The sequence below is a fragment of the Streptomyces sp. NPDC007346 genome (assembly GCF_040703535.1).
Taxonomy (GTDB): domain Bacteria; phylum Actinomycetota; class Actinomycetes; order Streptomycetales; family Streptomycetaceae; genus Streptomyces.
The window spans coordinates 1-111,459 of sequence record NZ_JBEYKR010000009.1; the positions used below are offsets into that span (position 1 = coordinate 1).

The following is a 111,459-nucleotide window of genomic DNA, read 5'->3' on the forward strand; positions in this document are numbered from 1 at the left end:
CCGGGTGTTTGCCGGGCACGAAGGTGAAGTCGTCGAGCGAACCGGAGAAGCCCAGTACCGCTTCAACGTCGGCCTTCACATCGAAGAAGCCCGGCACCCGATCCAGGCGCCGGGCCGCAACAGTGCGTCAGGGCCTCTCCGGAAGCTGGCCGGAAGTCATCTGCGGCCATATGTTCGGACGGGCCGACGGTCACCGCGCGGCTGCCGATAGGCTGGGCGGATGACGCGAGCCGAGCAGCCAACGGTCGTGAGCCCCACCTCCGACACACTTGCCGCAGACTCACGCGAGCGCGCCGTACGGGCCCTGTTGCGTATTCCCCCGCTGAAGCGGTTGTGGAGCGCCCAGCTCGTCGGCGGTATCGGCGATGCACTCGCCCTTCTCGTGCTGGTGCTGTTGTCGCTGCAAGCAGCGGTCCTTGAGGGCTCATTCGGAGCCGGATACCGCGGGGCGGCCTTCGCCGTCGCCGCCGTGTTCGGTGCCCGGATTCTTTCCACCGTGCTCTTCGGAGCCGTACTCCTGGGGCCCTTGACGTCGCTCACGGCACCCGGCGGGAAACTGGACCGGCGATGGCTGATGCTCGGGACGGACGGGCTTCGGCTCGCTCTGCTGATCATCGCCCCGCTGTGGATCGACTGGGTGCCCGACAAGGCGCTCATGATGATCCTCATCACCGTCTTCGTGGCCGGCGGAGCCGAGCGCCTGTGGGCGGTGGCCAAGGAGAGCGCCGCCCCGGCGCTGCTGCCCGCCCCGCCCGTCGAGGGCGCCGCCGTACGTCCGCTCCCCGACCACCTCGACGCCCTGCGCAGGCTGTCGCTCCGTACGAACTTCCTCGCCGTCCCCGCCGCCGCGGTGGTCCTGCTGGCCGCCACGCTGGTCGGCAACCTCCTCGGCGCGGGCCTGGAGTGGTTCTCCTTCCACCAGGCGGCCCTCGGTTCGTACGTCGCGGCCGGTCTGTTCTCGGCCTCCATCTCGATCCTGTACTTCATCGAACTGCCCGACACCCAGACCCCCCGGCCGCGCTCCCCGCTGGAAGGGCTGCGCCGCCCCACCACCGGCGACGGCCCCGACAAGGGCCGCACCGGCGCCCTCCCGCTGGTCGTCGGCGTCTGCGCCGCCGTCGCCGGAGCGATCGCCGCGGCCGCCGCCGTATCCGTCCTGCACGCCTACGACCTGGGCGGCGGGCCCGCCACGTTCGCGCTGCTGATCCTCGCGCTGACCGGCGGTACCGCCCTCGGCATCCGTACGGCGCGCAAGGTGCTCCCCGCCCTGTCGCGGCGCCGCCTGCTCGCGCTGGCCACCGCCGTCACGGGCGTCGCGCTCCTCGGGCTCGGCCTGGTGCCGGACACCGCCACCGGGCTCGGGATCGCCCTCCTCGCCGGTTACGCCGCCGGGGTCGCCGCCAACATCGGGCACGCGATCATCGACCAGGAGACCGAGGCGCCCCGGCAGGCCCGGACCACCGCGCACCTCCAGGCCCTCGTCCGGGTGCTCGTGGCGCTCGGCGCCGTCGCGGGCCCGCTGCTCGCCGCCGCGATCGGGCAGCACCGTCTGGTCGCCGGCGACTTCGTCTTCGCCCACGGCGGGGCGGCCTTCGCGCTGATGCTGATCGGCGCGCTGCTGCTGCCCGTCGCCGCGATCGTCCTCGCCAAGACGGACGACCGGGCGGGCGTACCGCTCCGCCGCGACCTGCGCGAGGCGCTGCGCGGCGGCGACGCGGCGGTCGCCCCCGCGGCCACCGGCTTCTTCCTCGTCCTGGAGGGCGGCGACGGGGCGGGCAAGTCCACCCAGGTGGAGGCGCTCGCCGACTGGATCCGGTCCAAGGGCCACGAGGTCGTCGTGACCCGCGAGCCCGGGGCCACCCCGGTCGGCAAGCGGCTGCGGTCGATCCTGCTGGACGTCTCCTCCGCCGGGCTCTCCAACCGCGCCGAGGCGCTGCTGTACGCCGCCGACCGCGCCGAGCACGTCGACTCCGTCGTCCGCCCGGCGCTGGAGCGCGGCGCGATCGTCATCTCCGACCGCTACATCGACTCCTCCGTCGCCTACCAGGGCGCCGGACGCGACCTGGCCCCGACCGAGATCGCCCGGATCTCGCGGTGGGCGACGAGCGGCCTAGTACCGCATCTGACGGTGCTGCTGGACGTCGACCCGCAGACCGCGCGGGAGCGGTTCACCGAGGCGCCGGACCGGCTGGAATCGGAGCCGGCGGAGTTCCACGAGCGCGTACGGTCCGGGTTCCTGACCCTGGCCGCCGCCGACCCGACGCGCTACCTGGTGGTGGACGCCGGGCAGGAGCCGGAGGCGATCACCACGGTCGTACGTCACCGGCTCGACCAGCTCCTCCCGCTCTCCGAGGCCGAGATCCAGGCCATCGAGGAGGCCCGGCGCAAGGCCGAGGAGGAGGCCCGGCGCAAGGCGGAGGAAGAGGCCGCCCGCAAGGCCGAGGAGGAGCGCCTGGAGAAGGAGCGCCAGGAGCAGCTCGCCCGGCTGCGCGCCGAGGAGGAGGAGCGCAAGCAGCGCGAGCTGGAGGAGGCCCGGCAGCGCGAGGCCGAGCGCCAGGCGGAGGAGGCCCGGCAGCGCGCCGAGGAGGCCCGCCGCCGCGCCGAGGAGGACCGCCGCCGGCTGGAGGCCGAGGAGCGGGCCCGCGAGGCCGAGCAGGAACGCCTCCGCAAGCAGGCCCAGGAGGAGGCGCGGCTGCGCAAGGAGGCGGAGGCACTCCGCCTGGAGAAGCAGCGGAAGGCGGAGGAGGCGCTGGTACGGGCCGAGGAGGCGCGCCGCCGGGCGGAGGCCGAGGCGGCCGCCCGTACGGAGGCGGCTCGGGCCGAGGCGGAGCGGGCTGCGGCTTCCCGTGACTCACGTGACTCCCACGACTCACGCGACTCCCGTACGGAGACGTCCTCGTGGTCGGAGGGGCACGGTCCCACCGTTCCGGAGAACGAGCTCACGGTGCCCACGCCGATCGTGAACCCGAACGAGATCACGCAGCCGGTACCTACGGCGCGTCCGGAGGAGGGCGAGCCGTCCAACCGCCGTCCCTCTTCTCCGGGCTCAGGGGAGGACGAGACGGCGATGCTGCCGCGCATCACGGACGATCGGCCGGCCCGCAACGCGCGGGACTCTCGTGATTCCCGTGACTCCCGTGATGCTCGTGACGTCCATGATTCCAGGGACGCTCGTGACTCCCGTGGTTCCCGGGACGCCCGTGCTGCCGACGAGACGGCCGTGCTGCCGCCCGTGCGCGGCGATCAGCCCTCCGACCGGGTGCCCAAGGGCTACTTCCGGGACGAGGGTCCCGCCTCCCCGCCGGCGGAGAGCGAGAACGAGCGCACCCGGGAGTTGCCGCAGGTCGAGGACCTGCGGGCCGCGGGCCAGGCCGGTGACGAGCCCCGCGCCCGCCGCAAGCGTCCCCGTCCGGACTGGGCCGAGGAGACCCCGCTGGACGATCTGCCGACGCTCGCGGACGAGCTGCTCGGCGGGCACGACGACGACGGCCCCACGGGCAGGGGGCGTCGCCCGCGCGGCTGACCCGAACCTGTCCGAACCTGTACGACGTCCGGCCCGTCCGCCCCTGAGGGGTGGGCGGGCCGGACTTGTCAGTGGTGTCCCCCACAATGGAATCGGACATGGAATCCGACATGGAATCCGACGATCGGAAGGGCGGTGGCCCATGACCGTATGGGACGACCTGGTCGGACAGGACCGAGTGAGGGAACAGCTCGCCGCTGCCGCCAAGGACGCCGATGCGCTGGTCACGGCCGTCTCCGACGGTGAGCCGTTGGAGCAGGGCTCGAAGATGACCCACGCCTGGCTGTTCACCGGACCGCCGGGTTCCGGACGTTCCACCGCCGCGCGGGCCTTCGCCGCCGCACTCCAGTGCACCAGCCCGGACCGGGCGCTGGGCGGGGAGCCCGGCTGCGGCTTCTGCGACGGCTGCCACACGAGCCTGATCGGTACGCACGCCGACGTCCAGGTGATCCGTACGGACCTGCTCTCCATCGGTGTGAAGGAGACCCGCGACCTGGTCCGCCGGGCCCAGCTCTCCCCGGCGGTCGGCCGGTGGCAGGTCATCGTCATGGAGGACGCCGACCGGCTCACCGAGGGCGCGGGCAACGTGCTGCTGAAGGCGGTCGAGGAGCCCGCGCCGCGCACGGTCTGGCTGCTGTGCGCCCCCTCGCTGGAGGACGTCCTGCCCACGATCCGTTCCCGCTGCCGCCACCTGACCCTGAGCACCCCGCCGGTGGAGGCCGTGGCCGACGTCCTGATCCGCCGCGACGGGGTCGATCCCGACCGGGCGCACTCCGCGGCGCGGGCCACCCAGGGGCACATCGGCCGGGCGCGTCGTCTCGCCACGGACGAGCGGGCGCGGGCACGGAGGGCGGCGGTGCTCAAGGTTCCGCTGCGCGTCGCCGACGTCGGCGGCTGCCTCAAGGCGGCCCAGGAGCTGATCGACACGGCCACCGACGACGCCAAGCAGATGGCGGAAGAGGTCGACGTCAAGGAGACCGAGGACCTCAAGGCGGCGCTCGGCGGGGTCGCGGGCGGCCGGATGCCGCGCGGCACGGCGGGAGCGATGAAGGAGCTGGAGGACAAGCAGAAGCGCCGCAAGACGCGAACGCAGCGCGACAGCCTGGACCTGGCGCTCACCGAGCTCACCGGGTTCTACCGCGATGTGCTGGCGCTCCAGCTCGGTTCGCGCATAGCCATCGCCAATGTGGACGTGCAGGACTCCCTGGACCGGATCGCGGAGTCCTCGACGCCCGCGCAGACGCTGCGCAGGATCGAGGCGGTGATCGCGTGCCGGCGGGCGATGGACCGCAACGTGGCGCCGCTGCTGGCGGTAGAGGCGATGACGATGTCGCTGAGGGCGGGCTGACCCGAGGCGGCCCGGGGCCCGGTTCACCCGATTGAGCAGGGAATCGGACGACACGTCACCCGCCGGATACGCTCCCAGGATGGAAACCAGGCGCCTGCTCCGCACCTTCGCCATCGGGATCGGCACTGCCGGCCTGCTCATCTCCGGCTGCAGCGGCGGCGGCTCGTCGCCCAATGCCTCGGCCACCGGCACAGCGGCGCCGGAGGGGCTGTCGGCGTACTACGCGCAGAAGCTGAGCTGGCGCGACTGCGGGGTGGAGGGGTTCGAGTGCACGACGATGAAGGCGCCGAGGGACTACGAGAAGCCGGATGACGGCGACATCGACCTCGCCGTCTCCCGGAAGAAGGCGACCGGCCCCGGCAAGCGGATCGGCTCCCTCCTGGTGAACCCGGGCGGCCCCGGCGGCTCCGCGATCGGCTACCTCCAGGGGTACGCGGCGCTCGGCTACCCGGCCCCGGTCAGGGCCCGCTACGACATGGTCGCCATCGACCCGCGCGGCGTGGCCCGCAGCGAACCGGTCGACTGCCTGACGGGCAAGGAGATGGACGCCTACACCCAGGTCGACCAGACACCGGACGACGACGCGGAGGTCCAAAAGCTCACCGCCGCCTTCGAGAAGTTCGCCCAGGGCTGCGAGAAGCGGTCCGGCGAGATCCTCCCGTACGTCTCCACCGTCGACACCGCCCGCGACATGGACGTCCTGCGGGCCCTCCTCGGCGACGAGCGGTTGCACTACGTGGGTGCCTCGTACGGGACCTTCCTGGGCGCCACGTACGCGGACCTCTTCCCGGAGCGGGCCGGGCGCCTGGTCCTGGACGGGGCGATGGACCCCTCCCTCCCGGCCGTCGACCTGAACCGCGACCAGACGGCGGGCTTCGAGGCGGCGTTCCAGTCCTTCGCCGCCGACTGCGTCAAGCAGCCGGACTGTCCGCTAGGCACCACGTCCACGGCGGACGCGGCGACCGCGCTGAAGCAGCTCTTCAAGGACCTGGACGCGAAGCCGATCCCGACCGGCGACGACCGCAAGCTGGGCGAGTCCCTGGCCACCACAGGGGTGATCGCGGCGATGTACGACGAGGCGGCCTGGCCCCAGCTCCGCGAGGCCCTGGCGGGCGCCCAGCGCAGCGACGGCTCCGGCCTCCTCTCGCTGGCGGACAGCTACTACGAGCGCGGGCCGGACGGCGAGTACGCGAACCTGATGTCCGCCAACGCCGCGGTGAACTGCCTCGACCTGCCGCCCGCCTTCGACAGCCCCGACGCGGTGCAGAAGGCGGTCCCGGACTTCGAGAAGGCCTCCCCGGTCTTCGGCCGGGGCTTCGCCTGGGCCTCCCTGAACTGCGCCTACTGGCCCACGAAGGCCACGGGCACCGCGCACCGCACGGAGGCGAAGGGCGCCGCCCCGATCGTCGTGGTCGGCACCACCCGCGACCCCGCCACCCCGTACAAGTGGTCCCGGTCCCTCGCCGACCAGCTCTCCTCCGGCACCCTGCTCACCTACGACGGCGACGGCCACACCGCGTACGGCCGGGGCAGCGACTGCATCGACATGGCGATCAACACCTACCTCCTGGACGGCACCCCGCCCTCCAACGACAAGAAGTGCACCTGACGCCCCTGCCCCCGCCCTGACCTGCGTAGACGCCCCCGGGGGTGCCCTGTGCGGAGCACCCCCGGAAACTGTGTAGACTTGGCTCCGCTGCTGATCGCACCATAGTGCGACAGGGCGTGCCGCCTTAGCTCAGTTGGCCAGAGCAACGCACTCGTAATGCGTAGGTCTCGGGTTCGAATCCCGAAGGCGGCTCCATCCGAAACCCAGGTCACATAACCCGTGACCTGGGTTTTCTTCGTTCTCGGCGCCCTCCGAATGCGGGCCGACTGGCGTCTTTGGCCTCGTGGTGCTCCTCTCGGGATCCGTGACGCGGAAGTCGGGATCCGTGACGCAGGAGCAAACTGGCGGAAACTCGTACCGCCCCATGCCCTCGGGTTGATGATGAGGTATGACAGGTTGGCGGCAGATCATGTGGTGGTCACTGGCGGTCGCGGGTGGAACGGCTGCGGTCGTCCTGACCGTCCTGGTGTCGGCGGGGGACCTCGAGAGCGCTGACCGGGTCGCGAGTGTGATCGGTGCCGTGGTGGGGATGGTCGCTCTGGGCATGTCGGTGCGGGCCATGCGCCGGGCCGTGCGGCCGGACCCGCAGCCGGTGCGGGCGCACGGGGGATCGAACGCCGCGCGCGGAAGTATCAACGACGCGTCGGCCCGTGACACCGGACGCGCCTCCGGGGCGCCGGTCGCCGGTGACGGGATCTCGGCCTCCGGGGGCTCGAACGCCGCCGGCGGCGACATCAGCGGTTCGAGCGCGTACAGGGGTTCATGATGGCGCGCTTCGGTGGCCGCTTCCTTCCCCGGAGCGCCGGGGGAACTCCCGCTCGCGCCGAGAAACCTCCGACCCGCACCGAGGAACCCCCGGCCCGCGCACAGGGGTCTCCGACCCGCACTGAGGAACCCCCGGCCCGCGCACAGAGGTCTCCGACCCGCGCCGAGGAACCCCCGGCCCGCACCGAGATCAAGGCGAGCCAGGGCGCGAACACCGCAGGGCGTGACATCGTGGGGTCGGTCGCCCAGTACATCGAGAACGGCGTCGTCCTCCCGCCGCAGGCGTATGGCCCGGTCTCCGAGGTCGACGCGCCGGCGAGATTGCACAACGCCCCGGGGACGAGGCTGTTCGTCGGTCGGAAGGCGGCTCTGGACCGGCTGGACGCGGAGTTCGCGACCCCCGGTGATGTGGTGGTGCAGGCCGTGCACGGCCTCGGCGGAGTCGGCAAGTCCGCGCTGGCGGCCCACTGGGCCATCCACCACTACGGCGGCAACCCCCGGTGGTGGATCGCTGCTGACAGCCCGTCGTCCATCGCCACCGGCCTGGCCCAGCTCGCCCGCGCGTTGCAGCCCGCCGCTGCCGGCCTGCCGGAGGAGATCCTCACGGAATGGGCTGTGCAATGGCTGTCGTCCCATGACGACTGGCTGATCGTTCTCGACAATGCCGACCACGTCGACCATGTCCGCCCCCTGCTGGACCGGGTGGGGACGGGCCGGTTCCTGATCACCACCCGTCGTGCCACCGGGTGGCACAGCACGGCCGTCGCCCTGCGACTGGACGTTCTCGAGGAAGGCGAGGCAATCGACCTGTTCGCCCGCATCCTGGGCCACGCCTGCCCCGGTGAGAACGACGGGATCGCACGGCTCTGCTCGGAACTCGGCCATCTTCCCCTGGCCGTGGAGCAGGCCGCGTCCTACTGCGCGGAGACCGGAACGTCTCCCCGCACCTACTTGCGGATGCTCGCCGAGTCACCCGCGGAGATGTACGCGGACACCGCCGAGGGCGGGGACGCCGCGCGCACCATCGCCCGGGTCTGGCGCATCACGCTGGACCGCCTCGCGGACACCCCCCTCACGGGCCGGATCCTGCGCGTCCTGGCCTGGTACGGGCCGGACGGGATTCCTCGGGATCTCCTCACCGGGCTCGCGCCGGCCCCCGCGCTGACCAAGGCGATCGGGCGCCTGATCGCGTACAGCATGATCACCAACACCGGCGACGGAACCTTCGCCGTCCACCGCCTGGTCCAGGCGCTCGCCCGCACCCCGGACCCGGAGGACCCCCACCGGCAGGAGGAGGACATCGCCCAGGCCCGCGCCGTGGCCACGGCCCAGTTGGACGCGGCCTTCCCCGAGACCCCCGCTTCCCCCCGGACCTGGCCCCTGTGCCGTGCGCTGGTCCCGCATGTCGAAGCCCTCACCGAGTACGCCCCGGCGGAGAGCGACAGCAGGACGACCGCCCGTCTCCTCAACATGACCGGCGTCTTCCTCATGAACCAAGGGCTGGCCGGCCACGCGACGACCGTCCTCCACCGCGCGCACCGGGGCCGTCTCGCCCTCCTGGGCGAAGGCCACCCCGACACCCTGGCCTCGAGCAACAACCTTGCCTCCGCGTACCTGTCGGCGGGCAATCCGAAGCGTGCCATCCCCCTGTACGAAAGCGTCCTCGCCGACTGCACACGGCTGCTGGGCGGCGACCACTCCCTCACCCTCACCTCGCGCAACAGCCTCGCCTCCGCGTACCTGTCGGCGGGCGACCTGCACCGCGCCATCCCCCTGCACGAGAGCGCCCTCGAAGGCTGTGCACGTGTGCTCGGCAAGAACCATCCGGACACGCTGACCTCACGCAACAACCTCGCCTACGCCCTCCAGTCGGCGGGTGAGCTGGAGCGGGCCATCCCCCTGTACGAGAGCGCCCTCGACGACTGCGTACGCGTGCTCGGCGAGGACCACCCCGACACCCTGTCGTCGCGCGACAACCTGGCCTACGCCCTCCAGTCGGCGGGTGAGCTGGAGCGGGCCATCCCCCTGCATCGGAGCGCCCTCGACGACTACGTACGGGTCCTCGGCGAGGACCACCCTCACACCCTCACCTCACGCAACAACCTGGCCACCGCCTACCAGTCGGCGGGCGACCTGGAGCGGGCCATCTCCCTGCACGAGCGGGTCCTCGACGACTGCGTACGGATGCTGGGCGAGGACCATCCCGACACCTTGTCCACACGCAACAACCTGGCCGCCGCCTACCAGTCGGCGGGTGAGCTGGAGCGGGCCATCTCCCTGCACGAGCGGGTCCTCGACGACTGCGTACGGATGCTGGGCGAGGACCACCCTCACACCCTCACCTCACGCAACAACCTCGCCGCCGCCTACCAGTCGGCGGGCCGACTGAGCCGTGCCATATCCCTGTACGAAAGCGTCCTCGAGAGCCGCCTCCGGGTGCTGGGCCGAGGGCACCCCGATACGAGGTCGGTGCGCAGCTCCCTCGACCGTGCGAGGGCCGTCTGACGGGAGGCCGCCGAGCGGGTCCGACGGCGGAACGGCCGGCGGCCGGCCGGGCGGCGAACACCCGGGTCTTCGTCATCGACGACACACGGAACGGGTCCGACTCACCATCCACTCGAAGAGATTCGCGCAGCACACTGGGGGGCTCATGCGCAGCAGGGGATCAGCCGCCGAGCAGGCCGGGCACGGGCGCGAGGCCGTCCTGCCCGGCACGCACCCCGAGGCCGGTACCGACCGGTCCGGGCGGCCGGGTGTCCTCGCCGCGCAAGCCCACCTTGCGGGCGCCCGGCTCGCATCCGGCGAACTGATCGCCGACCGCTACGAACTGTGCCGCCGGATCGGGCAGGACGGCGTCGGCACGGTCTGGGAGGCCCGGGACACCCGTCTCGACCAGCAGGTCACCGTGGAGCGGCTCCGCTCTGGGGCTGTGGCGGCCTCCGAGACGCGGGCGCAGTGGTGGGAACGGACCCATCGCGGAGCGCAGGCGGTCGCCAGGGTCCGTCACCAGAACGTGGTGGCCGTACACGACGTGTTCGAGGCGGAGGGCCGGATCTGGGTGGTGACGGAGCACCTCGACACCTGCTCGCTGGCCGACCTGCTGGAGGAGCGGAAACAGCTCCCGGTGCCCAGGGCCGCCGAGCTCGGTCTTCAGGTGGCCCGGGGGCTGCGTGCGCTGCACGGTGCGGGGGTGGTCCACCGCGACGTGACCCCGCACAACGTGTTGGTTCACAGGGGCAGTTCGGTCGCCCTGCTGGGTCTGAGAGCCACTACTTTTACGGGGTTCGGGCATGTGCCCTGCTCTGCGGAGCCCCCCGGCGCCAGGGGGTACCTCGCGCCGGAGCCGGACAGCCCCTCACCTGGCCGGCCGGAGGCCGTGACGCCCGCCTCCGACCTGTGGGCACTGGGTCTGACCCTGTACGAAATGGTCGAAGGCAGACCGCCCGGTACCGGGGGCGCCGGCACGGTGTCGGTGCCGCCCATGGAGAACGCCGGGCCGCTGCGTACCGTGATCGAGGCCCTGCTGGAGCAGGACCCGCGCCAACGCCCCACAGCCGCCCAGGCGGAGGAGATGCTCCAGGCGGTCGTCACGGGCTTCCCGGAGGCGGAGGACCCACCGTGGCCGGCCGCCCCGGACCGCCGGACGGCGGCCGCCGGTCCCGCTCCCGACGCGACTCCGCTCCTGTACGCGGGCTCCGGTGTGGCACCGATGGCCCCCGCGCCCCGCGGGCGGGGTCGGACCTGGCAGGCAGTGGTCGCGGTAGTGGTCTCCATCGGGCTGCTGGCCTGGGGGAGCAACTGGCTCACGACGAGCGACTGGCCGCAGAGGCTGGCGGAGCTCGGCAAACGCTCCGACGGCCCCGCGAGGTACGTCGGTCTGGGCACCTACAAGGAGACCCACGACGAGCTGGTCATCGGTGTCAGGGACGACCAGCCCGGACTGAGCCTGCGGGACAAGGGCGGGGAGTACCAGGGCTTCGAAGTCGATCTCGCCCAAGAGATCGCGCGGCAGATGGGCTACGAGAAGGACGAGATCGATTTCCGTCAGGTATCCGCCGAGAACCGCGCCTCCCTGCTGACGAGCGGGCAAGCCGATCTGGTGATCGCCGGCTACGCCATGACATCGGAGAGGAAGGAGTCGCGCGCTGTCCACTTCGCCGGCCCGTACTACGAGGCCGCTCGGGGCTTCCTGGTACGCAAAGGCAGTGGGATCGCGGACGCCTCGGATCTCAGGGACCAGAACGCCGTGGTGTGCGGCGCCGGCTCTTCGACGTACCCCGCGTGGCTCCGTGCGGCGGGCTTCAACGTCCCCGAAGACTTGCCGAGAACCACGGAAGACTGCCTGGATGCACTGCTGGACCCGGAGGGCGATGTAGCGGCCGTCGCCTCGGACGACGTCATCCTGGCGGGTTTCCAGCAGCAGCACGCCGACAAGGTGACGCGGCTCGCCAATGCCCAAGGTGTGGAGAGCTACGGCGTGGCCATGTCCTCGAAGGAGAAGAACCTGCGGCCTGAGGTGTGCTCCGCGTTGCGGGAGATCACGAACAACGGGACCTGGGAGGACATGTACACCGAACACCTTTCCACGCTGCTGGGCCGGTCCGAACCGGTGAGCCCTCCGTCATTGGAGGAGTGCGACGGCGCCCCGTAGCGAGCGCCCGGTCGCCCAGTGGTGACGAGGCCCGCCACAACTCGTCTACGGGCACTCCTCCTCGAACTTCACCGCGGTGAACTCGACCGGCTGACCGTTCAGGGCGGCCCCGGGCGCGGGCGACTGCGTGCACACCTGCCAGTTGCTCTCCATCAGCACCATGCGGCCCTGCCGGGCGTCGGTGATGGTGATCGACGTGCCCGAGTCGAGCGCGCCACGAGCGACCTTGACGGACTTGCCGACCAGGCTCGGCATCTTCCCGTCCGCCGCATCGGGGGTCTTCGCGTCGGCGGCGGGGCACTCCTCGTCCAGCTTCACGGAGCCGAAGTCCAGCACCGTGTCGGTGGGGATGGTCCTACCGGCCGCGATGTTCTGGGAGCAGACCTTCCAGTTGCGGTCGAATGCCTGCATCCGCCCTCGGCCGGCGCTGTCGTGGGACTTCAGCGCGTAGAAGCCTTCCTTCTGCGCGGTGTCCTGTGCGGACTGGAGGCCCATGCCGACGAAGTCCGAGACCGCCTTGGACTGGACGGGCTCCTCCTTCTCGTCCGCCTTCTCCTCCTCCTTGGTCGGCGTCGCGGCAGGGGCCTCCGTGGCGGGCTCCGTCTCCGCTGTGGCCGCCGGCTTCGGGTCCGGGGCGGCCGGGTCGCAGCCGACCAGTGTCACGGCGGCCAGACAGGCGAGTGCGGTGGTGAGCGTGCGGGTGTTCAAGGCGTCCCCCTTGGGCGGTTCGTGAAGGGCCGACCGTAACGAGTGCCATGTGGCCCTGAGGGTCAGTTGTTCCGGCGGTGACGGAGTTGTGACCAAATGGTGGGGCAGGGTGGGGTGTTGCCGATGGTCGGCCGTCCTCTCCGGGCATCCGCCCCGAGGTCAGGGCGACGGCACGCGGGGGGCGTGAGTACGGGTGTGGGGCGGCGGCTCGTACGGGGGTCGGGCCCGTTCCCGTACGCGTGAAGCACCTGTGAAGGCCCTGGGGAAGGAGTGTCAGAGGGCCCGCTTATGCTGCACCCCAAGATCACGCGGGACCAGGGGAGGGCGCGGCATGCTCGGCAAGTTGTTCGGCAGGGGCGGGGAGAGACCGGCGGAGGAGCCGTACGCTCTTCCGGCGACGCGCAGGCGGAAGAACGAGACCTACACGCTGAGGGCGCTGGGGGACCGGCGGGTGCTCGCGCTGGTGGAGGCGGCCGGCGCGGGGGACTGGGAGGGCGTCAAGGCGGCGGCCGGGCCCTTCGACCTCGGGCGGGACCACCAGGTGCTCGGTGAGCTGGCCGAGGTGGACGGGGTCGAGAAGTGGATCGGGCGGGCCGTCGAGGAGGACACGGAGCACCGGGTGCTGGCCCTGCTGATATCCGGGACCCGCCATGTCAGCTGGGGGTGGGAGGCACGCACCTCCGCGCGGGCCGTCGATGTCACGCAGGAGCAGTGGCGGGTCTTCGGTGAGCGGCTCGCCCTGGCCGAGGAACAGCTGCTGGCGGCGGCCGAGTTGCGGCCCGAGTGGGTCACGCCGTGGCGCCGGCTCCTGACCTCCGGGCGGGGGCTGTCGCTGGGCCAGGACGTCAACCAGGTCCGGTTCGACGCCGCGCTGCGCCGGGAACCGCTGGACCCGGAGGTCCACATCGACCAGTTGTCGCAGTTGCAGCCCCGGTGGGGTGGTGAGCCGGGGCAGGCCCTGGCCTTCGCCCGGGACGCGTTCGCCCGTGCTCCGCAGGGCCACCGGCTCGGCTGTGTCATCGCCATGGCCCACATCGAGGAGTGGGTCGAGTCCGAGGACGAGGACTGCCTGAAGTCGGCTGGTACCCAGGCGGAGTTGCGGCAGGCTGCCGACCACAGCATCCTGCACCCCGCCTACGTACGGCGTCCGGGGTGGCAGCACGACTTCAACATGTTCGCCATGGCCCTGTCGCTGGCCGACGAGCAGCACACGGTACGGCGCGTCTTCCGGGCACTCGACGGTGCCTACACCAGCTGGCCCTGGACCTATCTCGCGGACCCGGAAGAGCAGTTCGCACGTCGCCACCGCCGCGCTTGAGCCGGTTCCCGGGTGGCGTGCCTGAGACCGTCGACCCCCTCGCCACCGTCGCCGCCGTTGCCGCCGTCGCGCCTGAGCCCAGTTCACCGGTGCCGCGCCGGAGCCTGTTCCTGTGCGTCGCGCCTGAGCCCAGCTCACCGGCGTCGTGCCGGAGCCTGTTCCTGTGCGTCGCGCCTGAGCCTCAGCTCATCGGCGTTGTACCTGGGCCCAGATTCCGTACGTCGCGCCCGAGTGCGGTTCCCGTACGTCGCACCCGAGCCCGGCTCATCGGCGCCGCACCCGTCCGCGGTTCCCGTACCTCGCGTCTGAGCGTGCGCGTTCCGGTTCCCGCCGTCTCGCCCGAGCCCTGATCCCTTTCGTCACGCCGCCTGCCGGCCCTCCCCCTCGGACTGCCCGATGACCCTGCCCCCTGCCGTGTCCCCGGACGGCGCCGACCGCGCCTTCCAGGTGGATCTGCGCGGCCTCGTCGACCTCCTCTCCCATCACCTCTACTCCAGCCCCCGCGTCTATCTGCGCGAACTCCTGCAGAACGCGGTGGACGCCCTGACCGCCCGGCGCGGCCTCGAACCGGACGCGCCTGCCGACGCCTTCGGTATCCGCCTGTTCGCCGACGGGTCCGTGGTCCGCGTCGAGGACGACGGCGTCGGTCTCAGCGAGGCCGACGTCCACACCTTCCTCGCCACGATCGGGCGCAGCAGCAAGCGCGCCGAGGGCATCGCCGAGCAACGCGGCGACTTCATCGGGCAGTTCGGCATCGGGCTGCTCTCCTGTTTCCTGGTCGCGGACGAGATCCATGTGCTCAGCCGCTCCGCCCGGACCCCCGACGCACCCGCCGTGGAGTGGCGCGGCCACGGGGACGGCAGCTACAGCGTCCGCACCCTGCCCGCCTCCGCCCGGCCCCGGCCCGGGACCACCGTGACGCTGACGCCGCGCACCGATACGGGCGAGTGGACCCGGCCCGCCCAAGTGCACGCGCTGGCACGGCACTTCGGGTCGCTCCTGCGTCATCCGGTGACCTTCGCCGACGGCACGGCGGGCCCGGCGGCCTCCGTCAACCCCGAACCCGCGCCCTGGGACCGTACGCACCCCACCCCGGGCGCCCGGTCCCGCGCGCTGGCCGCGTACGGGGAGACGGTCTTCGGGTTCGCACCGCTGGACACCATCGAGCTGGACCTGCCGGCCGTCGGCCTGAAGGGCATCGCGTGCGTGCTGCCCGAGGCGGTGCCCGCCGGGCGGCGCCACGGCCACCGGGTGCACGTCAAGGGCATGCTGCTCTCCGAGCAGGCCGACGAGATCCTGCCCGAGTGGGCCTTCTTCGTCCGCTGCGTCATCGACGCCGAGAGCCTGCGCCCGACCGCCTCCCGCGAGTCCCTGTACGAGGACGACACCCTCGCCGCCGTCCGCGACGCCCTCGCCGAGCGGCTGCGGGAGTGGATCGCGCGGGCCGCCGCCAGCGACCCGGAGCTGCTCGGCCGGTTCCTGCGCGCCCACCACCTGGCCGTGAAGTCGCTCGCGGTGCACGACGACGAGATCCTGCGGCTGCTGCTGCCCTGGCTGCCGTTCGAGACCACCGACGGCCACACCACCCTCGACGAGTTCGCGCGCACCCACCGCACGGTGCTCGTCACATCGAGCGTGGAGGAGTTCCGGCAGGTCGCCGCGATAGCCTCGGCCGCCGGGCTCGGCGTCGTCAACGGCGGCTACACCTACGACCGTGAGCTGGTGCACCGGCTGCCCGAGATCAGGCCCGGGGCGAGCGTCGCCGACCTCGATCCGGCCACCCTCACCGCCCACCTCGACCCCGTGGACCGGGAGACCGAACTGGCCGCCGCGGCCTACCTCGCCCTGGCCCGTGACGCGCTGGCCGTCTTCGACTGCGATGTGGCGCTGCGTACGTTCCATCCCGCCTCCGCGCCCGCCCTGCTCGTCGACAGCCGCGAGGCCCGGCACGAGCGCACCCGCTCCCAGCTCGCCCGGGAGCAGGAGGGCGGCCTGTGGGGCGACATCCTCGGCGCGCTGCGCCAGGAGGCCCCGCGGGCCCAGCTGATCCTCAACCAGCTCAACCCGCTGGTGCGCACCGCCGTGGCCATCGACGAGCCCGAACTGGCCCGTACCAGCGCCGAGGCCCTCTACGGGCAGGCCGCACTCCTCTCCCGGCGCCCGCTGAGGCCCGCCGAGTCGAGCCTCATCAACCGCTCCTTCCTCGACCTTCTCGCCCATGCCCTCCGCAAGGACAGCTAAGGACAGCCGACGATGCCGACCAACGCGACCCACACACCCCACCCCCAGAGCCCCGACGAGCTGATGCGGGCGCTCGGGGAGAACGGCCGGCTCCCCTACGGGCGCACCCGGACCGTCACCGCCGAGGAACTCGTCGACGCCGCCGAGCGGTTCGACGAGCCCGTCCCTCTCATCCACGCCCTCCTCGAACTCCAGGAGGCGTACACCTACGGCTCCGACCCCCGCAAGTCGCCCGTCGTCTTCGCCCGCCTGCTCACCCTCTTCGACGAGCGGCCCGAGGTCTTCGACGGGCGCCTGCGCCACCAGCTGTTCTGGCGGTTCAAGTGGGTGGCCAACGCCCTGCGCGCCCTGCCCGAGATACCGCTGCCCAGCCTGCGCCAGTGGCTGACGGAGATGCGGGACCGGTACGAGAAGGCCGGCCTGGGCCTCCAGCCGTACTACGGGCAGGCCTACCAGCTCGCCGCCCACGTGGGCGAGGACACCACCCTCGCCTACGAGCTCTGGGCGGGCCGCCGCCGGACCCCGTACAGCGACTGCGAGGCCTGCGAGATCTGCGAGCGCGCCCTGCACCACCTCGCCGCGGGCGACGACGAGCGCGCGCTGGAGATCTGGGCGCCCGTCCTGGCCGGGAAGGAGTCCTGCCAGGAGGAGCCGGCCCGTTCCGTCTCGTACGCGCTGCTGCCCCTGCTGCGCACCGGCCGCGCCGATCGGGCCCGGGAGCTGCACCTCGCCGGGTACCGCGCCTGCCGCCGCAACCCGTCGATGGCCGGTGAGGTCGGCCGGCACCTGGAGTTCTGTGCGCTGACCGGCAACGAGGGGCGCGGGCTCGAACTGCTGGCGGAGAACCGGAACCTGTTCGACGAGGTGGAGTCGCCGCTGGACCGGCTCGACCTCCTCACCGGTGCCGAGGTGCTGTTGAGCCGTGTCGAGAGCCTCGGCCACGGTGACCTGCCCGTGGCCGGGTACGCGGGCCGCGGCTGGACCGTGGCCGGGCTCTGCGCCGAGGTACGGGGGCAGGCCGACGACCTCGCCGCCCGCTTCGACATCCGTAACGGAACCACGGCCCAGTCCGGCCGCCGCCGCGAACGCCTCGACCGGGCCCCGCTCCTGGACGCGCTGGAACTGGCCCTGCGCACGCGCAGCCTGGACGACCTGGCCCCGGCCGCCCCCGTCGCCGCGCCCCCCGCCCGTACGGCCGACGCCGTCCCCGAGGCGCTGCCCGAACTCATCCTCCGGGCCCGGGAGCTGGAGGAGGAGGGGCACCCGGACGCGCGGGCCTGCTGGGCGCGGCTGCGTAAGCTCGTCGCCGCCGGTGACTACAGCCATCCCGAGGACCCGGCCGTCGGCCCGTACGTACGGCTCCGCGCGGACCTGCTGGCCGAGGAGGCGAACCGGGCGGCCGAACGGGACGCGTTCGCCGCCGCCGTCGCACTCCACGAGGAGGCCGCCGGACTGTACGAGGACGCCGGAGCGCCGGGTGACGTGGCGCTGTCCCGGGCCTGCGCGGTGCTCGCCGCCGCCGAGATCCCCGTGGAGGGGGCGGCCGACGCGGCCGAGGCGCAGGCCGCCGCCCTGACCGACGCCCACGCCTCGCTGGTCCGGTTGCAGGAGGGGACGCCCGGCCTCGCCCCGTACATCGAGGGGCGGCTGCTGAGGCTGCGGGCCTCCGCGCTGGGGCTGCGGTTGCAGGTGTCGGGGAGCGAGGAGCACGCCGCGCCGGTCTTCGCCGAGGCGGATCTGCTCCAGGCCTTCGCCACCCGGCACGACCTGGCCGGGCAGGTCTCCGGCGCGATGCTGCTGCGGTCCGGTGCGTACGCGCTCTCCGGCGATCTGCCGGCCGCGCTCGCCGAGACCGACGCCCTCCGCTCCCGGCTGACCTCGCACGGCCCCGCCTGGCACCTGCCGCGCCTGTTCGGCCTGCGCGGCCGGCTCCACCTCGGTCTCCGGGACGCGGCCGCCGCCCACGCCGACCTGGCCGAGGGGCTGCGGCTGGCCGCCGCCTGGCCGGCCGACGCGGTCGACACCGGCCGTCTCCACGGGGACCTGGCCGAGGCCTGCATGCACCTCGGCCGCCCCGACGAGGCGCTGACCCACCTGACCCGGTCGGCGGAGGTGGGGCTGCGCGGCGGCAGCCGGGTGGACGCGTTCTGCACCTACAGCAACGCGGCCCAGCTCTGCCTGGAACTGGGCCGGGTCGAGGACTGCATCGCGCTGCTCGACTCACTGCTGGCCGAACCGGACGTGGTGGCGGGGGAGTTGGACGACCGGCTGGTCGCCCAGCTGCGGCTGGTCCGCGCCCGTGCGCTGCACGCGGGCGAGGACCTCAAGGCGGCCACGGCGGAGTTCACCGCCCTCGCGGCCGAGTCGGCCGGCTGGGACGACGACCCGGGGAGCCACGCCATGATCGCCGCGGACACGGCCGTGATCCTCGGCGAGAGTGGCGAGTTCGACCGGGCCCGTGAGGTCGCGGAGCGGGCGCTCGCCGCCCATGCCCTGGCCCCGCGCTACGAGTTGATCAGCAACTGCCTGCGGGAACTCGCCCGCCTCCAGGCCCAGCAGCAGGGCCCCGACGGCCTGGCCGGTGCCCTCGCCCACCTCGCGGAGGCCGACCGCATCGCCGACGAGGCCCGCGCGGCCGGGTTCGAGCCCGTGGGGCGCTCCCTGGACAGCGCCCTGGCCTACGAGCACGGGCGGGTCAACGCCTATGCCGGCCAGTACGAGGACGCCCTCGCCGCCCTGGACAAGGCCCTCGCCCTGGTCGGTGAGCCGGGGCCGGAGCATGGCGGGCTCGGCGAGTGGGCGGAGTGCGTCCGGCTCGCGGGCGCGGTGGAGGGGATCTACCTGGAGCGCCCCGCCCCTGCCCTCACCCGCCTCGACGCGGCGATCTCCCGCCTGACGGCGCTCGGCCACGGGGAGGATGCCGAGCCGCTGACGTCCCTGGCGGCTGAGCTGCGCGACGAGCGGTGAGGGGGTGAGGGGGTGAGGGGGTGATGAGGGGGCGGGGGTGGTGAGGGGTTTGGGGTGGTGAGGGGGGCGGTGCGGTGATGGGGTGCGGGGGCTGGGTGCGGTGTCGGGGCGGGGCCGTGCTTGGCTGCTGCGTCCGTCGCTGCCTGCCGCGCCCGCCGCGTCCGCCGCGCTTGGCCGCTGAGCCCGGTGGCTTCGCTGAGCCCGGTGAGTCCGGTGAGCCCGGTGACTTCGCTGAGTCCGCCGAGCTGCCGAGCCGCCGAGCGCCCCGGAGCGTCCGGAGTGCCTGGCCCTGACCCCGTAACCCCCGGCGGACCCCCGCCCCGCCCGCCGGAGGTTCCCTTGCCTGAGCCGACAGGCAGATACTGACCGTGCTCGACAACGCGCGCGACGCCGAGCAGGCGGCCAGGCCGCTCATCCCGGCCGCCCTTGGAACGTGCCGGTGGCCCTCGGTCAACAGGCGGGTGAATGGGGGACGATCCGCCGGCGCGCCCCGCGAGGGGGAGAGCCGGTGCCGGTCGGCTGCGCCTGGAACAAGGCGACGGCGCCGCGCAGTTGAGCCGCCCGAACCACCGGCCCGCCCGCACGGTGCGGCGGGTGCGGCTTCTATCCTGGGCCGAGCGCGGGTGACCGCAGGGGACAGGCCATCGGGGGATCGGGTCAGCATGAGCGGCGGCAGGGAACAGCGCGACGGCGAGGGGTACACGGCCATGGAGGGCATACGCCCCCTCGTGGCCGGCGATCCGGAACGGATCGGGCCCTATCCGCTGCTCGGCCGGCTGGGTGCGGGAGGCATGGGCCGTGTCTATCTGGCCCGTTCCGCCGGGGGCCGTACGGTCGCCGTGAAGGTGGTCCATGAGGAGCACATCGCCAACGGGGAGTTCAGGGCCCGCTTCCGCCGCGAGATCGAGGCGGCCCGCCGCGTCGGCGGGCGCTAGACCGCACCTGTGCTGGACGCGGACCCGGACGCGGACCAGCCCTGGGTGGCCACCGGCTATGTGCCCGGCCCCTCCCTGGAGCAGGCCGTCCGGGAGCACGGCCCGCTGCCCGCCGAATCGGCACGCCCTGGCCGAAGGGCTGTTACGGGCGCTGCGCGGCATCCACGCGGCCGGCATCGTGCACCGTGACCTGAAGCCGTCCAACGTCCTGCTCACCGTCGACGGCCCCCGCGTCATCGACTTCGGTATCGCCCGCGCGCTCCAGGTCTCCGTCGAGTCCCTGCTGACCAGCACCGGCATGGTCATCGGCTCACCCGGGTTCATGGCGCCCGAGCAGATCCTCGGCGAGGAGACCGGCACGGGGGCGGACGTCTTCGCGCTCGGCTGCGTACTGGCGTACGCGGCCACGGGGCAGCTGCCGTTCGGGAACGGGGCGAGCAACCAGCATGCCGTGATGTACCGGATCGTCGAGTCGGCGCCGGACCTCACGCAGGTGGGGGACGCCGCGCTGCGCGAGCTGATCGGCCGCTGCCTGACGAAGGAGCCCGCCGAACGCTCGGGTGTGGAGGCCCTGTTGGCGGACCTGGGTACGTCGTCGGGGGATCCGGGCGCCCTGCGCGGCGGGGCGTGGCTGCCGCCGCAGCTCCTGGCCCGCCTCGCCCGGCAGGCGGCGTCGCTGCTGGACGCGGATGTGCCGGAGGCGGGGGCGGGGGCGGCGCCCGGACTCGGTGCCGTACGGGAGGGGGCACGGGAGAGCGGGCCGGAGGCGGCGCCCGAACCGCGGGTCGGGCCGGAGACGGTGCCTGATCCACGGGTCGGGCTGGAGGCGGTGCCTGATCCACGGGCGCCGGAAGCCGAGCCGGAGCCTGATCCACGAGTCGCGCCGGAAGCCGAGCCGGGACTTGAGCCCGAGCCGACGCCCGTGCCCGAGCCGAAACCCGCGCCCAAGCCGAAACCGGCCCCCGCCGCTCCCGCTGCCCCCACCCCCGCCCTCGTGGTCTCCGCGGACAAGCGCGCGTCGGGCGGCAAGCCCCCGCGCCGTCGTCGCCGTACCTGGGTCGTGGCGGCTGCCGTACTCGCCGTTCTGGCCACCGGCTCCACCGTCGCGTTCCTCCAACACGGGTCCGGCGGCGGCAAGGACGCCGGTGACAGCGGTGCCGCAGCGCCCTCCGGAACCGGCGACGGCCCCTCCGCAGGCCCCACCGGCAGGGACGAGGACGGGAACAAGGAGAAGGCGGAGGAAAAGGAGGAGAAGAAGAAGGAGGAGGACGGGGAGGGCGAGGAGAAGGAGAAGGACACCGAAGGGGCCTCCGGCTCCGGGGGCGCCGGCGTTCCAGGGAGCGGCGGTTCCGGACCAGCGGGCTCGGGCGGTTCGGAGGCCGCCCAGCCCACCGGTGGCGGCGGTACCCAGCCCGGTTCCGGCTCATCCGACGGCGGCAGCGACAGCGGCAGCGGCAGCGGCTCCGGGCCCGACAACGGCTCCGGCTCCGGCGGTGGCTCCGGCTCCGGCACCGCCCCGACCCCGCCCGCCGAGGCCCCCGCCCCTCCGGCCGCCCCGGACAACCGGGTGCCGCAGCACTTCGTGGGGACCTGGTCCATCGCGTCGCAGTACGCCGTCCTCCAGCCCCACACCGTGGCCATCCGCCGGGTCTCCCCGGGGCAGGTCGCGGTGACGCTCATCGCCGACGTACAGGGTTCGGGGCACTGCGAGTACGCGGCGACGCTCTCCTCCGTGACGAACGGCGGGAAGCGGATCGACGTGGGTACCGCCGCCGTGGACAAGGCCCGTTCCACCGGGATGTGCCGCGACATCGGCCCCTCGTCCTTCGCCGTCGACGGGTCCGGCATCCTGCACGACGTCGGCCCCGCCCACGGCAGCGGCTACCGCTACGACCGGGCCTGACCGGCGAGGGCGCCGGTCTCCGCCAGCCCGCCGCCTCGCCCGGGTACGCGGTCTCGAACGCCGCGCCGGTCTCCGCCAGCCCGCCGCCTCGCCCGGGTGCACCGGGAGGGCGCCGGGCCCGTCAGCCCGCCGCCTCGCCCGGGTACGCGGTCTCGAACGCCGCGCGGAACAGGGCCGTGACGTCCTGGCCCGTGAGCCCCTCGGCACGGGCCTGGTCCATCCACGTGGACAGGGACGCGCGCAGCGGCGAGCCGGGGCCGGACTGGGGCTGGGCGAGGGTGCGGGTGATGAACGTGCCCGCCCCCTGGCGCACCTCCGCCAGGCCCGCCCGCTCCAGTTCGCGGTAGGCCTTCAGCGTGGTGTTCGGGTTGACCTTGGTCTCCGCGGCGACCTGGGCGGCGGTGGGCAGCCGGTCGCCCTCCTCCAGCGCACCCATGCGCAGGGCCTGTTCGACCTGGCGGACGATCTGGAGGTACGTAGCGACCCCGCTGCGCCGGTCGATGCGGAACACGACCACGGACTTCACCTCCCGTTCGATTGCCGACACTTTACGTAAGGAGTGCGCACCGCCCCTACAGCGGGCGGCGCGAGACCCGCCACAGGACGAACGCCGTGAGCAGGGCCGTACCGGCGAGCAGGAGGCCTGCCGCGGTCCACTGCATCGCCGCCATCTGGTCGTAGCCGAGGTATTCGACGACGTTGTTGATGATCCCGTGCTTCGCGATGCACGCGTCCTGCGCCTGATCGGTGGCCTCGGCGCAGGTGCCCCAGCCGAAGAGCTCCCCCTTGGCGTTGCCGACCCAGCGGTCGAGCTCGTACGCGTCGCTGAAACGGTCCGGGAGTTCGGCGTCCAGGGGGTAGGTGAACATCCGGGGGGAGGCGAGCCTGATCCGGATCTCGTCCCAGACGAACTGGGCGGCGACCGTGAAGAGGAACGTGACCACCATGGCGGGCAGCACACGCCGTACCAGCACGCCGATGGTGACACCGGTGGCGGCCATGAAGAGCAGGATCGCCGGCAGGACCGGGCCCGTGTTGTCGAAGACCGGGCCCTCGGCCCACGGGGTGGAGAAGAGGGAGCGGTGCGGCTCCCACCACCAGGTGAACGCGGCCGAGAGCATCAAGCCGCAGACCAGGGCGAGGGGGTAGAGCAGGCCCAGCTTGGCGATGAGCCAGCGGAGACGGGTCACCGACTGGGTGGTGACCAGCTGCGCGGTGCCGCTCTCCCGGTCGCCCGCGATCAGCGGAGCGCCGATGAAGACGGCGAGGACCAGCGGGACGCCGCTGAGGAGGGCGGCGATGTGGCTGTAACCCCGGCTGTCGTCGACCCAGTGGTCGACCTCCTTCTCCGGCCAGCCGGCCGCGTCGAGCATCTGTACCAGCTCGTGGCGCTGGTACAGGATCCAGAGAGCGCCGAGCACGGTGAGGGCGAGGACGCAGGACAGCGCGGTCCGGTGCTGGCGTACGACGAGCCAGGGCAGCCCGCGCAACAGGCGGCGCCGGGGTTGGAGTTCGGCCGGACGATCGGTCGTGGTCGGGGTGCTCATGCGGCCTGGGTCCCTTCGGCGTCGACGCGGGCGCCCTGGGTGTAGAGCGAGGGTGCGTCCGGGGAGCGGAGATGGGCGAGGAGGACTTCCTCCAAGGAGGGCTCGACGCACTCCCAGTCGGCGGGCAGCGGGCCCTTCGGCCGGATCAGCGCCTGGAACTGCCGCCCCTGGACGCGTGATTCGACCACCGTGTGCCGGTCGAGCCCGGACGGCAGCGAGCCGTCCCGCGCCACGCCCGTCACCAGGGTGTGAGCCGGTACGAGCGCGTCGGCGTCCCCGGCCATCCGGATCCGGCCCTCCGCGACGACCAGCAGGTAGTCGCACATGTCCTCCAGCTCGGTCAGCATGTGGGAGGACATCACCACCGTGGTGCCGCGCTCGACGGCCTCGGCCATCAGCAGCGTGCTCATCTCGTCGCGGGCCAGTGGGTCGAGGTCCGACATGGGCTCGTCGAGGAGCAGCAGGTCGGGGCGCTTGCCGAAGGCGAGCGCGAAGGCGACCCGGGTGCGCTGGCCGCCGGAGAGCGTGCCGATCCTCGCGTGCGCCGGAACGTTCCCGGAGCGGACGATCCGCTCGGCCGCCGCCGCGTCCCAGCCGGGGTTGAGCTCGGCGCCCATCCGGAGGGTCTCGGCAACGGTGAACCACTTGAACAGCGGCTTCTCCTGGCCGAGGAAGGCGAACCTCGGCATCACGGCGGGGTCGTCCACGGGGACGCCGAAGATGCTCAACGTGCCGGTGGTGGGCTGGATCTGCCGGGTCGCCAGCCCAAGCAGGGTGCTCTTCCCGGCGCCGTTGGGTCCGACCAGTCCGCAGATGCGTCCGGCCGGGATACGGAAGGAGCAGTCGCGCAGCGCCCACCCGCGGAAGTAGCGCTTGCCCAGACCGCGGGCTTCCAGCGCCCAGCTGCCGGGAGTCCCGTTCGGAGTGCTCGTGTCTCCCATGCGCCTCTCCTCAATTCCATTAGTCAATTAAGGGAATCATGGTGTTCCGAGGGAATGCCTGTCAAGCGCGCGCCGACGTGCTTGTACGGGGGCGGCTCTGGCCAGCACCCTGGTGACGGCCACCTCCGACCGCGCCCGCGACCTCGCCGTGCTCCGTCTCACCGGGGCCACCGCCCCGCAGGTGCTGCGGCTGGTCGCGGTGGAGGCCGTGGTCGTGGTGGCCGTCGGGGCGGTGATCGGTGCGGGGGTCGCCGCCGTGAACCTGGCGGGGGTGTGGGGTGAGCCGGCGCTGCTGGGCGTCCGGGCGGGGGTCGTGGTGCCGTGGGGGCGACCGGGGCCGTCGTCGCGGTCGCGGCCGTCGTGGCAGCCGTGTCCGCCGTCGTCCCCGCCGCGTTCGCCCTGCGCGCCCGGCCGGTCGAACTGGCCGGGGCGCGCGAGTAGGCCACCTCTACGGCGAGGGCGCGCAGCCCAGCACCATCGCCATCGCCTCGTCCAGGCAGCCGCGTTCGGGCGCCGTCAGGAACGGGTTCTCCCGCTGGCGGGCCTGGGCGCGGGCCAGGTCGGTGGCGTCGGCGCCCCCGTCCTCGGCCAGCTCCGCGAGGAGCGCCGACAGCAGCGTACGGGCCTGGGCCCTGGGCGCCGGGAACTCCGGGTCGAGCGCCACCCGGGCCAGGGTCAGCGCCGACATCGCCCGGTCGAAGCCGGGCGGGCCCTCCTCGGCGGTGGACCAGTCGATCACCACCGGCCCCCGGTCCGTCAGCATCACGTTCGCCGGGTGCAGGTCGAGGTGGAGCACGCAGTCCTGCGGATCGGCCGAGACACGGGGCGGGATCGCGTGCAGTTCGCGCAGCAGCCGGGCGAGCAGCGCGCCCCCCTCGGCGGCGCCCAGGGCCCCCGCCAGAAGGGCCTCGGACATGGTCGGGCCGGTCAGCCGCTCCAGTACCAGATCCGTGGGGCGGGCCCCGTCGGCCGGCGGGCCGATGCGCGGCACCGGGTACCCGAAGGCGCGGACGTACGACATCACGGCCAGCTCCTCCGTGGTGTCGGAGCGGTCGCGGTAGCGGCGAAGGACCCAGGAGCCGTCGAGTTCGTACACGTCGGCGGTGCGTCCCGAGCCCAGAAGTTGCCCTGTGTGCATGGGGCCGAACCTACCCGGGCGTACCAGGGAAGGGGAGACGCCGGGTGGCTTCGCGGGAGGAGGGGCGACGCCCGTTCCCGGAGGCCATCACGGTGGGGGGCCTTCCGCTCCGCGATGGCCCCATAACGCGGGAGGAGGGGGTGAACGGGATCTCCTGGGCCGGCTCCGCGCGCGGCTACGGTGTCGGCAATTCCCTGGTCCGGACCAACCCCCACCGGGCCGGACACCCCCTTGAAGCAAGGAGAGTTACGTGGAGAACACCAAGCTCCGCAGACGCGTGCTCACCACCGCAACCGCCACGGTGGCTGTGGGCGCGCTCGCACTCGCGGGACTGACCGGAGTGGCGTCCGCCGGTTCGCCGGAGGCCACCCCCGCAGCCGTCTCCGCCGACAGTCTCTCGCCCGGCCTGCTGGCCGCCATGGAGCGCGACCTCGGCCTCGACGCGGAGGCCGCCAAGACCCGGATAGCGGGCGAGTACCGAGCCGCCGCCATCGCCGCCGGCCTGGAGAAGTCCCTCGGCGACAGCTACGCCGGGGCCCGGGTCAGCGGGGACAAGGCCGACCTCACCGTCTCCACGACCGACGCCTCCGAGGCCGCCCTCATCACGAAGGCGGGCGCCAAGGCCGAGGTCGTCGGCCACAGCCTGGACCGGCTCGAAGCGGTCAAGGACGCCCTCGACAAGGCGGCGCTGAGCAAGGCCCCGAAGAACGTGCCCGTCTGGTACGTCGACGTCGAGGCCAACCGGGTCGTCGTGAACGCCGCGAGCCCCTCGGCCGCCGAGGCGTTCGTGAAGGCCGCCGGGGTCAGCGACCAGCTGATCACCGTCGCCCGCTCCACCGAGCAGCCCCGCGCCCTCGCGGACATCCGCGGCGGCGACGCGTACTACATGGGTGGCGGCGGCCGGTGTTCCGTCGGCTTCTCGGTGACGCGCGGCACGCAGAACGGCTTCGTCACCGCCGGCCACTGCGGCCGGGTCGGCACCACCACCAACGGCGTCAACCAGCAGGCCCAGGGCACCTTCCAGGGCTCGACCTTCCCCGGCCGTGACTACGCCTGGGTCGCCACCAACGCCAACTGGGTGCCCAAGCCCCTGGTCAACGGCTACGGGCGCGGTGACGTGACCGTCGCCGGCTCCACCCCGTCGGTCGTCGGCGCCTCGGTCTGCCGCTCCGGCTCCACCACCGGCTGGCACTGCGGCACGATCCAGCAGCTCAACACCAGCGTCACCTACCCGGAGGGCACCATCTCCGGCGTGACCCGCACCTCCGTCTGCGCCGAACCGGGCGACTCCGGCGGCGCGTACATCTCCGGCAGCCAGGCGCAGGGCGTCACCTCCGGCGGCTCCGGCAACTGCTCCTCCGGCGGTACGACGTACTTCCAGCCGCTCCTCCCGGCCCTGCAGGCCTACGGTCTGACGCTCGTCACCAGCGGTGGCGGCACCCCGCCCACCACCCCGCCGCCCACCGACCAGCCGGGCGGCACCTGGGCAGCCGGCACGGCCTACGCCGCCGGCGCCACGGTGACGTACGGCGGAGCGACCTACCGCTGCCTCCAGGCGCACACGGCCCAGGCGGGCTGGACCCCGGCGGCCGTCCCGGCCCTCTGGCAGCGGATCTGACCACCGCTCCCACGTCCCTCGTCCCACCGGCTACGGCCACCCGGCGTCACCGAACCTCCTGAACCTCTCCGCCTCCCCGCACCGAGGACTCCGAGGAATCTGTCATGACCCCACAAATGGACAACACAACCCCCCATGAGCCGAACGCGTCCGACGAGGCGTCGGCGGACCGGCGGCGCATCAGCCGCAAGGGTCTTCTCAAGGCCGCGATCGTCGCGGGCGCGGCTCCTCTGCTCGCCGGAGGAGGCGTCGCGCTCGCCCGGGACGCCGCATCGTCGGGCGGGGGCGCTCTTCTGGAGCCCACCCCGCAGTGCGACGACGGCGACGACCCGACCCCGCCGCAGATGGAGGGCCCGTACTTCAAGCCCAACTCCCCGCGGCGGACCAGCCTGGTGACACCGGGCACCCCCGGCGTACCGCTCACCGTGAGCGGCTACGTCTTCGGGCGGGCCTGCCGGCCCATCTCCGGGGCGCTGCTCGACTTCTGGCAGGCCGACACCAACGGGTCGTACGACATGGTCCAGTACGCCTTCCGGGGGCACCAGTTCACCGGTGCCGACGGGGCGTTCAGCCTCACCACGATCGTGCCGGGCCTCTACCCGGGCCGCACGCGCCACATCCACGTGAAGGCCCAGGCGCCCGGGGGCCGCATCGTCACCACGCAGCTCTACTTCCCGGACGAGCCGCGCAACAACACCGACGCCCTGTTCGACCCGAGGCTGCTGATGAACGTCCGCAGCGTCGGCAACGGTCGCCAGGGCAGCTTCGACTTCGTGCTGGACGTCGCCCAGACGCCCGGCCCGAGCGATCCGCCCACCGACCCGCCGGGCTCCACCTGGGCGTCCGGTACCTCCTACCGCGCGGGAGACCGCGTCACCTACGGCGGGGTCGCCTACCGCTGCCGGCAGGCACACCAGTCCATCACGGGCTGGGAGCCGCCGAACGTCCCCGCGCTGTGGGAACGCGGGTAGACACAGCAGCAGCGGACGCGTACCACCGCCCCGCGCCCCGTTCACGCCGTCCGGCGCGTGAACGGGGCGCTTTCGCGTGCCGTTTCGCGTGCGGTTTGGGCGTGCGGTTCCGCGTGCTGTTTCGCGTGTGGTTCACGTGCTGTTTCGCATGCGGTCCTTCCGGGCCGGCGCTACCGGCGGAATTTCTCGCGGGGTCTGAAACATTTGCCGGGCCCCGGCGCGTCGATGAGGTGGAAGGGCGGAACGGGGGACGGATGAACGGGGGAGGGCATGAGGACATCGCGTGCCGAGGAGTTCAAGGAGTTCGCCGCGGGGCGGGCGAGCCATCTGTACCGCTCGGCCTGTCTGCTGACCAGTGGTGACGTGCACCTCGCGGAGGACCTGGTGCAGGAGACGCTGGGCCGGATGTACGTGCACTGGGGCCGGGCCCGCCGGATCGACAACCCGGCGGCGTACGCGCAGACCGTGCTCGTCCGGATATTCCTGACCCACCGGCGCCGCCGCTCCGCCACGGAACGCCCGCTGGCCGAGCTGCCCGAGGGCGCTCGGGCCGATCCCGACGATCCGGCGCTGCGCATGACGCTGCTCCGGGCGCTCGCCCAACTGGCCCCCAAGGACCGCGCGGTGGTGGTCCTGAGGTATTGGGAGGACCGCAGCATCGAGGAGACCGCCGCCGCCCTCGAGGTCAGCCCCGCCGCCGTACGGACCCGCTGTGTGCGGGCCCTCGGGAGGCTGCGTGCCCTGCTGGGCGGCAGCATCGCGGAGTTCGCCGCCCGCTGACCCGGCGCTCGTGCGCCCGCCCACTGACCCTGCGCTCGTGCGCCCGTCCGCTGATCAGGCGACCGTGCGTCGGCCCGCTGTCAACCGCTGTGCGTCCAGGCCGTGCACGTCGCCGTGCGTCCAGGCCCGTCCAGGCCGTGTATCCAGAACGAGAAGTGGTGGTTCCCATGCCCTTTGAAGACGAACTCAGCAAGGAGCTCCGCCGAACCGGGGAGACCTTCGACCTGGCCGCCCGCGCCATGGTGGTGGACGGTGCCCTGGAGCAGGGGCGCCGCTCGCTCCGCCGCCGCCGGAGCGCCGCCGTGGTGGGCAGTGTGCTGGCCCTGGCCCTCGTCGGGGGAGGGGGAGCGTTCGGGGCCGGGCTGCTGGGCAGCGGCCCCGGAGAAGGTACGGGGGTGGCGAGCGGCGGCCCCGCGGTGGACACCGACGGCGCCACGCGCGGACCCGGGGAGGCGACGTCCGCCGCCAAGGACCGGGAGCGCACGGGGCAGGACACCCAGCGGAGCGGTGAGCGCTCGCCGGACCCGTCGCGCCGAGGGGCGAACGGTTCCGAGGAGCCCCCGCTCGACTACACGTTGCTGATGCCGACCTTCCTGAAGCTGCTGCCCGAGGGCCTCACGGTGGGGCAGAAGGTCGACAGCGGGGGCGAGTTCGCCTCCGTCGTGGTCGACGACGGACAGGGCAGCACGCTCGTGCAGATCAATGTGCAGCCCGGCATGCAGAGCGTCGCGGACGATCTGTACGGCGACGCGACGACGCTGCCCGACGGCACGCTGCTCGCCACCTCTCAGCAGCCCGGGGAGAAGGGCGGCGCGGGGGTCGTCTGGTGGACGGCCGACACGATGCGGACCGACGGACTTCGGGTGGTCGTCTCGGCCTTCAACTCCGGCGAGCAGTCGACGCCGGCCACCCGGCCGGAGCCCGCGCTCACCATGGAGCAGCTCACCGCGGTGGCGACCAGCCCGGAGTGGCTGAAGCTCCAGCCGGAGTAGGGAGCCCGACGTGACCGCACCCCGGTGGCCGAGCCCCTCACTTCGCGTCGGAGTACCGCTCCACGACCGCCGTGGTGAACGGGAACCGCACCGGGGTCTCCCCGAAGGTGATCCGGCCGGCCAGCTCACCGGCCGCCCGGATCGCCTCGGCCACGGCGGTGGTCTCCTCGGCCGGGCAGTGCACGATGACCTCGTCGTGCTGGAAGAAGACCAGCTCGGCGCGGAGTCCCTGTTCGTGGAGGGTGCGGCGCAGCCCGGCCAGGAGCAGCAGGGCCCAGTCGGCGGCGCTGCCCTGGACGACGAAGTTCCGGGTGAAGCGGCCCCTGGACCGGGCCAGGCCGCCGTCGGAGAGGGCCTCGCCGCCCTCCTGGGGGATGCCCGCCTCCTCGTCCTGGCCCGCCAGCACGACCGGCGGGCTGGTGCGGCCCAGCCAGGTCCGCACCGTCCGCCCCTCCTCGCCCGCCCGTGCCGCGTCGTCGACATAGGCGACGGCGAGCGGGAAGCGGCGGCGCAGGGCGGCCAGGTTCTTCAGCCCGTCCCCGGACGTCTGGCCGTAGACCGCGCCGAGCAGCGCCAGCTTGGCGTGTTCGCGGTCGCCGTGGAACGCCCGGTCGGACAGGGCCTTGTAGAGGTCGCCGTGGTGACCGGCCACCTCCATCAGGCCCCGGTCGCGGGAGATCGCGGCCAGCACCCGCGGCTCCATCTGGTCGGCGTCCGCGACGACCAGGCGCCAGCCCTCGTCGGCGACGACGGCCTGCCGGATGACCTTGGGGATCTGGAGGGCCCCGCCGCCGTTGGTCGTCCAGCGTCCGCTGACCGTGCCGCCCGGCTGGTACTCCGGCCGGAAGCGGCCCTCGCGCACCCAGTCCTGGAGCCAGCTCCAGCCGTGGGCCGTCCAGATCCGGTACAGCTTCTTGTACTCGATCAGCGGCTCGACCGCCGGGTGGTCCAGCTCCGCCAGCTCCCACCGCCGGGTCGACTTCACGGCGATCCCGGCCTGCGCGAACGCCTTCACCACATCGGCGGGCAGGTCGGGGCGGATCCTTCTGCCGAAGGCCGCCGACACCTCGTCCGCCAGTTCGGCGAGCCTGCGGGGTTCGCCACCGCCCGCGTACCGCTCGCCCAGCAGACCGTGCAGCACCTCCCGGTGCACATCGGCCCGCCAGGGCAGCCCGGCCCGGTGCATCTCGGCCGCGACGAGCATCCCCGCCGACTCCGAGGCGGTCAGCAGCCGCATCCGGTCCGGGTGCTCGGCCGCGTCGTGGCGGCGCACCTGGTCCGCGTAGACCCGCAGCAGCCCCTCGAAGGGGACCCCGGTGCCGGAGGCCGGCTCGAAGAGGGAGGACTGCGCACCCGGTTCGGCGCTCCGGGCCGGCGGATCGGGCGGCACGGGCGCGTTCTCCAGCCGGGCGAGCGCGGCGGCCGCGGACCGGGGCTCACCGAGCCGCCCCGCGTGCCCGAGCAGCAGGAGCTCGGCGCACTCGATGTCGTAGCACCGCTCGACGCGGACCCCGGCGGCGAGCAGCCGGGGGTAGAGCTCGGCGGTGGACCGCCACACCCAGCGGACCACCTCGGGCCGGGAGCGGACCGCCTCGACGAGATCGGGCTCGGCCAGGACGGGGCCGGCGGGCGTGCCGTCCCCCGCCAGCGGCACGAGCAGCGCCCCGCCCCCACCCCCGTCCGCAGCTGCCACCGCCCACCGTTCGGTCATGAGTGCGAGTCTGGCACCCCCCACTGACACCACCCCGCAACCGGAGCCCGCGCCGCCCGCCCCGTACAGCCAGCGGTCGGGTCGGTCACCTACCCCGTACTGCCACAGCGGTGGCCCGCCTACACCCCCCCGTACAGCCACGGCGGGCGCACGCCCCGTACAGCCCACCGGTCGTCCGCCTACCTCGTACTGCCACAGCGGTGGCCCGCCTCCCCCCCTGTACAGTCACAGCGGGCGCACGCCCCGTGCAGCCCGGCGGTGGCCCACCTACCCCGTACAGCCACCGCGGGCGCCCGCCTACCCTGGACCGATGGAATCGGTGATCGACCAGGCATGCGCGGCGGCGCTGTACGCGGAGGGTGACGCGGCCCTGGACACCGGGGCCTCGCTGCTCGCCGCCGCCCCCGACGCGGACGACGCGCTGCACCGGCGCGGCGAGGAGTTCGTGACCCGGGCCTGGGAGAGGGGCTGGCACCCGGCCGACCTGGTCCGGTTCGTCCGGCTGGAGCTGGACGAGCGGCGGGCGGTGCTGGCGGGCACGCTGATCGCCGCCGAGACCGCCCGGTACGCCGAGCTGCCGCCCCGCTGGCGCGCCCAGCTCGCCGATCTGCCCGGACCCGTGCCCGCGCCGCGCAACAAGCCGGACCGCTTCGGTTACGCCTCCGACCTCCTGGAGCTCTACCGGCTGCTGCTGCGGCTCCCCGCGATCGAGCCCGTCGGCCCGGCGCCCGGCACCGCCGCCGACCACCTCCACCGGCCGCCCGCCCCGGACGAGCCCCGCATGCTCACCCGGATCCGGGCCCTCCTCGCGAAGGCGGAGGCGACCGGCTTCCCGGAGGAGGCCGAGGCGCTGACGGCCAAGGCGCAGGAGCTGATGGCCCGGCACAGCATCGACGAGGCCCTCATCGCCGCCCGCAGCCGGAGCACCGAGACGCCCGGGGCCTGCCGGATCGGGGTGGAGCCCCCGTACGAGAGCGCGAAGGCGATCCTGCTCGACGCGGTCGCCTCCGCCAACCGCTGCCAGGCCGTGTGGAACGGCGACCTCGGCTTCAGCACGGTCGTCGGCTTCGAGCCGGACCTGGACGCCGTGGAGCTGCTGTTCACCTCGCTGCTCGTGCAGGGGACGGCGGCGATGACCCGGGCGGAGGCCGGGCAGCGGGCCTCGGGCCGTAAGCGGACCAAGACCTTCCGGCAGTCGTTCCTCATGGCGTACGCGCAGCGGCTGGGCTCCCGGCTCGCCGACACCACCGAACGGGCCACGGCGACGGCAGCCGACACCGACACCGACACCGACACCGGGACCGACGCCGGCACCGGCCCCGCCCCGGGCGGCCTGCTCCCCGTCCTGGCCGCCCGGGACGTCGCCGTCACCGAGGCCACCGAGCGGATGTTCCCCCGGACCACCACCACCCGGGTCCGCGGCGCCACCGACCTGGACGGCTGGAACCACGGCACCGAGGCCGCCGACCGGGCCCGTATGGGTTCGACGCGCGGCCGCACCTCCCGCGAACGTGACGGCGAAATCATGGCGTAAGCCCGGCTTGTCCGTCCTGGGGGCTAGGCTCGGCCCATGAGCTGGCTCCGGGCGCTGAAGGAGACCGCCCGTTCGGGGCTGGAGATCGAGCGGCAGAGACTCGAACCGCTCATCGCTCTGCGCGGAGCGGCCGGTCTCGCCCTCGTCGTCGGCACGAGCCTGGTCATCTTCGGGCCCGAGATCGCGGCGAGTTCGGCGTTCGGCGCCTTCCAGGCGGCCATCGCCACCTTCCAGCGCAGCTGGCGCCCGCGCCCGGTGCTCGCCCTGGTCTCCGGTGCCAGCCTCGCCGTGTCGACGTTCCTCGGCTATGTCACCGCCTCGCAGCCCGTGCTGTTCCTCTGCCTGCTCGGCGCCTGGACGTTCCTCGCCGGTCTGGCCTGGGCGGCGGGCCCGACCGGCGGGATCATCGCCTCGTCCAACGTGGCGATCATGCTGGTGACGATCACCCTGCCCACCTCCGTCGTGGACGCCTCCGCCCACGCGGGGATGATCCTGGTCGGCGGGGTGGTCCAGGCGACCCTGATCGTCCTGTTCCCGGTCCGCAGATGGGGCGCGCAGCGCGACGCGCTCGCCGACGCGCTGGCGGCCGAGGCCGACTACGCCCGGCGGCTGCGCCACGACCCGGTCGCCCCCTTCGACCCGCTGCCCCTGATGACCGCCCGCAGCGCCGCCGCCGTCACCCCGCGCCAGGCCCGCCGCCGCCCCGCCGAACTCCACGGCGCCCGGGGCATCGCGGAACGCCTCCGTCCGGTCCTCGCCTCGCTGGCCGACCCGGCGATGGGCGTGCCCTCCGACGGCCTGGAGCGGGCCTGGGTGAACGAGCTGCTCGGCGCGGCCGGGTCCGTGCTCGACGCCGCCGCACGGGCCGTCCGGTACGGCGAACCCGTCCATCTCTCCGCCACCGACCTGGGCGTCCTGAAGACCCCCGACAACGACGTGATCCTCGTCGGCCCCGCCCTCCGCGCCGCCGACCGGCTCGCCGCCCTGCTCGACGACGTCCTGGAGATCGCGGAAGGCACCGGTACGGAGAGCGGGCTGCCCGACAACCTCGCCCCGGACACCCGGCACCGCCCCACCCTGCTGCGGCTCGTGCCGGTCGTGCTGAAGGCGATGCGCCGGGAGCTGCACCCGGGCTCCCCGATCCTGCGCCACGCGATCCGGGTCGCGGTGGTCGCCGTGGCGGGGTACTTCGTCGGCGCCGCCCTGCCGCTCGGGCACGGTTACTGGGCGCCGATGACCGCCGTCATGGTGATGCGCCCGGAGTTCTCGCAGACGTACGGCCGCTCCGTCGCCCGGTTCTGCGGCACCCTCATCGGCATCGGGCTCGCCACCGCCATCGTGCAGGCCGCCCACCCCGACGCCCGGCTCTCCGCGCTCCTCGCGGTGGTCTGCGCCGGGCTGATGTACCTGCTGATGCGGACCGGCTACGCGGTCGGCCAGGTCTGCGTCTCGGCCTATGTCGTCTTCCTGCTCGGCATGGCGGGCGACGACTGGTCCCAGACCGTCACCGAACGCATCGTGCTCACACTGGTCGGCGGGCTCCTCGCGATGATCTCGTACGCCCTCTACCCGGCCTGGGAGACCCCGCGGCTGCGCAACCGGCTGGCCGAGTGGCTGGTGGCGGACGGGTTGTACGCGGCGACGGTGGTCGACCGGTACGCCGATCCGGCCCACCGCGACCCGGACGAGGTACGGGACGCCCTGATCGCCACCCGGGAGGCCAGGGTCGCCTGGCAGGAGGCGCTGGCGACCGCCCAGCACGAACCCGTACGCCACCGGGGCATCTCCCGCGCCGCCGCCACCGACGCCCAGCACGCCCTGGCCCAGCTCGGCCGGTCCGCGATGGTGCTGGAGGCCCACCTGCCGGCCCGGTCGGCCGACCCGGTGCCCGGCGCCGCCCAACTGGCCGAGGCGCTGCGCCGGGCCACCGAGAAGGGCGCCAAGGCGGTACGGGAGCGGCGGCTGCCCGACTGGCAGCCGGTGGTGGACGCGGTGGCCCACTGGGACATGCCGACGCCCACGGAGGACGGCACCGCGGCGGTCGGTGACCCGGTGGTGCGCCGGGGCGCGGCGTTGCTCCTGGAGGCGCTGGAGGAGTTCACCCGCGCCCTGGACGAGCGCGGCGGTTCCACCCGCGTGAGCAGCACCCTGGCGGAGAGCTGAAGAGACGGGGTCGAAGGGACGGAGCTGAAAGGGCGAGGTCGAAGGGACGGGGCTGAAGGGACGGGCCGGCCCGAGCCCGGGGGCCGGCCCGAGCCCGGGGGGCCGGCCCGAGACCGGCGACGGCACCCCCGGGAGCTCCGGTCAGGACGACGACGGCACTTCAGGCGCCTCGGGGAGTTCCGGAAGCTCCGGCAGGTCCGGCAGGTCGGGCATGTCCGGCGGCGAGGGCAGATCTGTCGGCAGCTTGCCGGCGTCGACCGTCTTGGTCAGGGTGTCCTTGGTCCCGCCCTCCCAGGAGAGGACCAGCTTCTTGTCGTCGTGGGACACGATCGTGCCCGTCGTGCGGTCGGTGGAGCCGCCGGTGCACTCCAGCACGAGCGTCACCTCTCCCGTGTTCTTCACGTCGCCCTGGCAGACGGCCCGCTCGGCGACGAGGGCGACCTTGCCCGAGGTGATGGTGACGGTGACGTACTTGCCGTCCGTCAGCCCCGTCCAGGTGCCGTGCAGCGCCGCCGCGTCCACACCGGCGCCTCCCGGCCCCTGGTCGCCCGGGTCGCCGCCGGGTGTGGCGCTCGACCCGGCGTCCGGGCCGGAGCTCTTGGGCACGTCGTCGTCACTGCCGCACGCGGTCAGCGCCAGCGAGGCGGCCAGAGCGGCGACCGCGACACCTCCGGTGCGTACGAACCTGATCACGTGGAGTTCCCCCTTGCTGTTCTCCGGTCGAAAGACCGCGTCACGTTACCAAGTTTCGTCTCGTCAACTCCGGTGAGGGGGAGAGAAATAGGCGTGCCGTTCGTCTCTCCTCCGGAAGGTTTCCCGAAGGTTTCCGGAACGCCGCGGATCGCTTCCGGCGGGGGAGCGAAAGTCTGTAATCAAAGCAACACCCCGCGTGCACGTGCATCTGCTCATGCATCGGCATATGAACAGAGCTATGATCCGATCTAGTTGACACTTGCACTTTGCAACTCGGGGAGCGTCCTGTGCACCACGTGTACAACGGCATGGCGGCCACAGAGCTTCGCGGAGTCGTCTGGCAGAAGAGCAGGCACAGCAACTCCCAGGGATCCTGCGTGGAGTTCGCGAAACTGCCGGGAGGGGATGTGGCGATGCGCAACTCCCGCCATCCCGACGGGCCCGCGCTCGTCTATACGCCGGCCGAGATCGAGGCGCTGCTGCTCGGCGTCAAGGACGGCGAGTTCGACCACCTGGCGACCGGAGGCTGACACCGACGGGGCCGGGCGGCCCAAAGGTCCCGGGCGGCCCAAAGGTCCCGGGCGGCCCAAAGGTCCCGGGCGGCCCAAAGGTCCCGGGCGGCCCAAAGGTCCCGGGCGACCCAAAGGTCCCGGACGGCCCGAGGTATCCAGACGGCCCAAGGCATCCGGGCGCCCACGCAGCCAGGCGGCCCGAGCGCGCCGTCACGGGCACGACCGGGTGAGGGCCTGTCCGCCGGACACGCCCTGGGCCCGAGCGGTCAGTGTGCACCGCCCGCCCGAGCCGTCCTCACTGTCCGTTCTTCACGCAGTCCGTGAGCCGGAACAGGGCCCAGACCACCTTGCCGTACAACGGCCCCGACGAGAACTCACCGGCCGGCGCGGGTGAGGGGTGCCAGCCCCAGCTGTCGCTGACGCACTCCACCAGGAACAGGCCGCGGCCCGACTCGGCGGAGTCGGCGGCCTCGCCCGCCACCGGGCTCTTCCGGCTGGGGTCGCGCACCGCGCAGACCAGCCGCGAGCTCCACCGCATCAGGTGCAGCCGCACCGGCGGGTCCTGGAACTCCCGGGGCGGGTCGCTCGGCAGCGCGTGGCGCAGGGCGTTGGTGACGAGTTCGGACACCACCAGGGCGACATCGTCGAAACGGTCGCTCAGCTCCCACCGTTCCAGGGTGGACCTGGTGAACTGCCGTGCTCCGCCGACCGCTTCGTAGCGGGCCGGCAAAGCGCAGGAGGCCGATCCGGCGACCCTTGAGGGGTCGGTCGGGGGAAGCCCCTGCCGTAACGGCTCGAGCATCGTCGATCCATTCGTCCCCATACGAGGCACTCCCGGGATTCGCGGCTGTAGCGGCACTGCCTGTAAAGCGGTACTGCGGGGGGTACAGCGGCACAACACGAGCACGCAGGTGCGCAGGGGTCATGCTTCCCAATGCGCAGGGCAGATGCAAGGGCAGATGCACGTGCACGCGCCTGACCTGCCCGATACCGTGGTGATTACGGGGTATTTATTCCGTCGGGCAGTTTCGGAGCTTTCCGGACGTCTTCCCATTTCCGTAATCGAATGAGTACGGGCTGAAGCGTTTTGGTGGCAGAATCCTGGCCTTGGGGTTCCGGGGGTGCCCCTAGTGCCCGGTAGCGATGGGGAGGGTCACGCCAGTGTCGGCAGGCGAGTCGAGTGGATCGGTGGTGCGGCGCATCCTGCTGGGCTCTCAGCTCAGAAGGCTGCGGGAGTCGCGCGGTATCACCCGTGAGGCGGCCGGCTACTCCATCCGGGCCTCCGAATCGAAGATCAGCCGCATGGAGTTGGGACGGGTGAGCTTCAAGGCCAGGGACGTCGAGGATCTGCTCACGCTCTACGGTGTCGCGGACGACGCGGAGCGCGACGCGCTCCTCGGTCTGGCGCGCGAGGCCAATGTGGCGGGCTGGTGGCACAGTTACGGAGATGTGCTGCCCGGCTGGTTCCAGACCTATGTGGGTCTGGAGGGCGCCGCCTCTCTCATCCGTATCTATGAAGTCCAGTTCGTGCACGGTCTGTTGCAGACCGAGGCCTACGCCCATGCCGTGGTCGCCCGCGGAATGCGCGGCGCCTCCGCCGCCGAGATCGACCGCCGGGTCGCGCTGCGCCTGGAGCGCCAGAAGGCGCTCGTGTCCGAGCGGGCGCCGACGTTCCACGCCGTTCTGGACGAAGCCGCGCTGCGTCGCCCGTACGGCGAACGCGAAGTCATGCGCGCGCAATTGCGGCATCTGATCGACATGTCGGAGCAGCCGAACATCACGCTCCAGGTGATGCCCTTCAGTTACGGAGGGCATGCGGGCGAGAGCGGTTCGTTCACCATGCTCCGATTCCCCGAATCCGACCTGTCGGACATTGTCTATTTGGAGCAGCTGACAAGTGCGCTCTATCTGGACAAGGCCGAGGAGGTCGCGCAGTACGAAAAGGCCATGGCGTGCTTGCGCGAGGACAGCCCCGGGCCGGAGGAGAGCCGCGATCTCCTGCGAGGACTCCTTCAACTGACGTGATTAGTCAGTACCATGACGGCAGATCAGGAGTCTGCGAACGCCTGCAGTAAGGGATTGCATGTCCTTCTTCCATGAACTGGCCCACCAGTACATCGATGGCGAGTGGCGCACGGGCAGCGGCTCATGGGACATCATCGATTTCAATCCCTACAACGGTGAGAAACTCGCCGCCGTCACCGTGGCGACCGCTCTGGAGGTCGACCAGGCCTACCGGGCGGCCGAGCGGGCGCAGCAGGAGTGGGCCGCCACCAATCCGTACGAGCGGCGGGCCGTTCTGGAGCGGGCCCTGCGCATCACCGGGGAGCGCACCGGAGAGATCGTCGAGGCGGTCATCGACGAGTTGGGCGGCACCCGGCTGCGGGCCGAGTACGAGGTGCGCGGCGCGACGGAGGTCCTGCGCGAGGCGATCCGCCAGTCGCTGCGTCCCACAGGCCGCCTGCTGCCCTCGGTCTCCGACGGCCGGGAGAACCGCCTGTACCGACTCCCCGTCGGCGTCATAGGGGTGATCAGCGCCTTCAACTTCCCCTTCCTGGTGGCGATGAAGTCGGTCGCGCCCGCGCTGGCGCTCGGCAACGCGGTCGTCGTCAAGCCCCACCAGAGCGCCCCCATCGTGGGTGGCGGACTGATCGCGAAGATCTTCGAGGACGCCGGGCTGCCGGCCGGACTGCTCAACGTCCTGGTCACCGACAGCGCCGAGATCGGCGACGCGTTCATCGAGCACCCCGTGCCCAAGGTGATCTCGTTCAGCGGCTCCGACCGGGTCGGCCGCCACATAGCCGCGACGGCGGCCGGGTTCTTCAAGCGGACCATCCTCGAACTGAGCGGCAACAGCGCGCTGGTGGTGCTGGAGGACGCCGACATCGACTACGCGGTCCGGGCGGCGGTCTTCAGCCGCTTCCTCTACCAGGGCCAGGTCAGCATGGCGGCCAACCGCATCCTGGTGGACCGTTCGGTGGCCGCGGAGTTCACCGGGCGCTTCACCGCCGAGGTGGCCGCCCTGAAGGCCGGGGACCCGCGGGACCCGGAGACCCGGATCGGCCCGGTCGTCAACGCCTTCCAGGCCGACGCCCTGACCGCCCTGGTCGACCGCGCGGTCGCGGGCGGTGCGACGGCGCTCGTACGGGGCCGGACCCGCGGCAACGTCGTGGAACCGACCGTCCTGACGGACCTGCCGGAGGACTCCCCGCTGCTGGCACAGGAGATCCTCGGCCCGGTGGCCCTGCTCATGCCGTTCGACGGCGAGGACGACGCCGTACGGATCGTCAACGACAGCCCCTACGGGCTCAGCGGCGCCGTGCACACGGGCGACGCCGAGCGCGGGGTGCGGTTCGCGCAGCGGATCGTCAGCGGGATGTTCCACGTCAACGACTCCACCGTCCAGGACGACCCGCTGGTGGCGTTCGGCGGCGAGAAGACGTCCGGCGTGGGGCGGCTGAACGGCGAGGCGGTCGTGGAGGCGTTCACGACGCAGAAGTGGCTGTCGATCCAGCACGGGCGCTCGGTCTTCCCGTTCTGATCCCGGCTTCCCGTTCTGATCCCGGTCGGACCTCCTGGCCCGAGGCCGACCGACCGGTTCACCCGCGCCGCCCGCTGACCGCCTGCTTCGCGGTCCGGGCGCTCCCCCTGCTCGCGCTGCCCTGGTGTTCCCCTCCGGGGCATCGGCCCCGTCGTCGTCGGCGGGGCCGACGCCGCCCACCGGCCGGCCGCAGCCGTACGGGATATCCTAGTCAAAGTTGAATAGGACGATCCGGAAGATCCGGAGGGGCCGGAGGCGGAAGCTCCGGGAAAGGGATGGGTGCCATGTCCGTGATCCGGCTGCTGGTCCTCGGCGCCGTGCGCATGCACGGCCGGGCGCACGGCTACCAGGTCCGCAACGACCTGGAGTTCTGGGGCGCGCACGAGTGGTCCAACGCCAAGCCCGGGTCGATCTACCACGCCCTGAAGCAGATGGCGAAGCAGGGACTGCTCCTCGCGCACGAGACGGCCCCCTCCACGGCCGGCGGCCCGCCGCGTACCGAGTACGAGGTCACGGAGGAGGGGTTCGAGGAGTACCGCACCCTGCTGCGCGACGCCATCCGCTCCTTCGACCAGAACCTCGACGTCCTCTCGGCGGCGGTCGGGCTCATCGTCGACCTGCCCCGCGAGGAGGCGGTCGCGCTGCTCAAGGAGCGGGTCGAGGGCATGAAGGAGTGGCGGGACTCGGTCACCGCGTACTACACGCCCGAGGAGGGGCCCGAATCCCTCGGCCACATCGGCGAGATCATGAACCTGTGGGTGCACTCGGCCGACGCGGGCGCGGAGTGGACCCGGGGGCTGATCGAGCGGATCGAGGGCGGCGCCTACACCTTCGCCGGGGAGGGCGCACCGTTCGTCGGGGTGCTCGCCGAGGGCGAGGAGAACCCCTACGCGACCGGGGTCCCCGCGCCCGGGGACGACGACTGACCGCGCCGGAGCGAACCCACTAATCAAGTTTGACGAATGCCGGATCCTGGTCTACCTTCGAGCCGCTAGTCAAGTTTGACTACAGAAGGGTGGCGGGGAACGTGGCCGAGGCGATCGTCCTGGACGGCGTGCACAAGAGGTACGGGGAGAAACACGCGCTCCACGGGCTGGACCTCACGGTCGGAAGCGGCACCGTCCACGCGGTGCTCGGCCCCAACGGGGCGGGCAAGACCACCGCCGTACGGATCATGTCGACGCTGCTGCGCCCCGACGCGGGCCGGGTCACCGTGGCCGGGCTGGACGTGCGGGACCGGGCGTCCGACGTCCGGCGCAGGATCGGGCTGCTCGGGCAGCACGCGGCGGTTGACGAGCAGCTCGGCGGGCGGCAGAACCTGGAGATGTTCGGGCGCCTGTACCACCTGGGCGCACGCCGGGCGGGCAGCCGGGCCGACGAACTCCTGGAGCGGTTCGGGCTCGCGGAGACCGGGCGCAAGGCCGTCAAGCAGTACAGCGGCGGCATGCGCAGACGGCTCGACCTGGCCGCCTCGCTGATCACCGAACCGGCCGTCCTCTTCCTGGACGAGCCCACCACCGGCCTGGACCCGCGCGGCCGGGCCGAGGTCTGGGACGCGGTCCGGTCCCTGGTCGGCGGCGGCACCACCGTCCTGCTGACCACGCAGTATCTGGAGGAGGCGGACCAGCTGGCCGACCGCGTCTCCCTCATCGACGAGGGGAAGGCCGCCGCCGAGGGCACCCCCGACCAGCTCAAGGCGCTCGTCGGGGGCGACCGGATCGACATCGTCCTGCGCGACGCGGCCCGGCTGGCGGAGGCGGCCACGCTGCTCGGCGCCGAGGACCCGGCGCTCGACCCGGACCGCCGGCTGATCAGCGCCCCCGCACCGGACCGGATGGCGGCCCTGACGGGGGCGGTCCGGGCGCTCGGGGAGGCGGGCATCGAGGCGGAGGACATCGCGGTGCGCCGCCCGACGCTGGACGAGGTGTTCCTGTCGCTGACCGGGCGGCAGGCCGACGAACGGGCGGTACGCGAGACGGAGGCGGCGGCATGAGCGCGACGGCAGCGACGACGGCAGCGACGACAACCGGACAGGCGGGCCCCGGACAGGCGGGCCCCGGACAGGCGGGCCCGGGACAGGGCGCCCCCGGAGAGGACACCGGCTTCTCCCGGCTCGGCTGGGCGCTGGCCGACTCCTGGACGATGACCCGCCGCGAGCTCGCCCACTGGGCCCGGCAGCCCGTGGAGGTGCTCGTCGGGCTGGTCTTCCCGGTGATGCTGCTCCTGATGTTCACCTATCTGGTCGGCGGCGGCCGGGGCGTGGACGGCGACCCCACCGAGTTCCTGGTCCCCGGAATGCTCGCGCTGACCATGGCCTTCGGCCTGGAGAGCACGATGCTCGCGGTCACCCAGGACCTCGGCAAGGGCGTCGTCGACCGGTTCCGCTCCCTGCCGATGGTCCCGGGCGCGTTCCTGGTCGGCCGCAGCGCCGCCGACATGCTCCAGTCGACGGCCGGGCTCGCGGTGATGGGCGCGGTGGGTTACGCGGTCGGCTGGCGCTGGCACGAGGGGGCGGCCTCCGCGCTCGGCGCGGTGGGACTGCTGCTCCTGCTGCGGTTCGCGATGCTCTGGGTCGGCATCCACCTGGCCATGGTGGCGGGGCGGCCGGAGCTGGTGCAGGCGGTCCAGATCCTGGTCTGGCCGGTCGGCTTCCTCTCCAACGTGTTCGCCACCCCGGAGTCGATGCCGGGCTGGCTGGGCGCGGTGGTCGAGTGGAACCCGATGTCCGCCACGGCCACCGCCGTACGGGAGCTGTTCGGCAACCCGGGCGGCTCCACCGGCTCCTGGGCCGCCGAGAACGCCCAACTCCTGGCCGTCGCCTGGCCGGTGGCCATCATCGCGGTGTTCTTCCCGCTGGCGGTACGGAAGTTCGCCCGGCTCAGTAAGTGAGACCTCAGTGGTGGAAGGCCGTCGCGGCCGCCCGATCGTGGCTCAACGGGTGCCGCTGTGCCCGGAGTTCGGGGAGCAGTAGCTTGAGGTCCTCGATCAGCAGGGCGGCCAGGTCGGAGGAGAACCCGTTGCGGCACACCACCCGCAGCACCGACAGGTCCTGCCGGTTGGCCGGGAAGGTGTAGGCGGGGACCAGCCAGCCGCGTTCGCGCAGCCGGCGGGAGACGTCGAACACGTCGTACGCGTGGACGTCCGGGTTCGTCGTGAAGGCGAAGACCGGCAGCTCGTCGCCCCGGGTGAGCAGCCGGAAGTCCCCCAACTCCTCCACCGCCCCGGCCAGTCCGCGGGCCACGTCCCGGGAGGCCTGCTGGACGGCCCGGTAGCCGTCGTGCCCGAGGCGCAGGAACGTGTAGTACTGCGCGACCACCTGCGCCCCGGGCCGGGAGAAGTTCAGCGCGAAGGTCGGCATGTCGCCGCCCAGGTAGTTGACCCGGAAGACCAGCTCCTCCGGCAGCTCGTCCGCCGTACGCCACAGCGCCCAGCCGACCCCCGGGTAGACCAGCCCGTACTTGTGGCCCGAGGTGTTGATGGAGGACACCCTCGGCAGCCGGAAGTCCCACTCCAGCTCCGGATCGAGGAAGGGCGCCACCATCGCCCCGGACGCCCCGTCGACGTGGACGGGGATGTCGAGGCCGGTGCGTTCCTGGAGGGCGTCCAGGGCGGCACAGAGGTCCGCGACGGGCTCGTAGGAGCCGTCGAAGGTGGAGCCGAGGATGCCGACGACCCCGATCGTGTTCTCGTCGCAGAGCTCGGCGGCGGCCTGCGGGTCGAGATGGAAGCGCTCGCCATCCATCGGGACCTGCCGGGCCTCCACCTCCCAGAAGGCGCAGAACTTCTCCCAGCAGACCTGCACGTTGACGCCCATCACCAGGTTGGGCCGGGCGGTCGCCGGATAGCGGTCCGCGTTCCGCTTGGCCCAGCGGCGCTTGAGGGCGAGCCCGGCCAGCATGCACGCCTCGCTCGACCCGGTGGTCGAACACCCCACGGCGGTCGCCGGATCGGGGGCGTTCCACAGGTCGGCGAGCATCGCCACGCACCGCCGCTCCAGCTCGGCGGTGCGTGGGTACTCGTCCTTGTCGATCATGTTCTTGTCCCGGCACTCACCCATCAGCACCCCGGCCTGCGGCTCCATCCAGGTGGTGACGAAGGTGGCCAGGTTGAGCCGGGAGTTGCCGTCGAGCATCAGCTCGTCATGGACCAGCCGGTACGCCGTCGACGGCGGCAGCGGCCCGTCCGGCAGCCGGTGCCGGGGCGGGGCGGTGTTCATCGCCGCCGCCGGGTCGGCCTCGCCGTAGAAGGGGTTGAGGGCGAGCCTGCGCCGCTCCTCGGAGTGTTCGTCCCGCTGCGGGTGGGCGCCTCGGTGGAGCGGCATGGGGGAGTCCTCTTCCTCGGCTCTGGGGTTCCTCGGTTCCGGTTTGCTGGGCTCCGGGCTCCGGGCTCTGGGCTCTGGGCTCCTCGGCTCCGGCTCCGGCTTCCCCGGTTCCGGTTCCTCGGCTCCCGGCTTCTGAGCCCTCGGCTTCTCAGGCCGCGGCTTCTCAGCCCTTCGGCTTCTCAGCCCTTCGCCCTCTCAGCCCTCGGCGGCGAGCCCCGCCTTCAGCGCCCGGGTGAACTTCACGACGCGCTCGGCCTGCACCCGGGCGGCGGTCAGCGTCTCCTCGCCGACCGGGATGTCGCCCTGCCCGGACACGTGCGAGGTGCCGTACGGATTGCCGTCGACGAACTTCGACGGATCGGTGTAGCCGGGGGCGACGAGGATGCCGCCGAAGTGGTGGATCGTGTTGTAGAGCGCGAGCAGCGTGGACTCCTGGCCGCCGTGGGCGGTGGAGCTGGCGGTGAAGCCGCTGTAGACCTTGTCGGCCAGCTGCCCGGACTGCCAGAGGCCGCCGAGCGTGTCGATGAACTGCTTGAGCTGCGCGGTGATGTTCCCGTACCGGGTCGGCGAACCGAAGATCACCGCGTCAGCCCAGACCATGTCGTCCGGCGAGACCTCGGGGATGGCGGCGGTCGCCTGGGCGTTGGCGGCCCACGCCGGGTTGGAGTCGATGGCCTCCTGCGGGGCGAGCTCGGCCGCCCGGCGCAGCCGTACCTGGGCTCCGGCCCGCTCCGCGTCCTCGGCGATGGCCTGGGCGATCGTGGCGATCGTGCCGGTGGACGAGTAGTAGATGACGGCGACGTTGACGGGCGTGGACATGCGGGAACCTCCGTCGGGACAGCATCAGTGCGAAACGGTACGCAACGGTACGAAGCTCACGATACGGATATCCGCCGCACCCGGCGCGCCGGGCGGGCCCGCCCCCGTATCCGGAACCGTCTCCCCGTACCGGAACCGGCTCCGTACCCGACCGGAACCGGCTCCGTACCCGCCCCCGTACGTCACCGCCTCACCGCCGTACCGGCTCACCGCAGCGCCTTGCCCTCCCCGTCCAGCTGCATCTGGTCCCGCCCGGTCACCAGCAGCCAGGCGGGCAGGGCCGCCGCGCACAGCATCGGCAGTACGGAGGCGTCGCCGGCCAGCACCGCCGCCGTGAACAGGCTCACCCAGCCCTGCCGGGTGACGGCGAGCAGCACGCCCAGCACCGCGCAGGAGACCGCGAGCGCCGGCGGCACGGCGTCGACCAGGGCGTGGGCGCAGAGCCCGAGGGCCACCCCCGCGAAGACCGCCGGGAAGATCCGCCCGCCCCGGAAGCCGCAGGCCGCCGCGATCACCAGGGCGGCCACCTTCACCACCGCCATCCCCGCGAACGCCCCGGCCGACCAGCCGTCCGGGTCCCCGGCGATCTCCTTCACCTCGTCCAGCCCCTTGAAGAGGGTCAGATGGCCGCCCAGCGCCCCGAGCAGCCCCAGCAGCAGCCCGCCGAGGGTCAGGGCGAGCGCCGGGTACCGCAGCGCGCGGAAGGCCCGGTGCGCCCACGGGAACGCGTACACCGCGAGCATGCCCAGGAGCGCGCCCGCCGAGGCGGTCAGGAGGGCGGAGAGCAGGTCGCCCCAGTGCGGTCCGGAGTACGCGGGGAGGGAGAGGTCGAAGCTGGGGTGCGCGAGCAGCGTCATGGTCAGCGCCCCCGCCGTACCGGCCGCGAGCGGGGCGAACAGCCGGTCCCAGAAGGCACCGGGCCCCGGCTGCGAGGCCAGCGTCTCGGAGAGGATCAGTGCGGCGGCGATCGGGGTGCCGAACAGGGCGCCGATCGTCCCGGCGGCGGCGAGCGCCACCCACAGCTCGGCCGGTGCGCCGGGTGCGGCCCGCCGGCCGAGCCAGTAGGCGAGCGCGACGTTGGCGGCGGTGATCGGGTTCTCCGGCCCGAGGCTCACCCCGCCCGCCAGCGCCAGCACGGTCACCAGGAGCAGCCCGGGGACGATGCCGGGGCGCATGGGGGCGTCGACGAGGCCGGTGGTGGCCGGGTCGGGCCCGCCGTGACCGGGCACGGCCCGCAGGACCAGGCCCACCGCGAGACCGGTCGCGGTGAGCATGACGATCATCCAGAGGGAGGAGAACCGGCCGACGCCGAGCGCGTCGGGCAGCGCCTCCCAGAGCACGTCCTGGAGCCGCTCCGCCAGGAGGCTGACCCCGAGCAGGACCAGCGCGCAGGCCACGCCGACGACGATCGCGGGCAGCACGAGCGGCAGGAGCCGCCGGGCGGGAGCGGGGGCGGGGTGCGGGGGAGCGGGCGACGGGGGCGTGGAGGATTCGGGGGCCACCGGGTCACCATAAGGTGATGAACAGGGCATACCGCCCCCGTTGCGCGCATGGCCGACCCCGCGTCACATCCGGCCGATCATCCGTCGGCCCGGTTTGTGGGATGCGTCATTCTTGCTGTGCGCCACTGGAACCAAGGGTGTTCATCGGGCGTTGATAGCTTGGGGTCGCCTGACAGAGCCCCCGTCGCACACTTCATCCTGGAGCCCGGACCCTTGAATACGCTTGCGCTCGGCCCGAGCTGGCTGGACCCGGACTATCTGCTCAACACGTTCGGCCTCCCCGGCCTCCTCCTCATCGTCTTCGCCGAGTCCGGACTCCTGATCGGCTTCTTCCTGCCCGGTGACTCCCTGCTGTTCACCACGGGTCTGCTGGTGACCACGGGACAGCTGAAGTACCCGCTCTGGCTCGTCTGCACCCTGATCGCGGTCGCCGCGATCGTCGGCGACCAGGTGGGCTATCTCTTCGGCCGGAAGGTCGGCCCCGCCCTCTTCAAGCGCCCCGACTCCCGTCTCTTCAAGCAGGAGAACGTGGAGAAGGCCCACGAGTTCTTCGAGAAGCACGGGCCGAAGTCGCTGGTGCTGGCGCGGTTCGTGCCCATCGTGCGGACGTTCACGCCGATCATCGCGGGCGTCAGCCGGATGAACTACCGCTCCTTCATCACGTACAACATCGTCGGCGCGCTGCTCTGGGGCGTGGGCGTCACCGTGCTCGGCGCCATGCTCGGCAAGATCGACTTCGTGCACCAGCACATCGAGATGATCCTCATCCTGATCGTGCTGATCTCCGTGGTGCCGATCGTGGTCGAGGTCCTGAGGGCCCGCAGCCAGGGCAAGAAGGCCGCGGCCGCCGCGGCGGACGGCACCCCCGACGGCCCCCCGCCGGGCCCGACCCCCGGCCAGCGCGGCCGCCACGCCAAGCGCTGACCCCTTCCCGTACGTCCGCGTACGCCAGGCGCTGACCCCCTCCCGTACGTCCGCGTACGCCAGGCACTGGCCCAGCCCCGCGCGTACGCGCACGTCAAGGGCTGACCCAGCCCCGTACGTACGCATACGGAAAGCGCCCCTCCCCGGACCTCGAGCCCGCGGGAGAGGCGCTTTCCGTATGCCCCGGTCAGAACCCCCGGGTCCGCTTCGCCGCCCGGCGGTTCGCCCCGCCGACCGCGCCCGGCACCCCCATGAACAGCCGCGAGATCTCGCTCCCCAGGTTCACCCCGATCGCGATGGCCAGCGCCGTCGCGACCGCCGTCGACAGCGAGGTCAGCCCTCGGGTCACGTCGTTCTGGGCCACGCCCAGCAGACCGAAGTACGTCGCCGAACCGGGTAGCAGCGGACCGATCGCCGCCGTGATGTACGGCAGCGAGGAGGTGAACCGGTAGCGCGAGAACAACTGGCCGAACAGGCCCACCAGGCCGGCCGCCACCGCCGTCGCCGCGACCGGAGAGATGCCCCCGGTCCGGGCCATCGCCCCGAAGATGATCCACGCGACACCGCCGTTGATGGTGACCGCCAGCACGGTGGAGCGCTCCTGCTGGAGCAGGACCGCGAAGGCCAGGCTCAGCGCCATCGACGCCAGGATCTGGAGCACCGGCCGGTCGTTGGGCAGGAACCGCGCCTCGGGGTTGAGCGCGGCCCCCAGCTGGACGCCCAGGTAGAGGACGATCAGCACGCCCGCGACGATCCCGATGAAGAAGTACATGACCTCCAGCAGGCGGGCGGAGGCGGTGATGTAGTAGCCGGTCAGCCCGTCCTGCACCCCGGCCACCAGCGCCCGCCCCGGCAGCAGCGCGAACAGCCCACCGGTGATCACCGCGGACGGGCGGATGTCCGTCGAATGGGTCAGCGTCAGCGCCACCCCCATCGCGGCGGGCGGCATCGCGGCCACCGTGAACTGGTAGAACTCCGGCAGCCCGCGCCCGGCGCACAGCCACGCCAGCCGGTCGCCGAGCATCGCGCCCGCCGCCGCCACGAGGAAGACCAGCACCCCACCGCCGACCAGCACGGAGGCCGAACCGGCAAGCAGCCCGGCCGCCGCCGTCAGCACCCAGCCCGGATACGGGTGGCGGTTACGGCGGATCTCCGCGAGCCGCCGGTAGGCCTCCTCCAGCGACACCTCGGCGTCCGTGCTCGTGATGTCGTCGACCAGCCGGAACACGGCCGCCAGCCGGGTGTAGTCGGTGCCCCGGCGGCGTACCGTACGGCTCGCCGTCACCGGGTCGTCGACCAGCGAGGGCTGGTGCGAGATGGACAGCAGCGTGAAGGTGACCGTCGGCTCGCTGCGGTCCAGGCCGTACGAGCGCGTCACCGCGAACATCGCCGCCTCGACGTCCTCGGCGCCCTCGCCGCCCGCCAGCAGCAGCTCCCCGATACGCAGCGTCAGGTCGAGCACGCGCGGGACGGCCGGACCCGTCTCGTCATCGGTGCGCTGGACGGTCTCCGGGGCCGGGCGCTCGGTCACCGGCATCCGGAGCATCGTGCGCATCCGGTCCTGCCAGGGCGCCTCCTTGGTCAGCCTGACCATCGGAATGCCCTGCGCCGGGGTGAACGCGGGCGGCGCCTGCTGGGCGTTGTACGTGCTCGGCGGGGTGAAAGCGGAACTCAGCGTGTCCGAGTTCGGGCCGCCCGTGGAACCGCCGCCGGACCCCGGCGAACCACTCGGTTCGGGGTGCACACCGCTCGGCAGGGCGAACTCCGACGTCGGATGGTCCTCCTCGGGCGGCGACGCCGGCTGACTCGTCCCGGCAGGCGGCGAGAAAGCGCTCCGTGCCTCGTCGGACTGGGGCTTCTGGTCCTCCGGACCGCCCGATTCCGCCACCACTCGACCTCGTTCCTCCTCGGCTACCACTCCCGGGCGCTCGTCTGCCCAGTATGGGCACCGGCATGGGCCCCGCACGCGCGGGAGTCGCGGACAGCGAAACGGGCGGCACACCCGTGAAGGTGTACCGCCCGTCGCCGTACGGCCGTCCGGCTCACAAACGGAACCGGAAGAGGGACGTCAGTGCTTGTCGCCCTGCGCCTCAAGACGCTTGTACGAGGCCTCGATCTCGGCCTCCGCCTCGGTACGGCCGACCCAGTCGGCGCCCTCGACGGACTTGCCCGGCTCCAGGTCCTTGTAGACCTCGAAGAAGTGCTGGATCTCCAGGCGGTCGAACTCCGACACGTGGTGGATGTCGCGCAGGTGCTCCACCCGCGGGTCGGACGCCGGGACACACAGCAGCTTGTCGTCGCCGCCGGCCTCGTCCGTCATCCGGAACATGCCGATGGCACGGCACTTGATGAGGCAGCCGGGGAAGGTCGGCTCGTCCAGAATGACCAGCGCGTCCAGCGGGTCGCCGTCCTCGCCGAGGGTGTTCTCGACGAAGCCGTAGTCGGCCGGGTAGCTGGTCGAGGTGAAGAGTCGACGGTCCAGGCGGATCCGACCGGTCTCGTGGTCCACCTCGTACTTGTTCCGCGAACCCTTCGGGATCTCGATGGTGACGTCGAACTCCACGGGTGGCTCCTCCATGATCAACACATACGACGGGTGGTTAAGTGTCCCCCACGCAGAAGAGTGCTCGCGAAAGGGGCTGGTCAACGGTGGCCGAGCCGGTGGAAAGACCGTCGAACCGCCCGTCGGGCCCCTGGGGCAGGCTGAAGGACCTGAAGAGCAGGCGCAACAGGTCCAACCCCTGGCAGGCCGTCGCAGGCTCCGCCGTGCTCGGCCTGGTCGTGGCCACCGGCGCCGTCCTCGCCGCCGGTCCCTGGGACAACGGTCAGCGTAAGGCCGAGCGGCAGCTCGCCGCCGCCACGGACCGAACAGGTGGCGCACATCACGGTCGCAGGCTGCCCGGCGCCCCCGAACCCGCCCCCAGCGCCTCCGCCGTCCTCGGCGCCCTCGACACCACCGTCACCCGTTCCGCCCCCCAGGGCCCCGCGAATCCGCGCACCGTCCTCGCCCCGCTCATCGGCGCACCCGCGCTGGGCACCGGGGCGGCGGCCTCCGTCATCGACATCGCCACCGGCAAGCAGCTGTACGGGCACGCCGCCACCGCCCCGATGACCCCGGCCTCCACCGTCAAGATCGCCACCACGGTCGCGGCCCTCTCCGCACTCGGCCCCGACCACCGCATCGCCACCACCGTCCGGCTCTCCGAGGACGCCCGCACCCTCACTCTCGTCGGCGGCGGCGACCCCACCCTGAACGCGGCCGCCCTGCGCTCGATGGCCACCGAGGCCGCCCGCGCCCTCCAGGAGGCCGACGCCACCGGCGTACGGCTCACCTACGACACCTCCCGCTACACCGGCCCCGTGCTCCACCCGATCGGCCCCAACGACAACATCGCCCCCGTCACCGCCCTGATGGTCGACGAGGGCCGCCTCGACGGCACCGACCGCGGCCACGCCCCCCGTAGCGGAGACCCGGCCGGCGACGCCGCCCGCGCCTTCGCCGCCCAGCTGAGGAAGGCGGGCGTCAAGGTCACCGGCGCCCCCCGCCAGGCCCGCGCGGCCGACCAGGCCCGTACGGTCGCCACCCACCACTCCGCCCCGCTCTCCGCCCTCGTCGAGCGGACCCTCACCAACAGCGACAACGACATCGCCGAGGCCCTCGCCCGGCAGACCGCCATCGCCGCGGGCGAGAGCGCCGACTTCGCCGGAGCCCGCCGCGCCGTCACCGCCGAACTCAAGAAGCTCCAGGTGCCCACCGCCGGCGCCCGCCTCGCCGACGGCAGCGGACTCGACCGCAAGGACCGGGTCACCGCGACCCTCCTCGCCACCCTCCTCGCCCGCGCCGCCGACCCGGACCGGCCCGAACTGCGCCCCGTCCTCACCGGCCTCCCCGTCGCCGGTTTCAGCGGCACCCTCAGCACCCGCTACCAGGACGCCCCCGGCGCCACCGGCCTGGTCCGCGCCAAGACCGGCACCCTGCGCGGCGTCAACTCCCTCGCCGGAACGGTCGTCGACCCCCGGGGCCGGCTGCTCGCCTTCGCCTTCCTCGCCTCCGGCACCAGCTCGCCGTCCGAGGCCGAGTCCGCCCTCGACGCCCTGGCCACCGCGCTCGCCGGACCGGGCGGCTGAACCCCGCCCACCCGAAGAGCCCCGCAAGACCCCACCACCGGGCGAAGGCCTCACGTACGGTTGACGCATGACGAGCATCGGTGGTGCAGAGATGGTCGACTGGAACCTCGCGGTCGCGACCGCGACCCGACTGGTGCGGCCCGGCCCGGAGATCAGCCGCGAGGAGGCCCGCGCCGTCGTCGCGGAGCTCCGACGGCACGCCGAGGCCTCCGAGGAACACGTCCGCCTCTTCACCCGGATGATCCCGGAAGGGACCGAACCGGAGGACACCCCGGTCCTGGTCGTCGACCGGGCCGGCTGGATCAAGGCCAACGTCGCGGGCTTCCGCGAACTGCTGCGCCCACTGCTCGCCAAGATGGAGGCCCGCCGCTCCGGCGGACCCGGCGGGGCCGTGCTCGGCGCGGTCGGCGGCAAGGTCACCGGCGTCGAGCTGGGCATGCTGCTCTCGTTCCTCGCCTCCCGGGTCCTGGGGCAGTACGAGACGTTCGCCCCCGCCTCGCGCGACCTCCCCGCCTCCCCGAACGGCGGCGGACGGCTGCTCCTGGTCGCCCCCAACATCGTCCACGTCGAGCGGGAACTCGACGTCGACCCGCACGACTTCCGGCTCTGGGTCGCCCTCCACGAGGAGACCCACCGCACCCAGTTCACCGGCGTCCCCTGGCTCCGCGACCACCTCCAGGGCGAGATCCAGACGTTCCTGGACGAGACCGACGTCGACCCGATGACCTTCCTGGAGCGGCTCCGCGAGGCCGCCCAGTCGCTCTCCGGCGCCGGCCGGCCCGAGGGCGAGCGCGGCGAGGAGAGCGGGCGCAGCTTCGTCGACGTCGTCCAGACCCCCGCCCAGCGCGAGGTCCTGGGCCGTCTCACCGCCGTCATGTCCCTCCTCGAAGGCCACGCGGACTTCGTGATGGACGGCGTCGGCCCCGAGGTCGTCGGCTCCGTCGCCGAGATCAGGGAGAAGTTCCAGCGCCGCCGCGCCCAGGGCGCCGGCCGGCTCGACCAGGCGCTGCGCAAGCTGCTGGGCCTGGACGCCAAGCTCCGGCAGTACAAGGACGGCGAGAAGTTCGTACGATCGGTCGTCGAAGAGGTCGGCATGGACGGCTTCAACCGCGTCTGGACCTCGCCCAACACCCTCCCGACCAAGGCGGAGATCGCCAAACCCGCCGAGTGGGTCGCGCGGGTGCACCGTAAAGCGGAATCGTGACCCTTTTCCGGCCCAGGAGCGGGAATCTGCTCTCCAATCACCCATCCGAGGGACCATGAGGGCATGGGAAGGCGTGCAATGCTCGATGAACAGCTTGCCTCTGTCACCATCGACGCACTCTGAGTGACGGGACTCACGCGTTCCGGCGCTCGACGCTCCTCCCGAATCTCCATGAAGGGCACCGGACATGGGTCCCCATCCTGCGGTCGCGGCGATACGCCTGGCGGTCCGCCGCGTACTCCACGACGTCCTCACCGAATTCCACCGGCACAACGGCCCCGACGGCCACGGCCGTCCCGCCGGAGAGGCCGGGCGCCCCGCGCCCGCCTCCGTCTCCCGCTACGCCGAGGCCGGCGCGGCGGGCGGCCCCGCCCTCCCCGCACGCCCCGCCTTCGCCGAACGCTCCGCCCTCCCCGACCGGCCCGCCGCCCCGCTGGTGCTCGTCGCCTGCTCCGGCGGCGCCGACTCCATGGCGCTCGCCTCGGCCCTCGCGTTCGAGGCCCGCAAGCTCGACGTCCGGGCCGGCGGCATCACCGTCGACCACAACCTCCAGCCGGGATCCGGCCTCCGCGCCGCCGAGGTCGTCACCCGGCTCGCCGCCATGGACCTCGACCCCGTCGAGGCCGTCGCCGTGCACGTCGGACGCGAGGGCGGCCCCGAGGCCGCCGCCCGCGACGCCCGCTACGCCGCGCTGGACGCCGCCGCCGAACGCCACGGCGCCGCCGCCGTGCTGCTCGGCCACACCCGCGACGACCAGGCCGAGACCGTCCTCCTGGGCCTCGCCCGCGGCTCCGGCATCCGCTCGCTCTCCGGCATGGCCGCCGCCTCCGGGCCGGCCGGCCGCTACCGCCGCCCCTTCCTCCAGCTCGACCGGCAGACCGCCCGCAAGGCCTGCCTGGTCCAGTCGATCCCCGTCTGGGACGACCCGCACAACATCGACCCCGCCTACACCCGCTCCCGGCTCCGCCACGAAGGGCTCCCCGCCCTGGAGAAGGCGCTGGGCAAGGGCGTCGTCGAAGCCCTCGCCCGGACGGCCCAGCTCTCCCGCGACGACGCCGACGCCCTCGACACCTGGGCCGCCGAGGCCGAGCGCTCCGTACGCGACGAGACCGGCCAGCTGGAGTGCGCCAAGCTCTACGTCCTGCCCCCCGCCGTACGCCGCCGGGTGCTGCGACGGGCCGTCATCGAGGCCGGGGCGCCCGCGGGCTCCCTCTTCGCCCGCCACCTCGAAGAAGTCGACCGCCTGATCACCGGCTGGCGCGGCCAGCGGGCCATCAACCTGCCCGGCCGCGTCGAGGCCCGGCGGCAGGGTGGCAGACTGGTCATTCGGCAGAGCTGACGCGCGAGCGGCTGAAACGCAGGCGAACAGCCGGGCGGGCCCGGGGCGCACCCCGGGCCCGGCAGGCAGAGAAAGAGACGTGGGTGAACGAGAAGGACATGGGTACCGACCTTCAGTCGGTGCTCCTCACCAAGGAAGAGATCGACGCGAAGCTCGTCGAGCTGGCCGCGGAGATCGACGCGGAGTACGCGGGCAAGGACCTGCTCATCGTCGGCGTCCTCAAGGGCGCGGTGATGGTCATGGCGGACCTGGCGCGCGCGCTGTCCACCCCCGTCACGATGGACTGGATGGCCGTCTCCTCGTACGGGGCGGGCACCCAGTCCTCCGGTGTCGTCCGGATCCTCAAGGACCTGGACACCGACATCAAGGGCAAGCACGTCCTGATCGTCGAGGACATCATCGACTCCGGCCTGACGCTGTCCTGGCTGCTGTCCAACCTGGGCTCCCGGGAGCCGGCCTCCCTGGAGGTCTGCACCCTGCTGCGCAAGCCGGACGCCGCGAAGGTCGCGATCGACGTGAAGTGGATCGGCTTCGACATCCCCAACGAGTTCGTCGTGGGCTACGGGCTGGACTACGCGGAGAAGTACCGCAACCTCCCCTTCGTCGGCACGCTCGCCCCGCACGTCTACGGCGGCTGACCTCCGGGGAACCCTCGCCGCCTTCGGGCCGTTGAAGCTTCGAAAGCGGGTTTCTCCGCCGCACGCAGCGGCCGTGGGCCTCCCCGCTGGGGTACCGTCCGAAGAGCACTCTTTTCCAACACAGCTTTCAAACACAGCAGCATTTACCTACGGGCAGGAGGGACGGGGCGTCTTCGCTCCGTATGGATGGACGTGAAGCGATACTTCCGTGGGCCGGTCATGTGGATCGTGCTGGCCGTCCTCGCCGTGGTCGTGTTGATGCAGGTCGTCGGCTCGTCGGGCGGCTACAAGACGGTGGACACCGCCAAGGTGATCCAGGCGATCAGCAAGGACCAGGTGGAGCAGGCCAAGCTGACCACCGGTGACGAACAGATTCTCAAGATCGAACTTAAGGACGGCCAGAAGCTTGCCGGCGAGTCCGGCACCAAGTTCCAGGCGAGCTACATCGGCAACCAGGGCGTCCAGCTCGCCGACAGGCTCCAGGAGAAGTTCGAGGCGGGTGACATCGAGAAGGGTTACACCGTCTCGCCGTCGAAGCAGTCGCCCTTCGTCTCGATCCTCCTCTCGCTGCTGCCCTTCGTCCTGATCGTCGTCGTCTTCCTGTTTCTGATGAACCAGATGCAGGGCGGCGGCTCCAAGGTCATGCAGTTCGGCAAGTCCAAGGCCAAGCTGATCACCAAGGACACCCCGAAGACGACCTTCGCCGATGTGGCGGGGTCCGAGGAGGCCGTCGAGGAGCTCCACGAGATCAAGGAGTTCCTCCAGGAGCCGGCGAAGTTCCAGGCCGTCGGAGCCAAGATCCCCAAGGGCGTCCTGCTCTACGGGCCGCCCGGTACGGGCAAGACGCTGCTCGCACGCGCCGTCGCCGGCGAAGCGGGCGTGCCGTTCTACTCGATCTCCGGTTCCGACTTCGTCGAGATGTTCGTCGGTGTCGGTGCCTCCCGGGTGCGTGACCTCTTCGAGCAGGCCAAGGCGAACGCCCCGGCGATCGTCTTCGTCGACGAGATCGACGCCGTCGGCCGGCACCGCGGCGCCGGTATGGGCGGCGGTCACGACGAGCGCGAGCAGACGCTCAACCAGCTGCTCGTCGAGATGGACGGGTTCGACGTGAAGGGCGGGGTCATCCTGATCGCCGCCACGAACCGCCCGGACATCCTCGACCCGGCCCTCCTGCGCCCCGGGCGCTTCGACCGGCAGATCGCGGTCGACCGCCCCGACATGCTGGGCCGGCTGGAGATCCTCAAGGTCCACCAGAAGGGCAAGCCGGTGGCGAAGGACGTCGATCTCGGCGCCGTCGCCCGCCGCACGCCCGGCTTCACCGGTGCCGACCTGTCGAACGTGCTGAACGAAGCCGCGCTCCTGACGGCGCGCGGCGACAAGAAGCTCATCGACAACGAGAGTCTCGACGAGGCCATCGACCGCGTCGTGGCGGGCCCGCAGAAGCGGACCCGGATCATGTCCGAGAAGGAGAAGAAGATCACCGCGTACCACGAGGGCGGACACGCCCTGGTCGCGGCGGCCTCCCCCCAGTCGGACCCGGTCCACAAGATCACGATCCTCTCCCGCGGCCGCGCCCTCGGTTACACGATGGTGCTCCCGGAGGAGGACAAGTACTCCACGACCCGTAACGAGATGCTCGACCAGCTGGCGTACATGCTGGGCGGGCGCGCGGCCGAGGAGCTGGTCTTCCACGACCCGACCACCGGCGCCGCCAACGACATCGAGAAGGCCACGGCGACGGCCCGCGCGATGGTCACGCAGTACGGCATGACGGAGCGGCTCGGCGCCATCAAGTTCGGTGGCGACAACACCGAGCCCTTCCTGGGCCGTGAGATGGGCCACCAGCGCGACTACTCGGAAGAGGTCGCGGCGCTCGTCGACGAAGAGGTCAAGAAGCTCATCGAGAGCGCGCACAACGACGCGTGGGAGATCCTCGTCGAGAACCGCGACATCCTCGACGCCCTCGTGCTCGAACTGCTGGAGAAGGAGACGCTCAACAAGGACGAGATCGCGGAGATCTTCGCCCCGATCGTCAAGCGTCCCGCCCGCCCGGCGTGGACCGGCTCCGCCCGGCGCACCCCGTCGACGCGGCCGCCGGTGCTCTCTCCCAAGGAGCTGGCCCTCACCAACGGCGCCTCGACCGCCAACGGTTCGGCCACCCCGCCGGAGATCGCCCCGAAGGCGGACCTCACGAAGGACATCGCCCCCTCCACCGAGGCGGTCCCCGAGGAGCGTCCCGAGAGCTAGACCCGCCGTCCCGCAGCGGGTGAGACCTCTGTCACGGAGGCCTCACCAGGCCCGGAATGGATGCCGCGCCCCCCAGGTTTTAGCCTGTGGGGGCGCGGCTTTTCCGTATGCCTGCGATGTCCGCGTGCGAACCGCGCACGGGGCAGCACAGAGGAACGAGGCACAGATGACCGACCCGGTGACGCTGGACGGCCAGGGATCGATCGGCGAATTCGACGAGAAGCGGGCCGAGGCGGCCGTACGCGAACTGCTCATCTCCGTCGGAGAGGACCCGGACCGCGAGGGCCTGAGGGAGACACCGGGGCGGGTGGCACGGGCGTACAAGGAGATACTCGCGGGCCTGCGCCAGGAGCCGGAGGACGTCCTGACCACGACGTTCGACCTCGGACACGACGAGATGGTCCTGGTGAAGGACATCGAGATCATGTCGCTGTGCGAGCACCACCTCCTGCCCTTCCACGGTGTCGCGCACGTCGGCTACATCCCGGCCGACACGGGCAAGATCACCGGCCTGTCGAAGCTGGCCCGGCTGGTGGACGTCTTCGCCCGCAGGCCGCAGGTGCAGGAGCGCCTCACCACGCAGGTGGCGGACTCGCTCATGCGGATCCTGGAGGCGCGTGGCGCGATCGTGGTGATCGAGGCGGAGCACATGTGCATGTCGGTGCGGGGCATCCGCAAGCCCGGCGCGAAGACGACCACGTCGGCCGTGCGCGGCCAGCTGCGGGACGCCTCCACCCGCGCCGAGGCGATGAGCCTGATACTGGCCCGCTGACACCGTCCGGCCCGGCTGACACGGTCCGGCCACGCCGGCACCGTCCGACCGGTGAGACCGGTGAGACCGGCGAACCCGATGGCACGGGCGCGGCACCGCTCTAGGCGGTGGCCGCGCCCGTGCCGTCGTGGTTCTCGTCGCCGTTCTCCGGGAGGCGGCAGACGCGCTCCAGGAAGAAGGCGGCCGCGATGACCCCGATGCCCGCCACCACCGCCGCGCCCGCGTAGATGGCCTGGTCGCGGCGGGGCGGGATGTCGAGGAAGCCGAGCAGGAAGACGCCCGTGCCGCCGTACATCCCGGCGACCAGGGCGGTGACCAGGGCGCTCGCCTGGCCGAAGACGACCGCGCGGGCCGCCATCAGGGGCTCGACGCCCTTGGCGCCGGGGCGGCGCTCCCGCTGGGCGCGCAGGCGGGCGCGCAGGGAGAGCGCGGTCGCCAGGAGGATCACCGCGATCGCGGCGAGCACGATCGAGGCGGCGAGCGGGACGCTCGGGAGCGTGCCGAGGGAGTCCCAGAGGCGGGCGCCGCCCCAGGAGAGGACGCCGGCTGCGGCGAAGAGGCCCGCCAGCACCCCGAGCCGTAGTTGCTTCACCGCGTGAGCCGCCCTTCGTCGCCTGTGTCCTTGAGCCCGTGAGCCTTGAGCCCGTGAGCCCTGAGCCCGTGAGCCCTGAGCCCGCGTGTTCCCGAGCTCGTGCCCGTCGAGCCTAACGATTACTCCGGCAGGCGCAGTTCCAGGTCGGCGCGGGGCGAGACCCCCTCGCGGCCGACCCCGGCGAGCAGCTCGGCGACCGGTCCGGAGCCGGGCAGCTGGGCCTCGGGGTCCATGTCGTGCCAGGGAGCGAGGACGAAGGCCCGCTCGTGGGCGCGAGGGTGGGGCAGGGTGAGCACCGGGTCGTCGGAGAGGACATCGGCGTACGACACGATGTCGACGTCGATGGTGCGCGGGCCCCACCGCTCCTCGCGGACCCGCTCGAAGGCCTCCTCGACGGCCTGGCCGCGCTCCAGGAGGGAGGCGGGGGGCAGCGTCGTCTTCACGAGGATGACCGCGTTGAAGTACGAGGGCTGGCTGTCCGCCGCGACGCCCCAGGGCTCCGTCTCGTACACCGGGGAGACCGCTTTGACCCGCAGGCCCGGGGTGTCCTCCAGCGCGTCCACGGCGCCCTGGAGGGTCTCCAGCCGGTTGCCCAGGTTGGAGCCGAGGGCGATCACGGCCATCTTGGGGTTGGAGAGGGTGACGTCGGCGGCGTCCACCTGCTTGACGACGGCGGTGGGCACCGGCTGTACGGTCGGGTCGCTCTGCCCTTCGGTGGAAAACGCAGTCATACTCGGCTCCGGATGATGGTGATGGTCACGTCGTCGAAGGGGACGGTGATCGGTGCGTCCGGCTTGTGCACCACCACCTCGACCTCCTGGACAGCTTCGTGCTTCAGGCACTGCTGGGCGATGCGCTCGGCGAGCGTCTCGATCAGGTCGACCGGCTCGCCCGTCACCACCTCGACGACCTCCTCGGCCACCACGCCGTAGTGCACGGTGCGGGCCAGGTCGTCGGTGGCTGCCGCGGGGCGGGTGTCGAGGCCGAGCACCAGGTCGACGATGAAGGTCTGGCCCTCTTCCCGCTCCCGGGGGAAGACGCCGTGGTGCCCGCGGGCCTTGAGGCCGCGCAGCGCGACACGATCCACGCGAATCACTCCTGCTGTCGTTGGTCCAGGAGACACCCGGCCGCGTGCGGGCGGCGAGGTGCCTTCTTTCGAATCTACCTGCGAGCACCGACGGTGCTCGCCCGCGGGGGCCATGGACGGCGCCTCACGGGGCTGGTAGCCGCCCATACCCCGCGACCGCGGATTCCAACCCACCCGGAGCGCCGCAGCTCAGGAGGGGGGCTCCTCGTCGTCCTCCTCGCCGGTCTCCGCCAGTACGGGCGAGCCGTGGTGCGACCAGAGCTTCCACCCCTCGGGCGTGCGCCGGAACACGTTCGTGGCGACGACCAGCTGGCCCACCAGCGGTCCCAGGGCGTTGCCCTCCTCGGCCGGGCCGCCGCTGAGGATGTTCTCGGTGCAGGTCACCAGGGCGGTGTCGCCGGTCATGGCCACGGAGACGTCGGTGAGGAAGAACTGGATGTACTCGGTGTTCGCCATGATCAGCGCGTAGCTGCGCAGGACGTCGCCGCGCCCCGTGAGCACCGGCCACCCCGGGTGGACGCAGGAGACGGTGAGGTCCTCGCCCGGCAGCCAGAGGCCGGACAGCGTCTCGTGGTCCCCGCGCTCCAGCGCCTCGTAGAAGGCGGTGTTGGCCTGCTCGACCTCGGCGATGTCGGCGGCGGCCGACGCGTGGTCCTCGTTCACGCGGCCCCCTCGACGGCGCGGGCGACCCGTACGGCGTCGGCGGTGGCCCCCACCTCGTGGACCCGGACCGCCCAGGCGCCGGCCCGCGCGGCGAGGGCGGAGACGGCCGCGGTCGCCGCGTCGCGTTCACGGGCGGGCGGCAGGGCGGCGCCGGGGCCGGCCAGGACATGGCCGAGGAAACGTTTGCGGGAGGCCGCCACGAGGAGCGGGCGGCCCAGCGTGTGCAGCTCGTCCAGGTGCGCGACGAGCGCCAGGTCGTGCCGGGCGTTCTTCGCGAAGCCGAGGCCGGGGTCGATCACGACGCGGTCCGGGGCGAGGCCGCCGGCGATCACCGCGTCCATCCGCCGCCGCAGCTCGTCGAGGACCTCGGCGACCACGTCCTCGTACACCGCGCGGCTGTTCATGGTCTCGCTGAAGCCGCGCCAGTGCATCACGACGAACGGGACCTCGGCGGCGGCGACGGCCGGGATCATGTCCGGGTCCGCGAGGCCGCCGCTCACGTCGTTGACCAGGACGGCCCCGGCGGCGACGGCCTCTTCGGCGACGCGGGCGCGCATGGTGTCCACGGAGACGGTGACGCCCTCGGACGTCAGCCCCTTGACGACCGGGACGACCCTCCGCAGCTCCTCCGACTCGTCCACCCGGCTGGCGCCGGGGCGGGTCGACTCACCGCCGACGTCGACCAGGTCGGCGCCCTCGGACACCAGGTCGAGGCCGTGCTTGACCGCGGTCGTGGTGTCGAACCAGCGGCCCCCGTCGGAGAAGGAGTCGGGCGTCACGTTGACGACCCCCATGACCGCACAGCGGTCCCACTCCGGCAGCCCTCGTACCGTGCCCCGCGCGCGTGACGTACTCATACCACCAGCCTATGGGGTACGGGGAACGCCCCTACGCCGTGCTCACCTCGTGCTCCGGGGCGCCGCGCAGCGTGTGGCCGCACGGGCGGGGGCCGCGGGAGCGGAACGGGCGGGGCGCCGAGAGGTTCACGAACCCCTCCGCCCGCATCGCCGCGAACCCGATGCGGGGCAGGTCACGGCTGGTGCGGAAGACCACGAAGCGGGGCTCCCAGCGGGGCTTGAACTTGGCGTTGAACTTGTACAGCGACTCGATCTGGAACCAGCGGGAGAGGAAGATCAGCAGCCCGCGCCAGCAGCGCAGCACCGGCCCGGCGCCGAGCCGCTCGCCACGGGCCAGGGCGGACCGGAACATCGCGAAGTTCAGCGAGACCCGGGCGACGCCGAGCTTCCCGGCGGCCTGGAGCGAGGCGACGATCAGCAGCTCGTTCATGCCGGGGTCGGCCGAGCGGTCGCGGCGCATCAGCTCCAGGGACATCCCGTCGCGCCCCCAGGGGACGAAGTGGAGGACGGCCTTCAGGTCGCCGTGCGGCCCGTCCTCGGTGCCCGGCAGATGGGCGGTGGCGATCACGCACTCCCCGTCGGCGGGGTCGCCGATGCGGCCGAGGGCCATGGAGAAGCCGCGCTCGGTGTCGGTGCCGCGCCAGTCGGCGGCGGCCCGGCGGATGCGTTCCAGCTCGGTGGCGCCGATGTCACGGGCTCGCCGGACCCGGGTCTCGTAGCCGTTGCGTTCGATGCGCCCGACCATCTGGCGTACGTTCCGCATGGCCCGCCCGGCGAGGGAGAAATCCGCGACGTCCACCACCGCCTCGTCGCCCAGCTCCAGGGCGGTGAGTCCGGTCTCGCGGGTCCAGACCTGGCCGCCGCGCTCGCTGCACCCCATCACGGCCGGTGTCCAGGAGTGCGCCTTCGCCTCGTCCATGAAGCGTTCGATGGCGCCCGGCCAGGCCTCCACGTCCCCGATGGGGTCGCCGCCGGCCAGCATCACCCCGGAGACGACCCGGTAGCAGACAGCGGCCTTGCCGCTGGGGGAGAAGACGACGGCCTTGTCGCGGCGGAGCGCGAAGTGGCCGAGCGAGTCGCGGCCGCCGTGTCTCTCCAGCAGCGCCCGCAGCCGGCTCTCGTCGTCCTCGGTGAGGCGGGCGGCCGGGTGCTCGGGGCGGAAGGCGAGGTAGATGGTGGTGACGGCGGTCAGCAGGCCGAGCGCGCCGAGCGAGTACGCCACGGTCCAGCTGGTCCGCCCGGCGTAGTCGACGGGCCCCTCGACGCCGAACAGGCCGTACAGCACGTGCTGGAGCCGGTCCGCGATGGACGGGTCGCCGACGACCCGGCCCGGGTGGACGGAGACGATGACCAGCCCGAGCCCCAGCGAAGAGGCCCCGAGCAGGACGAAGTTGGCCAGCGCCCGCCAGCGGCTGCGCGGGTCGGGCAGGGCCCGGAACTGGTCCCGGTGGCGCACGAGCAGGTAGCAGAGCGTCAGGGAGACCAGCACACCGACGACCGAGTGACGGTACGCGAACTGCGCCACGGCCCCGGCCGGCAGCAGGACCACCGCCGCCCGCCAGGCCCGCCGCTTGTGGCGCTTGAGCCCGTGCGCGAGCAGGAGCAGCAGCACGCCCGCGCTCAGCGAGAGCGCGGCGGCGAACGGGCCGAGCGCCCCGGGCAGCACCTCGGCGAGGGCGTGCATCCGGCTGTGCCGGAAGCGGGGGAAGACCCCTGCCGCGACGTCGATCAGCCCGACGACGGTGCAGGCGGTGCCGACGAGGGCCGGTACGGATTCGGGGCGCGGGCCGCGCAGCACCCGCCGCACACGGTGCGGAACCGACACTGATTTATCCCCATCTACCGTGACAGACATCGCTTCCCGTGGCTCCAGATGAGATCGCAGAGATTGTTCGTCCGTCGGCCGTGGCCCTTCGGACGATGTGCTCCCTCTAGGACGGGGGTCGGGTGGCCAGGGTTCATCCACATTCCGGAGATTTCCGCTCGGAAGCGCGGAGAACAGCAGAGAAGACAGAAGAGAAAGCTCACTCATGGGTCTCACCAGCAACATAGTTCTGGCGGTCGTGGCGGCCGCCGCCGTGGCGCTGTTCGCCGCCACGGTCTGGCTCTGGCCGCGCCTGGCCCGGCGGAGCGCCGCCGCGGTGACGGGCCGGGTCGGGCTGCTGCTGGCGACCCAGCTGACGCTGTTCGCCTCGGTCGGCCTGGCGGCCAACAACGCGTTCCTCTTCTACGGTTCCTGGGCCGACCTCTTCGGCCAGGAGCAGGAGCTGGGCGTGGTCACCGACCACGACGGCGGGGGGCAGGGGGCGCGGAACATGACGCGGATCGCCACCCAGCGGCCGGACGTGCCGGGCGGCGGGGTGCCGGCGGCGGGCGGGCGGATCGACAAGGTGGTGGTCTCCGGGCGGCTCTCGGGGATCACGTCACCGGCGTACGTCTATCTGCCGCCGGAGTATTTCCGGGGCGAGCACGCCGGGCGGACGTTCCCGGCGGTGGTGGTGCTGACCGGCTACCCGGGGACGGCGGAGAACCTCTTCAAGGGCCTGCGTTACCCGCAGACGGCACACGAGCGCGTGAAGGCGGGCAAGGCGCAGCCGATGATCCTGGTGATGCTGCGGCCGACGGTGGCCCCGCCCCGGGACACCGAGTGCGTGGACATCCCCGGGGGGCCGCAGACGGAGACGTTCTTCGCCAAGGACCTCCCCGAGGCCGTCGCCCAGTCGTACCGGGTCGGGAAGCAGGCCCGTAACTGGGGCATCATCGGCAACTCGACCGGCGGCTACTGCGCGCTGAAGATCGGATTGCACCACCCCGGCCGGTACGCGGCGAGCGCCGGGCTCTCCGCCTACTACAAGGCCGCCGAGGACCCGACGACCGGGGACCTGTTCCACGGGAACCAGGCGCTGCGCGAGCGGGCGGACCTGCTGTGGACGCTGGAGAACCGGCCGCCGTCCGGTGGTTCGTTCCTGGTGACGACGTCACGGCAGGGCGAGGGGAACCTCAGGAGCACGATGGAGTTCATCGACAAGGTGAGGGCGCCCGCCCAGGTCTCCTCGATCGTGCTGGACAGCGGCGGGCACAACTTCACGACGTGGCGGCGGGAGATCCCACCGGCCCTGGAGTGGCTGAGCGGGCGCCTCAGCGCCCGGTGAGGGACCTGCCGGCCGCTATGCGGTGGCCACCGTCTCCACGGCGACCTCCGCGCGCGGTACGGCCTGGGCGTCCGCGTCGATGGAGCGGCGCAGCGCCTCGTGCAGCCGGGCGGGGGTCAGCACGCCGAGGAAGCGGCCCTCGCTCTCCTTGTCGATGACCGCGATCCAGCCGGCGTCGTGCTGGAGCATGGTGGCGAACGCCTGCTTGAGGGGGGCGCCGAGCGGGAGCCAGGCCTCCATCCGGCGGGCGTGCTCGCGGACGGTGCCCTTCGCGGTGTCCGGGGCGCCGGTGGTCGCCTCGGCGGGGATCCAGCCGTGCAGGTTGTCCCGGCCGTCCAGGACGACGGCCCAGCGCGCGCCCTCGGAGCGGAGCCGCGCGGTGGCCTCGGCCAGGGAGTCGTCGAGGTGGACGACGGGGGGCTGGTCGAGGTCGCTCTCCTCGATGGGGGTCACCGAGAGCCGCTTGAGCCCGCGGTCGGCGCCGACGAAGTCGGCCACGTACGGGGTGGCGGGGGCGCCGAGGACGGTGGCGGGGGAGTCGAACTGCTCGATGCGGCCGTGCCCGTACACGGCGATCCGGTCGCCGAGGCGGACGGCTTCCTCGATGTCGTGGGTGACGAACAGCACGGTCTTACGGACCTGGGCCTGGAGTTTCAGGAATTCGTTCTGGAGCCGTTCGCGGACCACCGGGTCGACCGCTCCGAAAGGCTCGTCCATCAGCAGGACGGGCGGGTCGGCGGCCAGGGCGCGGGCGACCCCGACGCGTTGGCGCTGACCGCCGGAGAGCTGGTCCGGATAGCGGTCGCCATAAACGGAAGGGTCGAGTCCGACGAGGTCGAGCAGTTCGGCGGCGCGTTCGCGGCCCTTTCTGCGCTTCCAGCCCAGGAGATGGGGGACGGTCGCGGTGTTCTCCAGCACCGTCTTGTGCGGGAAGAGGCCCACCTGCTGGATCACATAGCCGATGCGGCGGCGGAGTTCGACGGGATCGATGGCGGATATGTCGTCCCCGTCGAGGAATATCGTGCCCTCGGTCGGTTCGATCAGCCGGTTCACCATCTTCATGGTGGTCGTCTTGCCGCAGCCGGAAGGTCCGACGAGCGTGACCAGTTCACCCTCGGTGACCTCGAAGGAAAGGTCGTCGACGGCGGTGGTGCCGTCCGCGTACCGCTTGGTGACGTGCTCGAAACGGATCATGATTCCCCATTGTGGAGGGCGTTCTGTGAAGGGCGTGTTGCCGGAATGCGACAGCATCCGCGATTGTCAGTGGTCGAGGATAGGCTCGCCAGACGTCAGTTCGACACGGGCGCGACAGGGAAACGGGAGGCGGGGGCGAGATGGCCGGAGCGGACTGCCTGGCGACGAACGACTGGATCTGCGGCGAGTATCTGCGCTCCCGCAGCCAGGAGTTGACGGACGCCACCGTGCAGCACATCGGGATCACCGTGGTCTCGGTGCTGATCGGGCTCGCGGTCGCCTTTCCGCTGGCGCTGCTCGCCCGCCGGGGCCGTGGCTTCGCCGGGCCGGTGCTGGGGCTGACGACGATTCTGTACACCGTGCCCTCGCTGGCGATGTTCTCGCTGCTGCTGCCTCTGTTCGGGCTCTCGGCCGCGCTGGTCGTCACGGGCCTGGTGCTCTATTCGCTGACCATCCTGGTGCGGAACATCCTGGCCGGTCTCGAAGCGGTCCCGCAGGAGGCCAAGGAGGCCGCCCGGGGTATGGGTTACGGGCCGTGGCGGCTGCTGTGGGAGGTGGAGCTCCCGCTCGCGCTGCCCGCGCTGATGGCGGGGCTGCGCATAGCCACCGTGTCGACGGTCGCGCTGACCACGGTCGGCTCGCTCGTCGGCAAGGGCGGTCTCGGCAACCTCATCGAGGACGCGCTGCCGAGCTTCTTCAAGGCGCAGGTGCTCGCCGCCTCCGTCCTGTGCGTGCTGCTCGCGGTCACCGCCGACCTGCTGCTGCTCGGTCTCCAGCGGCTGCTGACGCCCTGGACGCGTATACGGGCGGCGACGGGGGATACGCGTACGAGTGCGGGCGGCCCCGGCGGTTCGGGAGGTCCGGGCGGCTCAGGCGGTTCCGGTGACGCAGGCGGTTCCGGTGGGCCGGGGGCCTCAGGCGGTCCGGGCGGTCCGGGCGGTCCGGCGGGCATACCCGCCCCGGCGAAGGTGGAGGCGGGCTGACCCGTGGGAGTCATCGGCGACGCCTGGACCTGGCTGACCACCGGGGCCAACTGGTCGGGGGACGGCGGAGCGGCCCACCGGCTCGGCGAGCATCTGTACGTCAGCGGGGTCGCCCTCGCGGTGGCCTGCGCCATCGCCCTGCCGCTCGCCCTCTGCCTGGGCCACATCGGCAAGGGCGGTGCGCTCGCGGTCAACGTCTCCAACGTGGGGCGGGCGATACCGGTCTTCGCGGTGCTGGCCCTCTTCATGGTCACGCCCCTGCGCAACTCCGGGTACTGGCCCACGATCATCGCGCTGGTGCTGTTCGCCGTGCCGCCGCTGCTGACCAACGCCTATGTCGGCATGCGGGAGGTGGACCGGTCCGTGGTGGAGGCCGCCCGGGGCATGGGGATGTCCGGCGGGCAGCTGTTCGTCCGGGTCGAGCTGCCGCTCGCCTACCCGATGATCATGACCGGGCTGCGCTCCGCCGCCGTCCAGGTCGTCGCCACCGCCTCGATCGCCGCCATGGTCGGTCTCGGCGGCCTCGGCCGGATCATCACCGCCGGGTTCAACACCTACGACACCGCACAGGTCTTCGCGGGCGCGATCCTGGTCGCCGCGCTGGCCCTGCTGGTGGAGGGGGTGCTGGTGGCGCTGGACCGGGTGCTCTCCCCGCTGCGCCGCCGCCGGACCGCGTGACGGGGCCCGGCGGCGCTCCGCCTTCATCCTTCTTGTCATCTTTCTTTCTTCAGTTCGGACGGAGAACAACATGAGCAGGACCTCGCGGATAGCCGGAGCGGTCATCGGCATGGTGGCCCTGGCCGGGTCGCTGGCGGCCTGTGGCGGCGACAGCCTGGAGCAGGGGAAGGACGCCGGCTCCGGCTCCTCGGGCGACGCAAAGAAGGGCTCCCTCGTCGTCGGCGCGGCCGCGTTCACCGAGTCCAAGGTGCTCGCCGAGCTGTACGCGCAGATCCTGGGCGACGCCGGGTACAGCACCTCGGTCACCACGGTGAAGAACCGTGAGCTGTACGAGCCCTCGCTGGAGAAGGGCGAGATCGACGTCGTACCCGAATACGCCGCCACGATCACCGAATTCCTCAACGCCAAGGTGAACGGGGCCGAGAAGGCCCAGAACAACCCCCTCGCCTCCGGGGACGCCGACGCCACGGTCGCCGCCCTGGAGAAGCTCGCCACCCCGCTGGGCCTCAAGGTGCTCCCGGCCGGGAAGGCCGTCGACCAGAACGCCTTCGCGGTCTCCGAGGAATTCGCCGAGAAGAACAACCTCAAGACGCTTTCCGATCTTGGAAAGTCGAAGCTCAAGGTGAAGATCGCGGCGGGCGACGAGTGCGAGGTGCGGCCCTTCTGCGCACCCGGCCTGAAGAAGACGTACGGCATCGACGTCACGGGTATCGACCCCAAGGGTGTCGGCACCCCGCAGTCCAAGCAGGCCGTCCGTGACGGCAAGGTCGAGCTGGTCCTGACGACGACCACGGACGCGGTGCTGGACGGCCTGGTGTTCCTGGAGGACGACAAGAAGCTCCAGAACGCGGACAACGTCCTGCCGGTCCTCAATGCCAAGGACGCGGGCGCCCCGGAGATCGCCGAAGCGCTCGGAAAGATCACCGACACCCTCACCACGGAAGATCTCGCCGAGCTGAACCGCAAGGTCGACGCCGAGCGCGCGAAGCCGGCCGATGTGGCCAAGGAGTATCTGGAGTCGAAGGGCCTGATCAAGAAGTAGAAAGCGGGAGATGAAGGGAGTTCGGGGGGCCGCGAGGTAACCGGCGGGGAACAGATTGCCGGGTGGCCCCCCAAGTGGCGCGTACACACGGTAAATTTCAGGCCATGCCACGTGGACGCCACCGCCATTCGCCACCCCTTCACAGAATCCTGCCGCCCTCCGTGGTGGCGGGAGTGTCGGTCGTCGGTGCCTCCGGCGCCTGGTTCCTCGCCGAACCCCTCGCCCTGCGCGGCCTGGTGGCCGCCGTGGCCGCCGCCGCCCTGACCGGCGCGTATCTGATGCGCAGCTGGGACCGGGCCGCGGGGCTGCGGGTCGCCGAGCTGACCCGGGCCCGCACCCGTGACGAGTGGCGGGCCGAGGAGCGGATAGCCGAGCTGGAGCAGGATCTGGAGGAGTCGCGCGCGCTGCGCACCCGTCTGGAGACCAAGCTCCGCCGCAAGCGGGTGGAGCTCGCCGGACTGCGCGGCGAGCACGCGGGCCTGCTGCGCCGGTACGCCAACGCCGAGACCGAGCGGGCCAGTGCGCTGGAGGGCCGCAGGCAGCTCGCCATCGAGGCGGCCGCCCCGGCCCCGGAGCTGCCCGCCGGACGGTCGACGCCGACCCCGGACGCCTACCGCCGCGCGGACGAGGCCCTGCTGAACCTCACCCGTAACGCCGCACTCCAGAAGGCCCGCCGCGCCGATGCCGCGCGGCACGGCACGGAGCACGGCGCGGAGCAGCGGGCCGAGGGGGAAGACCCACAGGGGAAGGACGAGGCGGCCACCGGGGCGGGTGAGCACCGCCGGCCCCACCGCCCGTCCACCGCCCCGCCCGCGAAGCCCCCGGCCCCGGGCGCCCCGCACCCCGCGGCCTCCACCGCGCCCGTGCACGTACCGCGGGCCATCCCCGCGGCCTCGTCCGTCGTGCCGTACGCCGCACCCCGCCGCCAACCGGCCCCGCAGGGCGGCTTCGACTTCTTCGGCGCCCAGAACGCCCAGAACGGCCAGAGCACTCAGAGCACCCGGAAGGCGAACGCCGCGATCGAGTCCGTGCAGAACGAGGACCTGGCGGACGTCGTCGGCGAGGAGGCGCTCGCCGCCCACCGCACGGGAGCGGCACCGAACCGGGCCGTGGGCAAGGTCATCGACCTCACCGCGCACGACGAGACCGAGCAGATCGACGTGGCGGAGCTGCGCGGCGCGGTCTCCTGACGGAGCGGCGCGGTCTCCTGACGGACGGGCGTGGTCTCCTGACGGAGCTGCGCGGTCTCCCGACGGACGGGCCCGCCCCGGTTACTTGTCGATGTCCCCGACGACGAAGAAGAGCGACCCCAGGATCGCCACCATGTCGGAGACCAGCGTCCCCGGCAGCAGCTCCGCGAGCGCCTGGATGTTGTTGAAGGAGGCCGAGCGCAGCTTCAGCCGGTACGGGGTCTTCTCGCCCTTGGAGACCAGGTAGTAGCCGTTGATGCCGAGCGGGTTCTCCGTCCAGGCGTACGTGTGCCCCTCGGGGGCCTTCAGCACCTTGGGCAGCCGCTGGTTGACCGGCCCCGGCTCCAGGCCCGCCATCCGGTCCAGGCACGCGTCGGCCAGGTCCAGGGAGTTGAGGGTCTGCTCCAGCAGGCACTCGAAGCGGGCCAGGCAGTCGCCCTCGGTCCGGGTGACGACCTTCAGGGTCTCCTGGAGCTCCCCGTACGCGAGGTACGGCTCGTCGCGCCGCAGGTCGAAGTCGACGCCCGAGGCGCGCGCGATCGGCCCCGACACCCCGTACGCGTGCACCGCCCCGGCCGAGAGCACCCCGACATCGCGCGTGCGGCCCCGGAAGATCTCGTTGCCGAGGACCAGGTTCTCGTACACGTCCATCCGGGAGCGGACCGAGGCGACGGCGTCGCGGACCCGGCCCGACCAGCCCGCCGGGACGTCCTCCTTGAGCCCGCCGACCCGGTTGAACATGTAGTGCATCCGGCCGCCGGAGACCTCCTCCATCACCGCCTGGAGCTCCTCGCGCTCCCGGAAGGCGTGGAAGACCGGGGTGATGCCGCCGAGTTCGAGCGGGTAGGAGCCGAGGAACATCAGGTGGTTGAGGACCCGGTTCAGCTCGGCGAGCAGCGTCCGCGTCCAGACCGCGCGCTCGGGGACCTCCATGCCGAGCATCCGCTCGACCGCCATCACGACGCCCAGCTCGTTCGAGAACGCGGAGAGCCAGTCGTGGCGGTTGGCGAGCATGATGATCTGCCGGTAGTCGCGCGCCTCGAAGAGCTTCTCCGCGCCCCGGTGCATATAGCCGATGACCGGCTCGGCGTGCTGGACGCGTTCGCCGTCCAGCACGATGCGCAGCCGGAGCACGCCGTGGGTCGAGGGGTGCTGCGGGCCGATGTTCAGCACCATGTCGGTGCTCTCCGCCGCGCCGCCGATGCCGATGGTCGTCTCCGTCATGGGGGCCAGTATCCCCTGACCGGGCCGGCCGCATCGGCGGTTACGCGTGGGGCGGTGACCCCACCCGGTGCAGCAGCCACCCGAAGTCGCCGAGCCCGCCGCGCGCGGTCAGCTCCGCCGCCTCGCCCGCCGACGCCAGCGCCCGTACGTACGCGGCCGGATCGGAGGCGGCCAGACCCAGCGGCGGCCGGTCCCCGGACACCCCCAGCCGGCCGAGCGCCGCCCGCTGGTCCGTCAGCTCATGGGTCCCGTGCGCGAGCGCCCCCGCGCACGCGTCCAGCGCCACATGCGCGGTCACGTCGCAGGAGCCGTCCGGCACCGGGCGCACCTCCCGCCCGCCCCGGAAGCCGGTCAGCGTCCCGAAGGGCGGCCGCTCACCCCGTACGTGCGCGTAGTCCACCGCCACCGCCAGCCCGGCCGCGAGCGAGCCGGCCGCGCCCGCCCACGCCTCGTCCCGGGGCAGCCCGATCTCCGCCCGCTCGCCCGGCGCGGACAGCGGCCACCAGCGCTCCAGCCACGCGGCGTCCGCCCCGGTCACCGGCGGGCCCAGGCGCTCCGCACCGTCCGAGGTCCGCACCTGTACGTACCGGGCGACGCCGTCCCCGTCCACCTCCGCCACCTCCACCGGCACGTTGTCCAGCCACTCGTTGGCGAAGAGCAGCCCGCTGACCCCCCGCGGCGGCTCGGCGCACCAGACGATCCGGGGGTCCAGGCCCGGCGGGCGGGCGGCGACCTCCACCCCGTACGGGACCACCTCCAGCCCCCGGGGGACCGCGGCGAGCACCCCGGTCAGCAGCTCACCGCGCCCGGCGCCCACATCGACCAGGGCGACCGTCCGGGTGGACAGCTCCCTCGCGGTCCGGGCCAGGAGCCCGGCCACCGCCCGCGCGAACAGGGGCGAGGCGTGGACCGACGTACGGAAGTGGCCCGCCGGCCCCTCCGGGCTCCGGACCGGGCTCCGGTAGAAGCCCTCTTCCCCGTACAAAGCGGTCCGAGCCGCCTCCCGCCAACCGCGCCACTCCTCCGTCATGTGGGCCAGTCTCCACCTTGGGGAGTACGGGCCCGGGACCTGGATCGGCCCTCCGGTTGACCCGGGCACCTGTCCGCTGTCCTTACGCTGGCTACGTGCAGCGCCTCTACGATTTTCTCCGCAGACACCCGACGGGCGTCGACGTCTTCTGGGCGGTCGTCCTCCTCGGGCTCTCCGGCATGTCGATGGCGTCGGGCATGTACGACATCGGGCGGGAGGAGATCCTCGCCGTTCCGGTTGTGCTCGGGCTCTCCACGGTGGTGGCGCTGCGCCGACGGCTCCCCGAGAAGATGCTGCTGCTCGCCATCGCGGTGGGCCTCGGCCAGCTGCTCCTCGACGTCCGGCCGGGCGTCGGGAACTTCGCGATGCTGGTGATCACCTTCACGGTGGCCACGATCGGGGAGCGCTGGGCCTCCCGGCTCGCCCTGGTCTGCAGCCTGGTCGCGGCCGGACTCTCGCAGCTGCGCTGGGAGGCCGAGCCGGGCGGCTCCTGGCCCCAGCAGATCTTCGTGACGGTCATCATGACGGTGCCGTTCGTGCTGGCCTGGGTGATGGGCGACTCGCTGCGCACCCGGCGCGCCTACTTCAGCCAGCTGGAGGAGCGCGCCGCCCGGCTGGAGCGGGAGCGCGAGGCGCAGTCCAAGGTGGCCGTGGCCGCCGAGCGGGCCCGGATCGCCCGTGAGCTGCACGATGTCGTCGCGCACAACGTCTCCGTGATGGTGGTTCAGGCCGACGGCGCCGCCTATGTGATGGACGCGGCGCCCGACCAGGCCCGGCAGGCGCTGGCGACGATCTCCTCCACCGGCCGGCAGGCGCTGGCCGAGATGCGGCGGCTGCTGGGGGTGCTGCGGACCGGTGACGCGCCGGAGAGCGGGGAGTACGTTCCGCAGCCCGACGTGGAGCAGATCGAGGATCTGGTCGACCAGGTCCGCCGGACCGGTCTGACGGTGGACTTCAAGGTGGAGGGCACCGCCCGCCCGCTGCCGAGCGGCGTGGAGCTGACCGCGTACCGCATCGTGCAGGAGGCCCTCACCAACACCCGCAAGCACGGCGGCCCCGACGCCGGGGCCAGTGTCCGGCTGGTCTACTTCGACGACGGCCTCGGGCTGCTGGTCGAGGACGACGGCCGGGGCGCGGCGCACGAGCTGTACGAGGACGGCGGCGCGGACGGGGCCGGGCACGGGATGATCGGGATGCGGGAGCGGGTCGGCATGGTCGGCGGCACCCTGGACGCCGGGCCGCGGCCCGGCGGCGGCTTCCGGATCAGCGCGCTGCTGCCGCTCAAGCCCGCCGACTGACACGAGACCGATCAGAGCAGCCTTCACCACCCATACAGGACAGACAGGACGGACCCCATGGCCATCCGCGTGATGCTCGTCGACGACCAGGTGCTGCTGCGTACGGGCTTCCGGATGGTCCTGGCCGCCCAGCCCGACATGGAGGTCGTGGCCGAGGCCGGGGACGGCGCGGAGGCGATCGAGATCCTGCGCTCGACCGCCGTCGACGTGGTCCTGATGGACGTCCGCATGCCTCGGCTGGACGGCGTCGAGGCGACCCGCCGCATCTGCGCCCGGCCGGAGCCGCCGAAGGTGCTGATCCTGACGACGTTCGACCTGGACGAGTACGCCTTCTCCGGGCTCAAGGCGGGGGCCAGTGGCTTCATGCTCAAGGACGTGCCGCCGGGCGAACTGCTCTCCGCGATCCGCTCGGTGCACAGCGGGGACGCCGTCGTCGCCCCGTCCACCACCCGGCGCCTGCTGGACCGCTTCTCGCCGATGCTGCCCAGCGCCGACAAGGAGCCGAAGAACAAGCACATCCAGAAGCTCACCGAGCGCGAGCGCGAGGTGATGCTCCTGGTCGCCCAGGGCCTGTCGAACGGCGAGATCGCCGCCCGTCTCGTCCTCTCCGAGGCGACGGTCAAGACCCACGTCGGCCGCATCCTCACCAAGCTGAGCCTGCGCGACCGGGTCCAGGTCGTCGTCCTCGCCTACGAGACGGGGCTGGTGCGCGCGGGCGGGGGAGCGGGCTGAGGGGGCGGGGGTCCGGCGTGGGCACGCTGCTGTGGATCAACGGCCCGTTCGGGGGCGGCAAGACGCAGACCGCGTACGAGATCCGGCGCCGCCTCGCGGGCAGCGTGATCTGCGACCCGGAACACATCGGCTTCGGCCTGCACAGGGCCCTGCCGCCCCGCCTGCGCGGTGACTTCCAGGACCTGGCCGCCTGGCGTGCCGGGGTCCGCGAGGTGCTCGGGCTGGCCCTGGAGGGGCATCCGGGCCCGGTGATCGTGCCGATGACGCTGGTCGACCCCGGCTACTTCGCCGAGATCGTCGGGCAGCTGCGCGAGGACGGGCACACCGTCCACCACAGCGCCCTGCTCGCCGACCGGGACACGGTCCTGCGGCGGCTGCGGGAACGGGGCCTGGGGCGCGGGGTGCGGTGGGACAGCTTCGCGGTGCGGCGGCTGGACGACTGCCTGGAGCGGTTGGCCCGGCCGGAGTTCGCCCGCCACCTGCGTACCGACGGGGCGACCGTGCCCCAGGTGGCGGAGGCGGTGGCCGGGGCGGCGGGCCTGACGCTCACGCCGAACACCGACGGCCGGCTGCGGCACCGGCTGCGGCGGACCTGGACGGGCCTGCGCCACATCCGCTTCGACTGACGCCCCGCCCCCGGTCAGCGCAGCACGCCCTCCAGGAAGTCGCTGCCGATGCGGGCCACGACCGTCAGGTCCAGCTGGTGCAGTACGTAGCGTCCGCGGCGGCGCGTCGTGATCAGGCCCGCCTTCTTGAGCACCGACAGGTGCCGGGAGACCTCGGGTGCGGTGATCCGGTGGGAGTCGGCCAGCTCCCCGGTGGTGTACGCCGAGCGGGCCAGGTTGCGGCACAGGCGCATCCGCATCGGGTGGGCCAGGGCCTCCATCCGGAGCTGGAGCAGCTCCACGGAGGCGGGGGCCGGCAGGTCGGGGAGGTGGACCGGGTACTGGATCACCGGCCGCCAGCCCGGGGCGTGCAGCACCATCAGGTGCGGCCAGCCGAAGCTGCTGGGCAGGAGGGTGAGGCCGGTGCCGACGTCCGGGTCGACGGCGCTGGTCGTGCCCTCGGCCAGCTTGTCGATGGAGATCCTGCCCGCCTCCTCGTCCAGGGACATGGCGGCGGAGACCGCGCCCATCGCCTCCCCGACGCCCTTGTGCCGCAGCAGCTCCGTCTTGTGCCGGGCGTCGGCGACCAGCTGGACGGAGACCCGGCGCCAGGTGTCCGCGAAGAACGCCTGGTCGCAGTCCTCGAAGAGCCGCCGGATCCACAGGCGTACGGGGGCGGGGTCCTCCAGCAGCCGCTGGGTGAACTTCACCTGCCGCGGGCCGCGCGCCGCCGCCATGTCCAGGGCGCGGGCCCGCGTCCCGGCGTTGGTCAGCGGTGAGGCGGAGCCGGTCCCGTACAGGGCGGTGCAGGTGAACTCCAGCGCCGCGGAGACGAACCGTTCGTCGTCCAGCCGGTCCAGGATGTCCAGGTCCTCGGCGAGCGTCGCCCCGGTCCTGCCGTCGCCGCCGCGGACCCCGGCGAACGGCATGAAGATGTCGGAGAAGGTGTTCCGCCAGAGGAACTCCGCCTCCACCAGCCGGTCGGCGAGATCGGGCTCCAGCGCGGCCGAGGTCGCGGTGGCCCAGCCGTGCACGCCGGGGTGGTGGCCGGGCTCGGAGAGCGCGTGCAGCGCGTCCCCCAGCTCGGTGAGCGGGGAGACCGCGAAGACGATGCGGTCGGAGGGGAGGCCGGTGATGTCGATGTTCACGCTCACGGGTCCCATGGTGCGGGGTACGCGGGCGAGGCGTCGCCCCATTTGACGGTGGCCGTCAATCGACGCGCGGACCTGCGGCGACGGGCGGACGCTGGATCCATGGACGCCATCCAGCAGCACCTGCTCGACACCTACCGCGCGGCCCGGCTGGGCGAGCCCGCCCCGCCCCCGCCGGGCCGCCACGACCGCAGGACCCTGCGCGACGTGTACCGCCACTGGCTGACCCACCCGCCGGTCCGGGACCAGCGCGCCCGGCGTTCGGGGACGGAACCCTGAGCGTGGGGCCTGAGCGTGGGGGTCCGAGCGCGGGGCCGGCCACTCGACGAGGCCCCTACCCCAGGTACCCCACGAACCCGGCCACCGCCTCCCGCACGTCCTCCGCCGACCACTCCAATCCGGCCTCCGCAACCGTCACCTCGGTGACCGAGACCCCCGGCGGCAGCCCGGTGGTCCCCTCGGTCCAGCGCCGGAACAACGTCACGCCCGTCTCCTCCGCCTGCCGCAGCGACGCCTCGTCCAGCGCCTCGGCCCCGTACGGCAGCCAGACCTGGAACTGGTGCGTGTGCGGCGGCTCCGGACGCACCCGGAACCACGCCACCCCCGCCTGGGCGAACCCTTCCGCCATCGCCCCGGCCACCACCTTGGCGTGGGCCACGTAGGACGGCAGCCGGGGCAGCTCCTTCTCCAGCCCGATCAGGGCGGAGAGCGCCGCCGGATACTGCTGGAAGACCTGGCCCCCGTACCGGTGGCGCCACACCCGCGCCTCCTCCACCAGCGTCGCGGGGCCCGCCAGCGCCGCCCCCGACAGCCCGCCCAGCGACTTGTAGAAGGACACGTACACGCTGTCCGCGAGCGCCGCGATCTCCTGAAGGCCACGCGTGAGGTGTTCGGTGCACTCCCAGAGCCGCGCCCCGTCCAGATGGACCACCGCGTCCCGCTCCCGGGCCGCCGCCACGGTCTCCTCCAGCTCGTCCCACGTGGGCAGCACGAACCCGGCGTCCCGCAGCGGCAGCTCCAGCATCAGCGTGCCGAACGGCTCGGGGAACTCCCGCACCTCCTCGGCGCTCGGCATCCGGGGCGCGGCCGTGGGATGCACCGTACGCAGCCCGCTCACCGTTCCCAGCGAACCGTTCTCGTGCAGCTCCGGGTGGGCCAGGGGGTGCAGCGCCACCGTCGCGTCGCCCGTGCGCTCCGCCCAGCACCGCAGCGCGACCTGCTGGGCCATGGTCCCGGTCGGGAAGAACGCCGCCGCCTCCGTCCCCAGCAGCCCGGCCACCCGCCGCTCCAGATCGGCGACGACCCCGTTCCCGTACACATCCACCGCGCTGTCCGGATCGTGTACGGAACCGGCCCCGGCCGCCAGCGCCGCGAGCCCCTCGCCCACCGTGCCGTCCATGCCCCTGCGCTCCAGTACCCGGTGGGACCCGCGCCAGGCGGCCTGCCGGCGCCGCCGCTGCTCCTGCTCATCGTTGGCTGTCATGGGACGATCATCCCCCGGGCCACCGACGGCACGCCGTGTGAATTCCGTCGGTCCGGCGGAGTTATCCACAGGCTGTGGGCGGCGGGCGGGCTTCGCCGAAACGCTGGCGTAGCATGCAGAGAAATCGTCCGGTACCCCCCGCGGACTGGAACGGAAGGCCATCGCCGCGTGAATACGACAGTTCCGAAGGAACCCCTCGACGCGAGGGACCGCCCCGCCCGCCTCACCGTCGGCGTCGTGGGAGCGGGCCGCGTCGGCCCCGCCCTCGCCGCCGCGCTCCAGCTCGCCGGCCACCGCCCGGTGGCTGTCTCGGGCGTCTCCGACGCCTCCCGGCGCCGGGCGGCCACCCTGCTCCCCGACGTGCCCGTGGTGACGCCCGCCGAGGTGCTGGCCCGCGCCGAGCTGGTGCTGCTGACCGTCCCCGACGACGCCCTGCCGGGGCTGGTCGAGGGGCTCGCCGGGACCGGTGCCGTGCGGCCGGGGCAGCTCCTCGTCCACACCTCCGGGCGGTACGGGGCCCGGGTCCTGGACCCCGCGCTGCGGGCCGGGGCCCTGCCGCTCGCGCTGCACCCGGCGATGACGTTCACGGGCTCGTCCGTCGACGTCCAGCGCCTGGCGGGCTGCTCCTTCGGGGTCACCGCCCCCGAGGAGCTGCGGCTGGCCGCCGAGGCGCTGGTCATCGAGATGGGCGGCGAGCCGGAGTGGATCGCCGAGGAGTCCCGCCCGCTCTACCACGCGGCCCTCGCGCTCGGCGCGAACCACCTGGTCACCCTGGTCGCCGAGTCGATGGAGCTGCTGGCCAAGGCCGGGGTCGGCGCCCCCGACCGGATGCTCGGCCCGCTGCTGGGCGCCGCCCTGGACAACGCCCTGCGCTCCGGCGACGGAGCGCTGACCGGCCCGGTGGCCCGGGGCGACGCGGGCACGGTCACCGCCCATGTGGGCGAGTTGCGCGCACACGCCCCCCAGATGGTCGGGGGCTACCTCGCGATGGCCCGCGCCACGGCCGACCGGGCGCTGGCCCACGGCCTGCTCAAGCCGGAGCTGGCGGAGGACCTGCTCGTCGCCCTGGCCGACCAGGAGAGCCGTCCGGGCTCCACAGGACCGGGGGAGACCCGATGACGACCACCGAGAACGGCGCCCAGGACGCGGGCACCACGGGCCCCCGGAGCGCTCAAGCCCCCGCCCTCCTGCGCACCGCCGCCGAGCTGGACGCGCTGCCCCGCCCCGCCGGGGCCGAGCGGGCCGTCGTCATGACCATGGGCGCCCTCCACGAAGGCCACGCCACCCTGATCCGCACGGCCCGCCAGGCCGCCGGCCCGGACGGCCAGGTCGTGGTCACCGTCTTCGTCAACCCGCTCCAGTTCGGCGAGGCCGCCGACCTCGACCGCTACCCGCGCACCCTGGACGCCGACCTGGCCACCGCCGCCGAGGCCGGCGCCGACGCCGTCTTCGCCCCCGGCGCCGACGAGGTCTACCCCGGCGGCGAACCCCAGGTCCGGATCACCGCCGGCCCCATGGGCGAGCGGCTCGAAGGCGCGTACCGCCCCGGCCACTTCGACGGCATGCTCACCGTCGTCGCCAAGCTCCTCCACCTCACCCGCCCCGACGAGGCGTTCTACGGGCAGAAGGACGCCCAGCAGCTCGCCCTGATCCGCCGCATGGTCCGCGACCTGAATTTCGGCGTCCGGATCACCGGCGTCCCCACCGTCCGCGACCCCGACGGCCTCGCGCTCTCCAGCCGGAACCGCTTCCTGTCCCGGCAGGAGCGGCACACCGCCCTGGCCCTGCCCCGCGCCCTGTTCGCGGCCCGCGACCGGCTCGCCGCCCAGCAGGCCCTGCACGAGCGGGCCCTGGCCACCGCCCCCGGCGGCGACCGGGCCGCCGGGCTCAACAAGCTCGGCGAGGCGCGGGCCGCCGCCGACGCCCAGGCCGTGGCGCTGGCCCGGCCCAACGGGGCACCCGCCGCCGTTCGGGCCACCGCGCGCGCGATCCTGGACGAGGCCGCCGCCCGGGACCGGCACCCGCTCGTCCTGGACTACCTGGCCCTGGTCGACCCGGCGGACTTCACCGAGATCCCCGACGACCGCGAGAGCGGGGAGGCGATCCTCGCCGTCGCCGCCCGGGTCGGGGAGACCCGCCTCATCGACAACATCCCCCTCACCTTCGGAGCCCTGACGTGACCGGAATACGGCTGACCGCCCCCGCCCCCGGCTGGGCCATCGACGCGGACGTCGTGGTGGTCGGCTCCGGGGTCGCCGGTCTCACCACCGCCCTGCGCTGCGCGGCCGCCGGCCTGGACACCGTGGTCGTCACCAAGGCGCGGCTCGACGACGGCTCGACCCGGTGGGCCCAGGGCGGTATCGCCGCGGCCCTCGGCGAGGGCGACACCCCCGAGCAGCACCTGGACGACACCCTGGTCGCGGGCGCGGGCCTCTGCGACGAGGAGGCCGTACGGACCCTGGTCACCGAGGGCCCCGACGCCGTACGCCGCCTGATCACCACCGGCGCCCACTTCGACACCACCGACAGCGGCGACATAGCGCTGACCCGCGAGGGCGGCCACCACCGCCGCCGCATCGCCCACGCGGGCGGCGACGCGACCGGCGCCGAGATCTCCCGTGCCCTGGTCGAGGCGGTCCGCGAGGCCGCCCTGCACACCATCGAGAACGCCCTGGTCCTGGACCTGCTCACCGACGCCGAAGGCCGTACGGCGGGGGTCTCCCTGCACGTCATGGGCGAGGGCCAGCACGACGGCGTCGGCGCGGTCCGCGCCCCCTCGGTGGTCCTGGCGACCGGCGGCATGGGCCAGGTCTTCTCCGCCACCACCAACCCCTCCGTCTCCACCGGCGACGGCGTGGCGCTGGCGCTGCGGGCCGGGGCGGAGGTCTCCGACCTGGAGTTCGTCCAGTTCCACCCGACCGTCCTCTTCCTCGGCGCCGAGGCCGAGGGGCAGCAGCCGCTGGTCTCCGAGGCGGTGCGCGGCGAGGGCGCCCACCTCGTCGACGCGCGTGGCACCCGCTTCATGGCCGGGCAGCACGAGCTGGCCGAGCTGGCCCCGCGCGACATCGTCGCCAAGGCCATCACCCGGCAGATGCACGAGCACGGCACCGAGCACATGTACCTCGACGCCCGGCACTTCGGCGCGCGGATGTGGGAGCAGCGCTTCCCCACCATCCTGGCCGCCTGCCGCGCCCACGGCATCGACCCGGTCACCGAGCCGGTCCCGGTCGCCCCGGCCGCGCACTACGCCTCCGGCGGCATCCGCACGGACCTGCGCGGCCGCACGACCGTCCCCGGCCTGTACGCCTGCGGCGAGGTCGCCTGCACGGGCGTGCACGGAGCCAACCGGCTGGCGTCCAACTCCCTCCTGGAGGGGCTGGTCTTCGCCGAGCGCATCGCCGCCGACATCGCCGGGACCCGCCCGCCCCGCACCGGACCGGCGCGAGCCGCGAGCGAGCCGGTCGCCCTGCTCGCCCCCGAGGCCCGTACGGCGATCCAGCGCGTCATGACCCGGGGCGCCGGAGTCCTCCGCTCCGCCGACAGCCTGGCCACCGCCGCCGAGGAGCTGGAGGCCCTGCACCGCAGCGCCGCCGCCGACGCGGACGCCGCCGACCTCAAGGACGCGGTCCCCGGGGTCGACGCCTGGGAGGCCACCAACCTGCTGCTGGTCTCCCGGGTCCTGGTCGCCGCCGCCCGGGAGCGCGAGGAGACCCGCGGCTGCCACTGGCGCGAGGACCGGCCCGACCGCGACGACGCGCACTGGCGCCGCCACCTGGTCGTCCGTATCGCCCCGGACCGCACCCCGGTCGTCCACCGCACGCAGACCGCCGCGTTCCCGCCCGTACGCCCGGCGGATTGAGCACACTGCTGACAGCAGCGGCGCGAGCCGCACCCGCACCACCCGCCACGCCCCGAGGAGCCGCAACCGTGTCCACCCCCGAAGAGAATCCGCGCCCCACACCTGTGGACGTACCGCTGATCCGGGTCGGCGCGCCCGCCCCCTCCGCGCCCTCCGGGGGCTGCGGCGACGACTGCGGCTGCGGTGACGGCTTCGACGCCGAGGCCCTGGAGTGCGGCCTGGACCCCGCGCTCGCCCTGCTCCTGGCCGAGGCGGGTCTCGACCCCGTCCAGGTCGAGGACGTCGCCCATGTGGCGATCGAGGAGGACCTCGACGGCGGGGTAGACGTCACGACCGTGGCGACCGTCCCCGAGGACGCGGTGATCACCGGTGACTTCACCGCCCGGGAGGCGGGGGTCGTGGCCGGGCTGCGGGTCGCCGAGGCGGTCCTGTCGATCGTCTGCACCGAGGAGTTCGAGGTCGAGCGGCACGTCGAGGACGGTGAGCGGGTCGTCCCCGGACAGAAGCTGCTCACCGTCACCACCCGCACCCGCGACCTGCTGACCGGCGAGCGCAGCGCCCTGAACCTGCTCTGCCGCCTCTCCGGCATCGCGACCGCCACCCGCGCCTGGGCGGACGTGCTGGAGGGTTCGGGGGCCCGGGTCCGCGACACCCGTAAGACGACGGCGGGCCTGCGCGCGCTGGAGAAGTACGCCGTGCGCTGCGGGGGCGGTGTCAACCACCGGATGTCGCTCTCCGACGCGGCCCTGGTCAAGGACAACCACGTCATCGCGGCGGGAGGTGTGGCCGAGGCGTTCAAGCGGGTCCGCGCCGCGTTCCCCGACCTGCCGATCGAGGTGGAGGTCGACACGATGGAGCAGGTCCGCGAGGTGCTGGAGGCGGGCGTCGACCTGATCCTGCTGGACAACTTCACCCCGGCCGAGACCGCCGAGGCGGTGGCCCTGGTCGCCGGCCGCGCGGTCCTGGAGTCCTCCGGCCGCCTCACCCTCGACTCGGCCCGCGCCTACGCGGACGCGGGCGTCGACTACCTGGCCGTCGGAGCGCTCACCCACTCCTCGCCGATCCTCGACATCGGCCTGGACTTCCGCGACGCCGACGCCGACGCCTCCGAGACCGACGGGGCCGACGCCTGATGCTGCTCACGATCGACGTCGGCAACACGCACACGGTCCTCGGCCTCTTCGACGGCGAGGAGATCGTCGAGCACTGGCGGATCTCCACCGACGCCCGCCGCACCGCCGACGAGCTGGCGGTCCTGCTCCAGGGCCTGATGGGCATGCACCCGCTGCTCGGCATGGAGCTGGGCGACGGCATCGAGGGCATCGCGATCTGCGCGACCGTCCCCTCCGTCCTGCACGAGCTGCGCGAGGTCACCCGCCGCTATTACGGCGACGTCCCCGCCGTCCTGGTGGAGCCCGGGGTCAAGACCGGCGTGCCGGTCCTGATGGACAACCCCAAGGAGGTCGGCGCGGACCGCGTCATCAACGCGGTCGCCGCCGTCGAGCTGTACGGGGGCCCGGCGATCGTCGTCGACTTCGGCACCGCCACCACCTTCGACGCGGTCTCCGCACGCGGGGAGTACGCGGGCGGCGTCATCGCCCCCGGCATCGAGATCTCGGTGGAGGCGCTCGGCGTCAAGGGCGCCCAGCTCCGGAAGATCGAGCTGGCCCGGCCGCGCAGCGTGATCGGCAAGAACACCGTCGAGGCCATGCAGTCCGGCATCGTCTACGGCTTCGCGGGCCAGGTCGACGGGGTGGTGGCCCGGATGAAGAAGGAGCTGACCGCCGACCCGGACGACGTCACGGTCATCGCGACCGGCGGCCTTGCTCCGATGGTGTTGGGGGAGTCCTCCGCGATCGACGAGCACGAGCCCTGGCTGACGCTCATCGGGCTGCGCCTGGTCTACGAGCGGAACATGTCCCGCTCGTAGCCGGCGGACCGCGCGGGCGCGGCGTACCTGCGGGAACGGCCGCCGACACAGGGGCCGGAGACCGGTCGCGGGCGCCGCGCCACCGACGACCAGTTAAACGGATTTTGTCCATTTAGCACGTATTGTCGCGTCATGCCCACGCCCTACGGTTCACGAGGCGGCATGGCGTTCAGCGCGGACGAGCTGCGGGTGCTCCGACGTGCCCTCGCCATCGCCCTCCATCCCATGCCCCTGTCCGACGAGGATGTCCAGGACTGCCTGCGGCTCGCGGGCTCCGTGGACGAGGCGGTCGGCGAGGCGGGCCGGCTGCGCGCCTTCCTCCTCGCCGACCTCGCCCGCTACCGCGCCGCCCTCCCCGGCTCCGTCCCCGGCTATCTGGAGCTCCTCCAGGACGCCCTGGCGGCCGGTTACGACCCCCGACCGGACGATCTGGCCGCCCTGCGCACGCTGCGCGCCAAGCCCCTCGCCGCGGCCCTCCTGGAGCGCTGCCAGATCCTCGCCGAGCGCTCGGTGCGGGCCCGGCTCGCCGGCCGCTCCGCCGCCCTGGCGGCCCCCGGCCCCCGCAACCGGCTGCTGGCCCTGCCCGGCGGCCGGGCCGCCGACCGGGAGCCGGACCGCCCCAAGGCCCCGGCCGCCCCCGTCCCCGGCCGCTCCCCGTCCCCCGGCCCGCGCCCGATGCCCAAGCCCTCCGAGGTCTTCCCGCCCCGGCGCCGCCCCGCGCCGCCCCCGGCGGAGGGGGAGCGCGCGGCGGGCTGACCCGGCCCGCGCCCACGCCCGGTACGACAGGACGCGGCGACCTCCACCGGGAGGCCGTCGCGTCCCGTCGTGCCGGGCTCGCTACTCTGGACGGCATGGACTACGTATCCGCGCTCGTGCCCCCCGTGGTGATGGCCGTCTTCTTCATCGGCCTGGTCGTGACGATCGTCAAGAGCCAGGGCGGTCCGAACAAGACCAAGGAGGACGACGCCGTGGACGCGGCGATCGCCCGCGCGGAAACCGTAAAGCAGACCGCTCGTCCGGAGAACGCCTGACCCCCGCGCCCCGGAGCGCACAGCCCGCGAGCGCTGTGCGCTCTTTTTTGGCTGTGTAAATAACCAGCCATTCAGGACATCTGCCACTAAAGTGATCCTGTGCCCCGCCAATTGGGAGAGCTGGAAGACGCCGTGATGACACGCGTCTGGCAATGGAACCGTCCGGTCACGGTGCGGGAAGTCCTTGAGGACCTCCAGCGGGAACGGTCCATCGCCTACACGACGGTGATGACGGTAATGGACAATCTCCATCAGAAGGGCTGGGTCCGCAGGGAAGTGGACGGCCGGGCATATCGATATACGGCCGTCTCCACCAGGGCCGCCTACTCGGCCGCACTGATGAACGAAGCCTGGTCGCGCAGTGACAACCCGGCCGCCGCCCTTGTCGCCTTCTTCGGGATGATGTCGCCCGAGCAGCGCGAAGCACTTCAGGACGCGGTTCGTATGGTTTCTCCTGCCGCGACGGACAACCCGACGGACAACCTGACGAACTCCCCGGCGGACACCCCGACGCGCGACCTGACGAACTCGCCGGCGGACACTCCGGCGGGCAACTCCGCCGACTCCCCGGCGGACAACTCCCCGCCGGACAATCCGGTAGCCGATCCTCCGGAACCGGCCGCCGAAGCCTCCGGGAGCGCGGCCCCGGCCGATGGCACGGAGCCCGAGAGCGGGCGATAGCGTCGGGGTATGTCCTCAGAGCTGCCGCAAGCCGAACCGGATACCGACTTTCATACCGACCCGTCGGTAAATAGGCCCGCGATCACCGTCCGCCGCGCCAGGACGAGCGACGTGTCATCCGTACGCCGGCTCCTCGACGGGTACGTGTCCGGCGGCATCCTGCTCGACAAAGCCACCGTCACCCTTTACGAGGACATCCAGGAGTTCTGGGTCGCGGAACGCGACGAGGATGCCGAGGTCATCGGCTGCGGCGCTCTCCATGTGATGTGGGAAGACCTCGCGGAAGTCCGGACTCTCGCCGTCGACCCCCGCATCAAGGGGGCCGGAGTGGGGCATCACGTACTGGAGAAGCTCTTGCAGACCGCCCGCAGGCTCGGGGTGCGCAGGGTTTTCTGCCTCACCTTCGAAGTGGACTTCTTCACGAAGCACGGGTTCGTCGAGATCGGAGAGACGCCGGTCGACACGGATGTCTACAGCGAGCTGCTGCGTTCCTACGACGAGGGTGTCGCCGAGTTCCTCGGTCTCGAACGAGTGAAGCCGAACACCTTGGGCAACAGCCGGATGCTTCTGCACCTGTGATGAGGGGAAGCCCTGCCTCCCTATGTCCGAATCGCGTACGTTTCCCGTGTTCTCGCACTCCTGAACCTCTCCCGGGGGTTTGTGTTTTCCGGAGAAAAGCGGTTTCCTTTCCGCGTACTCCATTTTCGATGAAAGGAAATCCCGTGGCACAGAAGGTTCAGGTCCTTCTTGTCGATGACCTCGACGGTGTCGAGGCGGACGAGACGGTGACGTTCGCGCTTGACGGCAAGACGTACGAGATCGACCTCACCACGGCCAATGCGGACAAGCTTCGCGGTCTCCTCGAGCCCTACACCAAGGGTGGCCGTCGCACCGGTGGCCGCGCCGCCACGGGCCGTGGCAAGGGCCGCGCCGCGGCCGGTGGCAACAAGGACACCGCGGAAATCCGCCGGTGGGCGCGGGAGAACGGCCACAACGTGAATGACCGTGGCCGCGTTCCCGCCGAGATCCGTGAGGCTTACGAGAAGGCCAACGGCTGATCTGCCGGACTGCCGTTCCGCAGCCCGGCGCGGGCACGCGACAACCGGACGCGATGGCATTCCGTCGCCGCGGCGTCCACCAGGCGCACGAGATCGGGGGCATCCCCGCCGTTGCTCCCGAAGCCCGTGAGAGCGGGCAGCGCCGACCCGGGCACCTGCCTCGGCTCGGGGGGCCGCAGCCATAAGGCGGCCCCCGGCGAGCCCGCACCACCCCGGGGCGACGGAGCCATGACCCGGCCCCCCGCCCCCACGGCGGTCAGATCGAGCGCGATCTGACCCCACTCCAGCCAGTCGAGCAGCCCCGGCAGCTCATCGGCGCCGCCCGCGGCGACCAGCAGCCCCATCCGTGCGCCGCTCAGCAGCACGGGCCCGGTCCGCACAGGACGGCGTAACAGGGCGCGACCGGCCTCGGCGGGAAGTTCCAGCACGTCGAAGTGGACCCCGGTGAGCAGCCGCACCGGAGCGCGCCCCTCGGTGGCCCAGCCGAGCTTCCGCTCGTACCACCGGGCGAGAGCGGCGGAATCCGGACCGGTGTCGGGCGACGATCGGGGCGGCGGGACGGTGAGGGTCATGTCCGATGAACCGCTGAACCGACGGCGAAGTTACGCAGCGTTCCCGGCCCATCACGTTGTGTCCGGCTTTCAAGGGCGCGCGGAAGCGTTCAGCAGCGCAAGGTTGTTCGCCCGTAGCGGAGGGAACCGGGGCGCGCCGCATGGACTGTCAGTGATTGCGGGTAAGACTTTCCTAGTGGGAAGGGGCGACACGCTGGCCGAGGTGTCTCACGTTCGCCATCGGCGTACTGGCGATAGGGGTATCTGCCTGGCCTGCGGGAACATCGTCTCGCACCATCGGGTTGGAGCAGTTGTCAGCTGTTCGGCAGTAAGAAGCCCCGCCGGTGCGGGGGTGATCCGGACGGATGTCGGCAGTTGGAATGAGCTGTCCCGTCCTGCGGGACTAGCATGCGGAAGGACTGGGAGGGGACCGACCCCTCACTGACCGACCGCTCTGAGGAGCGATTAACGATGTTCGAGAGGTTCACCGACCGCGCGCGGCGGGTTGTCGTCCTGGCTCAGGAAGAAGCCCGGATGCTCAACCACAACTACATCGGCACCGAGCACATCCTCCTGGGCCTGATCCATGAGGGTGAGGGTGTCGCCGCTAAGGCCCTGGAGAGCCTCGGGATTTCGCTCGAGGCGGTCCGCCAGCAGGTGGAGGAGATCATCGGGCAGGGGCAGCAGGCTCCTTCCGGGCACATCCCCTTCACCCCGCGAGCCAAGAAGGTCCTGGAGCTCTCGCTCCGCGAGGCCCTTCAGCTGGGCCACAACTACATCGGCACCGAGCACATCCTGCTCGGCCTGATCCGCGAGGGCGAGGGCGTCGCCGCCCAGGTCCTCGTGAAGCTGGGCGCCGACCTGAACCGGGTCCGGCAGCAGGTCATCCAGCTGCTGTCCGGGTACTCGGGCGGCAAGGAGACGGCGGCCGCGGGCGGCCCCGCGGAGGGCACGCCCTCCACCTCCCTGGTGCTCGACCAGTTCGGCCGGAACCTCACCCAGGCCGCTCGTGAGTCCAAGCTCGACCCGGTCATCGGGCGCGAGAAGGAGATCGAGCGGGTCATGCAGGTGCTGTCCCGCCGGACCAAGAACAACCCGGTCCTCATCGGCGAGCCCGGCGTCGGCAAGACGGCGGTCGTCGAGGGCCTGGCCCAGTCGATCGTCAAGGGCGAGGTGCCCGAGACCCTCAAGGACAAGCACCTCTACACCCTGGACCTCGGCGCCCTGGTCGCCGGTTCACGGTACCGGGGTGACTTCGAGGAGCGCCTGAAGAAGGTCCTCAAGGAGATCCGCACCCGCGGCGACATCATCCTGTTCATCGACGAGCTCCACACGCTCGTCGGCGCGGGTGCCGCCGAGGGCGCCATCGACGCGGCTTCGATCCTGAAGCCGATGCTGGCGCGAGGCGAGCTCCAGACCATCGGTGCCACCACGCTCGACGAGTACCGCAAGCACCTGGAGAAGGACGCCGCTCTCGAGCGCCGCTTCCAGCCCATCCAGGTCGCGGAGCCGTCGCTGCCGCACACCATCGAGATCCTGAAGGGCCTGCGCGACCGTTACGAGGCCCACCACCGGGTCTCCATCACGGACGAGGCCCTCGTCCAGGCCGCGACCCTGGCGGACCGGTACATCTCGGACCGCTTCCTGCCGGACAAGGCGATCGACCTGATCGACGAGGCCGGCTCCAGGATGCGCATCCGCCGGATGACCGCGCCGCCGGACCTCCGCGAGTTCGACGAGAAGATCGCGGGTGTCCGCCGCGACAAGGAGTCGGCCATCGACTCCCAGGACTTCGAGAAGGCGGCTTCCCTCCGCGACAAGGAGAAGCAGCTGCTGGCGGCGAAGGCCAAGCGGGAGAAGGAGTGGAAGGCCGGCGACATGGACGTCGTCGCCGAGGTCGACGGCGAGCTGATCGCCGAAGTCCTGGCCACCGCCACCGGTATCCCGGTCTTCAAGCTGACGGAGGAGGAGTCCTCCCGTCTGCTGCGCATGGAGGACGAGCTCCACAAGCGCGTCATCGGGCAGAAGGACGCCATCAAGGCCCTCTCGCAGGCGATCCGCCGTACGCGAGCCGGTCTGAAGGACCCCAAGCGCCCCGGTGGCTCGTTCATCTTCGCCGGCCCGTCCGGTGTCGGTAAGACGGAGCTCTCCAAGACGCTCGCCGAATTCCTCTTCGGCGACGAGGACGCGCTGATCTCCCTCGACATGTCGGAGTTCAGCGAGAAGCACACGGTTTCCCGCCTCTTCGGTTCGCCCCCCGGTTACGTGGGCTACGAAGAGGGCGGCCAGCTCACCGAGAAGGTGCGCCGCAAGCCGTTCTCCGTCGTCCTCTTCGACGAGGTCGAGAAGGCCCACCCCGATATCTTCAATTCCCTGCTCCAGATTCTGGAGGACGGTCGCCTGACCGACTCCCAGGGCCGGGTCGTGGACTTCAAGAACACGGTCATCATCATGACGACCAACCTCGGGACCCGGGACATCTCCAAGGGCTTCAACCTGGGCTTCGCCGCCCAGGGCGACGTCAAGACGAACTACGAGCGGATGAAGGTCAAGGTCAACGAAGAGCTCAAGCAGCACTTCCGGCCGGAATTCCTCAACCGTGTCGACGACACGGTCGTCTTCCACCAGCTGACCGAGGAAGACATCATCCAGATCGTCGACCTCATGCTCGCCAAGGTGGACGAGCGGCTCAGGGACCGGGACATGGGCATCGAGCTCAGCTCCGAGGCCAAGTCGCTCCTGGCGAAGAAGGGCTACGACCCCGTGATGGGCGCCCGGCCGCTGCGCCGGACGATCCAGCGCGAGATCGAGGACATCCTCTCCGAGAAGATCCTCTTCGGTGAGCTGCGCCCCGGTCACATCGTGGTCGTCGGTGTCGAGGGCGAGGGCGACGAGAAGAAGTTCTCGTTCCGCGGCGAGGAGAAGTCGGCTCTGCCCGACGTCCCCCCGATCGAGCAGGCGGCAGGCGGCGCCGGCCCGAACCTGTCGAAGGAAGCGTGACGCCCGCATAGGGCACGAGCGAGGGGCTGCCCCGGAATCGGCTTCACGGCCGGTCCGGGGCAGCCCCTTTTCCGTGGGTCAGTAGTAGTCGGTGCTGAGACGGTCGCCGAGCAGGTCGGCTCCCAGGAGTTCCACCGGGGCCGAGCCGGAGACGGTCACCCGCAGTCCGGTCCACTCGTGCAGCGGCGTGAGGTCCAGCTCGGTGAACGTCGGCTCGGGGAACAGGGTCAGGCTCGTGAGAGCGGGGAAGAGCCGCCGTAGCCGCAGCAGGCCCCTGGTGTCCGGCGGAGCATCGACCGTGATGTCCAGCAGGGACGGGACAGGCATGAGCCGGTCCACATCGTCCCAGGGGAACGTGTCGTGGCGCAGTTCGGTGACCTGGGGAGCCTTGGCCATCGCGGTGAGAACCCCGCGGATGTCCGTGGGAAACCCGACTTCCAGTGTGGTGAGGGACTGCCATGCTTCGAGCCCGTCGAAGACGGCTTCTTCGACGAAGCCGACCCTCAGCGTGGAGACACCGGAGTGCGGCGGCACGTCGCTCAACCGGTCCATGTCCAGTCCGTCCAGCCTGAGATACCGGAGAGAGGGCAGAGCCCGGATCACGGACAACGACTCAGGGGTGAGGCCACCAAGGCCGAGGTTCAGCGAGGTGAGGGCGGTCAGCTCGGCCAGCGGGGTGAGGTCGCGGACCGCCGGGCAGTCGCGCAGGTGCAGGTCGATCATCCGGTCGGCACACGGCCGCAACAGCGTCAGATCGGAGATGAGGTGGTTGTAGCTGAGGTGCAGCGACTCCACCTGACCACCGCTCATCGCGGTGCCGAGCTCCGTGTCGGTGATGCCAGGGCCCAGCATGACGCGCCGAGCGAGCGGCAGGAGCGGCAGGAGCTGGGCCCGAGGCCGGTCGTGGATCATGACGATCGTCTCCGACAGGTCGAGGTGGGCCAGCACTTCCTCGGCGTACCGCCGCGCTGGGAAGTTCGCCCAGGGGCGGAGGAGTCTGTCGACGAGCCCCGGGTGGACACGTGCCCAGGCCCGCGCGAGCGGGAGCGCCGCGTCGCCTCCGACGTATCCGATCAGGTCCACCATCCGCCCGGCCTGGTCGCTGTCGGGAGCGCAGGTCTCCGGTGCGGGGACGTTCACCAACGCGGTCGGGCCCAGCCGGGCCAGGGTGCGCGCCAGACGATCGCGGCCGGGAGGGAACAACGCCGCGACGCACAGCCGGACCCGCTCCCGTACGCCGCCGTCCAGCCAGGTCGCGTGCTGTTCACACAGGGCAGCCAGGACGTGCAGCGTGGTCCGATCGGCGGACTGTTCCTTGTGGGCCTCGCCGGCGTTCAGCAACCCGTCGACCAGCAGGGCGAGTTCACGTCTGCTGCAATGTCCCGCCGACAGCAGGATCACGTCCTGCCAGGCCTCCTCGTCCGCGTGGCGCAGCAGTTCGTTGAGGTGGTCGCCCTCGACGAACTCCTTCGCGGCCAGGTAGTCCTGGAAGGTGCGGTGGATGAACTGGTAGGTGTCGTCGGTGTGTTGCTGGAGCAGGCCACTGCGGTTCAGCAGGTGGGTGAGGATCTTCGCGGGCGGGCCCTGGGCGCTCACCCGCGCCATCCCCGCCAGCGCCCGGCCGAGCTGGTGCAGGGCCTGGTCCCGGGTGAACTCCGACTGGCCCTCGCGCACCAGCCACACCGCGATCCGCTGGAGGAGCTGGGTGTGTTCCTCGACGTCGAGGCCGATGCCCTCGGGGTCGGCGATCCGGCGCCGGCGGTCGCGATGGCCGAGGAGCATCCCCAGGGCCGAGTGGTACAGCTCCCAGCGGGTCTCCGGGAGGAAGCCGTCGCGGAGGCGGTGCAGGGCGCAGATGACCGCGCAGAGCAGCGGTGTACGGGCCAGGTCGCGGAGCGTGGGGTTCTGGACGAACTGGAGCGAGAGGTCGCGTTCCAGCTCGTCCAGGCGGTCGGCGTCGTCCTGCTCGGAGAGCCGGGCCGCCCGGTGCCAGGAGGCCACGAACGCCTGGATGTCCTCGTTCCGCATCGGCAGCAGACGTAACTCCGCGAAGCCTTCCGACCGCAGCCAGTCCGGCTCGACGGCGAGCGGTCGTACGGTCACGACGCACCGGGTCTCCGGGTAGCGGGCCAGGAGCTGCGACAGCCAGGCGTGCGCCTGCTCACGCTCCTCCGGCGGCACCTCGTCCAAGCCGTCCACCAGCAGCAGCGCCCGGCCGGACTCCAGGACCCGGCCCGCCCATCCCTCCGGGGGAGCGTCGATCGCCAGGACCCCCGCGCCGGCGAGCTGCGCGGGCCCCGGGAACGTGCCGCCGCGGGCGCGCAGGGTGCGCAGGGGGACGACGAAGGGGACCAGGCCGTTCAGCGGGGCCAGGTCGCCGTCCAGGGTGCCGGCCGAGGCACGGGCCGCCAGCCACCACAGCAGGGTCGTCTTGCCCGCGCCCGCCTCGCCCCGCAGCAGGACCCGGGGGCGGTCGGTGAGGAGGGTGTCGATGCGCTGGGGCAGCAGCGGGTCGGCGGCCCGGGGTGAGGAGGCCTGGGCCTGGGCTTCCAGGCTCAGGTAGGCCGTGTCGAGGTCCCACTCGGCGTCGCGCCGGCTCAGCTCGTCGAGGCCCACGATCTTCGTACGGCGGTACGCGACGCCGAGCGCTCGCGCGTACTCCGACTCGTACCGCTGGTCCCTGGGGAAATGGCCGTGGACCCGCTCGTGGCGCAGCTCGAAGCCGGTCCTGCGGCAGGCCCGCACGAACGGCTCCGCCGCCAGGACCGGGCCGAGGGGGACGCACTCGACCCGGTGGCCCTCGCGCTGTCGCGGGACCTGGAGGGCGATGCCCAGCAGTACGGCCCCGAGGAAGACCGGGCCGCCGGAGAGCCCGGACAGGGCCGCGGGCTTGTCGTCCGGGCGCGGGGCGGGCGGGGTGTCCAGAGCGCAGACCAGCAGGTCACGGACCCGGCCCGCGACGGGCAGGACCGTCGCGGTGTACTGGTCCACCTCCAGCCGCCGGTCCGGGCCGTAGCGGTGGACGCGCGGAAAGCCGGTGATCTCGCACCCGGGGATCGCCTGGCGGGTTTCCAGCACCCCGAGCCGTACCGGGGCGACCGGCTGCACCGGCTCGGTGGCCTCCAGGAGTGCCACGTCCAGCCGGTGGTCGATCCAGGCGACCGTGGCCCCTATGCGGTCCCGGAGCGCGGGGTGGGCGATGAGGACGGCCCCGGACTTGACCACATGGGCACAGGTCAGGACCAGCCGGTCGGTGAGCAGGACACCGCTGCCCTGGCGGACCGCGGAGACGACCACCGTACGGTCGGCGAGGTGGGTGACGGGCGGGGGCGCGAGGCTCACGGGCGCCCGGCCCTCTCACCGAACCCCGCCGTGTCCCTGTCCGGCGCAGTTCCGTCGCCGAGGTGCGCCGTGTTCCTGTCCGGCGCGGTCCCGTCGCCGAGGTCCGCCGTGTCCCCGCCCGCTCCGGGGCCCTCACCGAACCCCGCCGTCGACCCGTCGTCCTCCGTGCCGATCTCCCACGCCTCCCCGGTCACCGCGTTCCGCGGGCTCAGGGTGAAGGCGACCTTGTGCGTACGGCCCGTCGACCGGGACGCGTCCGCGCCCGCCTCGACCACCCAGGCCTTCACCTTGCCGCCCGCCTTGGCCTCCTTGCGCAGTTCGAGGGTGAACTCCATCTGGATGTCACCGACCTCGAAGGAGACCGGCCGGCCCGTGGCCCGCGCCGCCGCCTCCACCAGCTGGTTGCGGATGGATTCGACGGCATCGGCGAGCTCGATGCCGTCCAGGTCATGGGTGTTCTCGGCCGTCATGGTGGTCCCCCCGGGGCGTGGTTCGGCTTTCCCGCCAGCGTAGTGATGCGGCAGGCCGAAGGTCCCGAAACGGACGTACTCAGGTCCCACCGGCGGTGACAAGGCGCACAGGCCGAAACAGGCCTACTACCCGCGCTAGGAGATGGCGCCAGGACCGGTGCGGGGACCTCGGCCCCGGCAGGCGGAGGCGGCTCCGGCGCGGCGGGCGATACGGCCCGTTCACGGTGCCCTGTCCGGAAAAATACCCCCAGAGCAGCGTTTAAACCCCCTTCGCGTACGGGATTCCATCGCCCGGTCCCGCCTCCCGAAGCGGGACAACCGCGACGAATTCCCAGCCCCCCTTCTACGGCTTTTCTTCGTAGATGGGGTGTTTGAGCACCGGCGGGGGTGCGGGTTACCAAGGTGGAGCAAGCCCGGACAGCACGCCGGGTCCACTCACCTTCGGAGGACTTCACCGTATGAAGCGCGCAACGAACCAGCACACCATCCGCCCGTCCGCCTCCCGTATCCGCGGCGCCGTCCTGGCCGCCGGCCTGGGAGCGTCCGTGGTGCTGGGTGCCGGCACGGCGTTCGCATCGGGCACCTCGGGTGCCACGGGCACCGCCACCCTTACCGCGGGCACCACCGCCGAGTCGGTCGCCCAGCAGGCGGCCGCGCAGAGCAAGGCCGCCGAGACGGCCAAGAAGACGGCGGCGAAGAAGGCCTCCGACGCGAAGAAGAAGGCCGAGGCCAAGAAGAAGGCGGCGAAGAAGAACGCCGCTTCCTGGAAGGCCCCGGTCAAGAAGTACACGCTGAGCGCCAGCTACGGCACCGGTGGCGCCCGCTGGGCCGCCAAGCACTCCGGCCAGGACTTCGCCGTGCCGATCGGCACCCCGGTCACCGCGGCCCACACCGGCACCATCGTGAAGGCCGGCCCCAACGGCGGCGGCGACGGCCCCGCGTACGGCAACGCCGTCGTGATCAAGCACTCCAACGGCAAGTTCTCGCAGTACGCGCACCTGTCGAAGATCAACGTGAAGATCGGCCAGCAGGTCAAGACGGGCCAGAAGATCGCCCTGTCCGGCAACACCGGGAACTCCAGCGGCCCGCACCTGCACTTCGAGATCCGCACCAGCCCGAACTACGGCTCGGCGCTGAACCCGGCCGCGTACCTGCGCTCGGTGCACGTCTCCATCTGATCCGGCCGGCGTAACCGCGCAGACCCGCCGGTACCCGGCGGGCACGCGACACAACCGAAGAGAGTCAGTGGACCCGTTACACCCCGGTACCCGGGGCGTGCGCCCGGGTCACCCGACCGACGGCGACGTCGAGGACAGCCTCACGGCTCACTCCTCGGGGTCGCCGTCGGCGTTGCCACAGGGGGAGGGGAGCAGGCAGCAGAGATAGAGAGACAGGGGACAGCGGGGCAGGGAGCAGAGATAGAGAGACAGGGGACAGCGGGGCAGGGAGCAGGGATAGAGAGGTGGGGGACAGGGAGACAGGAGGCAGGGAGCAGGGGCGGAGCAAGGCCCCTCACCCTTGCGGCTGCCGCTCGTCCGCCGGCCGCAGCATCGGGAAGCTCCCCGTCGCCGTCGGCGCGTGCTCCGGCAGCCACAGCACCGCGATGGCCCCGCCCGTGCCCTCCGCCGCACCCACCGGCGCCGCGTTCCGGAAGGTCAGCCGGGCCCCCAGCACCCTCGCCTGGCCCGCCGCGATCGTCAGGCCAAGGCCGTGCCCGTGCCCGGCCCGGTCCATGGAGCCCGTACGGAACCGGCTCGGCCCGTCCCGCAGCAGCTCCTCCGGGAACCCGGGGCCGTGGTCCCGGACCCGTACCACCCGGCCCTCCACCGTGACCTCCACCGGGGTGGAGCCGTGCTTGGCCGCGTTGCCGAGAAGGTTGCCGAGGATGCGTTCCAGGCGGCGCGGGTCGGTGGAGACCCACGACTCGTGCACCACCTGCACGGTCACATCCGCGTTCAGCAGCCCGATCCGCCGGCTGACGAACTCCCCGAGCGGCAGCTCCTGAAGCTCCGCCCGCTCCGACGCGCTGTCCAGGCGGGCCACCTCCAGCACGTCCTCGACCAGCGTCCGCATGGCCTGGGCCCGGTCCCGTACCAGCTCGGTGGGGCGGCCCGGCGGCAGCAGCTCGGCCGCCGTGAGCAGCCCGGTGACCGGGGTGCGCAGCTCGTGGGCGATGTCGGCGGTGACCCGGCGCTCCGCCTCGATCCGCTCGTTCAGCGCGTCGGTCAGCGCGTCGACCGCCCGCGCCAGCTCGTCCGTCTCGTCGCGGACGACCCCGCCGACGGCCTCCCGGACCCGTACGTCGGTGTGGCCCTCGGCGACCCGGCCCGCCGCGGCCGCCGCCTTGCGCAGCCGGCGCGAGAGCTGGCCCCCGATGAGGACGCCGAGCGCACAGCCGCCGAAGACCACCGAGACCGAGCCGATGATCAGGGCCCGGTCCAGGTCGTCCATGATCGTGGCGGACCGGTCCGCGAACCGGGTGTGCAGCGAGAGCACGTCCCCGTTGGCCAGGGGCACGGCCGCCCAGACGTCGGGCACCCCGTCGGCGGTCTGCGTCACATGGGTGGCCCGCCGGTTCTTGCGGACCTCGTCGCGCAGGCTCGGCGGGATCGCCGGGTCGTTGAGCTTCGCCCCGAACTTGGGCCCGCCCTTCTGCATGCTCGTCGCCTCGTAGAACCGCTGCGCGCCCAGCAGCCGCTCCAGCTGCACCTCGCGGGCGTTCTCGATCATCGAGACCCGGGCCGCGTTGTGTACGACGAGGCTCAGCGCGACCGCGATGAGCGCGCCGACCGCGGCGATGGCGATGCTGATCTTCCAGCGGACACCGGTCCGCAGGGCCAGTCGTTTCATCCGCACACCACCCACTCGGACGGCACCGGCCGCACTGTCCGCCCGGACGGCACCGGCCTGACTGTCCGCCCGGACGGCACCGGCCTGACTATCCGCCCGGACGGCACCAGCCGCGCTGTCCACCCCGGTGGCACCGGCCGCCCTATCCACACAGGTAGCACCGGCCGCTTCATCCGCGCAGCTTGTAGCCGAAGCCGCGGACCGTCTCGATCCGGTCCTGGCCGATCTTGGTGCGCAGCCGCTGGACGTGCACGTCCACGACCCGGGTGTCGCCGCCCCAGCCGTAGTCCCAGACCCGCTCCAGGAGCTTGTCCCGGGAGAGCACGGTGCCGGGCGCCGAGGAGAACTCCAGCAGCAGCCGCATCTCGGTCGGGGTCAGCGCCACCTGCTCACCGCCGCGCCGCACCTCCATGCCGTCCGTGTCGACCTCCAGGTCACCGAAGGCCAGCACCCCGCCGAGCCCCTCGGCGCCCTCCTCCGTACCGCCCTGGCCCGTGGCCTCCGGCCCGGCCGCGTGGCCGAAGCGGCGCAGTACGGCCCGGATGCGGGCGACCAGGACCGCGCCGTCGAAGGGCTTGGTGACGTAGTCGTCCGCCCCGGCCTCCAGGCCGAGCACCACGTCGATCGAGTCGGCCCGCGCGGAGAGCATGATCACGGGTACGGTCGACTCGTCCCGGATGCGGCGGCACAGGCTCACCCCGTCGAGCCCCGGCACCATCACGTCGAGCAGCGCGATGTCCGGCCGGTCGGCCCGGAAGGCCTCCAGGCCCAGGAGCCCGTCGGGCATCGCGGTGACCGTGAAGCCGACCCGCTCCAGGGCGAGCTGGGTGGCCTCACGGATGACATCGTCGTCCTCGACGAAGAGGACGTGGGTCTCGGCCATGGACGTTGCGTCTCGCTTTCAGTTCCCGCTCGGTTCGGCCGGGGAGTCCGGGTCCACCGGCTCCGCCTGCGTGGGGGCCTCGATCTCCGTGCCGTCGACGGCACGGCTGAAGTCGTTGTGCACCCGGTCGTGCTCGGTGAAGCGCTCGTTGGCCCAACGGTAGGTGACCACCTCGGAGCCGGACGGATACGCCAGCGGATCCTTCGACCCGTAGATCTGGGTCGTCACCACGAGGTCGCCCCGGTCGATGATTCCGTAGACGGCCGGGACCTCGGCCATGAAGACGTTCTCGTACGAGCCGTCCTCGCGGGCGCGGTAGACGTACGTCCCCACCCCCACCGAATCGGCGCAGCTCATCACGTTGACCACGACATCGGCGGAGGTGCCGCCGGTCATCGAGCCGTAGGAGGTGTCGACCGGGTAGGCCTTGCCGGCGCAGGGCCGGAGCCCTTCCCTGACCCGTTCGCTCACCGTGGGGTCGCGTTTGAGGAGGGCCACGGCGTCGACGCGCCGGGTGGCCGGGGCCGTGCCGGAGGGGGTGGACCGGGGGGAGGCCTGGGCGACCGGCTGACTGACGGCGGGGCCCTCGTCGCGGGTGCCGGTGCCGCCGGTGGCGCAGCCGACGCAGAACAGCCCGAAGGCGGCGAGTCCGGCCAGGGCCGTCCCACTCGCCGCCATACCTGCCCGGAACCCGCGGTTCCGACGGGGTCTCCCGGAGGCGCCCTCGTCGTTGCCCGCCTCGCCGCCGTTCCCGCCGCCGGCCCCGTCGTTGTTCCCGCTGCCGTCGCTGCTGCCTGTCAGGCCGCGCACCGCTCCCGCCCCCGCTCGTCGTGACGCCCGTTGTGCGGCGCCGGTGTGTGGGCCCGCGCCGCCGTGACGGAGGTGACCTTCGCCCGCTGGGCCGGGACCCGGCCGGTGACGGCGGGCGCCGTACCCCGGTGGCCACCCGTCTCCGGACGGGTCGCGTCCGCCGGACGGTTAGCGTCCGCCGGGTGGTTCCCGGTCTCCGGAAGGCTCGCGCCCACCGGACGGTTCCCGTTCCCCTGACGGCTCGCGGTCTCCCCGCGGCTCCCGGTTCCCAGACGGCTCGCGCCCTCCCGGCGGTTCCCGGTCTCCCCGCGGCTCCCGGTCTCCCGCCGGCCGCCGGTCCCGGTCCCCTGCCGGGCTCCGGTCTCGCGGGCCACCGCCTCGCGGCTCGTCAGCTCCCGGCTCTCCAGCTCCTGCCGCAGCCGCGCCAGCGCCCGGTGCAGCGTGCTCTTGACCGTACCGGCGGACATGCCGAGCGCCGCGGCCGTCTCCTCCGTACTCATCTGCTCCCAGTGTCGCAGCACGACGACGCTGCGCTGCTTCGGAGCCAGGATCCCGAGGACGTCCATCAGCAGGGCGCGGTCCGCCCGCTGCTCGCTGCCGTCGTCGACGCTCGCGTCGGGCAGCTGATCGGTGGGCACCTCGTCGAGCTTGCGCGCCCGCCACCACTCCGTACGGGTGTTGATCATGACGCGGCGCAGATAGGCGTCGGCGAGGGACTTGTCGGCGATGCCGTCCCAGCGGCCGTACGTCCGCACCAGAGCGGTCTGTAGCAGGTCCTGCGCGTCCACGGGGTCGGGGACCAGACGACGTGCGCTGCGCAGCAGCGCGTCCTGCCGTGTGCGTACGTAGTCCTCGAACGCGAGCACCTCGCCCTGCGCCATGACAACCGCCTCCGTCCCCGTGAATCCCCGTGTACTGCTGTCGGAGACGCTACGGAGGCGTTGTCACGAGGCTGTGCGGAGCAGCCGTACGCCGACGCACGGCTGGCCATCGGTTGTGTAACAGCGCCGGTTCAGGACCGGTTCAGGACAGCATCAGGACCGGGTCAGGTCAGCGGCAGCCGGTACCGGCCGTCGGCCAGCGGTTCGACGAGCCCGTCGGCCACCAGCCCGTCCAGCGCCCTGGCCCGCTGCACCGGCTCCTCCCACACCGCGTCCAGCGCCGCCTGCGGTACGGGGTTCAGCGCGTCCCGCAACACCGCGAGCAGCCGCCCGCGCACCTGCCGGTCGGTCCCCGCGTACGTCTGGCCCTTGCGGGGCGGCCCCTCGTGCGCGGGCTTCCCGGCCAGCCGCCACGCGCACTGCGAGGCGATCGGGCAGCGGTCGCAGTCCTCGTTGCGCGCGGTGCACACGAGCGCGCCCAGCTCCATCGTGGCCGCCGCCCAGCGGGCCGCGCGCTCGTCCTCGTCCGGCAGCAGGGCTCGGGCGAGCTTGCGTTCGGCGGCGGTGGTCGCGTTCGGCGGGTACTGGACGCCGTTCGCGGCGCGGGCGAACACCCGGCGGACGTTCGTGTCGAGCACCGCGTGCCGCTGCCCGTACGCGAACGAGGCCACGGCCGCCGCCGTGTACTCGCCGATCCCGGGCAGCGCCAGCAGCTGGCCGTGCTCGCTCGGTACGTCACCGCCGTGCCGTTCCGTTATCGCCTGCGCGGCCCCGTGCAGCCGCAGCGCGCGGCGCGGGTAGCCGAGCCGGCCCCAGGCGCGGACCGCCTCCCCGGGCGCCTCGGCGGCCAGGTCGGCGGGGCGGGGCCAGCGGGCGAGCCACTGCTCGTACACCGGCAGGACCCGGCTCACCGGGGTCTGCTGCAGCATGAACTCGCTGACCATCACCCCCCAGGCGCCCGCTTCGGGGCGGCGCCAGGGGAGATCGCGGGCGTGCTGCTCGAACCACCCGATGACGGGGGTGTGGAGGGAGGCGGCGGCGGGGGGCGTCTGGGGGGAAGTCGAAGTCATGGCAGTCATCGCACCGACGATCCTGGCACGGAAGGAGGGCCGGGTGTCACGGGTGTGGGGGTGTCGGCCCGCGCGGTGGCTCCGGGGGGTGAGAACGCCACCCGTTCTGTCCCCTGTGACCGGGTCGCCGTGATGATGATCGGCAAAACTTGATGATGATCGGCAAAACTTGTGACCGGAGCGGCGGGTGGGGCCTGAGTCGGACCCGATCTCTCGTACAGTTCGGCTTGTGGGATCTATGCGCAATCCGGTCGGTCCGCTTCCCTCCAGCATCTACTGGCGCCGAAGGGCGGTAGCGGGGCTTCTGGTTGCGCTGATCGCGGTGCTGATCGCCTGGGCGGTCACCACGCTCGGCGGCGGCGGGACCAAGGACGACGGCAAGGCCGGCGGCTCCGACCCGGTGAAGTCGATCACCCCGGGGCCGGGCAGCTCGGGCCCGGCGATCAGCCAACAGCCGGGCGGCCGCGACGAGTCGGGGGACTCGGACGAGGAGAGCGGCTCGGGCGGTTCCGACGGCGCCAACGGCGACACGGGCAGCGGTACGGGCGGTGGCTCCGGCGGCTCGGACGACGGATCGGGATCCGACGGCGCGTCAACGGGCGCCGGAGGTACGGCCGGTCCGGGCTCCGGCGGTACGGGATCAGGCGGCTCCACGGCGGGCCAGCAGGTCCCGGCGGGCTCCCCGCTCCCCGAATGCGAGCCCGGCGCGCTGGAGTTGACCCTGCGCACGAAGGTCAGTTACGGCCCCGACGACCGGCCCACGTTCGACATCATCGCCCGGAACACCTCGTCGGCGACCTGCAAGGCCGACCTCGGACCGAAGAACGTGGTGCTCACGGTCACCGAGGCCAGCGCGGACGACGACGTGATCTGGTCCTCGAAGGACTGCCCCGCGACCCCGGGCCCGGTCTTCCTCCAGGTCCCGGCCGGCGCGACGATCGTGCACACGGTGGACTGGAACCGCACCCGCTCCGCCCCCAACTGCGCCACCCCACCGGCCACGAAGGCCGGCCCCGGCACCTACCTCCTGGAGGCCAAGGCCCCGGACACCCCGGTCCGCCGAGCCTCTTTCGTCCTGAAGAAGGACTAGCAGCCCCTGACCCAGCCGATCCAGCGCTCGAGGACGACCCCTCGGCCTGGTGGCCGATGCGTCTAAGGGTGTCCCGGACCACGGCACCCCAGCCCGTCCGGCGTTTGAGGGCGGAACCTCCAGCCCTGGTGGTCGATGCGTCTATGGGTGTCCCGGGCCACCGCACGCCAGCCGGTCCGGCGTTTGAGGACGGACCCTCCAGCCCCGGTGGACGGCACACAAAAGGGAGGCCGCCCACCAAGGACGACCCCCCACGGCCCAACTCAGACGTACCGCTCCAGGATCGACGACTCCGCCAACCGCGAGAGCCCCTCCCGCACGCTCCGCGCCCGCGCCTCCCCGACCCCGTCCACGGTCTGGAGGTCGTCCACGCTCGCGGCCAGCAGCTTCTGGAGGCCGCCGAAGTGCTCCACCAGCCGCTCGATGATCGCCCCCGGCAGCCTCGGCACCTTCGCCAGCAGCCGGAAGCCCCGGGGGGAGACCGCAGAGTCCAGCGTCTCGGGCGAACCGCTGTACCCCAGCGCCCGCGCCACCACCGGCAGCTCCAGCAGCTCCGTGTGGCTCAGCGCGTCCAGCTCGGTCAGCGCCTCCGCCACCGTGCGCGACCGTTTCGCCGTCGGCTCGGGCACGTAATCCCGGACCACCAGTTCGCGTTCCGGCTCCACGCCCGCGATCAGCTCGTCCAGCTGGAGCGAGAGGAGGCGTCCGTCGGTGCCGAGCTCGACCACGTACTCCGCGATCTCCGTCGCGATCCGCCGCACCATCTCCAGCCGCTGCGCCACCGCCGTCACGTCCCGGACGGTGACCAGGTCCTCGATCTCCAGCGCGGAGAGCGTGCCGGCCACCTCGTCCAGGCGGAGCTTGTACCGCTCCAGCGTGGCGAGCGCCTGGTTGGCCCGGGACAGGATCGCGGAGGACTCCTCCAGGACCCGCCGCTCCCCGTCCACGTACAGCGCGATCAGGCGCATCGACTGGGAGACCGAGACGACGGGGAAGCCGCACGCCTTGGAGACCCGGTCCGCCGTACGGTGCCGGGTGCCCGTCTCCTCCGTGTGGATCGAGGCGTCCGGGACCAGCTGCACACCGGCCCGCAGGATCTTGGTCATGTCCTTGTCGAGGATCAGCGCCCCGTCGAGCTTGCACAGCTCGCGCAGGCGGGTCGCGGTGAACTCGACGTCCAGCACGAACCCGCCGGTACACATCGACTCGACGGTCTTGTCCATGCCCAGGACGATCAGCCCGCCGGTGTTGCCACGGAGAATGCGCTCCAGGCCGTCCCGCAGGGCCATTCCGGGCGCGACCGCGCTCAACGAGGCGCGCATCAGCGCTTCGTTGCCGGTGCCTTGGCCGGACTTTCCGGGCGCTGCCGCCCGGTCGTTGGCTGCCACTGCACTCCTCCGGTCAACAGGTTTGCGGTGCCCTTGCGTCCCCCATGCCGTGTCCACGGGCGGGCGAGACCAGGGCAAAGTCTACCGGCGCGCGTTGTCCTCCTGTGGTGCCTCCCGTCGAGGACGGCGAGGGAGGACCCGCAGAGCATCCCCCATGTCGGCGACTTCTGTGACCTTCATACCCGAAGGAACCCTCCCCGGGTCGGTCGGTACCAAGGCGTGGGTGAAGCCGAGACGGTGTGCCTCGGCCAGTCTCCGCTGCACCCCGGTGACCCTTCTGACCTCACCCGCGAGCCCCACCTCACCGATCGCGACCAGGTTCTTCGGGAGCGGGGTGTCGCTGGCGGCACTGGCCAGCGCGAGCGCGATGGCGAGATCCGCGGCGGGCTCGGTGAGCTTCACACCGCCGACCGTCGCGCTGTAGATGTCCCGCTTGCCCAGCGCGCTGATCCGGCCGCGCTGCTCCAGCACGGCGAGCATCATCGAGACCCGGGAGGTCTCCAGACCGGAGGTGGTGCGCCGGGGCGAGGGGATCTGGGAGTCGACGGTGAGCGCCTGGACCTCGGCGACCAGCGGCCGCTTGCCCTCCAGCGTCACCGTCAGACAGGTGCCCGGCACCGCCACGTCGCGCCGGGTCAGGAAGAGGCCCGAGGGGTCGGCGAGCCCGGTGATGCCCTCGTCGTGCAGCTCGAAGCAGCCGACCTCGTCGGTCGCCCCGTAACGGTTCTTGACGCCGCGCACCAGGCGCAGCCGGGCGTGGCGGTCGCCCTCGAAGGAGAGCACCACGTCGACCAGGTGCTCCAGCAGCCGCGGCCCGGCGATCGCGCCGTCCTTCGTGACGTGGCCGACGAGCAGCGTGGCCATCCCGCGCTCCTTGGAGGCCCGGATCAGCGCCCCGGCGACCTCCCGGACCTGGGCCATCCCGCCGGGCGCGCCGTCGATCTCCGGCGAGGCGACCGTCTGCACCGAGTCCAGGACGAGCAGCGAGGGCTTCACCGCGTCCAGATGCCCGAGCACCGCCGACAGATCGGTCTCCGCCGCGAGGTAGAGGTGGTCGTTGATCGCCCGGATCCGGTCGGCCCGCATCCGGACCTGGCTCGCGGACTCCTCGGCGGTCACGTACAGCGTGCGGTGGTCCTCGTTCGCCGCCTTGGCCGCCACGTCCAGCAGCAGCGTCGACTTGCCGACGCCCGGCTCGCCCGCCAGCAGCACGACGGCCCCCGGCACGAGCCCGCCGCCCAGCACCCGGTCCAGCTCACCGACGCCTGTCGAGCGCGCGGTGGCCTGACGGCTGTCCACCTGGCCGATCGGCACGGCGGCGGTGGAGACCCGGCCGGCCGCGGTGGTGCGCACGGCGGGGGCGCCGCCGAACTCCTCGACCGTCCCCCACGCCTGGCACTCGGGGCAACGGCCGAGCCATTTGGCGGTGGTCCAGCCGCATTCGGTGCAGCGGTAGGACGGCCGGTCCTTCGCGGATTTCGTACGGGCAGCCATGGCGTCACCGTATAGGTGGGGTCTGACAACGCCGACAACGCCGTCACGACGGGGGCGCGACCCCGTCGGCCGAGCGCCCCGCCGCACGGAGGGCGCACGGAAGCACTGCGGAAGCACTTCGGTCGCAGCCCGTGACCTCCGTCCCCGTTCGAGGGATGCGTTCACCCGTAAGGGTTAAATGTGTTCAAGGGGCGCCAAGGGCACGTACTCCCCTGCCTACGGTCGCCGGGTGACGAGCAGCAGGCTGCAGACCCCCACGCACACCACCGGCGCACACCGGGCGCACCGACGAGCACCTCACGCCTCGGCCCAGCGACCGGCCGCACGTTACGAGCCGCACCTCGACGGCCTCTTCACCTACTGCCTCTCCGTGCTCTGCGACCACGAGGCGGCGACCGAGGCGCTCGGTGCGGTCCTGGCCATCGCGGACCGGCACGACGCCCGCTGCCCCGCGGCCGAGGAGGAACGTCAATCCTGGCTCTACGCCCTGGCCCGCTGGACGTGCCTGCGCACCCTCACCGAGCGCAGGCGCGGCCGCCAGGCCCACCGCAGGCCCCCGCAGCCACCGGCCCGGGGCGCGGCGGCCCCGGCGGAACGCACCCCGGCCGCCGTGGGGGGCCGGGGCAGCGCCCCCGCCCCGGGGAGCCGGCAGGACGGGCCCCCCACCCCGGAGGAGGCCACCACCTCCGCCCCCGCTGAGTCCCCGGCCGCCGAGGCCCGCCGCCGGGAGCTGGCCACACTCGCCTGGCCCGAGGCCGCGGGCACCACCCCGGAGCAGCGCGAAGCCCTCGAACTGGCCGTACGCCACCGCCTCACCCCCCGTGCCGTCGCCTCCGTGCTCGGCCTGGAGCCGGTCACCGCCCGCGAGCTCCTGGCCGCCGCCGCCTGCGAGGTCGAGCGCACCCGCGCCGCGCTCACCGTCGTGGAGACCGCCGGCTGTCCCACCGTCGCCCGCCTCACCGGCGACCATCAGGTGCTGCTCTCCGCCGCCCTGCGCCGCGAGCTGGTCCGGCACGTCGACGACTGTCCCCGGTGCCGCCGAGCCGCCGAACGGGCCGACGCCGCGGGCCCCTGGCCCGGGGCCTCGGTCTCCCCGGCCGCCCCGCTGCCGCTCGTCGAGGCCCCCCGCCCCTCCGTGCACGTCGCCCTGGCCCAGGCCCGGCGCTCCCGCTCGGGCGGCCCCCGCTTCGGCCGCACCGGCTACCCGCTGGACCCCAAGGACCACGCCGCCCGCCGGGACCGGCTGCGCGCCCGGGTCGTGACGACGACGGTGGTCGCCACCGTGGTCGCCGCCCCGGTGATCGCCCTGTGGGCCGCGTACCGGGGAGCCCCGCTGACCGGCGAGGGCCACGACGGCTCCAAGGTCACCGCCACGAAGATCGAGGGCGCGGGCGAGCGGAGCGACGACCCCGCGACCCCGTACGAGAAGACGGGCCACGCCCGCCCCGGCGACCGGCGCGGCGTCCACTCCCCGGACGTCACGGCCGAGGTCGTCAGCGTCGGCGGCGAACGGGAGGGCGCGGGCGGCCTGACCGTCACCGCCCGGACCTCCGGCGCGCTCACGACGATCACGCTGACCGCCTCCGCCGACGGCCCGGTCGACTGGACGGCCGCCACGGACGCGCGATGGCTGCGCCTGAGCCGTACGTCGGGGACCCTCGCGGCCGGGCGGTCCACCACCATCGCGGTCGCGGTGAACCACGCGGCGGCCCCGCGCGGCCCGTGGCGCGCCTGGATCGCGCTGAGCCCCTCGGGCTCCGCCGTGATCATCGACGGTCACGGTGCCACCGCTCCGCCCACCGGCACCGGCCCCGGTCCGACGCGCCCGGCCCCCGGTTCCCCCGGCCCGACGGACGGCTCAGGCCCTCGCCCGACCGACCCCGGCGCGACGGACCCGGGCCCGAGCCCCACCGATCCGGGCCCGACCGACCCGGGCCCCACAGACCCCGGCCCCACGGACCCCACACCCACCGATCCGACCGACCCCACCCCGACCGATCCGACGGACCCGCCCGGCCCGACGGACCCACCCGACCCGGACCCCACGGACCCGCCCCCGACCTCCCCGGCCCCGAGCGACCCGGGGCCGGCGGAGTGACGAAGCGGGGCGGAGTGACGACGTAACGACGGGCCCCGCTCCCGGTGGAGACCCCGCTTTCCGGTGTGGACCCCGCTTCCCGGTGTGGGCCCCGCTCTCGGAGCAGGGCCCGCTCGCCGGACGGGCCCGGCTCGCAGCGAGGACACACGCCCGTCCGGGACCCGGCTCGCAGCCGGGACACGGCACACCCTCAGCCGGGGCCCGGCTCCCGGACGGACCGGGCTCGCAGACGGGACACACCCTCAGCCGGGGCCCGGCTTCCAGACAGCCCCGGCTCGCAGACGGCACACACCCTCAGCCGGGATCCGCCTCCCGGACGGCCCCAACGCTCAGCCCTTCGGGTCCGCCGGATGCGGGGCCATCGGCAGCAGCGAGGCCAGCCGCTGCTCGCACAGCTCGACCAGCCGGTCGTAGCCCTCCTTGCCCATCAGCTCGGTCAGCTCCGGCCGATAGGTCACGTACACCGGGTCCCCGGCCCCGTGCGCGGACGTCGCCGAGGTGCACCACCAGTGCAGATCGTGCCCGCCCGGACCCCAGCCCCGGCGGTCGTACTCGCCGATCGTCACCTGGAGCACCCGGGTGTCGTCGGGCCGGTCGATCCAGTCGTACGTACGCCGCACCGGCAGCTGCCAGCAGACGTCCGGCTTGGTCTCCAGCGGCTCCTTGCCCTCCCGCAGCGCCAGGATGTGCAGCGAGCAGCCCGCCCCGGCGGCGAACCCCGGCCGGTTCTGGAAGATGCAGGACCCCTCCCAGCGGCGCGTCTGGCGTTCGCCGTCCTCGTCGACGCCGACCCAGCCCGACTCCGTACCGACGTCGTGGAACTGCCACAGGTCGGGGGTGAGCCGGGCCACGTTCTCGGCGACCCGCTTCTCGTCGTCCTCGTCGGAGAAGTGCGCGCCCAGCGTGCAGCAGCCGTCATCGGCGCGGCCCGCCTGGATGCCCTGGCAGCCGCTGCCGAAGATGCAGGACCACCGGGAGGTCAGCCAGGTCAGGTCGCAGCGGAAGACCTGCTCGTCGTCGCCGGGGTCGGGGAACTCCACCCAGGCCCGCGCGAAGTCGATGCCCTTCTCGTCGGACGGGTCGGGCGCGCCGACATCCGGTGTGTTCGCTTCCGGCCGTGCGCTCTCCTTGTTCGTCTTCTGATTCTTCGTTGCTTTGCCCGGCTTCGCCTTTTTCGTCTTTGGCACGAGCCCAGAGTAAGACGCGGCGGCGCAGTAGCGTTCCGGTATGAGACTCGGAGTCCTCGACGTGGGATCGAACACGGTTCATCTGCTGGTGGTCGACGCCCACCCCGGCGCCCGCCCGCTGCCCGCGCACTCGCACAAGGCGGAGCTCCGGCTGGCCGAACTGCTCGACGCGGGCGGCGCGATAGGCCCGCTCGGCGTGGACCGCCTCGTGGCGACGATAGCCGGGGCGGTCCAGGCCGCCGAGGACAAGGGGTGCGAGGACGTCCTCGCCTTCGCCACCTCCGCGGTGCGCGAGGCGACCAACGCGGACGTGGTCCTCGACCGCGTACGGGCCGAGACCGGCGTCGACCTCGCCGTCCTCAGCGGTGTTGAGGAGGCGCGGCTGACCTTCCTGGCCGCCCGCCGCTGGTTCGGCTGGTCGGCGGGGAAGCTGCTGGTCCTGGACATCGGGGGCGGCTCGCTGGAGATCGCCTTCGGGATCGACGAGGAGCCGGACACCGCCGTCTCCCTGCCGCTGGGCGCGGGCCGCCTCACCGGCGCCTGGCTGCCGGACGACCCGGCCGACCCCGAGCAGGTCAGGGCGTTGCGCCGGCACGTGCGGGCGAGCATCGCGCGGACGGTGGGCGAATTCAGCCGCGCCGGGCGCCCGGACCACGTCGTCGCCACCTCCAAGACCTTCAAGCAGCTCGCCAGGATCGCCGGCGCCGCCCGTTCCACCGAGGGCCTCTACGTCCAGCGCTGTCTCAGCCGAAGCGCCCTGGAGGAGTGGGTCCCGAAGCTGGCGGCGATGACCGTCGAGGAGCGCGGCCGACTGCCCGGCGTCTCCGAGGGCCGGGCCGCCCAGCTGCTGGCCGGGGCGCTGGTGGCGGAGGGCGCGATGGACCTGTTCGGCGTGGACGAGCTGGAGATCTGCCCCTGGGCCCTGCGCGAGGGCGTCATCCTGCGCCGCCTGGACCACCTCCCGGTGGAGCGGGCCGCACTGCCGAGGTGACGACAGGGCCGTACGTACGCCACATCCACAACGCCCACCTCATACGCCACATCCACCACGCCCACCACGTACGTCACGCACGCCTCGCACGTCACGCAATCCCCGTACGTCACGCCCACCCCGTACACCCATGGCCCTGATCACTTTCCGCCACGGCCCCTCGGCGCGGCGCACCACTGCCCGTACGCTGTCCAGGTGGCAGAACCAGTGGTGCGCATCCCCGATGCGAAGGTCGCCCTGTCAACGGCCTCGGTCTACCCCGAGTCCACCGCGACGGCCTTCGAGATCGCCGCGCGCCTGGGGTACGACGGCGTCGAGGTCATGGTCTGGACCGACCCCGTCAGCCAGGACGTCGAGGCTCTGCGCCGGCTCTCCGACTACCACCAGGTCCCGATCCTGGCCGTCCACGCCCCCTGCCTCCTGATCACCCAGCGGGTCTGGTCCACCGACCCGTGGGTCAAACTCCAGCGGGCCAGGGCGGCGGCCGAGCGGCTCGGCGCGTCCACCGTCGTGGTGCACCCGCCCTTCCGGTGGCAGCGCAACTACGCCCGGGACTTCGTGTCCGGGATCTGGCGGATGGCCGACGAGACGGATGTCCGGTTCGCGGTCGAGAACATGTACCCGTGGCGCTACCGGGACCGCGAGATGCTCGCGTACGCCCCCGACTGGGACGTCACCAACGACGACTACCGGCACTTCACGGTCGACCTCTCGCACACCGCGACCGCCCGCACCGAGGCGCTCGCCATGGTGGACCGGATGGGCGACCGGCTCGCCCACGTGCACCTCGCCGACGGCAGGGGGTCGGCCAAGGACGAGCACCTGGTGCCCGGCCGGGGCGACCAGCCGTGCGCGGAGCTGCTGGAGCGTCTAGCCCGTACGTCGTTCGACGGCCATGTCGTCATCGAGGTCAACACCCGCCGCGCGATGTCCTCCGCCGAACGTGAGGCCGACCTCGCCGAGGCCCTGGCCTTCACCCGCCTCCACCTCGCCTCCTCCGCCACGACCCCGGACCCGGCCACCTCCGCCACGACCACGGACCCGGCCCCCGAGACCCGCCGCCCGTGACCGAGAACGCACCCGCCCCCCGGCGCCGGGGCCGCCCCTCCCGCCAGGCCTCCGCCGAAGGCCCCGACGCCCGTACGCGCATCCTGCGGGCGGCCCGTACGGAGTTCGCCGAGCGCGGCTACGACAAGACCTCGATCCGCCAGGTCGCCAAGGCCGCCGGGGTCGACGCGGCCCTCGTCCACCACTACTTCGGCACGAAGGACGAGGTCTTCGCAGCCGCCGTCGAGCTTTCCTTCGAACCGGCCCTCGTCATCACCGAGGTCCTCGGCGGCCCCCCGGAGGGCCTGGGGGAGCGGCTGGCGCGCTACTTCCTCTCCGTATGGGAGAACCCGGCCACCCGCGCGCCGCTCGTGGCGGTCCTGCGCTCGGCGCTCACCCACGAGGCGGCGGCGAAGGTGCTGCGCGGCTTCGTCCTGCGGCGGCTGCTGGAGAGGATCGCGGCGGACCTCGACGTACCGGACGCCACCTTCCGCGCGGAGCTGGCCGCCTCGCACATGATCGGCATCGCGATGCTGCGGTACGTGATCCGCGCCGAGCCGCTCGCGTCGGCCGATCCGGAGGACATCGTCGCCATGGTGGCGCCGACCCTCCAGAGATACTTGACGGAGAGCTGAGCCGTACGGCAGCCGAGCTACGGCAGCTGAGCCGTACGGCCTGCGGCCCGTGCCCACCCAGCGACCAGGGTGTCCCGTATTCCGGACAGCCTGTCCAGATCTTGGATTCGGGGCGTACGCTCGAAGACGGTCTTTCTTTATCTGTCGGAGGCAGTCTCCCTGCCGAAGGAGCGAGCGACGATGCCCCAGCTGAGGTCCCGCACGGTCACCCACGGACGCAACATGGCGGGCGCGCGCGCCCTTATGCGCGCGTCGGGCGTAGCGAGCGCGGACATCGGCAAGCCGATCATCGCGGTCGCCAACTCGTTCACCGAGTTCGTCCCCGGCCACACCCACCTCGCCCCGGTCGGCCGGATCGTCTCCGAGGCGATCCTGGCGGCGGGCGCGGTCCCGCGCGAGTTCAACACCATCGCCGTGGACGACGGCATCGCGATGGGCCACGGCGGCATGCTCTACAGCCTGCCCTCGCGCGACCTGATCGCCGACTCCGTCGAGTACATGGTCGAGGCGCACTGCGCGGACGCGCTGATCTGCATCTCCAACTGCGACAAGATCACACCGGGCATGCTGATGGCCGCGATGCGCCTCAACATCCCCACCGTCTTCGTCTCCGGCGGCCCGATGGAGGCCGGCAAGGCCACCCTCGTCGACGGGACCGTGCGCAAACTCGACCTGGTCAACGCGATCAGCGACGCGGTCGACGAGTCCGTCTCCGACGAGGACATCCTCCGTATCGAGGAGAACGCCTGCCCCACGTGCGGCAGCTGTTCGGGCATGTTCACCGCCAACTCGATGAACTGCCTGACCGAGGTCCTCGGCCTCTCCCTCCCCGGCAACGGCTCGGTCCTCGCCACCCACACCGCCCGCAAGGCGCTGTACGAGGACGCCGGCCGCACGGTCGTCGAGATCACCAAGCGGTACTACGAGCAGGACGACGAGACGGTCCTGCCCCGCTCCATCGGCACCCGCGCCGCGTTCGACAACGCGATGGCGCTGGACATCGCCATGGGCGGCTCCACCAACACGATCCTGCACCTGCTGGCCGCCGCCGAGGAAGCGGAGCTGGCGTACGACCTCGACGACATCAACGAGGTCTCGCGCCGGGTCCCGTGCCTGTCCAAGGTCGCCCCCAACGTCGCCCCCGGCGGCACGTACTACATGGAGGACGTCCACCGCGCCGGCGGCATCCCCGCCCTCCTGGGCGAGCTGCACCGCGGCGGCCTGCTCAACGAGGACGTCCACTCCGTGCACTCCGACACCCTCGCCGAGTGGCTGAAGAACTGGGACGTGCGCGGCGGCTCCCCGTCCCCCGAGGCCGTCGAGCTGTGGCACGCGGCCCCCGGCTGCGTCCGCTCCGCGACCGCCTTCTCCCAGTCCGAGCGGTGGGACACCCTCGACCTGGACGCGGCGGGCGGCTGCATCCGCGACGTCGAGCACGCCTACTCCAAGGACGGCGGCCTCGCCGTCCTCAAGGGCAACCTCGCCGTGGACGGCTGCGTCGTGAAGACGGCCGGCGTCGACGAGTCGATCTGGACCTTCGAGGGCCCGGCCGTCGTCTGCGAGTCGCAGGAGGAGGCCGTCGACAAGATCCTCCGCAAGGAGATCGAGCCGGGCGACGTCGTCGTCATCCGTTACGAGGGCCCGCGCGGCGGCCCCGGCATGCAGGAGATGCTCTACCCCACCTCCTTCCTCAAGGGCCGGGGCCTGGGCAAGGTCTGCGCCCTGGTCACCGACGGCCGCTTCTCCGGCGGCACGTCGGGCCTCTCCATCGGCCACGCCTCACCCGAGGCGGCCTCCGGGGGCACGATCGCGCTCGTCGAGGACGGCGACCGCATCCGCATCGACATCCCGAACCGGTCCATCGAGCTGCTGGTCGACGACGCCGAACTGGCCACCCGCCGCGAGGCGCTGAACGGCGTGTACGCGCCCAAGGCCCGCGAGCGCAAGGTCTCGGCCGCGCTGCGCGCCTACGCGGCGATGGCGACGAGCGCGGACCGGGGCGCGGTCCGCGACGTCTCCAAGCTGGGCTGACCGCACAGGCACCGCCTTACGCCCGCACGCGCCTAGTCGGCTATCGAGCACGCACACGGGCCGGGTGCTCGACCACCCTCCTACTGGCCACACACGACCTCCAACAACCCCGCGTCAG

88 protein-coding genes, 1 tRNA gene and 4 pseudogenes are annotated in these 111,459 nt (G+C 72.5%); 58 read left to right on the plus strand and 35 right to left on the minus strand.

The genetic code is table 11. From position 1 onward, the window contains the following. Positions 1-220: 220 nt before the first annotated feature. The 7 genes from tmk (at position 221) to AB0917_RS04860 (ending at position 11,896) form a co-directional block, all read left to right on the plus strand. Complete coding sequence (gene tmk / locus AB0917_RS04830; protein WP_366818031.1) at positions 221-3,523, plus strand: dTMP kinase; 3,303 nt, start codon at positions 221-223, stop codon at positions 3,521-3,523. 142 nt (positions 3,524-3,665) lie between these two features. Next, on the plus strand, positions 3,666-4,871 hold the full coding sequence (locus AB0917_RS04835; protein ID WP_366818032.1) for a DNA polymerase III subunit delta': 1,206 nt from the start codon (positions 3,666-3,668) through the stop codon (positions 4,869-4,871). A gap of 79 nt (positions 4,872-4,950) precedes the next feature. Next, a complete protein-coding gene (locus AB0917_RS04840) occupies positions 4,951-6,480 on the plus strand; it encodes an alpha/beta hydrolase (protein ID WP_366818033.1) in 1,530 nt (509 codons plus the stop codon). A 118-nt stretch (positions 6,481-6,598) separates the two neighbouring features. After that, positions 6,599-6,675, plus strand: a tRNA-Thr gene (locus tag AB0917_RS04845). Positions 6,676-6,868: 193 nt separating this feature from the next. Next, positions 6,869-7,246: a hypothetical protein gene (locus AB0917_RS04850; protein WP_366818034.1), complete on the plus strand. Its 378-nt coding sequence runs from the start codon at positions 6,869-6,871 to the stop codon at positions 7,244-7,246. A 230-nt stretch (positions 7,247-7,476) separates the two neighbouring features. Continuing rightward, entirely contained in the window at positions 7,477-9,750 is a 2,274-nt protein-coding gene (locus AB0917_RS04855) for a tetratricopeptide repeat protein (RefSeq protein ID WP_366818035.1), read from the plus strand. 145 nt (positions 9,751-9,895) lie between these two features. Continuing rightward, positions 9,896-11,896 carry a serine/threonine-protein kinase gene (locus tag AB0917_RS04860; RefSeq protein ID WP_366818036.1) on the plus strand — a complete coding sequence of 667 codons (2,001 nt, stop codon included), beginning with the start codon at positions 9,896-9,898 and terminating at the stop codon, positions 11,894-11,896. A 45-nt stretch (positions 11,897-11,941) separates the two neighbouring features. On the opposite strand, the gene AB0917_RS04865 is transcribed toward AB0917_RS04860, so the two are convergent. Then, positions 11,942-12,604, minus strand: a complete 663-nt coding sequence (locus tag AB0917_RS04865) for a hypothetical protein (protein WP_366818037.1) — start codon at positions 12,602-12,604, stop codon at positions 11,942-11,944. Positions 12,605-12,935: 331 nt separating this feature from the next. On the opposite strand from AB0917_RS04865, the gene AB0917_RS04870 reads away from it, so the two are divergent. The 4 genes and pseudogenes from AB0917_RS04870 to AB0917_RS04885 all read left to right on the plus strand — a co-directional run bounded on the left by AB0917_RS04870 (position 12,936) and on the right by AB0917_RS04885 (position 21,968). Further along, positions 12,936-13,922, plus strand: coding sequence for a hypothetical protein (locus AB0917_RS04870; protein WP_366818038.1), 987 nt, complete (start codon positions 12,936-12,938; stop codon positions 13,920-13,922). Positions 13,923-14,318: 396 nt separating this feature from the next. Further along, positions 14,319-16,163: an HSP90 family protein gene (locus AB0917_RS04875; protein ID WP_366818039.1), complete on the plus strand. Its 1,845-nt coding sequence runs from the start codon at positions 14,319-14,321 to the stop codon at positions 16,161-16,163. A gap of 12 nt (positions 16,164-16,175) precedes the next feature. Then, positions 16,176-19,130 carry a tetratricopeptide repeat protein gene (locus AB0917_RS04880; RefSeq protein ID WP_366818040.1) on the plus strand — a complete coding sequence of 985 codons (2,955 nt, stop codon included), beginning with the start codon at positions 16,176-16,178 and terminating at the stop codon, positions 19,128-19,130. Between the two features lie 662 nt (positions 19,131-19,792). Continuing rightward, a pseudogene (locus AB0917_RS04885) lies at positions 19,793-21,968 on the plus strand (protein kinase). 121 nt (positions 21,969-22,089) lie between these two features. Here the strand turns inward: AB0917_RS04885 and AB0917_RS04890 are convergent. From AB0917_RS04890 to AB0917_RS04900, 3 genes are read right to left on the minus strand one after another with little or no spacing between them, the layout of a single operon-like run. Further along, the gene (locus tag AB0917_RS04890; RefSeq protein ID WP_366818106.1) at positions 22,090-22,494 is read right to left on the minus strand and encodes a GntR family transcriptional regulator; all 405 of its coding nucleotides are present in this window, start codon (positions 22,492-22,494) and stop codon (positions 22,090-22,092) included. Positions 22,495-22,540: 46 nt separating this feature from the next. After that, entirely contained in the window at positions 22,541-23,515 is a 975-nt protein-coding gene (locus AB0917_RS04895) for an ABC transporter permease (RefSeq protein ID WP_366818041.1), read from the minus strand. Continuing rightward, positions 23,512-24,456 (minus strand): ABC transporter ATP-binding protein, encoded by a 945-nt coding sequence (locus AB0917_RS04900; RefSeq protein ID WP_366818042.1) that lies wholly within the window; start codon positions 24,454-24,456, stop codon positions 23,512-23,514. The genes AB0917_RS04895 and AB0917_RS04900 overlap by 4 nt, the downstream gene beginning before the upstream one ends. Positions 24,457-24,541: 85 nt before the next feature. On the opposite strand from AB0917_RS04900, the pseudogene AB0917_RS04905 reads away from it, so the two are divergent. Then, positions 24,542-24,897 (plus strand): annotated as a pseudogene (locus AB0917_RS04905) (FtsX-like permease family protein); the annotation flags it as partial. A gap of 7 nt (positions 24,898-24,904) precedes the next feature. On the opposite strand, the gene AB0917_RS04910 reads toward AB0917_RS04905, so the two are convergent. Then, entirely contained in the window at positions 24,905-25,594 is a 690-nt protein-coding gene (locus AB0917_RS04910; RefSeq protein WP_366818043.1) for a phosphotransferase, read from the minus strand. Positions 25,595-25,844: 250 nt separating this feature from the next. On the opposite strand from AB0917_RS04910, the gene AB0917_RS04915 reads away from it, so the two are divergent. From AB0917_RS04915 to AB0917_RS04930, 4 genes are all read left to right on the plus strand, one after another. After that, positions 25,845-27,212 carry a carbohydrate-binding protein gene (locus tag AB0917_RS04915; protein WP_366818044.1) on the plus strand — a complete coding sequence of 456 codons (1,368 nt, stop codon included), beginning with the start codon at positions 25,845-25,847 and terminating at the stop codon, positions 27,210-27,212. A gap of 116 nt (positions 27,213-27,328) precedes the next feature. Next, the gene (locus AB0917_RS04920; RefSeq protein WP_366818045.1) at positions 27,329-28,183 is read left to right on the plus strand and encodes a carbohydrate-binding protein; all 855 of its coding nucleotides are present in this window, start codon (positions 27,329-27,331) and stop codon (positions 28,181-28,183) included. Positions 28,184-28,453: 270 nt separating this feature from the next. Then, positions 28,454-28,963 (plus strand): SigE family RNA polymerase sigma factor, encoded by a 510-nt coding sequence (locus AB0917_RS04925; protein WP_366818046.1) that lies wholly within the window; start codon positions 28,454-28,456, stop codon positions 28,961-28,963. Positions 28,964-29,130: 167 nt separating this feature from the next. After that, on the plus strand, positions 29,131-29,955 hold the full coding sequence (locus tag AB0917_RS04930) for a hypothetical protein (protein ID WP_366818047.1): 825 nt from the start codon (positions 29,131-29,133) through the stop codon (positions 29,953-29,955). Positions 29,956-29,992: 37 nt separating this feature from the next. On the opposite strand, the gene AB0917_RS04935 is transcribed toward AB0917_RS04930, so the two are convergent. Further along, positions 29,993-31,666: a bifunctional 3'-5' exonuclease/DNA polymerase gene (locus AB0917_RS04935; protein WP_366818048.1), complete on the minus strand. Its 1,674-nt coding sequence runs from the start codon at positions 31,664-31,666 to the stop codon at positions 29,993-29,995. Between the two features lie 310 nt (positions 31,667-31,976). Between AB0917_RS04935 and AB0917_RS04940 the strand changes: the two genes are divergently transcribed. Next, positions 31,977-33,200 carry a DUF2786 domain-containing protein gene (locus AB0917_RS04940; RefSeq protein WP_366818049.1) on the plus strand — a complete coding sequence of 408 codons (1,224 nt, stop codon included), beginning with the start codon at positions 31,977-31,979 and terminating at the stop codon, positions 33,198-33,200. A gap of 36 nt (positions 33,201-33,236) precedes the next feature. Further along, positions 33,237-35,363 (plus strand): FUSC family protein, encoded by a 2,127-nt coding sequence (locus AB0917_RS04945; RefSeq protein WP_366818050.1) that lies wholly within the window; start codon positions 33,237-33,239, stop codon positions 35,361-35,363. A 141-nt stretch (positions 35,364-35,504) separates the two neighbouring features. Here the strand turns inward: AB0917_RS04945 and AB0917_RS04950 are convergent, their stop codons facing one another. Beyond that, positions 35,505-36,056 carry a hypothetical protein gene (locus AB0917_RS04950; protein WP_366818051.1) on the minus strand — a complete coding sequence of 184 codons (552 nt, stop codon included), beginning with the start codon at positions 36,054-36,056 and terminating at the stop codon, positions 35,505-35,507. Positions 36,057-36,343: 287 nt separating this feature from the next. Between AB0917_RS04950 and AB0917_RS04955 the strand changes: the two genes are divergently transcribed. After that, positions 36,344-36,586: a DUF397 domain-containing protein gene (locus AB0917_RS04955; protein ID WP_084747163.1), complete on the plus strand. Its 243-nt coding sequence runs from the start codon at positions 36,344-36,346 to the stop codon at positions 36,584-36,586. Positions 36,587-36,863: 277 nt separating this feature from the next. On the opposite strand, the gene AB0917_RS04960 is transcribed toward AB0917_RS04955, so the two are convergent. Next, a complete protein-coding gene (locus AB0917_RS04960) occupies positions 36,864-37,370 on the minus strand; it encodes an ATP-binding protein (protein ID WP_366818052.1) in 507 nt (168 codons plus the stop codon). Positions 37,371-37,711: 341 nt separating this feature from the next. Between AB0917_RS04960 and AB0917_RS04965 the strand changes: the two genes are divergently transcribed. From AB0917_RS04965 to AB0917_RS04985, 5 genes are all read left to right on the plus strand, one after another. After that, positions 37,712-38,593: a helix-turn-helix transcriptional regulator gene (locus AB0917_RS04965; RefSeq protein WP_366818053.1), complete on the plus strand. Its 882-nt coding sequence runs from the start codon at positions 37,712-37,714 to the stop codon at positions 38,591-38,593. 58 nt (positions 38,594-38,651) lie between these two features. Next, positions 38,652-40,109 (plus strand): aldehyde dehydrogenase family protein, encoded by a 1,458-nt coding sequence (locus AB0917_RS04970; RefSeq protein ID WP_366818054.1) that lies wholly within the window; start codon positions 38,652-38,654, stop codon positions 40,107-40,109. Between the two features lie 284 nt (positions 40,110-40,393). Continuing rightward, positions 40,394-41,035 (plus strand): PadR family transcriptional regulator, encoded by a 642-nt coding sequence (locus AB0917_RS04975; protein ID WP_366818055.1) that lies wholly within the window; start codon positions 40,394-40,396, stop codon positions 41,033-41,035. Between the two features lie 101 nt (positions 41,036-41,136). Continuing rightward, the gene (locus AB0917_RS04980) at positions 41,137-42,102 is read left to right on the plus strand and encodes an ATP-binding cassette domain-containing protein (protein WP_366818056.1); all 966 of its coding nucleotides are present in this window, start codon (positions 41,137-41,139) and stop codon (positions 42,100-42,102) included. A 149-nt stretch (positions 42,103-42,251) separates the two neighbouring features. Beyond that, the gene (locus AB0917_RS04985) at positions 42,252-42,998 is read left to right on the plus strand and encodes an ABC transporter permease (RefSeq protein ID WP_366818107.1); all 747 of its coding nucleotides are present in this window, start codon (positions 42,252-42,254) and stop codon (positions 42,996-42,998) included. A 4-nt stretch (positions 42,999-43,002) separates the two neighbouring features. Here AB0917_RS04985 and AB0917_RS04990 read toward each other — a convergent pair whose 3' ends face one another. The 3 genes from AB0917_RS04990 to AB0917_RS05000 form a co-directional block, all read right to left on the minus strand. Further along, on the minus strand, positions 43,003-44,430 hold the full coding sequence (locus AB0917_RS04990; RefSeq protein WP_366818057.1) for a glutamate decarboxylase: 1,428 nt from the start codon (positions 44,428-44,430) through the stop codon (positions 43,003-43,005). Positions 44,431-44,625: 195 nt separating this feature from the next. Continuing rightward, positions 44,626-45,249 carry an NAD(P)H:quinone oxidoreductase gene (wrbA, locus tag AB0917_RS04995; RefSeq protein ID WP_366818058.1) on the minus strand — a complete coding sequence of 208 codons (624 nt, stop codon included), beginning with the start codon at positions 45,247-45,249 and terminating at the stop codon, positions 44,626-44,628. Between the two features lie 206 nt (positions 45,250-45,455). Beyond that, a complete protein-coding gene (locus tag AB0917_RS05000) occupies positions 45,456-46,751 on the minus strand; it encodes an ion channel protein (RefSeq protein ID WP_366818059.1) in 1,296 nt (431 codons plus the stop codon). Between the two features lie 213 nt (positions 46,752-46,964). On the opposite strand from AB0917_RS05000, the gene AB0917_RS05005 reads away from it, so the two are divergent. Beyond that, entirely contained in the window at positions 46,965-47,675 is a 711-nt protein-coding gene (locus AB0917_RS05005; RefSeq protein WP_366818060.1) for a VTT domain-containing protein, read from the plus strand. Between the two features lie 187 nt (positions 47,676-47,862). On the opposite strand, the gene AB0917_RS05010 is transcribed toward AB0917_RS05005, so the two are convergent. Then, positions 47,863-49,566 (minus strand): threonine/serine exporter family protein, encoded by a 1,704-nt coding sequence (locus AB0917_RS05010; RefSeq protein WP_366818061.1) that lies wholly within the window; start codon positions 49,564-49,566, stop codon positions 47,863-47,865. Positions 49,567-49,743: 177 nt separating this feature from the next. After that, on the minus strand, positions 49,744-50,238 hold the full coding sequence (locus AB0917_RS05015) for an inorganic diphosphatase (protein WP_015609366.1): 495 nt from the start codon (positions 50,236-50,238) through the stop codon (positions 49,744-49,746). Positions 50,239-50,324: 86 nt separating this feature from the next. Between AB0917_RS05015 and dacB the strand changes: the two genes are divergently transcribed. From dacB to folE, 6 genes are all read left to right on the plus strand, one after another. After that, a complete protein-coding gene (gene dacB, locus AB0917_RS05020) occupies positions 50,325-51,803 on the plus strand; it encodes a D-alanyl-D-alanine carboxypeptidase/D-alanyl-D-alanine-endopeptidase (protein ID WP_366818062.1) in 1,479 nt (492 codons plus the stop codon). A 67-nt stretch (positions 51,804-51,870) separates the two neighbouring features. Beyond that, positions 51,871-53,007: a zinc-dependent metalloprotease gene (locus AB0917_RS05025; RefSeq protein ID WP_366818063.1), complete on the plus strand. Its 1,137-nt coding sequence runs from the start codon at positions 51,871-51,873 to the stop codon at positions 53,005-53,007. A gap of 187 nt (positions 53,008-53,194) precedes the next feature. Then, complete coding sequence (gene tilS, locus AB0917_RS05030) at positions 53,195-54,346, plus strand: tRNA lysidine(34) synthetase TilS (protein WP_366818064.1); 1,152 nt, start codon at positions 53,195-53,197, stop codon at positions 54,344-54,346. A 98-nt stretch (positions 54,347-54,444) separates the two neighbouring features. Continuing rightward, positions 54,445-54,984, plus strand: coding sequence for a hypoxanthine phosphoribosyltransferase (gene hpt, locus AB0917_RS05035; protein ID WP_032752963.1), 540 nt, complete (start codon positions 54,445-54,447; stop codon positions 54,982-54,984). 186 nt (positions 54,985-55,170) lie between these two features. Next, positions 55,171-57,231 carry an ATP-dependent zinc metalloprotease FtsH gene (gene ftsH, locus AB0917_RS05040; protein ID WP_366818065.1) on the plus strand — a complete coding sequence of 687 codons (2,061 nt, stop codon included), beginning with the start codon at positions 55,171-55,173 and terminating at the stop codon, positions 57,229-57,231. Positions 57,232-57,397: 166 nt separating this feature from the next. Next, entirely contained in the window at positions 57,398-58,003 is a 606-nt protein-coding gene (folE, locus tag AB0917_RS05045; RefSeq protein ID WP_103507672.1) for a GTP cyclohydrolase I FolE, read from the plus strand. 100 nt (positions 58,004-58,103) lie between these two features. Here the strand turns inward: folE and AB0917_RS05050 are convergent, their stop codons facing one another. From AB0917_RS05050 to AB0917_RS05075, 6 genes are all read right to left on the minus strand, one after another. Further along, the gene (locus AB0917_RS05050; RefSeq protein WP_366818066.1) at positions 58,104-58,595 is read right to left on the minus strand and encodes a DUF3180 domain-containing protein; all 492 of its coding nucleotides are present in this window, start codon (positions 58,593-58,595) and stop codon (positions 58,104-58,106) included. Between the two features lie 119 nt (positions 58,596-58,714). Then, positions 58,715-59,326, minus strand: a complete 612-nt coding sequence (gene folK, locus AB0917_RS05055; RefSeq protein ID WP_366818067.1) for a 2-amino-4-hydroxy-6-hydroxymethyldihydropteridine diphosphokinase — start codon at positions 59,324-59,326, stop codon at positions 58,715-58,717. Continuing rightward, the gene (gene folB / locus AB0917_RS05060; protein ID WP_366818068.1) at positions 59,323-59,682 is read right to left on the minus strand and encodes a dihydroneopterin aldolase; all 360 of its coding nucleotides are present in this window, start codon (positions 59,680-59,682) and stop codon (positions 59,323-59,325) included. The genes folK and folB overlap by 4 nt, the downstream gene beginning before the upstream one ends. 189 nt (positions 59,683-59,871) lie before the next feature. Continuing rightward, positions 59,872-60,345, minus strand: coding sequence for a nuclear transport factor 2 family protein (locus AB0917_RS05065; RefSeq protein WP_366818069.1), 474 nt, complete (start codon positions 60,343-60,345; stop codon positions 59,872-59,874). Next, on the minus strand, positions 60,342-61,139 hold the full coding sequence (gene folP / locus AB0917_RS05070; protein WP_366818108.1) for a dihydropteroate synthase: 798 nt from the start codon (positions 61,137-61,139) through the stop codon (positions 60,342-60,344). Before folP ends, AB0917_RS05065 begins: the two co-directional genes overlap by 4 nt. Positions 61,140-61,233: 94 nt before the next feature. Beyond that, positions 61,234-63,057, minus strand: a complete 1,824-nt coding sequence (locus AB0917_RS05075) for a phosphatidylglycerol lysyltransferase domain-containing protein (protein WP_366818070.1) — start codon at positions 63,055-63,057, stop codon at positions 61,234-61,236. Positions 63,058-63,232: 175 nt separating this feature from the next. On the opposite strand from AB0917_RS05075, the gene AB0917_RS05080 reads away from it, so the two are divergent. Further along, positions 63,233-64,354 (plus strand): alpha/beta hydrolase-fold protein, encoded by a 1,122-nt coding sequence (locus AB0917_RS05080; protein WP_366818071.1) that lies wholly within the window; start codon positions 63,233-63,235, stop codon positions 64,352-64,354. 15 nt (positions 64,355-64,369) lie between these two features. On the opposite strand, the gene AB0917_RS05085 is transcribed toward AB0917_RS05080, so the two are convergent. Next, a complete protein-coding gene (locus AB0917_RS05085; RefSeq protein WP_366818072.1) occupies positions 64,370-65,548 on the minus strand; it encodes a betaine/proline/choline family ABC transporter ATP-binding protein in 1,179 nt (392 codons plus the stop codon). 140 nt (positions 65,549-65,688) lie between these two features. Between AB0917_RS05085 and AB0917_RS05090 the strand changes: the two genes are divergently transcribed. The 4 genes from AB0917_RS05090 to AB0917_RS05105 all read left to right on the plus strand — a co-directional run bounded on the left by AB0917_RS05090 (position 65,689) and on the right by AB0917_RS05105 (position 69,441). Beyond that, positions 65,689-66,531: an ABC transporter permease gene (locus AB0917_RS05090; RefSeq protein ID WP_366818073.1), complete on the plus strand. Its 843-nt coding sequence runs from the start codon at positions 65,689-65,691 to the stop codon at positions 66,529-66,531. Between the two features lie 3 nt (positions 66,532-66,534). After that, positions 66,535-67,209 (plus strand): ABC transporter permease, encoded by a 675-nt coding sequence (locus AB0917_RS05095; protein ID WP_366818074.1) that lies wholly within the window; start codon positions 66,535-66,537, stop codon positions 67,207-67,209. A gap of 70 nt (positions 67,210-67,279) precedes the next feature. Next, entirely contained in the window at positions 67,280-68,251 is a 972-nt protein-coding gene (locus tag AB0917_RS05100; protein WP_366818075.1) for an ABC transporter substrate-binding protein, read from the plus strand. Between the two features lie 104 nt (positions 68,252-68,355). Then, a complete protein-coding gene (locus AB0917_RS05105; protein WP_366818076.1) occupies positions 68,356-69,441 on the plus strand; it encodes a hypothetical protein in 1,086 nt (361 codons plus the stop codon). Positions 69,442-69,522: 81 nt separating this feature from the next. Here the strand turns inward: AB0917_RS05105 and AB0917_RS05110 are convergent, their stop codons facing one another. Both AB0917_RS05110 and AB0917_RS05115 read right to left on the minus strand, forming a co-directional pair. Continuing rightward, positions 69,523-70,665, minus strand: a complete 1,143-nt coding sequence (locus tag AB0917_RS05110) for an NADH-quinone oxidoreductase subunit D (RefSeq protein ID WP_366818077.1) — start codon at positions 70,663-70,665, stop codon at positions 69,523-69,525. 40 nt (positions 70,666-70,705) lie between these two features. Continuing rightward, entirely contained in the window at positions 70,706-71,695 is a 990-nt protein-coding gene (locus AB0917_RS05115) for an SAM-dependent methyltransferase (protein WP_366818078.1), read from the minus strand. A gap of 95 nt (positions 71,696-71,790) precedes the next feature. On the opposite strand from AB0917_RS05115, the gene AB0917_RS05120 reads away from it, so the two are divergent. Genes AB0917_RS05120 through AB0917_RS05130 form a run of 3 tightly spaced genes read left to right on the plus strand, consistent with a single transcriptional unit; the run spans position 71,791 to position 74,351 of the window. After that, on the plus strand, positions 71,791-72,993 hold the full coding sequence (locus AB0917_RS05120; protein ID WP_366818079.1) for a sensor histidine kinase: 1,203 nt from the start codon (positions 71,791-71,793) through the stop codon (positions 72,991-72,993). A 57-nt stretch (positions 72,994-73,050) separates the two neighbouring features. Further along, positions 73,051-73,725 carry a response regulator transcription factor gene (locus AB0917_RS05125; RefSeq protein ID WP_366818080.1) on the plus strand — a complete coding sequence of 225 codons (675 nt, stop codon included), beginning with the start codon at positions 73,051-73,053 and terminating at the stop codon, positions 73,723-73,725. 17 nt (positions 73,726-73,742) lie between these two features. After that, a complete protein-coding gene (locus tag AB0917_RS05130) occupies positions 73,743-74,351 on the plus strand; it encodes an AAA family ATPase (RefSeq protein WP_366818081.1) in 609 nt (202 codons plus the stop codon). A gap of 14 nt (positions 74,352-74,365) precedes the next feature. On the opposite strand, the gene AB0917_RS05135 is transcribed toward AB0917_RS05130, so the two are convergent. After that, entirely contained in the window at positions 74,366-75,478 is a 1,113-nt protein-coding gene (locus AB0917_RS05135) for a DUF5937 family protein (protein WP_366818109.1), read from the minus strand. A 105-nt stretch (positions 75,479-75,583) separates the two neighbouring features. Between AB0917_RS05135 and AB0917_RS05140 the strand changes: the two genes are divergently transcribed. Beyond that, positions 75,584-75,760: a hypothetical protein gene (locus AB0917_RS05140; protein ID WP_366818082.1), complete on the plus strand. Its 177-nt coding sequence runs from the start codon at positions 75,584-75,586 to the stop codon at positions 75,758-75,760. Between the two features lie 55 nt (positions 75,761-75,815). Here the strand turns inward: AB0917_RS05140 and AB0917_RS05145 are convergent, their stop codons facing one another. After that, positions 75,816-76,964 carry a beta-eliminating lyase-related protein gene (locus AB0917_RS05145; protein WP_366818083.1) on the minus strand — a complete coding sequence of 383 codons (1,149 nt, stop codon included), beginning with the start codon at positions 76,962-76,964 and terminating at the stop codon, positions 75,816-75,818. A 168-nt stretch (positions 76,965-77,132) separates the two neighbouring features. Between AB0917_RS05145 and AB0917_RS05150 the strand changes: the two genes are divergently transcribed. The 10 genes from AB0917_RS05150 (at position 77,133) to AB0917_RS05195 (ending at position 85,523) form a co-directional block, all read left to right on the plus strand. Then, complete coding sequence (locus tag AB0917_RS05150; RefSeq protein ID WP_366818084.1) at positions 77,133-78,083, plus strand: DUF2520 domain-containing protein; 951 nt, start codon at positions 77,133-77,135, stop codon at positions 78,081-78,083. Next, positions 78,080-79,144 carry a pantoate--beta-alanine ligase gene (panC, locus tag AB0917_RS05155; RefSeq protein ID WP_366818085.1) on the plus strand — a complete coding sequence of 355 codons (1,065 nt, stop codon included), beginning with the start codon at positions 78,080-78,082 and terminating at the stop codon, positions 79,142-79,144. The genes AB0917_RS05150 and panC overlap by 4 nt, the downstream gene beginning before the upstream one ends. After that, the gene (locus AB0917_RS05160; protein ID WP_366818086.1) at positions 79,141-80,823 is read left to right on the plus strand and encodes an L-aspartate oxidase; all 1,683 of its coding nucleotides are present in this window, start codon (positions 79,141-79,143) and stop codon (positions 80,821-80,823) included. The genes panC and AB0917_RS05160 overlap by 4 nt, the downstream gene beginning before the upstream one ends. A 68-nt stretch (positions 80,824-80,891) precedes the next feature. Then, positions 80,892-81,956: a carboxylating nicotinate-nucleotide diphosphorylase gene (gene nadC, locus AB0917_RS05165; protein WP_366818087.1), complete on the plus strand. Its 1,065-nt coding sequence runs from the start codon at positions 80,892-80,894 to the stop codon at positions 81,954-81,956. After that, on the plus strand, positions 81,956-82,753 hold the full coding sequence (locus AB0917_RS05170) for a type III pantothenate kinase (protein WP_366818088.1): 798 nt from the start codon (positions 81,956-81,958) through the stop codon (positions 82,751-82,753). The genes nadC and AB0917_RS05170 overlap by 1 nt, the downstream gene beginning before the upstream one ends. 162 nt (positions 82,754-82,915) lie before the next feature. After that, positions 82,916-83,509: a hypothetical protein gene (locus tag AB0917_RS05175; RefSeq protein WP_366818110.1), complete on the plus strand. Its 594-nt coding sequence runs from the start codon at positions 82,916-82,918 to the stop codon at positions 83,507-83,509. Positions 83,510-83,604: 95 nt separating this feature from the next. After that, the gene (locus tag AB0917_RS05180; RefSeq protein ID WP_366818089.1) at positions 83,605-83,784 is read left to right on the plus strand and encodes a hypothetical protein; all 180 of its coding nucleotides are present in this window, start codon (positions 83,605-83,607) and stop codon (positions 83,782-83,784) included. A 99-nt stretch (positions 83,785-83,883) separates the two neighbouring features. Beyond that, positions 83,884-84,465 carry a BlaI/MecI/CopY family transcriptional regulator gene (locus AB0917_RS05185; protein ID WP_366818090.1) on the plus strand — a complete coding sequence of 194 codons (582 nt, stop codon included), beginning with the start codon at positions 83,884-83,886 and terminating at the stop codon, positions 84,463-84,465. A gap of 9 nt (positions 84,466-84,474) precedes the next feature. Further along, on the plus strand, positions 84,475-85,044 hold the full coding sequence (locus tag AB0917_RS05190; protein WP_366818091.1) for an amino-acid N-acetyltransferase: 570 nt from the start codon (positions 84,475-84,477) through the stop codon (positions 85,042-85,044). Between the two features lie 143 nt (positions 85,045-85,187). Then, complete coding sequence (locus tag AB0917_RS05195) at positions 85,188-85,523, plus strand: Lsr2 family protein (protein ID WP_006125504.1); 336 nt, start codon at positions 85,188-85,190, stop codon at positions 85,521-85,523. On the opposite strand, the gene AB0917_RS05200 is transcribed toward AB0917_RS05195, so the two are convergent. Continuing rightward, on the minus strand, positions 85,502-86,095 hold the full coding sequence (locus AB0917_RS05200; RefSeq protein WP_366818092.1) for an SCO3374 family protein: 594 nt from the start codon (positions 86,093-86,095) through the stop codon (positions 85,502-85,504). The two genes, AB0917_RS05195 and AB0917_RS05200, sit on opposite strands and share 22 nt — an antisense overlap. Before the next feature lie 450 nt (positions 86,096-86,545). Here AB0917_RS05200 and AB0917_RS05205 point away from each other — a divergent pair, with 450 nt between their 5' ends. After that, complete coding sequence (locus AB0917_RS05205; protein WP_366818093.1) at positions 86,546-89,074, plus strand: ATP-dependent Clp protease ATP-binding subunit; 2,529 nt, start codon at positions 86,546-86,548, stop codon at positions 89,072-89,074. Positions 89,075-89,152: 78 nt separating this feature from the next. Here the strand turns inward: AB0917_RS05205 and AB0917_RS05210 are convergent, their stop codons facing one another. Further along, the gene (locus tag AB0917_RS05210) at positions 89,153-92,416 is read right to left on the minus strand and encodes an NACHT domain-containing protein (protein ID WP_366818094.1); all 3,264 of its coding nucleotides are present in this window, start codon (positions 92,414-92,416) and stop codon (positions 89,153-89,155) included. 128 nt (positions 92,417-92,544) lie between these two features. Then, positions 92,545-92,886 (minus strand): annotated as a pseudogene (locus tag AB0917_RS05215) (trypco2 family protein); the annotation flags it as partial. A 458-nt stretch (positions 92,887-93,344) separates the two neighbouring features. Here AB0917_RS05215 and AB0917_RS05220 point away from each other — a divergent pair. Next, positions 93,345-94,064, plus strand: coding sequence for a M23 family metallopeptidase (locus AB0917_RS05220; RefSeq protein ID WP_366818095.1), 720 nt, complete (start codon positions 93,345-93,347; stop codon positions 94,062-94,064). Between the two features lie 334 nt (positions 94,065-94,398). On the opposite strand, the gene cseC is transcribed toward AB0917_RS05220, so the two are convergent. The 5 genes and pseudogenes from cseC to AB0917_RS05245 form a co-directional block, all read right to left on the minus strand. After that, positions 94,399-95,736: a two-component system sensor histidine kinase CseC gene (cseC, locus tag AB0917_RS05225; protein ID WP_366818096.1), complete on the minus strand. Its 1,338-nt coding sequence runs from the start codon at positions 95,734-95,736 to the stop codon at positions 94,399-94,401. A 169-nt stretch (positions 95,737-95,905) separates the two neighbouring features. Beyond that, positions 95,906-96,619, minus strand: a complete 714-nt coding sequence (cseB, locus tag AB0917_RS05230) for a two-component system response regulator CseB (RefSeq protein ID WP_366818097.1) — start codon at positions 96,617-96,619, stop codon at positions 95,906-95,908. 18 nt (positions 96,620-96,637) lie between these two features. Next, the gene (locus AB0917_RS05235) at positions 96,638-97,297 is read right to left on the minus strand and encodes a hypothetical protein (protein ID WP_366818111.1); all 660 of its coding nucleotides are present in this window, start codon (positions 97,295-97,297) and stop codon (positions 96,638-96,640) included. A 488-nt stretch (positions 97,298-97,785) separates the two neighbouring features. Then, positions 97,786-98,310, minus strand: a pseudogene (locus AB0917_RS05240) (SigE family RNA polymerase sigma factor); the annotation flags it as partial. Between the two features lie 164 nt (positions 98,311-98,474). Beyond that, positions 98,475-99,389 carry an A/G-specific adenine glycosylase gene (locus AB0917_RS05245; RefSeq protein WP_366818098.1) on the minus strand — a complete coding sequence of 305 codons (915 nt, stop codon included), beginning with the start codon at positions 99,387-99,389 and terminating at the stop codon, positions 98,475-98,477. 313 nt (positions 99,390-99,702) lie between these two features. Between AB0917_RS05245 and AB0917_RS05250 the strand changes: the two genes are divergently transcribed. Further along, positions 99,703-100,470, plus strand: coding sequence for a hypothetical protein (locus tag AB0917_RS05250; protein ID WP_366818099.1), 768 nt, complete (start codon positions 99,703-99,705; stop codon positions 100,468-100,470). A gap of 263 nt (positions 100,471-100,733) precedes the next feature. Here AB0917_RS05250 and disA read toward each other — a convergent pair whose 3' ends face one another. Both disA and radA read right to left on the minus strand, forming a co-directional pair. After that, positions 100,734-101,858, minus strand: coding sequence for a DNA integrity scanning diadenylate cyclase DisA (disA, locus tag AB0917_RS05255; protein ID WP_015609320.1), 1,125 nt, complete (start codon positions 101,856-101,858; stop codon positions 100,734-100,736). An 81-nt stretch (positions 101,859-101,939) separates the two neighbouring features. Further along, entirely contained in the window at positions 101,940-103,352 is a 1,413-nt protein-coding gene (gene radA, locus AB0917_RS05260; RefSeq protein ID WP_366818100.1) for a DNA repair protein RadA, read from the minus strand. A gap of 178 nt (positions 103,353-103,530) precedes the next feature. On the opposite strand from radA, the gene AB0917_RS05265 reads away from it, so the two are divergent. Then, positions 103,531-105,450: a hypothetical protein gene (locus AB0917_RS05265; RefSeq protein ID WP_366818101.1), complete on the plus strand. Its 1,920-nt coding sequence runs from the start codon at positions 103,531-103,533 to the stop codon at positions 105,448-105,450. Between the two features lie 329 nt (positions 105,451-105,779). On the opposite strand, the gene AB0917_RS05270 is transcribed toward AB0917_RS05265, so the two are convergent. Further along, complete coding sequence (locus AB0917_RS05270) at positions 105,780-106,637, minus strand: hypothetical protein (protein WP_366818102.1); 858 nt, start codon at positions 106,635-106,637, stop codon at positions 105,780-105,782. A 40-nt stretch (positions 106,638-106,677) separates the two neighbouring features. Between AB0917_RS05270 and AB0917_RS05275 the strand changes: the two genes are divergently transcribed. The 4 genes from AB0917_RS05275 to ilvD all read left to right on the plus strand — a co-directional run bounded on the left by AB0917_RS05275 (position 106,678) and on the right by ilvD (position 111,341). Continuing rightward, positions 106,678-107,628 (plus strand): Ppx/GppA phosphatase family protein, encoded by a 951-nt coding sequence (locus tag AB0917_RS05275; RefSeq protein WP_366818103.1) that lies wholly within the window; start codon positions 106,678-106,680, stop codon positions 107,626-107,628. Between the two features lie 207 nt (positions 107,629-107,835). Further along, a complete protein-coding gene (locus tag AB0917_RS05280) occupies positions 107,836-108,696 on the plus strand; it encodes a sugar phosphate isomerase/epimerase (protein ID WP_366818112.1) in 861 nt (286 codons plus the stop codon). After that, positions 108,693-109,310 (plus strand): TetR family transcriptional regulator, encoded by a 618-nt coding sequence (locus AB0917_RS05285; protein ID WP_366818104.1) that lies wholly within the window; start codon positions 108,693-108,695, stop codon positions 109,308-109,310. Before AB0917_RS05280 ends, AB0917_RS05285 begins: the two co-directional genes overlap by 4 nt. Positions 109,311-109,490: 180 nt before the next feature. Beyond that, entirely contained in the window at positions 109,491-111,341 is a 1,851-nt protein-coding gene (gene ilvD, locus AB0917_RS05290; RefSeq protein ID WP_366818105.1) for a dihydroxy-acid dehydratase, read from the plus strand. Positions 111,342-111,459: the final 118 nt, after the last annotated feature.

Excerpts from the sequence above, each read along its gene's own strand:
- tmk (WP_366818031.1), top strand. The coding sequence starts at position 221 with ATGACGCGAGCCGAGCAGCCAACGGTCGTGAGCCCCACCTCCGACACA.
- AB0917_RS04835 (WP_366818032.1), top strand. The coding sequence starts at position 3,666 with ATGACCGTATGGGACGACCTGGTCGGACAGGACCGAGTGAGGGAACAG.
- AB0917_RS04840 (WP_366818033.1), top strand. The coding sequence starts at position 4,951 with ATGGAAACCAGGCGCCTGCTCCGCACCTTCGCCATCGGGATCGGCACT.
- AB0917_RS04850 (WP_366818034.1), top strand. The coding sequence starts at position 6,869 with ATGACAGGTTGGCGGCAGATCATGTGGTGGTCACTGGCGGTCGCGGGT.
- AB0917_RS04860 (WP_366818036.1), top strand. The coding sequence starts at position 9,896 with ATGCGCAGCAGGGGATCAGCCGCCGAGCAGGCCGGGCACGGGCGCGAG.
- AB0917_RS04870 (WP_366818038.1), top strand. The coding sequence starts at position 12,936 with ATGCTCGGCAAGTTGTTCGGCAGGGGCGGGGAGAGACCGGCGGAGGAG.
- AB0917_RS04875 (WP_366818039.1), top strand. The coding sequence starts at position 14,319 with ATGACCCTGCCCCCTGCCGTGTCCCCGGACGGCGCCGACCGCGCCTTC.
- AB0917_RS04880 (WP_366818040.1), top strand. The coding sequence starts at position 16,176 with ATGCCGACCAACGCGACCCACACACCCCACCCCCAGAGCCCCGACGAG.
- AB0917_RS04895 (WP_366818041.1), bottom strand. The coding sequence starts at position 23,515 with ATGAGCACCCCGACCACGACCGATCGTCCGGCCGAACTCCAACCCCGG.
- AB0917_RS04900 (WP_366818042.1), bottom strand. The coding sequence starts at position 24,456 with ATGGGAGACACGAGCACTCCGAACGGGACTCCCGGCAGCTGGGCGCTG.
- AB0917_RS04910 (WP_366818043.1), bottom strand. The coding sequence starts at position 25,594 with ATGCACACAGGGCAACTTCTGGGCTCGGGACGCACCGCCGACGTGTAC.
- AB0917_RS04920 (WP_366818045.1), top strand. The coding sequence starts at position 27,329 with ATGGACAACACAACCCCCCATGAGCCGAACGCGTCCGACGAGGCGTCG.
- AB0917_RS04925 (WP_366818046.1), top strand. The coding sequence starts at position 28,454 with ATGAGGACATCGCGTGCCGAGGAGTTCAAGGAGTTCGCCGCGGGGCGG.
- AB0917_RS04930 (WP_366818047.1), top strand. The coding sequence starts at position 29,131 with ATGCCCTTTGAAGACGAACTCAGCAAGGAGCTCCGCCGAACCGGGGAG.
- AB0917_RS04935 (WP_366818048.1), bottom strand. The coding sequence starts at position 31,666 with ATGACCGAACGGTGGGCGGTGGCAGCTGCGGACGGGGGTGGGGGCGGG.
- AB0917_RS04940 (WP_366818049.1), top strand. The coding sequence starts at position 31,977 with ATGGAATCGGTGATCGACCAGGCATGCGCGGCGGCGCTGTACGCGGAG.
- AB0917_RS04945 (WP_366818050.1), top strand. The coding sequence starts at position 33,237 with ATGAGCTGGCTCCGGGCGCTGAAGGAGACCGCCCGTTCGGGGCTGGAG.
- AB0917_RS04960 (WP_366818052.1), bottom strand. The coding sequence starts at position 37,370 with ATGCTCGAGCCGTTACGGCAGGGGCTTCCCCCGACCGACCCCTCAAGG.
- AB0917_RS04965 (WP_366818053.1), top strand. The coding sequence starts at position 37,712 with ATGGGGAGGGTCACGCCAGTGTCGGCAGGCGAGTCGAGTGGATCGGTG.
- AB0917_RS04970 (WP_366818054.1), top strand. The coding sequence starts at position 38,652 with ATGTCCTTCTTCCATGAACTGGCCCACCAGTACATCGATGGCGAGTGG.
- AB0917_RS04975 (WP_366818055.1), top strand. The coding sequence starts at position 40,394 with ATGTCCGTGATCCGGCTGCTGGTCCTCGGCGCCGTGCGCATGCACGGC.
- AB0917_RS04985 (WP_366818107.1), top strand. The coding sequence starts at position 42,252 with ATGACCCGCCGCGAGCTCGCCCACTGGGCCCGGCAGCCCGTGGAGGTG.
- AB0917_RS04990 (WP_366818057.1), bottom strand. The coding sequence starts at position 44,430 with ATGCCGCTCCACCGAGGCGCCCACCCGCAGCGGGACGAACACTCCGAG.
- wrbA (WP_366818058.1), bottom strand. The coding sequence starts at position 45,249 with ATGTCCACGCCCGTCAACGTCGCCGTCATCTACTACTCGTCCACCGGC.
- AB0917_RS05025 (WP_366818063.1), top strand. The coding sequence starts at position 51,871 with ATGACGAGCATCGGTGGTGCAGAGATGGTCGACTGGAACCTCGCGGTC.
- tilS (WP_366818064.1), top strand. The coding sequence starts at position 53,195 with ATGGGTCCCCATCCTGCGGTCGCGGCGATACGCCTGGCGGTCCGCCGC.
- hpt (WP_032752963.1), top strand. The coding sequence starts at position 54,445 with ATGGGTACCGACCTTCAGTCGGTGCTCCTCACCAAGGAAGAGATCGAC.
- ftsH (WP_366818065.1), top strand. The coding sequence starts at position 55,171 with ATGGACGTGAAGCGATACTTCCGTGGGCCGGTCATGTGGATCGTGCTG.
- folE (WP_103507672.1), top strand. The coding sequence starts at position 57,398 with ATGACCGACCCGGTGACGCTGGACGGCCAGGGATCGATCGGCGAATTC.
- folK (WP_366818067.1), bottom strand. The coding sequence starts at position 59,326 with ATGACTGCGTTTTCCACCGAAGGGCAGAGCGACCCGACCGTACAGCCG.
- folP (WP_366818108.1), bottom strand. The coding sequence starts at position 61,139 with ATGGGGGTCGTCAACGTGACGCCCGACTCCTTCTCCGACGGGGGCCGC.
- AB0917_RS05075 (WP_366818070.1), bottom strand. The coding sequence starts at position 63,057 with ATGTCTGTCACGGTAGATGGGGATAAATCAGTGTCGGTTCCGCACCGT.
- AB0917_RS05080 (WP_366818071.1), top strand. The coding sequence starts at position 63,233 with ATGGGTCTCACCAGCAACATAGTTCTGGCGGTCGTGGCGGCCGCCGCC.
- AB0917_RS05085 (WP_366818072.1), bottom strand. The coding sequence starts at position 65,548 with ATGATCCGTTTCGAGCACGTCACCAAGCGGTACGCGGACGGCACCACC.
- AB0917_RS05090 (WP_366818073.1), top strand. The coding sequence starts at position 65,689 with ATGGCCGGAGCGGACTGCCTGGCGACGAACGACTGGATCTGCGGCGAG.
- AB0917_RS05100 (WP_366818075.1), top strand. The coding sequence starts at position 67,280 with ATGAGCAGGACCTCGCGGATAGCCGGAGCGGTCATCGGCATGGTGGCC.
- AB0917_RS05105 (WP_366818076.1), top strand. The coding sequence starts at position 68,356 with ATGCCACGTGGACGCCACCGCCATTCGCCACCCCTTCACAGAATCCTG.
- AB0917_RS05110 (WP_366818077.1), bottom strand. The coding sequence starts at position 70,665 with ATGACGGAGACGACCATCGGCATCGGCGGCGCGGCGGAGAGCACCGAC.
- AB0917_RS05115 (WP_366818078.1), bottom strand. The coding sequence starts at position 71,695 with ATGACGGAGGAGTGGCGCGGTTGGCGGGAGGCGGCTCGGACCGCTTTG.
- AB0917_RS05125 (WP_366818080.1), top strand. The coding sequence starts at position 73,051 with ATGGCCATCCGCGTGATGCTCGTCGACGACCAGGTGCTGCTGCGTACG.
- AB0917_RS05140 (WP_366818082.1), top strand. The coding sequence starts at position 75,584 with ATGGACGCCATCCAGCAGCACCTGCTCGACACCTACCGCGCGGCCCGG.
- AB0917_RS05145 (WP_366818083.1), bottom strand. The coding sequence starts at position 76,964 with ATGACAGCCAACGATGAGCAGGAGCAGCGGCGGCGCCGGCAGGCCGCC.
- panC (WP_366818085.1), top strand. The coding sequence starts at position 78,080 with ATGACGACCACCGAGAACGGCGCCCAGGACGCGGGCACCACGGGCCCC.
- AB0917_RS05170 (WP_366818088.1), top strand. The coding sequence starts at position 81,956 with ATGCTGCTCACGATCGACGTCGGCAACACGCACACGGTCCTCGGCCTC.
- AB0917_RS05175 (WP_366818110.1), top strand. The coding sequence starts at position 82,916 with ATGGCGTTCAGCGCGGACGAGCTGCGGGTGCTCCGACGTGCCCTCGCC.
- AB0917_RS05180 (WP_366818089.1), top strand. The coding sequence starts at position 83,605 with ATGGACTACGTATCCGCGCTCGTGCCCCCCGTGGTGATGGCCGTCTTC.
- AB0917_RS05190 (WP_366818091.1), top strand. The coding sequence starts at position 84,475 with ATGTCCTCAGAGCTGCCGCAAGCCGAACCGGATACCGACTTTCATACC.
- AB0917_RS05200 (WP_366818092.1), bottom strand. The coding sequence starts at position 86,095 with ATGACCCTCACCGTCCCGCCGCCCCGATCGTCGCCCGACACCGGTCCG.
- AB0917_RS05205 (WP_366818093.1), top strand. The coding sequence starts at position 86,546 with ATGTTCGAGAGGTTCACCGACCGCGCGCGGCGGGTTGTCGTCCTGGCT.
- AB0917_RS05220 (WP_366818095.1), top strand. The coding sequence starts at position 93,345 with ATGAAGCGCGCAACGAACCAGCACACCATCCGCCCGTCCGCCTCCCGT.
- cseC (WP_366818096.1), bottom strand. The coding sequence starts at position 95,736 with ATGAAACGACTGGCCCTGCGGACCGGTGTCCGCTGGAAGATCAGCATC.
- cseB (WP_366818097.1), bottom strand. The coding sequence starts at position 96,619 with ATGGCCGAGACCCACGTCCTCTTCGTCGAGGACGACGATGTCATCCGT.
- AB0917_RS05235 (WP_366818111.1), bottom strand. The coding sequence starts at position 97,297 with ATGGCGGCGAGTGGGACGGCCCTGGCCGGACTCGCCGCCTTCGGGCTG.
- AB0917_RS05245 (WP_366818098.1), bottom strand. The coding sequence starts at position 99,389 with ATGACTGCCATGACTTCGACTTCCCCCCAGACGCCCCCCGCCGCCGCC.
- radA (WP_366818100.1), bottom strand. The coding sequence starts at position 103,352 with ATGGCTGCCCGTACGAAATCCGCGAAGGACCGGCCGTCCTACCGCTGC.
- AB0917_RS05265 (WP_366818101.1), top strand. The coding sequence starts at position 103,531 with ATGTGTTCAAGGGGCGCCAAGGGCACGTACTCCCCTGCCTACGGTCGC.
- AB0917_RS05275 (WP_366818103.1), top strand. The coding sequence starts at position 106,678 with ATGAGACTCGGAGTCCTCGACGTGGGATCGAACACGGTTCATCTGCTG.
- ilvD (WP_366818105.1), top strand. The coding sequence starts at position 109,491 with ATGCCCCAGCTGAGGTCCCGCACGGTCACCCACGGACGCAACATGGCG.